The organism is Vescimonas sanitatis, from assembly GCF_049060325.1.
In the GTDB taxonomy this organism is placed as follows: domain Bacteria; phylum Bacillota; class Clostridia; order Oscillospirales; family Oscillospiraceae; genus Vescimonas; species Vescimonas sanitatis.
Genome location: NZ_JBMGPW010000001.1, coordinates 1 through 111,381 on the forward strand (window position 1 = coordinate 1; position 111,381 = coordinate 111,381).

123 protein-coding genes and 4 pseudogenes (1 of these 127 only partly in view) are annotated in these 111,381 nt (G+C 54.8%); 89 read left to right on the forward strand and 38 right to left on the reverse strand.

Translation table 11 applies throughout. The features are described 5' to 3' along the window. The first annotated feature begins 70 nt into the window (after positions 1–70). Positions 71–1,093: a site-specific integrase gene (locus tag ACOMDU_RS00005; RefSeq protein WP_421128490.1), complete on the forward strand. Its 1,023-nt coding sequence runs from the start codon at positions 71–73 to the stop codon at positions 1,091–1,093. 269 nt (positions 1,094–1,362) lie between these two features. After that, positions 1,363–1,527 carry a hypothetical protein gene (locus ACOMDU_RS00010; protein WP_421128491.1) on the forward strand — a complete coding sequence of 55 codons (165 nt, stop codon included), beginning with the start codon at positions 1,363–1,365 and terminating at the stop codon, positions 1,525–1,527. Positions 1,528–1,615: 88 nt separating this feature from the next. On the opposite strand, the gene ACOMDU_RS00015 is transcribed toward ACOMDU_RS00010, so the two are convergent. Further along, positions 1,616–2,830, reverse strand: a complete 1,215-nt coding sequence (locus tag ACOMDU_RS00015) for an IS110 family RNA-guided transposase (protein WP_421128492.1) — start codon at positions 2,828–2,830, stop codon at positions 1,616–1,618. Between the two features lie 273 nt (positions 2,831–3,103). Between ACOMDU_RS00015 and ACOMDU_RS00020 the strand changes: the two genes are divergently transcribed. The 29 genes from ACOMDU_RS00020 (at position 3,104) to ACOMDU_RS00160 (ending at position 30,225) form a co-directional block, all read left to right on the forward strand. After that, positions 3,104–3,271 (forward strand): hypothetical protein, encoded by a 168-nt coding sequence (locus tag ACOMDU_RS00020; protein WP_419035819.1) that lies wholly within the window; start codon positions 3,104–3,106, stop codon positions 3,269–3,271. Positions 3,272–3,333: 62 nt separating this feature from the next. Beyond that, positions 3,334–3,597 (forward strand): hypothetical protein, encoded by a 264-nt coding sequence (locus tag ACOMDU_RS00025; RefSeq protein ID WP_118603942.1) that lies wholly within the window; start codon positions 3,334–3,336, stop codon positions 3,595–3,597. Beyond that, positions 3,594–4,175 carry a hypothetical protein gene (locus ACOMDU_RS00030; RefSeq protein ID WP_421128493.1) on the forward strand — a complete coding sequence of 194 codons (582 nt, stop codon included), beginning with the start codon at positions 3,594–3,596 and terminating at the stop codon, positions 4,173–4,175. The genes ACOMDU_RS00025 and ACOMDU_RS00030 overlap by 4 nt, the downstream gene beginning before the upstream one ends. Further along, the gene (locus ACOMDU_RS00035; protein ID WP_421128494.1) at positions 4,168–5,994 is read left to right on the forward strand and encodes a VirB4 family type IV secretion system protein; all 1,827 of its coding nucleotides are present in this window, start codon (positions 4,168–4,170) and stop codon (positions 5,992–5,994) included. Before ACOMDU_RS00030 ends, ACOMDU_RS00035 begins: the two co-directional genes overlap by 8 nt. Further along, the gene (locus tag ACOMDU_RS00040; protein WP_421128495.1) at positions 5,994–7,058 is read left to right on the forward strand and encodes a M23 family metallopeptidase; all 1,065 of its coding nucleotides are present in this window, start codon (positions 5,994–5,996) and stop codon (positions 7,056–7,058) included. The genes ACOMDU_RS00035 and ACOMDU_RS00040 overlap by 1 nt, the downstream gene beginning before the upstream one ends. A gap of 16 nt (positions 7,059–7,074) precedes the next feature. Beyond that, positions 7,075–7,266 (forward strand): hypothetical protein, encoded by a 192-nt coding sequence (locus ACOMDU_RS00045; RefSeq protein WP_421128496.1) that lies wholly within the window; start codon positions 7,075–7,077, stop codon positions 7,264–7,266. A 1-nt stretch (position 7,267) separates the two neighbouring features. Continuing rightward, positions 7,268–8,050 (forward strand): hypothetical protein, encoded by a 783-nt coding sequence (locus tag ACOMDU_RS00050; protein ID WP_421128497.1) that lies wholly within the window; start codon positions 7,268–7,270, stop codon positions 8,048–8,050. An 18-nt stretch (positions 8,051–8,068) separates the two neighbouring features. Continuing rightward, positions 8,069–8,347, forward strand: coding sequence for a DUF6103 family protein (locus tag ACOMDU_RS00055; protein ID WP_421128498.1), 279 nt, complete (start codon positions 8,069–8,071; stop codon positions 8,345–8,347). 1 nt (position 8,348) lies between these two features. After that, positions 8,349–9,362, forward strand: coding sequence for a hypothetical protein (locus ACOMDU_RS00060; RefSeq protein WP_421128499.1), 1,014 nt, complete (start codon positions 8,349–8,351; stop codon positions 9,360–9,362). A 664-nt stretch (positions 9,363–10,026) separates the two neighbouring features. After that, positions 10,027–10,464 carry a ribbon-helix-helix domain-containing protein gene (locus ACOMDU_RS00065; RefSeq protein ID WP_421128500.1) on the forward strand — a complete coding sequence of 146 codons (438 nt, stop codon included), beginning with the start codon at positions 10,027–10,029 and terminating at the stop codon, positions 10,462–10,464. Beyond that, positions 10,446–12,038 (forward strand): MobP3 family relaxase, encoded by a 1,593-nt coding sequence (gene mobP3, locus ACOMDU_RS00070; protein ID WP_421128501.1) that lies wholly within the window; start codon positions 10,446–10,448, stop codon positions 12,036–12,038. Before ACOMDU_RS00065 ends, mobP3 begins: the two co-directional genes overlap by 19 nt. Positions 12,039–12,067: 29 nt before the next feature. Then, a complete protein-coding gene (locus ACOMDU_RS00075; protein WP_421128502.1) occupies positions 12,068–12,967 on the forward strand; it encodes a DUF3991 domain-containing protein in 900 nt (299 codons plus the stop codon). Next, entirely contained in the window at positions 12,964–14,829 is a 1,866-nt protein-coding gene (locus ACOMDU_RS00080; RefSeq protein ID WP_421128503.1) for a type IV secretory system conjugative DNA transfer family protein, read from the forward strand. The genes ACOMDU_RS00075 and ACOMDU_RS00080 overlap by 4 nt, the downstream gene beginning before the upstream one ends. Continuing rightward, entirely contained in the window at positions 14,826–15,122 is a 297-nt protein-coding gene (locus ACOMDU_RS00085) for a helix-turn-helix domain-containing protein (protein ID WP_421128504.1), read from the forward strand. Before ACOMDU_RS00080 ends, ACOMDU_RS00085 begins: the two co-directional genes overlap by 4 nt. 113 nt (positions 15,123–15,235) lie before the next feature. Continuing rightward, positions 15,236–16,306, forward strand: coding sequence for an anthrax toxin lethal factor-related metalloendopeptidase (locus tag ACOMDU_RS00090; RefSeq protein WP_421128505.1), 1,071 nt, complete (start codon positions 15,236–15,238; stop codon positions 16,304–16,306). A 114-nt stretch (positions 16,307–16,420) separates the two neighbouring features. Continuing rightward, entirely contained in the window at positions 16,421–16,693 is a 273-nt protein-coding gene (locus ACOMDU_RS00095) for an HU family DNA-binding protein (protein WP_187015334.1), read from the forward strand. Positions 16,694–16,996: 303 nt separating this feature from the next. Then, positions 16,997–19,264, forward strand: coding sequence for a hypothetical protein (locus ACOMDU_RS00100; RefSeq protein ID WP_421128506.1), 2,268 nt, complete (start codon positions 16,997–16,999; stop codon positions 19,262–19,264). A 286-nt stretch (positions 19,265–19,550) separates the two neighbouring features. Continuing rightward, a complete protein-coding gene (locus ACOMDU_RS00105; RefSeq protein WP_178870688.1) occupies positions 19,551–20,063 on the forward strand; it encodes a ferritin in 513 nt (170 codons plus the stop codon). Positions 20,064–20,091: 28 nt separating this feature from the next. Continuing rightward, positions 20,092–20,466, forward strand: a complete 375-nt coding sequence (locus tag ACOMDU_RS00110; RefSeq protein ID WP_421128507.1) for a desulfoferrodoxin family protein — start codon at positions 20,092–20,094, stop codon at positions 20,464–20,466. Between the two features lie 355 nt (positions 20,467–20,821). After that, positions 20,822–21,448, forward strand: coding sequence for a flavin reductase (locus tag ACOMDU_RS00115; protein ID WP_421128508.1), 627 nt, complete (start codon positions 20,822–20,824; stop codon positions 21,446–21,448). A 39-nt stretch (positions 21,449–21,487) separates the two neighbouring features. Then, entirely contained in the window at positions 21,488–22,351 is an 864-nt protein-coding gene (locus ACOMDU_RS00120) for a nitroreductase family protein (RefSeq protein WP_421128509.1), read from the forward strand. A gap of 131 nt (positions 22,352–22,482) precedes the next feature. Next, on the forward strand, positions 22,483–23,139 hold the full coding sequence (locus tag ACOMDU_RS00125; RefSeq protein ID WP_421128510.1) for a type I phosphoribosyltransferase: 657 nt from the start codon (positions 22,483–22,485) through the stop codon (positions 23,137–23,139). A 73-nt stretch (positions 23,140–23,212) separates the two neighbouring features. Further along, positions 23,213–23,872, forward strand: a complete 660-nt coding sequence (locus tag ACOMDU_RS00130; protein ID WP_421128511.1) for a cytidylate kinase-like family protein — start codon at positions 23,213–23,215, stop codon at positions 23,870–23,872. Between the two features lie 116 nt (positions 23,873–23,988). Further along, complete coding sequence (locus ACOMDU_RS00135) at positions 23,989–24,492, forward strand: hypothetical protein (protein WP_187015302.1); 504 nt, start codon at positions 23,989–23,991, stop codon at positions 24,490–24,492. 30 nt (positions 24,493–24,522) lie between these two features. Then, positions 24,523–25,194 carry a response regulator transcription factor gene (locus tag ACOMDU_RS00140; RefSeq protein ID WP_421128512.1) on the forward strand — a complete coding sequence of 224 codons (672 nt, stop codon included), beginning with the start codon at positions 24,523–24,525 and terminating at the stop codon, positions 25,192–25,194. Continuing rightward, entirely contained in the window at positions 25,191–26,195 is a 1,005-nt protein-coding gene (locus tag ACOMDU_RS00145; RefSeq protein WP_421128513.1) for a sensor histidine kinase, read from the forward strand. The genes ACOMDU_RS00140 and ACOMDU_RS00145 overlap by 4 nt, the downstream gene beginning before the upstream one ends. 109 nt (positions 26,196–26,304) lie before the next feature. Continuing rightward, on the forward strand, positions 26,305–26,988 hold the full coding sequence (locus tag ACOMDU_RS00150; protein WP_421128514.1) for an ABC transporter ATP-binding protein: 684 nt from the start codon (positions 26,305–26,307) through the stop codon (positions 26,986–26,988). After that, entirely contained in the window at positions 26,985–29,711 is a 2,727-nt protein-coding gene (locus ACOMDU_RS00155; RefSeq protein WP_421128515.1) for an ABC transporter permease, read from the forward strand. Before ACOMDU_RS00150 ends, ACOMDU_RS00155 begins: the two co-directional genes overlap by 4 nt. A gap of 13 nt (positions 29,712–29,724) precedes the next feature. Beyond that, positions 29,725–30,225, forward strand: coding sequence for a hypothetical protein (locus ACOMDU_RS00160; RefSeq protein WP_187015297.1), 501 nt, complete (start codon positions 29,725–29,727; stop codon positions 30,223–30,225). Between the two features lie 53 nt (positions 30,226–30,278). Here the strand turns inward: ACOMDU_RS00160 and ACOMDU_RS00165 are convergent, their stop codons facing one another. The 7 genes from ACOMDU_RS00165 to ACOMDU_RS00195 all read right to left on the reverse strand — a co-directional run bounded on the left by ACOMDU_RS00165 (position 30,279) and on the right by ACOMDU_RS00195 (position 38,429). Next, on the reverse strand, positions 30,279–31,187 hold the full coding sequence (locus tag ACOMDU_RS00165; RefSeq protein WP_187015296.1) for a M56 family metallopeptidase: 909 nt from the start codon (positions 31,185–31,187) through the stop codon (positions 30,279–30,281). A 4-nt stretch (positions 31,188–31,191) separates the two neighbouring features. After that, on the reverse strand, positions 31,192–31,551 hold the full coding sequence (locus ACOMDU_RS00170) for a BlaI/MecI/CopY family transcriptional regulator (protein ID WP_187015295.1): 360 nt from the start codon (positions 31,549–31,551) through the stop codon (positions 31,192–31,194). Between the two features lie 142 nt (positions 31,552–31,693). Next, on the reverse strand, positions 31,694–32,494 hold the full coding sequence (locus ACOMDU_RS00175) for a TMEM164 family acyltransferase (protein ID WP_421128516.1): 801 nt from the start codon (positions 32,492–32,494) through the stop codon (positions 31,694–31,696). Between the two features lie 54 nt (positions 32,495–32,548). Further along, positions 32,549–34,630 (reverse strand): sensor histidine kinase, encoded by a 2,082-nt coding sequence (locus ACOMDU_RS00180; protein ID WP_187015293.1) that lies wholly within the window; start codon positions 34,628–34,630, stop codon positions 32,549–32,551. Further along, positions 34,627–35,325: a response regulator transcription factor gene (locus ACOMDU_RS00185; RefSeq protein ID WP_421128517.1), complete on the reverse strand. Its 699-nt coding sequence runs from the start codon at positions 35,323–35,325 to the stop codon at positions 34,627–34,629. Before ACOMDU_RS00185 ends, ACOMDU_RS00180 begins: the two co-directional genes overlap by 4 nt. Before the next feature lie 141 nt (positions 35,326–35,466). Further along, positions 35,467–38,061: a M56 family metallopeptidase gene (locus ACOMDU_RS00190; protein WP_421128518.1), complete on the reverse strand. Its 2,595-nt coding sequence runs from the start codon at positions 38,059–38,061 to the stop codon at positions 35,467–35,469. Next, positions 38,061–38,429: a BlaI/MecI/CopY family transcriptional regulator gene (locus ACOMDU_RS00195; RefSeq protein ID WP_187015290.1), complete on the reverse strand. Its 369-nt coding sequence runs from the start codon at positions 38,427–38,429 to the stop codon at positions 38,061–38,063. The genes ACOMDU_RS00190 and ACOMDU_RS00195 overlap by 1 nt, the downstream gene beginning before the upstream one ends. A 192-nt stretch (positions 38,430–38,621) precedes the next feature. On the opposite strand from ACOMDU_RS00195, the gene ACOMDU_RS00200 reads away from it, so the two are divergent. The 11 genes from ACOMDU_RS00200 to ACOMDU_RS00250 all read left to right on the forward strand — a co-directional run bounded on the left by ACOMDU_RS00200 (position 38,622) and on the right by ACOMDU_RS00250 (position 44,710). Continuing rightward, complete coding sequence (locus tag ACOMDU_RS00200; protein WP_243184989.1) at positions 38,622–38,945, forward strand: PadR family transcriptional regulator; 324 nt, start codon at positions 38,622–38,624, stop codon at positions 38,943–38,945. Further along, a complete protein-coding gene (locus ACOMDU_RS00205) occupies positions 38,942–39,625 on the forward strand; it encodes a DUF2812 domain-containing protein (protein WP_421128519.1) in 684 nt (227 codons plus the stop codon). The genes ACOMDU_RS00200 and ACOMDU_RS00205 overlap by 4 nt, the downstream gene beginning before the upstream one ends. 17 nt (positions 39,626–39,642) lie before the next feature. Then, positions 39,643–40,092 (forward strand): hypothetical protein, encoded by a 450-nt coding sequence (locus ACOMDU_RS00210; protein ID WP_187015288.1) that lies wholly within the window; start codon positions 39,643–39,645, stop codon positions 40,090–40,092. An 11-nt stretch (positions 40,093–40,103) separates the two neighbouring features. Further along, positions 40,104–40,358 carry a DUF3592 domain-containing protein gene (locus ACOMDU_RS00215; protein ID WP_421128520.1) on the forward strand — a complete coding sequence of 85 codons (255 nt, stop codon included), beginning with the start codon at positions 40,104–40,106 and terminating at the stop codon, positions 40,356–40,358. Between the two features lie 92 nt (positions 40,359–40,450). Continuing rightward, positions 40,451–40,702 (forward strand): hypothetical protein, encoded by a 252-nt coding sequence (locus tag ACOMDU_RS00220; RefSeq protein WP_421128521.1) that lies wholly within the window; start codon positions 40,451–40,453, stop codon positions 40,700–40,702. 315 nt (positions 40,703–41,017) lie between these two features. Next, complete coding sequence (locus ACOMDU_RS00225) at positions 41,018–41,458, forward strand: LytTR family DNA-binding domain-containing protein (RefSeq protein WP_093372981.1); 441 nt, start codon at positions 41,018–41,020, stop codon at positions 41,456–41,458. 10 nt (positions 41,459–41,468) lie between these two features. Next, complete coding sequence (locus ACOMDU_RS00230; protein WP_093372979.1) at positions 41,469–41,933, forward strand: DUF3021 domain-containing protein; 465 nt, start codon at positions 41,469–41,471, stop codon at positions 41,931–41,933. A gap of 136 nt (positions 41,934–42,069) precedes the next feature. Continuing rightward, positions 42,070–42,363 (forward strand): DUF3847 domain-containing protein, encoded by a 294-nt coding sequence (locus ACOMDU_RS00235; RefSeq protein WP_421128522.1) that lies wholly within the window; start codon positions 42,070–42,072, stop codon positions 42,361–42,363. Between the two features lie 467 nt (positions 42,364–42,830). Then, entirely contained in the window at positions 42,831–43,532 is a 702-nt protein-coding gene (locus ACOMDU_RS00240) for a hypothetical protein (protein WP_421128523.1), read from the forward strand. 150 nt (positions 43,533–43,682) lie between these two features. Continuing rightward, positions 43,683–44,231: an InlB B-repeat-containing protein gene (locus ACOMDU_RS00245; RefSeq protein ID WP_421128524.1), complete on the forward strand. Its 549-nt coding sequence runs from the start codon at positions 43,683–43,685 to the stop codon at positions 44,229–44,231. Between the two features lie 8 nt (positions 44,232–44,239). Next, a complete protein-coding gene (locus ACOMDU_RS00250; protein ID WP_421128525.1) occupies positions 44,240–44,710 on the forward strand; it encodes an S-layer homology domain-containing protein in 471 nt (156 codons plus the stop codon). 137 nt (positions 44,711–44,847) lie between these two features. On the opposite strand, the gene ACOMDU_RS00255 is transcribed toward ACOMDU_RS00250, so the two are convergent. Both ACOMDU_RS00255 and ACOMDU_RS00260 read right to left on the reverse strand, forming a co-directional pair. Further along, entirely contained in the window at positions 44,848–46,242 is a 1,395-nt protein-coding gene (locus ACOMDU_RS00255; protein ID WP_421128526.1) for a serpin family protein, read from the reverse strand. Between the two features lie 14 nt (positions 46,243–46,256). Beyond that, entirely contained in the window at positions 46,257–47,870 is a 1,614-nt protein-coding gene (locus tag ACOMDU_RS00260) for an immunoglobulin-like domain-containing protein (RefSeq protein WP_421128527.1), read from the reverse strand. A 268-nt stretch (positions 47,871–48,138) separates the two neighbouring features. Between ACOMDU_RS00260 and ACOMDU_RS00265 the strand changes: the two genes are divergently transcribed. Genes ACOMDU_RS00265 through ACOMDU_RS00275 form a run of 3 tightly spaced genes read left to right on the forward strand, consistent with a single transcriptional unit; the run spans position 48,139 to position 49,832 of the window. Then, the gene (locus ACOMDU_RS00265) at positions 48,139–48,633 is read left to right on the forward strand and encodes an RNA polymerase sigma factor (RefSeq protein ID WP_187015280.1); all 495 of its coding nucleotides are present in this window, start codon (positions 48,139–48,141) and stop codon (positions 48,631–48,633) included. Continuing rightward, positions 48,611–48,889 (forward strand): hypothetical protein, encoded by a 279-nt coding sequence (locus ACOMDU_RS00270; protein WP_187015279.1) that lies wholly within the window; start codon positions 48,611–48,613, stop codon positions 48,887–48,889. Before ACOMDU_RS00265 ends, ACOMDU_RS00270 begins: the two co-directional genes overlap by 23 nt. Further along, positions 48,882–49,832, forward strand: coding sequence for a double zinc ribbon domain-containing protein (locus ACOMDU_RS00275; protein ID WP_421128528.1), 951 nt, complete (start codon positions 48,882–48,884; stop codon positions 49,830–49,832). The genes ACOMDU_RS00270 and ACOMDU_RS00275 overlap by 8 nt, the downstream gene beginning before the upstream one ends. Before the next feature lie 112 nt (positions 49,833–49,944). Here ACOMDU_RS00275 and istB read toward each other — a convergent pair whose 3' ends face one another. Beyond that, positions 49,945–50,691, reverse strand: coding sequence for an IS21-like element helper ATPase IstB (istB, locus tag ACOMDU_RS00280; RefSeq protein ID WP_288837246.1), 747 nt, complete (start codon positions 50,689–50,691; stop codon positions 49,945–49,947). Continuing rightward, positions 50,691–52,229, reverse strand: coding sequence for an IS21 family transposase (gene istA, locus ACOMDU_RS00285; RefSeq protein ID WP_421128529.1), 1,539 nt, complete (start codon positions 52,227–52,229; stop codon positions 50,691–50,693). The genes istB and istA overlap by 1 nt, the downstream gene beginning before the upstream one ends. Before the next feature lie 175 nt (positions 52,230–52,404). Here istA and ACOMDU_RS00290 point away from each other — a divergent pair, with 175 nt between their 5' ends. Further along, a complete protein-coding gene (locus ACOMDU_RS00290; RefSeq protein ID WP_421128530.1) occupies positions 52,405–52,860 on the forward strand; it encodes a hypothetical protein in 456 nt (151 codons plus the stop codon). Between the two features lie 12 nt (positions 52,861–52,872). Further along, entirely contained in the window at positions 52,873–53,115 is a 243-nt protein-coding gene (locus ACOMDU_RS00295; RefSeq protein WP_295703501.1) for a hypothetical protein, read from the forward strand. Between the two features lie 47 nt (positions 53,116–53,162). On the opposite strand, the gene ACOMDU_RS00300 is transcribed toward ACOMDU_RS00295, so the two are convergent. The 20 genes from ACOMDU_RS00300 to ACOMDU_RS00395 form a co-directional block, all read right to left on the reverse strand. After that, complete coding sequence (locus tag ACOMDU_RS00300) at positions 53,163–54,461, reverse strand: helix-turn-helix domain-containing protein (protein WP_421128531.1); 1,299 nt, start codon at positions 54,459–54,461, stop codon at positions 53,163–53,165. Between the two features lie 123 nt (positions 54,462–54,584). Beyond that, the gene (locus tag ACOMDU_RS00305; RefSeq protein ID WP_421128532.1) at positions 54,585–55,283 is read right to left on the reverse strand and encodes a SanA/YdcF family protein; all 699 of its coding nucleotides are present in this window, start codon (positions 55,281–55,283) and stop codon (positions 54,585–54,587) included. Positions 55,284–55,316: 33 nt separating this feature from the next. Continuing rightward, positions 55,317–55,646, reverse strand: coding sequence for a hypothetical protein (locus ACOMDU_RS00310; RefSeq protein WP_295703497.1), 330 nt, complete (start codon positions 55,644–55,646; stop codon positions 55,317–55,319). A gap of 59 nt (positions 55,647–55,705) precedes the next feature. Continuing rightward, positions 55,706–56,689 (reverse strand): hypothetical protein, encoded by a 984-nt coding sequence (locus ACOMDU_RS00315; protein WP_187015272.1) that lies wholly within the window; start codon positions 56,687–56,689, stop codon positions 55,706–55,708. A 27-nt stretch (positions 56,690–56,716) separates the two neighbouring features. Further along, positions 56,717–58,237 carry a hypothetical protein gene (locus tag ACOMDU_RS00320; protein WP_421128533.1) on the reverse strand — a complete coding sequence of 507 codons (1,521 nt, stop codon included), beginning with the start codon at positions 58,235–58,237 and terminating at the stop codon, positions 56,717–56,719. A 24-nt stretch (positions 58,238–58,261) separates the two neighbouring features. Next, entirely contained in the window at positions 58,262–58,564 is a 303-nt protein-coding gene (locus tag ACOMDU_RS00325) for a hypothetical protein (protein WP_187015270.1), read from the reverse strand. A 16-nt stretch (positions 58,565–58,580) separates the two neighbouring features. Beyond that, positions 58,581–59,444, reverse strand: a complete 864-nt coding sequence (locus ACOMDU_RS00330; protein WP_421128534.1) for a metallophosphoesterase — start codon at positions 59,442–59,444, stop codon at positions 58,581–58,583. A 13-nt stretch (positions 59,445–59,457) separates the two neighbouring features. Further along, on the reverse strand, positions 59,458–59,658 hold the full coding sequence (locus ACOMDU_RS00335; RefSeq protein WP_187015268.1) for a hypothetical protein: 201 nt from the start codon (positions 59,656–59,658) through the stop codon (positions 59,458–59,460). Then, positions 59,645–59,866, reverse strand: coding sequence for a hypothetical protein (locus tag ACOMDU_RS00340; protein WP_187015267.1), 222 nt, complete (start codon positions 59,864–59,866; stop codon positions 59,645–59,647). Before ACOMDU_RS00340 ends, ACOMDU_RS00335 begins: the two co-directional genes overlap by 14 nt. A gap of 11 nt (positions 59,867–59,877) precedes the next feature. Continuing rightward, on the reverse strand, positions 59,878–61,134 hold the full coding sequence (locus ACOMDU_RS00345) for a coproporphyrinogen-III oxidase family protein (protein ID WP_295703492.1): 1,257 nt from the start codon (positions 61,132–61,134) through the stop codon (positions 59,878–59,880). 7 nt (positions 61,135–61,141) lie between these two features. Beyond that, entirely contained in the window at positions 61,142–62,044 is a 903-nt protein-coding gene (locus ACOMDU_RS00350) for a radical SAM protein (protein ID WP_187015265.1), read from the reverse strand. Positions 62,045–62,053: 9 nt separating this feature from the next. Then, positions 62,054–62,785, reverse strand: coding sequence for a hypothetical protein (locus tag ACOMDU_RS00355; RefSeq protein WP_421128535.1), 732 nt, complete (start codon positions 62,783–62,785; stop codon positions 62,054–62,056). A gap of 116 nt (positions 62,786–62,901) precedes the next feature. Then, positions 62,902–63,729 (reverse strand): EcsC family protein, encoded by an 828-nt coding sequence (locus ACOMDU_RS00360; RefSeq protein WP_187015263.1) that lies wholly within the window; start codon positions 63,727–63,729, stop codon positions 62,902–62,904. Between the two features lie 17 nt (positions 63,730–63,746). Further along, entirely contained in the window at positions 63,747–63,986 is a 240-nt protein-coding gene (locus ACOMDU_RS00365) for a hypothetical protein (RefSeq protein ID WP_187015262.1), read from the reverse strand. Positions 63,987–64,196: 210 nt separating this feature from the next. After that, positions 64,197–64,874: a TIGR00266 family protein gene (locus ACOMDU_RS00370; RefSeq protein ID WP_421128536.1), complete on the reverse strand. Its 678-nt coding sequence runs from the start codon at positions 64,872–64,874 to the stop codon at positions 64,197–64,199. A gap of 26 nt (positions 64,875–64,900) precedes the next feature. Then, a complete protein-coding gene (locus ACOMDU_RS00375; RefSeq protein ID WP_421128537.1) occupies positions 64,901–65,131 on the reverse strand; it encodes a hypothetical protein in 231 nt (76 codons plus the stop codon). 15 nt (positions 65,132–65,146) lie between these two features. Next, the gene (locus ACOMDU_RS00380; RefSeq protein ID WP_187015259.1) at positions 65,147–65,461 is read right to left on the reverse strand and encodes a DUF2500 domain-containing protein; all 315 of its coding nucleotides are present in this window, start codon (positions 65,459–65,461) and stop codon (positions 65,147–65,149) included. Positions 65,462–65,770: 309 nt separating this feature from the next. Next, positions 65,771–66,286: an XRE family transcriptional regulator gene (locus ACOMDU_RS00385; RefSeq protein ID WP_421128538.1), complete on the reverse strand. Its 516-nt coding sequence runs from the start codon at positions 66,284–66,286 to the stop codon at positions 65,771–65,773. A 212-nt stretch (positions 66,287–66,498) separates the two neighbouring features. After that, complete coding sequence (locus ACOMDU_RS00390) at positions 66,499–67,539, reverse strand: nucleotidyl transferase AbiEii/AbiGii toxin family protein (RefSeq protein WP_421128539.1); 1,041 nt, start codon at positions 67,537–67,539, stop codon at positions 66,499–66,501. A gap of 4 nt (positions 67,540–67,543) precedes the next feature. Next, on the reverse strand, positions 67,544–68,278 hold the full coding sequence (locus ACOMDU_RS00395) for a DUF6577 family protein (protein ID WP_421128540.1): 735 nt from the start codon (positions 68,276–68,278) through the stop codon (positions 67,544–67,546). Positions 68,279–68,566: 288 nt separating this feature from the next. Here ACOMDU_RS00395 and ACOMDU_RS00400 point away from each other — a divergent pair, with 288 nt between their 5' ends. Beyond that, on the forward strand, positions 68,567–68,923 hold the full coding sequence (locus ACOMDU_RS00400; protein ID WP_187015255.1) for a helix-turn-helix domain-containing protein: 357 nt from the start codon (positions 68,567–68,569) through the stop codon (positions 68,921–68,923). Between the two features lie 102 nt (positions 68,924–69,025). Here ACOMDU_RS00400 and ACOMDU_RS13785 read toward each other — a convergent pair. Beyond that, a pseudogene (locus ACOMDU_RS13785) lies at positions 69,026–69,232 on the reverse strand (IS110 family RNA-guided transposase); the annotation flags it as partial. A gap of 63 nt (positions 69,233–69,295) precedes the next feature. Here ACOMDU_RS13785 and ACOMDU_RS00405 point away from each other — a divergent pair. From ACOMDU_RS00405 to ACOMDU_RS00420, 4 genes are all read left to right on the forward strand, one after another. After that, complete coding sequence (locus ACOMDU_RS00405) at positions 69,296–69,709, forward strand: nucleotidyl transferase AbiEii/AbiGii toxin family protein (protein ID WP_421128933.1); 414 nt, start codon at positions 69,296–69,298, stop codon at positions 69,707–69,709. Between the two features lie 477 nt (positions 69,710–70,186). Then, positions 70,187–70,486, forward strand: coding sequence for a helix-turn-helix domain-containing protein (locus tag ACOMDU_RS00410; protein WP_187015254.1), 300 nt, complete (start codon positions 70,187–70,189; stop codon positions 70,484–70,486). A 569-nt stretch (positions 70,487–71,055) separates the two neighbouring features. After that, the gene (locus ACOMDU_RS00415) at positions 71,056–71,256 is read left to right on the forward strand and encodes a hypothetical protein (protein ID WP_421128541.1); all 201 of its coding nucleotides are present in this window, start codon (positions 71,056–71,058) and stop codon (positions 71,254–71,256) included. Between the two features lie 18 nt (positions 71,257–71,274). Beyond that, positions 71,275–71,790 carry a recombinase family protein gene (locus ACOMDU_RS00420; RefSeq protein ID WP_421128542.1) on the forward strand — a complete coding sequence of 172 codons (516 nt, stop codon included), beginning with the start codon at positions 71,275–71,277 and terminating at the stop codon, positions 71,788–71,790. Here ACOMDU_RS00420 and ACOMDU_RS00425 read toward each other — a convergent pair. Beyond that, positions 71,776–72,036 (reverse strand): hypothetical protein, encoded by a 261-nt coding sequence (locus ACOMDU_RS00425; protein ID WP_187015251.1) that lies wholly within the window; start codon positions 72,034–72,036, stop codon positions 71,776–71,778. The genes ACOMDU_RS00420 and ACOMDU_RS00425 overlap by 15 nt on opposite strands. A 162-nt stretch (positions 72,037–72,198) precedes the next feature. Here ACOMDU_RS00425 and ACOMDU_RS00430 point away from each other — a divergent pair, with 162 nt between their 5' ends. The 16 genes and pseudogenes from ACOMDU_RS00430 (at position 72,199) to ACOMDU_RS00505 (ending at position 84,815) form a co-directional block, all read left to right on the forward strand. Beyond that, entirely contained in the window at positions 72,199–73,716 is a 1,518-nt protein-coding gene (locus tag ACOMDU_RS00430; RefSeq protein ID WP_421128543.1) for a Y-family DNA polymerase, read from the forward strand. Beyond that, the gene (locus ACOMDU_RS00435) at positions 73,713–74,120 is read left to right on the forward strand and encodes a hypothetical protein (protein WP_187015249.1); all 408 of its coding nucleotides are present in this window, start codon (positions 73,713–73,715) and stop codon (positions 74,118–74,120) included. The genes ACOMDU_RS00430 and ACOMDU_RS00435 overlap by 4 nt, the downstream gene beginning before the upstream one ends. Positions 74,121–74,221: 101 nt before the next feature. Further along, positions 74,222–74,365 carry a hypothetical protein gene (locus tag ACOMDU_RS00440; protein WP_187015248.1) on the forward strand — a complete coding sequence of 48 codons (144 nt, stop codon included), beginning with the start codon at positions 74,222–74,224 and terminating at the stop codon, positions 74,363–74,365. A 72-nt stretch (positions 74,366–74,437) separates the two neighbouring features. Next, a complete protein-coding gene (locus tag ACOMDU_RS00445) occupies positions 74,438–76,027 on the forward strand; it encodes a recombinase family protein (RefSeq protein WP_421128544.1) in 1,590 nt (529 codons plus the stop codon). Then, positions 76,027–76,776: a recombinase family protein gene (locus ACOMDU_RS00450; protein WP_421128545.1), complete on the forward strand. Its 750-nt coding sequence runs from the start codon at positions 76,027–76,029 to the stop codon at positions 76,774–76,776. Before ACOMDU_RS00445 ends, ACOMDU_RS00450 begins: the two co-directional genes overlap by 1 nt. After that, positions 76,773–77,315, forward strand: a pseudogene (locus tag ACOMDU_RS00455) (recombinase family protein); the annotation flags it as partial. The gene ACOMDU_RS00450 and the pseudogene ACOMDU_RS00455, both read left to right, overlap by 4 nt. Positions 77,316–77,363: 48 nt before the next feature. Next, entirely contained in the window at positions 77,364–78,425 is a 1,062-nt protein-coding gene (locus ACOMDU_RS00460) for a recombinase family protein (RefSeq protein WP_421128934.1), read from the forward strand. After that, a pseudogene (locus ACOMDU_RS00465) lies at positions 78,422–79,168 on the forward strand (metallophosphoesterase family protein). The gene ACOMDU_RS00460 and the pseudogene ACOMDU_RS00465 overlap by 4 nt, the downstream one beginning before the upstream one ends. 213 nt (positions 79,169–79,381) lie before the next feature. Next, entirely contained in the window at positions 79,382–79,600 is a 219-nt protein-coding gene (locus ACOMDU_RS00470; protein WP_421128546.1) for a hypothetical protein, read from the forward strand. A gap of 118 nt (positions 79,601–79,718) precedes the next feature. Further along, positions 79,719–80,642: a DUF4300 family protein gene (locus tag ACOMDU_RS00475; RefSeq protein WP_421128547.1), complete on the forward strand. Its 924-nt coding sequence runs from the start codon at positions 79,719–79,721 to the stop codon at positions 80,640–80,642. Between the two features lie 163 nt (positions 80,643–80,805). After that, a pseudogene (locus ACOMDU_RS00480) lies at positions 80,806–81,123 on the forward strand (DUF1016 N-terminal domain-containing protein); the annotation flags it as partial. An 85-nt stretch (positions 81,124–81,208) separates the two neighbouring features. After that, positions 81,209–81,682: a low molecular weight protein-tyrosine-phosphatase gene (locus ACOMDU_RS00485; RefSeq protein WP_421128548.1), complete on the forward strand. Its 474-nt coding sequence runs from the start codon at positions 81,209–81,211 to the stop codon at positions 81,680–81,682. Continuing rightward, a complete protein-coding gene (locus ACOMDU_RS00490; protein ID WP_421128549.1) occupies positions 81,675–82,694 on the forward strand; it encodes a PDDEXK nuclease domain-containing protein in 1,020 nt (339 codons plus the stop codon). The genes ACOMDU_RS00485 and ACOMDU_RS00490 overlap by 8 nt, the downstream gene beginning before the upstream one ends. Before the next feature lie 523 nt (positions 82,695–83,217). Continuing rightward, positions 83,218–83,871 carry a DNA-3-methyladenine glycosylase family protein gene (locus ACOMDU_RS00495; protein ID WP_421128550.1) on the forward strand — a complete coding sequence of 218 codons (654 nt, stop codon included), beginning with the start codon at positions 83,218–83,220 and terminating at the stop codon, positions 83,869–83,871. Continuing rightward, on the forward strand, positions 83,868–84,401 hold the full coding sequence (locus ACOMDU_RS00500; RefSeq protein ID WP_421128551.1) for a methylated-DNA--[protein]-cysteine S-methyltransferase: 534 nt from the start codon (positions 83,868–83,870) through the stop codon (positions 84,399–84,401). The genes ACOMDU_RS00495 and ACOMDU_RS00500 overlap by 4 nt, the downstream gene beginning before the upstream one ends. A 63-nt stretch (positions 84,402–84,464) precedes the next feature. Beyond that, positions 84,465–84,815, forward strand: coding sequence for an MBL fold metallo-hydrolase (locus ACOMDU_RS00505; protein ID WP_421128552.1), 351 nt, complete (start codon positions 84,465–84,467; stop codon positions 84,813–84,815). On the opposite strand, the gene ACOMDU_RS00510 is transcribed toward ACOMDU_RS00505, so the two are convergent. Further along, positions 84,788–85,567 carry an IclR family transcriptional regulator gene (locus tag ACOMDU_RS00510; protein ID WP_421128553.1) on the reverse strand — a complete coding sequence of 260 codons (780 nt, stop codon included), beginning with the start codon at positions 85,565–85,567 and terminating at the stop codon, positions 84,788–84,790. The two genes, ACOMDU_RS00505 and ACOMDU_RS00510, sit on opposite strands and share 28 nt — an antisense overlap. 259 nt (positions 85,568–85,826) lie before the next feature. Here ACOMDU_RS00510 and ACOMDU_RS00515 point away from each other — a divergent pair, with 259 nt between their 5' ends. The 18 genes from ACOMDU_RS00515 to ACOMDU_RS00600 all read left to right on the forward strand — a co-directional run bounded on the left by ACOMDU_RS00515 (position 85,827) and on the right by ACOMDU_RS00600 (position 106,018). Next, a complete protein-coding gene (locus ACOMDU_RS00515; RefSeq protein WP_421128554.1) occupies positions 85,827–87,425 on the forward strand; it encodes a spermidine synthase in 1,599 nt (532 codons plus the stop codon). 90 nt (positions 87,426–87,515) lie between these two features. Next, positions 87,516–88,277, forward strand: coding sequence for an ABC transporter ATP-binding protein (locus tag ACOMDU_RS00520; RefSeq protein ID WP_421128555.1), 762 nt, complete (start codon positions 87,516–87,518; stop codon positions 88,275–88,277). A 67-nt stretch (positions 88,278–88,344) separates the two neighbouring features. Then, positions 88,345–89,052 carry an MgtC/SapB family protein gene (locus ACOMDU_RS00525; RefSeq protein ID WP_421128556.1) on the forward strand — a complete coding sequence of 236 codons (708 nt, stop codon included), beginning with the start codon at positions 88,345–88,347 and terminating at the stop codon, positions 89,050–89,052. Between the two features lie 99 nt (positions 89,053–89,151). Next, complete coding sequence (locus tag ACOMDU_RS00530) at positions 89,152–90,492, forward strand: Na+/H+ antiporter NhaC family protein (RefSeq protein WP_421128557.1); 1,341 nt, start codon at positions 89,152–89,154, stop codon at positions 90,490–90,492. A 300-nt stretch (positions 90,493–90,792) separates the two neighbouring features. Continuing rightward, entirely contained in the window at positions 90,793–91,944 is a 1,152-nt protein-coding gene (locus tag ACOMDU_RS00535) for an FtsW/RodA/SpoVE family cell cycle protein (RefSeq protein WP_421128558.1), read from the forward strand. A gap of 169 nt (positions 91,945–92,113) precedes the next feature. Further along, positions 92,114–93,175: a D-alanine--D-alanine ligase family protein gene (locus tag ACOMDU_RS00540; RefSeq protein ID WP_421128559.1), complete on the forward strand. Its 1,062-nt coding sequence runs from the start codon at positions 92,114–92,116 to the stop codon at positions 93,173–93,175. Beyond that, positions 93,172–94,521, forward strand: coding sequence for a UDP-N-acetylmuramoyl-tripeptide--D-alanyl-D-alanine ligase (locus tag ACOMDU_RS00545; RefSeq protein ID WP_421128560.1), 1,350 nt, complete (start codon positions 93,172–93,174; stop codon positions 94,519–94,521). Before ACOMDU_RS00540 ends, ACOMDU_RS00545 begins: the two co-directional genes overlap by 4 nt. Beyond that, a complete protein-coding gene (locus tag ACOMDU_RS00550) occupies positions 94,522–96,429 on the forward strand; it encodes an ABC-F family ATP-binding cassette domain-containing protein (RefSeq protein WP_421128561.1) in 1,908 nt (635 codons plus the stop codon). It begins immediately after the preceding gene. A gap of 1 nt (position 96,430) precedes the next feature. Continuing rightward, positions 96,431–96,919 carry a flavodoxin family protein gene (locus ACOMDU_RS00555; protein ID WP_421128562.1) on the forward strand — a complete coding sequence of 163 codons (489 nt, stop codon included), beginning with the start codon at positions 96,431–96,433 and terminating at the stop codon, positions 96,917–96,919. 9 nt (positions 96,920–96,928) lie between these two features. Then, positions 96,929–97,999, forward strand: a complete 1,071-nt coding sequence (gene prfA / locus ACOMDU_RS00560; RefSeq protein ID WP_421128563.1) for a peptide chain release factor 1 — start codon at positions 96,929–96,931, stop codon at positions 97,997–97,999. A 2-nt stretch (positions 98,000–98,001) separates the two neighbouring features. Beyond that, positions 98,002–98,640: a lactate utilization protein gene (locus ACOMDU_RS00565; protein ID WP_421128564.1), complete on the forward strand. Its 639-nt coding sequence runs from the start codon at positions 98,002–98,004 to the stop codon at positions 98,638–98,640. Positions 98,641–98,696: 56 nt separating this feature from the next. Further along, complete coding sequence (locus ACOMDU_RS00570) at positions 98,697–100,319, forward strand: L-threonylcarbamoyladenylate synthase (protein WP_421128565.1); 1,623 nt, start codon at positions 98,697–98,699, stop codon at positions 100,317–100,319. Further along, positions 100,316–101,710 carry an aminopeptidase gene (locus ACOMDU_RS00575; protein ID WP_421128566.1) on the forward strand — a complete coding sequence of 465 codons (1,395 nt, stop codon included), beginning with the start codon at positions 100,316–100,318 and terminating at the stop codon, positions 101,708–101,710. Before ACOMDU_RS00570 ends, ACOMDU_RS00575 begins: the two co-directional genes overlap by 4 nt. A gap of 128 nt (positions 101,711–101,838) precedes the next feature. Further along, on the forward strand, positions 101,839–102,330 hold the full coding sequence (locus ACOMDU_RS00580) for a CarD family transcriptional regulator (protein ID WP_421128567.1): 492 nt from the start codon (positions 101,839–101,841) through the stop codon (positions 102,328–102,330). A gap of 2 nt (positions 102,331–102,332) precedes the next feature. Beyond that, entirely contained in the window at positions 102,333–103,073 is a 741-nt protein-coding gene (gene ispD, locus ACOMDU_RS00585; RefSeq protein WP_421128935.1) for a 2-C-methyl-D-erythritol 4-phosphate cytidylyltransferase, read from the forward strand. Then, entirely contained in the window at positions 103,070–103,555 is a 486-nt protein-coding gene (gene ispF, locus ACOMDU_RS00590) for a 2-C-methyl-D-erythritol 2,4-cyclodiphosphate synthase (protein ID WP_421128568.1), read from the forward strand. The genes ispD and ispF overlap by 4 nt, the downstream gene beginning before the upstream one ends. A gap of 288 nt (positions 103,556–103,843) precedes the next feature. Next, positions 103,844–105,292 carry a DUF1538 domain-containing protein gene (locus ACOMDU_RS00595; protein WP_421128936.1) on the forward strand — a complete coding sequence of 483 codons (1,449 nt, stop codon included), beginning with the start codon at positions 103,844–103,846 and terminating at the stop codon, positions 105,290–105,292. A gap of 12 nt (positions 105,293–105,304) precedes the next feature. Then, a complete protein-coding gene (locus ACOMDU_RS00600; RefSeq protein WP_421128569.1) occupies positions 105,305–106,018 on the forward strand; it encodes a P-II family nitrogen regulator in 714 nt (237 codons plus the stop codon). 108 nt (positions 106,019–106,126) lie between these two features. On the opposite strand, the gene ACOMDU_RS00605 is transcribed toward ACOMDU_RS00600, so the two are convergent. Next, positions 106,127–106,495: a metal-dependent transcriptional regulator gene (locus ACOMDU_RS00605; RefSeq protein WP_421128570.1), complete on the reverse strand. Its 369-nt coding sequence runs from the start codon at positions 106,493–106,495 to the stop codon at positions 106,127–106,129. Between the two features lie 182 nt (positions 106,496–106,677). Between ACOMDU_RS00605 and ACOMDU_RS00610 the strand changes: the two genes are divergently transcribed. The 3 genes from ACOMDU_RS00610 to ACOMDU_RS00620 are packed head-to-tail and all read left to right on the forward strand — an operon-like array spanning position 106,678 to position 109,048. Further along, complete coding sequence (locus ACOMDU_RS00610) at positions 106,678–106,911, forward strand: FeoA family protein (RefSeq protein WP_022135803.1); 234 nt, start codon at positions 106,678–106,680, stop codon at positions 106,909–106,911. Beyond that, on the forward strand, positions 106,908–108,899 hold the full coding sequence (gene feoB, locus ACOMDU_RS00615) for a ferrous iron transport protein B (protein ID WP_421128571.1): 1,992 nt from the start codon (positions 106,908–106,910) through the stop codon (positions 108,897–108,899). Before ACOMDU_RS00610 ends, feoB begins: the two co-directional genes overlap by 4 nt. After that, entirely contained in the window at positions 108,896–109,048 is a 153-nt protein-coding gene (locus ACOMDU_RS00620) for a FeoB-associated Cys-rich membrane protein (protein WP_421128572.1), read from the forward strand. Before feoB ends, ACOMDU_RS00620 begins: the two co-directional genes overlap by 4 nt. Positions 109,049–109,075: 27 nt before the next feature. Here the strand turns inward: ACOMDU_RS00620 and ACOMDU_RS00625 are convergent, their stop codons facing one another. Beyond that, positions 109,076–110,293: a homocysteine S-methyltransferase family protein gene (locus tag ACOMDU_RS00625; protein WP_421128573.1), complete on the reverse strand. Its 1,218-nt coding sequence runs from the start codon at positions 110,291–110,293 to the stop codon at positions 109,076–109,078. A gap of 5 nt (positions 110,294–110,298) precedes the next feature. Then, on the reverse strand, positions 110,299–111,381 hold the 3' portion of the coding sequence (locus ACOMDU_RS00630; protein WP_421128574.1) for an ASKHA domain-containing protein. 426 nt of this gene lie beyond the right edge of the window; only the last 1,083 of its 1,509 coding nucleotides appear in the window; the start codon falls outside the window, past its right edge; the stop codon is at positions 110,299–110,301.

The window sequence follows — 111,381 nt, forward strand, 5'->3', positions numbered from 1 at the left end:
TGTTACCCTGAATTTATTCAAAAGCAGTGCGATTATCTTGGCGATACGATTCCAACGTGGGAGGCGCCGAATGAAAACTGCTGATTTTGCCGCACATTTGACGGAGTTTCTTTCCCATTACCTGCCCGAACTTAAAAATATCAGTACGAACACGATTTCATCATATTGCGATGCATTTCGGCTATTCCTTGGCTATTGCCAGGATGTAGAGGGGATGAGGATTGAAAAGCTTTCCATAGATGATCTGACGCCGGAACTCGTTGACCATTTTTTGCAATGGCTGAGGATAGAGCGAAACAATGGAACCGCGACGCGTAGCCAACGTCTTGCAGCCATCCGCTCATTTGTTAAATACCTGCAGATAAAAGAGCCGCGCCTTTTGCTGAATTTCCAGCAAATACTGGCAATCCCAGTGAAAAGAGCTGAGCGCAAAGCGATTAATCCGTTGACAAAAGAGGCGATTGCGCTGATCCTGCGCCAGCCGGATACATCCACTCTCAGCGGCAGAAGAGATGCCACTATCCTGTGTTTTCTTTATGATACAGCAGCCCGTGTGCAGGAAATCTGTGACTTATGTATTGAAGATGTCCGTCTTGATTATCCTGCAAGTGTCAAGATCCTTGGTAAAGGCAGAAAAACCAGGGTAGTTCCCATTTTGCCGGCAACGGCGCAGAACTTGAAAAAATATCTTACTGAAATGCACATGCTTGCACCGGAAAAAAGTCATCTGCCGCTATTTATGAACCGCAACGGGCAAAAGCTAACTCGTGCAGGGGTTACGTACATCCTGAACAAATATGCCAAGGCCGCTTCAGTGATTGATCCTTCCATACCGGAGAAAATTCCTCCGCATTTGATGCGCCATACTAAAGCAATGCACATTTACGACGCGGATAATGATCTCGTTCATGTGCGCGATTTCCTCGGACATTCCGACATTAAAACTACAGACATATATGCCCGTTCAAGTCTTACAATGAAGCAGAAAGCTCTGGAACGAGTTTCGGATTCTCCAGTTCCCTCAATGCCTTCCTGGCAGAAAAGTCGGAGTACAATGGAGTGGTTGAAAAGTTTTGGGTCTCAAAAAGCATAGCACATTATGTGAAGCAACTGCGCCAGGAATCCTCTCCTGGCGCAGTTTTCACATCTGTTCTTCTCATAACGACCATGATTAAATAAACACTGTTATGTGAAGCTCAACATAACAGTGTGGCCATCCCCTGCGTGGAATACCTCATGCAGCGGGTGGCTATGGTCATTACGCTTGATTTGGAATGGGATTTTTAGTTGGCTTTGGTAATAGCTTTCGCGCTTGCTTTCGGGTATCTTGGCTTTACCATTAAAAAGATCGGAGGAACTGCTATGGCAGAAAAAACACGCAACCTCTGCGCTGAGATCCCCTTGGAGCTGCATACCAAAGTACGGCAGCGACAGGCGGAATCCGGCGAGACACTGAGCCGGTACATGACCGCGCTCATCACCAAATTTTATGAAATGCCTACAAATAAAATGTCAAGTGCTAATTGAATAATCCCGATAGCTGCTTAGTTGAGTAAAAGAGCATGACAAAAAGGCCACCGTCATCAACGCTGGCCTATGGTGTGGCTCGGAAGAGTTATTGTGTGGTGTCTAAAGATTTCAAGTATTCTGTAACGCGACCGTAGTAAACCCGCAGAAACTTGTTGGCTCCAGCAGTCATGTAGACAAAGTATGGTTTGCCTTCAGCACGTTTCTTGTCCATGAAAAGATATACGGGATCGTCCATCGGTTGTTTCTTAATTAAGCAATCCATAACGTTGAATAGTGCTTTGCGCAAAGCAGGAGAACCACATTTTGAAGAACGTACGCTCTTCAATTCCATGTTTCCGGATTGGTTTGCGCCAGGATCAACGCCCGCAAATGCTGACAGCGATCCCTTGTGAGCAAAGCGAGTTACATCACCGATCTCTGCTATGAGTTGAGGCCCAAGCCGTTCTCCGACACCATACATCGACATGACGACAGGATATTCCGGTAGTTGGGATGCCAGATGATTCATCTCGATGCGGAGCATTTCGACGCTCTTCGAACAGGCATTCAGTTGCTCCACTGCTTGTTGGATGAGGAATTTCGACGTGGGATTTTTGGGCACTGTAACCAAGATTTTCTTAGCCCCTTCATAAATCGCTGTTGCCGTTTTGTTGCTGAAGTTATAACCGTGGCGCTTGCACCACTTCTGATACCTTTCTGTAAAAGCGATTAAGCTGATGCTGCATACGCAGTCTACATGCCAAAAGGATGCAACAAAGTCCACCCATTTCTGGCTTCCATCGTCACGGACTGGACTGTCAAAAAGAGTGTTTGCGCCGGGATAGGTTTGGTCAAGCAGTGATATGAGATTGTTTTTTAATGTAGTCCTATTTTTTGAAAACAAACCATATTGCCGATTCATAGTCTTTAACTGATAACGAATGGTGTCCATAGAAGAATACGGGCGTAAGTCGGCCCAGTTGTCAAGCCCGTAGCGAGCAATCTTTCTGGAATCCGCTTTGTCCGTTTTGACCTTACGAAGGGAGTTGTTTCCGTAGTCTTTAATCAATTTGGGATTGACGGCACAGACATAAATCCCTGCATCGTGGAGTGCTTGCGCAATCGGTTCATAGTATCGCCCAGTGTGCTCCATAACTACTCTTGTTTCACCCTCCAGGCTTTTCAGATAGTTTGCCAGCTCTCTGAGTTCACTGGGGGTGTGCTGTACAGTGAAAGGCAGAGCCACTACTTCGCCAAAAGGGCGAAGAACAGAAACCATGCTTTTTCCCTTGGAAACATCAATGCCGGCTAAGTTGTTCATGCAATCACTCCTTGTTATGGGTTAGCAATGTGGCGGGGCCACCTTTCCTCATTGCCGATTCTATCAGTCTGATAACACGAACGCTTCGGTTCTACCTACACAAATCGAACGCTGGGAATGAGAGGCGGCTGACTGACATTTCAACGGACGCTAAGTCCTTGGAGGACACCGTCAGGCCATTGCGCTCTCATTTTACCAGCTTAGGCAATAAGATGGAAAAGACGTGGCTGGCTGCCACGCCTCTAACCAAATATATAGTAACTGGAGGAAAATGTGAAGATGGACAAGGACAATGTGAGGACGGTGGCGTTTCAGGTGCCCACCGAGCTGTTTGAGCAGCTCAAGGCATACCTCAAGCGGAACGGCATCAAGCAGAACGCCTTCTTCCTGGACTGTATCCGGCAGGCGCTGGCGGAGGACACCGGCACTGCCGAAGAATAAGAAATACATCGTGCGAACCGCTGCTGAAAATTTCGGCAGCGGTTTTGCTTTGGAGGAACAAAATGTTTATTTACCCCGAAAACCTGAAAGCCAAGCCCATGCTGTGGCTCTGGCTGCTGCGGGACATCGCCGTGATTGGCATCGGCGCTTTGCTCTCTGTGCTGGCGCTGACCCAGGGCCTTGGCATGGGACTGCTGGTGGTCACGGTGCTCTACGCCTTCCTCACCATTCAGGTGGATGGCAGCAGTATTCTGGACTTCCTGCGCCGTGCCGCCTGTTTTCTCTTCCTGCGGCAGCAATATTACGAATGGAGGCTGGACCCATGAATCGGAAACAGAAAAAGGAACTGCGCCAGCGCCAATCCACCCGGCAGCTCATGGGGATCGTCCGCGTGACGCCCCACGGCATCGTGACAGACTCTGGAGAGCGGGTCTTCTTCCTGATCCAGCCGGACAACCTCTCCGTCCTGTCCCCGGAGGTCATCCGGGGCCGCGTCCGCTCCCTCACTATGCTTCTGAGCACCCAACCAACCTTGGAAATTCTGGCTCTGGATTCCCGCGAGTCCTTCCAGCGGAACAAGGAGTATTACCTGCTGCGCTTGGAGGAGGAAACGGAGCCTGCCGTGCGGGAGCTGCTGGAACGGGACATGGCCCATCTGGACGCCATTCAGTTCTCCTCCGCCTCCTCCCGCGAATTTGTACTGGTGCTCCCACTGGATGAAAAGGCCGGTGCGGATGAAGGTGCGCTGCGGCAGTTGGAGAAAGCCATCTGTGACCACGGGCTCCGCGTGCGTCTGGCGGAGGAGCAGGATGTGAAGCGCCTGCTGGCGATCTACTACCGGCAGGATCTCACCACGGAGGTATTCCGTGATTTCGATGGAGAGGAGTATATGGCACATGGCTAAAAAGAAACAGAAGAAGAAAAAGAAGATGCCGGAACAGGTTCAGCGCCCGAAGGACTTTCTGGATATGATCGCGCCCGCGGCGGTGAAGTTCAACACAGATCACTTCATCCTCGGCAGCCGCTATCACACGGCAATGGCGCTGAAAAGCTACCCGCCCATGACGGATGAGCTGGCGCTGCTGCGGGGCCTTGGCGATATGGGCGGCGTCAACCTGCGCCTGACGGCGCGGCAGGTCACGCCCGCCGAGGAGGACGCCATCCTCCATGCCGCCACCAACAAAAGCCGCATGGAGCGGAGCAACACCAACGACTATAAGCAAAGCGTCACGGCGGAGGCAAACCTGCGGGATATGGCGGAGCTGCTGGCAAAGCAGCGACAGGAAAAGGAGCCGCTCATCCACTGCGGCGTTTACTTGGATATTGCCGCCACGGATACGGAAAAGCTGCGCGCGGCGCGGGACACGGTATCCGCACAGTTGGTCCGCTCCCGCATGGGCGCCGATTCGCTGCTCCTGCGCCAGCGGGAGGGCTTTCTCTCCGCCAACCCCGCGGGCGGCAGCCAGCTTGCCAATTTTGCAGAACGTGTCCTGCCTGCCAGGAGCGTTGCCAATCTGTACCCCATGAACTATTCCGGCAAAACCGATCCCAAGGGCTTCTTCATTGGTCGGGACCGCTTCGGCTCCAACGTCATCGTGGACTTCGACCGCCGTGCTTCTGACAAGACCAACGCCAGCGCCCTCATCCTCGGCAATACCGGACAGGGCAAAAGTTACCTTCTGAAGCTCCTGCTCTGCAATGTGCGGGAGGCGGGCAAAAGCGTCATTTCATTGGACTCTGAACACGAGATGGAGGACGAGTGCCGCGCCCTGGGCGGCTGCTTTTTGGACTACCTCAGTGGGCGGTACCGCATCAACCTGCTGGAGCCCCGCTGCTGGGACGATGGCAGCGGGCCGGAAGACCCGGACGCGCCGGACGCTTTCCGGGGGACGCTGCTCTCCCAGCACATCTCCTTCCTGCGGGATGTGTTCCGCGTCTACAAGGGCTTTGACACGCCCCACATCGACACGTTGGAGCTGATGGTAGAGCGGCTCTATCAAAAGTGGAACATTACCGACCGCACGGACTTTGCCGGAATACAGCCGACCGATTACCCCATCCTCTCCGACCTGTACGATACGATCCAGGATGCCTATGACAACTATGACGCCGCCGGTCTTTATCCACGGGAGATGCTGCGGGATCTGCTGCTGGGGCTCCATTCCATGTGCCGCGGCGCGGATGCCCGGTTCTTCAATGGGCATACCAATATTGACCGCTCCAAATTTCTTGTTTTCTGCGTCAAGGGACTGGATAACATGGCGGAAAACCTGCGGAACACCTTGCTGTTCAGTCTGTTGTCCTATATGTCGGATCAGCTTCTGACGCTGGGCAATTCCGTAGCCGCTATCGACGAGCTGTACCTGTGGCTGTCCGATCCCACCGTCATCACCTACATCCGCAATGCCCTCAAGCGGGTGCGGAAAAAGGAATCCGCCCTGTTCCTTGCCAGCCAGAATTTGGAGGACTTCACTCAGCCAGGAATACGGGAGCTGACACGCCCCCTCTTTTCCATCCCCGTCCATCAATTTATCTTTAACGGCGGCAATGTGGATAAGAAGTTCTTCATGGATAACCTCCAACTGGAGGAGTCCGAATATGCCCTGATCCGGGACCCGCAGCGCGGCTCCTGCCTCTACAAGTGCGGCAATGAACGCTATCTATTGCAGGTGCAGGCCCCGGAGTACAAGCAGGCTCTCTTCGGAACGGCAGGTGGACGGTAATGGCGGTACCCGTCGCGGCACTGGCGAAAATCGCCGCTGCAGCTCTCTCGGATGAGGACACCCGGCGAAAGCTGGGCTGGATCGTGGCGGCGATCTGTTCACCGTTGATCCTGACGCTGGCGCTGATCTGCTCTCTGCTCTCCGGCAGTGCGGAGCATAACAATTCCGCCGTTCTGCTGTGCTTCAACGGCGGAACGATCCCAGACAAAACGCCTGCGGAATATGTTGCCTACATTGAAGATATGCGCCGCAGCTTCGCGCTGCTGGACAGCGCCATTGCCACCATCAACGACATGATGGAGAACAGCGACAGCCTTGACGGTATCCGCGTCAAGGCTGTTTTCTATGCCATTTTCTTTGGGGAGGACACCCCCAGCCGCCGAGCGCACCGACAGTTTGTGGACTGCTTTGTGACCTACGAGGAACGCACCCGCACCGTCACCAATGAGGATGGGACGGAAACCGAGGAGAGCTACACCGTGGCGATTCCTGTTGCGGACATAGCCGCCGTGTATGGCAATCTTGAAAACGTGCTTCACTTGGAAATATCCGCGGAACAGAAGTCCAACGCCGACAGTGTGTACAATCTGGCGCGCTATGGCGTTGCCGGAGGTTCGGAGGACTGGATACCTGGCGCGGATGTGCCGTACATTGGCGTGGACGGTTTCTGCTCCCCCATTGGCTCCGGCTGGGAGCGCCGAGTCACCTCTGAATTCGGAAACCGCGTCGATCCCATCACCGGAAAGCACAAGGGACACGGCGGCATGGACTTGGCTGTTCCCACCGGCACGCCCATCCGCGCCGCGCTGGGCGGGACGGTAACAGTCTCCAAGTACAACACTGGCGGCTATGGCTACTATGTCATGATCGACCACGGCAATGGCCTTGCCACGCTATACGGCCACTGCTCCAAGCTGCTGGCAAAAGTGGGACAGACGGTGGAGGCGGGAGACATCATCGCCCTCTCCGGCAGCACCGGGCGCTCCACCGGGCCACACCTCCACTTCGAGACGCGCGTCAACGGGGAACGGACGAATCCAAGGGCATATCTGCCGAAAGGCTGAAAGGAGAAAAATGATTATGAAAACTGCAATAAAACCGATCACACCGGAGCGTGAGCGGGAGCTGGTAGAGAAGCTCGTGGATCTTCTCAGCAGCCGCTATGACGCAGGGAATCTCTATGACATCCTGCGCCATGGGCTCGGCATGGATCACAGCGACATGGAGGCGCTGGGCTTCCAGCTCCGCGACTACTACGAGGAGGTTGAGTAATATGGCATACCAAAAAGTATCCAGACCGTCCACAGTCTATCATTTGACGCAAAAAGGCAATCTCGACAGCATTCTGGATGACGGCGTGATTCGCCGCTTCAACGATACGGAATGTTGGTTCTGCGAGAGCCTCGACAAAATGAAAGCGTACATGGAGCAGACCGTGATGTGCGAAGGCAAACCGTACTACGCCGTAGGCGGTCAGCTCTGCCGCTATCCCAAATTCGTGCCGGAGGACTATGTTCTCCTCAAGCTCACGCCCAGCCACGCAAAAGATAACTGGTACCGCTGGGATCAGGAGATCCCTCCCGGCAGCCCCAAAGAACTGGCGCGGGCGGCAAGAGAATTCTCTCTGCTGAAGATCGGCTACCGCGGCGACATGGCGTTCCGCAACGCGGAGGTCATCGATGTGCCGCTGTTTCTTACGGATGGGATCGTGCAGGGAGAGCCGGTGCAGACCACATCGGAACTGCGGGAGCTCCTGTTTGAACACGTCGAGCGCGAGCAGAGGGAATACACAGATTCTCTCTACCGCATGACGCAGGGACAGCTTATCGTTAACGCCGGAGAGATCGAGGCGAATCGTTTTTGCTATAACGCCTTGCTGACCATGCGTTTAGACCGCGAACAGTTGAAAGTGCTGGCGGCTATGGATAACCCGCTGGAGGCGGTGCGCGGCGCATGGGCCTCGGCGCAGGAGGTGGGTCAAGAGGAAGAATTCTCTCATACGCTGTTTGAAATCTGTGAGCAGACGGCGCAAGAACAGACGATGCGGATGAAATAAAAGTGGAGGATACCAACTATGAAAAAAGAAAATGTCACGATCTCATTCGAGAGCGAGCAGCTTGCCGCTCTCGAATTTTCACTTAAAAAGAAGAACACCAGCATACAGGCGCAGTTGGAGGAGCTGCTCAAATGCCTCTATGAATCCGAGGTGCCGGAGCCGGTGCGGGAGTATCTGGACAGCCGTGCGGCGCCCGCTGCCCGTCCCCGCCGTCCGGCAAGACCGGCGAAGCCGCAGCCGCGGGAGGAGCCTCCTTCCGCGTTGGCGCAGCCCACTGACGAAAGGAATGGTGAGTGAGATGGCAGATCATGTAGACATCACGCTGTGGATCGACCGGCGATGGAAGGATGCCATTGAAAAGCATCTCAAGGATGAAACCTTGCAGGAGCATCTGGAGGATGTGCTGGATGAGCTGTGCAACCAGCTCCCAGAACGTGAGTATGAGCGCATCAGTGCCGAGATCTACGCGGAGGATGCCGCACAGCGTGCAGAGGAAGAAGCCTCCCGCACCTATGCTGCCTACCATGTGGTAGAGAACGGGCAGGAGTGGTACTTCAAGACCTCCCCCGGTGAGGAGCTGCTGGATACCGCGGAAAAGCTGCGCGGCTATGTCACCGGCGAGAGAGGCACTGCGCCGGAGATGTTCATCAGAATGTTTCCGAACGGACGTCCCATCACAGCGGAGGAGTACAACGCGCTCACCACCCTTCGCATGGAGAACACCGGCAAGGTGCGCGGTGTGTTCGATGTGAACTTCGACAAGCGGGAGTTCTCCGCCGTACACATCATGGACGGCTGGCGGACCTGGGCGATGCGGGATGTGTCAGCGGCGGTGTACCATGCCACCCGGTCGCAATTCGCGTCGAGCGATGATAAGTGGCGCAAGCTGCTGGATCATTTGAGCGGTAAAGAGATCACCTCGGCGGGACATCTCTCCGCGCGAAATTTCTCTTTCGGTGATGAGATCATCGAATCGGACGGCAAGCTCAATTTTTATGTGCAGACGGAGTTCGATGTGGACGCTGCCTTCGGAACCTTCGTCCTCACGGGCAAAAACGATGACTGGCTCAACATCTATGCCAACTACGACATCGCGGAGGATAGACCCTGCGACACGCTGGAGCTGACGCTCTGCAAGGGTGACGGCTCCGAGGAGAGCTGGAGCTACCAGCTCAACGCCGCAGAGCAGGATGTCCTGCTGCGCAAGATGGAGGAATACTGTCAACAGCAGACCGGCATGAGTCTCCACGACTACGCGCAGCAATTCCGCGAGGAACCGGAACAGCAGCAGGGGCCGGTGATGAAGCTGTAGGTGCAAACGCAGGCACAGCAAGGCTGAAGCACTCACGGCTGCGGAAACAACAGCGTCCAGGCTGCGCGTGCCTGCGGGCCCGCGGCGCCGCCGAACTGCGTCAACCCGCCCTTGGCGGGCAGCCACAGTTTGGCGGCTGTTATTCTGCTCCCGCGGTTTTTCTCCGTCCCGAATTTGAAAGCGTTTTGCGCAGATTTTTGTGCTTTCAAATGCGCCGCGCAGGGGGCTCCCCGTTTCCCCGCACCGTTCGCCCTGTGTGCCGCTGTGTGCGCGTTTAAGGGCTGGGGTGGAGTGTGTACCCGCCAAAGCCCATTGAAGCGAGCGTTGCGGCGTTTGTGGGCGATGTGCGAAAAAACCGTGTGGATACGGCTTCGACGATGGAGAAATGAGCCTTTGGGGAGGGTGTTTTTCCTCCTGACCATGCCCTGTTCCAGAGGCTTTCGCCCCTTATTTACCCGTTCGATTGTGGAACAAGATAAAGGGCCGCAGTCGCAAGCGCCTGCGGCCCGCCCACAAAGCCCCGCAGTGCGGGGCTTTTTTGCGCTTTCCAAAGCGCAGTCTATTTCAGATCATTTCAGAAAAACCGCAGTCTGGTTTCCAAAAAGGCACGGTGTTTCCGGCATTCGCGCCCCTTTTGACCGACGGCAAGGAAAGGAGAACACCGATGGAAGAAAAAGTGAAAAAGAAAACGACATTCTGGCTCCCGCCCGACATGATCGACCGTATGGATGGCTGGCTGAAAGCAGATAACTGCCGCAGCCGCAATGAGTTCGTAGAAAAAGCCTTGCGCTTCTACATGGGTTATCTTAGCACAGAGGATAACACCGCCTACATCTCGCAAGCCATCCTCACTGCCATTCAGGGTACGCTGGACGACAATAACAATCGGCTCTGCCGCATTCTTTTCAAGTGTGCAGTAGAGCAGAATATGATGAGCCACACCATCGCCGCGCACTTCCGTACCGATCCCATTCACACGCGGGAGCTGCGGGCCTACGCCGTGGATGAGGTGAAGCGCACCAACGGTCAGGTGAGTTTTGAGAGCGCGGTGCATCAGCAGCGGCGAATTGAGCCGGAGGAAGAATGGCCCGGATCGTACTGATCTCGCCCTACCTCAAGGGCGGACAGAATGCCGCGAAGCTGGCGCAGCGCACCCGCTACGTTGCCACCCGTCCCGGCGTGGAACTGCTGGCGGATGAGCGCAGTACACTCCCCGCTACAAAAAAGCAGCAGAATTTTATCACACGGCTGCTGAAGTCCTTCCCCTCCTGCTGGGAGCTCATTGAGTACGAGGAATATCTGGATCACCCCACTCAGGGCAGCGCCTCCGCGTTTATCCAGCAGGTGCAGGAAGACTATATAGAGGCGCTGGATCAAAAGGAAAATTTCATCGACTACATCTCCCACCGCCCCGGCGTCCAGAAGGACGGCGAGCACGGGCTGTGGGATGCCAACGGTAAGGTAAAAAATCTCGCGCAGGCGGTACGGGAGGTGGCGGAGCACACCGGAAATGTGTGGACGCCGGTGATTGCGCTGCGCCGTGAGGACGCGGAGCGGCTTGGCTACGACAGCGCGGAAAACTGGCAGGCTCTGGTGAACGCCTCCATCTGCGATATCGCAAAGGCGTATAAGATCCGACCGGAAAACCTGCGTTGGTATGCTGCGTTCCACCAGAAGCCAAATCAGGTGCATATCCACATGATCATCTTCTCCGAAGATCCCAAGGAGGGCTACCTCACCAAAGAGGGTATCCGGGAAATGAAATCCGTCTTCGCCAGACGGATCTACCACGCGGATCGGATGCACATCTACCAGCAAAAGGATACCGCGCGGCAGGAGTTGCAGGCGCAGACCCGCAAGGCCATGGTGGAATGCATCGCACAGTTGGGCAGCGGAGCGGTCGAGAACCCGCGGCTGGAGCAGCTCACCGAGGAGTTAGCAGAGCGTCTGCTGACGATCAAGGGCCGAAAGGTCTACGGCTACCTGCCGCCAAGGATCAAGGCCATCGTGGACGCCATCGTGGAGGAGCTGGCGAAGGACGAGCGGGTGTCCGCCGCCTATGAAACGTGGCAGACGCTCTACGAGCAGGTGTGCTTGGACTACGATCAGCGGCCGCGCAAGCGTCTGCCGCTCTCCCAGCAAAAGGAGTTCCGGAGCGTCCGCAATATGGTCATTCAGGAAACACTGCAATGGATAGCAGAGCGGCAGCGGTACGCGGATGTGCGGAGAACACTTTCCACGCAGGAAGGACCTATCATCAAAAAGGATGCCGCAGAAGCCGCACCGAAGAACTCTGAGGTCACGGCATCTCTCGCGTCGGCGCAGCCCAAATCTGACCGTGCGGCGAGCGCCACATCGGAAGATACCAGCTCCGCTGACGCTGCTACCTCCAAAGATACTGCGCCGCCCGTGGGCGAAGTAACTCCGACGCACTCACAGCCATCCGGTCAAGCAGGGCAAACCGCACCGGCAGGAGCGGAGTACCATGCCCCCACGGTGGGCGAAACTGTTGTGCGGATGCTGCACCACATGAGCAGGATCTTCGAGGACAACAGCAAGATCGACCAGATCCACCGCGGCTTGCAGATCGACCGCAAGCGCCGACAGGAATTGCAGCGCAAGCGGCTGGCGATGGGACACAAGCCGGACGATCATGAAGAGCAGACATTCAGATAGCACAAAGCAGAATTTTGAAAGGAAACATCATGAGCAAATTTATCTATTTCACGCCGGAGGAAAAAGCACGTGCGCAGAACACGGATCTCGTGTCGCTGCTGCGCGCCCAGGGCGAGCGACCTGTGCGCTCCGGCCGGGAGTTCCGTACGCCCAATGATCCCAGCATCACCGTGCGGGGCAACAAATGGTTTGATCACTCCGCGCGCGTCGGCGGCTACGCCGTCAGCTTCGTCCAGCGCTATTACCGCCTCCCTTATCAGGAGGCGGTTTTGCTTTTGCTGGGCAGGAAAAATAACAAATCGTATGAGCAGGCAAAGCCCGCAAAGGAGGCTCCGAAGCCCTTCGCTCTGCCGGAACCTTACGGAACCATGCGACGTATGTATGCCTACCTCATGCGTCAGCGCCACATTGACCGCGAGGTTATTTCCGCCTTCGTACATGAAAAGCTGCTCTACGAGGACAAGCATCACAACTGTGTTTTCGTGGGGCTGGATGACAGCGGTGAGGCCAAGCACGCGCACATCCGCAGTACCAACAGCGAGGGACGGGTGTTCCGCATGAACATCGAGAGCAGCGCCAGCGAGCACTGTTTTCATAAGAACGGCACAGACAAGTCCCTCTATGTGTTCGAGGCGCCCATCGACCTTCTGTCCCACATTACCCTCTATCCCTACGGCTGGCAGGAGCACAGCTACGTTGCCTGCTGCGGGCTCTCCATCCAGCCGGTGCTGGAGCGGCTGCGGCAGAATCCGAAGCTGGACATGGTGTACCTGTGCCTCGACAACGATGACGCGGGCAACGACGCCTGCGACCGTATGACGGATACGCTGGAGGACATGGACTTGGATGTGGAGCGTCTCTGCCCGGTGCGCAAGGACTGGAATGACGATCTCTGCGCCAAATTCGAGAGGAAGGAGAAAGACGCATGAACGAAAACATATGGCCCCTGATTTTGCTTGGCGGCGGACTGCTGGCATTTTTGCTTGTCGTGTCCTTTCTCTCCAAGAATTACTCGCTCAACAATTTCAAGAGCAAAACCGTTGGCGACGGTCAGTACGGCACAGCCCGGTGGGCAACGCCCAAGGAGATCCACACGACCTATCATGTGGTCCCGTTCCGTCCCCGCCGCTGGCGCAAGGGAGAGGAGCTTCCCACGGTACAGGGCATCATTCTCGGCAGCATGGGCGGCAGAAAGCGCAGAGATAAAAAAGGCGTGATTTTACAGGCCACTCACAAGCTGCTGGAGAGGCTCCGCCGTCCTACAGCAGGGAAAAAGGAAAAGCGAAAGCCAAAGAAAAAGCAATCGGCGATTTCCAAAATCAAAAATGCGATTGAAAATCAGCAGGATGTCCGCGCACTGGTGGACAGCGATGACATCCATTGCCTTATGATCGGCGCTTCCGGCGTGGGCAAAACCGCGTATTTTTTATATGCAAATTTGGAGTACGCCAGCGCCAGCGGCATGAGCTATCTGGCGCTGGACACCAAGGGGGATCTGGCGCGGAACTACGGCGCCATCGCCTCCCGGTACTACGGCTACCGGGTTTCCGTCATCGACCTGCGGAATCCCACCCGCTCGGACGGCTTCAACTTTCTGACGCTGATGAATCACTACATGGATATTGCGAGAGCAGATCCGTCCAATTTGGCGGCGCGGGCCAAGGCGGAGAAATACGCCAAGATCCTCGCCAAGACTATCATCAACCCGGACGGCGACGCTGCCCAATACGGCGAGAATGCCTTCTTCTATGACAGCGCCGAGGGGCTCCTGACTGCCATTGTGCTCCTGCTGGCGGAGTTCGCCCCGCCAAAGGATGGGGAGCCGGAGAAGCGGCACATCGTATCCGCCTTCAAACTGGTGCAGGATCTGCTGGCGGTGCCGAAGTCAAGAGGCAAGAACGGCTTTCAGCTGCTCATGGATGAGCTGCCACCGGAGCATAAGGCTCGGTGGCTGGCGGGCGCCGCACTCACCAGTGCGGATCAATCTATGGCTTCGGTCATGTCCACCGTCATGTCCCGACTCAACGCCTTTCTGGATACAGAACTGGAGCAGGTCATCTGCTACGACAGCCCCATCAATGCGGAAATGTTCGCCTCGGAGAAGTGCGCCATCTTTCTGATTTTACCGGAAGAAGATCCGGCAAAGAATTTCATCGCGGCGCTCATGATCCAAAATCTGTCCCGCGAATTGTTCTCCGTGGCGGATGAAACCGGCGGCAGGCTCAAAAACCGCGTGGTGCTGTTTTGCGATGAACTTGGTACAATGCCACCCTTTGACATTCTGCCCCTATTCAGCGCGGGACGCTCCCGCAGGCTGACGCTGGTACCCATTATCCAGAGCCTCGCCCAACTGGAGAAGAACTATGGTAAAGAAGGCGCGGAAATTATATGTGACAACTGCCAGGACACCATCTTCGGCGGCTTTTCGCCCCAGAGTAAAACGGCAGATGCCCTCTCCGCTGCCCTCGGCAGCAGGACCGTGCTGTCCGGCTCTGTCAGTCAGGGAAAAGAGAGCAGTCAGTCCTTGCAGATGATGGAGCGTGCGCTCATGACGCCGGATGAACTGAAATCCATCCCCAAGGGTGAGTTTGTAGTGATGAAAACGGGAACGCATCCCATGCGCACGAAGCTGCGTCTCTTCCTGGATTGGGGCATCACCTTTGACCCGGACGGCTATCGAATGCCGGAGCGGGCGGCCCGGAAGATCGCCTACATAGACCAGGGCGAACTCGTTCGCAGCATCCATCGGAGCTGCACAAAGAGTCCCTATAATATGGAGGGTGGAAGATGAGTCAATTCAACTTTATTTACGCCGAGGAGCATCTGAGCCACCGGGAGAAGGCGGTCTATATCTACCTGCGGGACCGGGCGGACGCCTCCGGTGTCTGCTGGCCTGGGATCAAGACCATCGCCCGAGAATTGGGACTTTCGCCGCGGACAGTTCAGCGGGCTCTGGCAGATCTGGAGCGCAGGCAGCTCATCGAGAAGCAGAACCGCCACCGCTCCAACGGCAGCCTCACCAGCAATTTATACCGGCTGACTAAGCACAAAACGTCACAGCCTCCCGCCAAGGGGGGACTGTGACGTTTTCCCTTTCAAAATTCTGTCCATAGGGTAGCGTCACCATGGCGCATCCAGAAGAGCCTACTCTACCGGAGGATACAGGACAGAGAAAGAACAAGAATATGGAGGAACTTATGAAGACTATCGTTAGAAGAACAGCGCTGGCTGTCTGCATCCTTGTCCTGGCATTGATCCTGCCCACAGCCGCTTCCGCCGCCTGTGCAGGCTTTGATGACGTGCCGGAGTCTGCGGACTGCTATGAAAGCGTGATATATCTGGCAGAATGTGAAATCGCTGCCGGAACAGGAAATGACTGCTTCTCACCGGAACAGCTCATCACTGTGGAGCAATGGGCTGTCATGCTCTGCCGCGCCTATGGTGTGGAAACTATCGGTGATAGCTGGCAGGATGTGGGCCGAAGCAGCGTCGCGGAAGCCTACCGGCAGGGCTGGCTGAACGAAACCGCACTCTCCGCACCGCGCTCACCGATATGTCGCAGCGTGCTGGTTGAGAGTACTTTTGCCGCCGCGGATGTTCCGGTTTATGACAGCACGCTCTACGAGGGAGAGACATCGCTCAGCACGGCTGACAACATCCTGCGCGTGGGGCGGGAGCTCAGGCTGTGCTCTGATGATGCGGATACCAATGCGCTCGTGACGCGCGGAGAAGCGGCAATCATTCTTCATGCTGTCCTGACACAGAGCTTCCACGTCGAGGAACCGCCTGCACCGGTGACGCTGGTGAATGCGGCAGGTGTCAATGTCAACGATTTCCTGCTGGAACTGCGGAAAGTACCCGAACAGGTCCTCGATGCCTTCAACGCCGCCGGCTGGACATATTGCATCGACTTCGACTACATGGGCGGCCTCAGCAAGAAACTGAACATGAGCTGCATTGGAGCCACCAATTACAGCCGGAAAACCATCTACATCTCAGAGGCCGATGCGACGCTCCACGAGTTCGGGCATTTTCTGGATTATGCCCTGGGTTTTCCCGCAGAGCATGAACGGCTGTATCTGGCAGAATCGCAGAACTCCAGTCTGCGGGACTATGCCAAGACCAATAGCCGGGAATTTTTTGCCGATTGCTTCGTCCACTGGATCACATACAGCGCTGACAAAAAGCGCATGGATGATTTCCGGGATGCAGCACCGCAGACTTACGCCTACATGAAGAAACTGGCAACAAACAACTGGGGAGCCTGATACATACGGTTCGCCACGGGGCGTCACAGAAATGGCAGAGTCCCGCAGTTGACAGATTCTCCCTTTTCCCGCTATAATGCAGTCATACTATAAACGAAAAGGAGATTTATTTCCATGAATAAAACCGAACTGACCGCCGCCATGGCGGAAACCAGCGGTCTGAGCAAAAAGGACTGCGAAGCGGCCCTCGCCGCCTTTACCGGCGCAGTGGAAACCGCCATGAAGAGCGGAGACAAGGTGCAGATGGTGGGCTTTGGCAGCTTCGAGGTAAAGAAGCGCCCTGCCCGTGTGGGCCGCAACCCCCGCACCGGCGAACCCATGACCTACCCCGCCTGCAAGGTGCCGGTTTTCAAGCCCGGCAAGGCACTCAAGGATGCCATTCGGTAAAGCCACATAACAGCAAGTTCCCCCGTGTCCTTCCAACCATATGAGAGGGCGCGGGGGGGTTCTTTGGGAAAAGCCGTTGGTAAGCGCAGACCTCGTGTTTCCTGATGGACGGAAACCGCACAGCATGGTATTCTTTCGATAAGGACTGACGTTTTCCAATACATTTCTGGGCATACCGGGCAACCACCGGTGAAAAGCGATTGCATTGTAAGGGAAATCCATGCAGGCAGAAAGAGCATGATCAGTGCTCCGGCTACCGCCGTATCAAACGCAGATACCGGCTCCTATACGAAAGGATGTCATATGGCAAAGAAAAAGAACGGCCGCAATCCACGCAATACGATGGAAAGTACAGACAGGAAGCTGATTGGCAATGCTTTTGATGACGCCATTCGCTTTGCGCGGAAAAACAGTTCCCATCCCAATGCGCCTAAGATCTATGATCTTGTCGGCCCTATCCTGAAGCGCCGCAAGGCCGCTGTTTACAACCTGCTGCCAGAAATCAGAAAACGATTCGGGCAGCTCTATGGAAATTCGGATACCGGCATTTTAACAGCATGGATCAATGAATGCAGTGCTCTGAACCATTCTGTTGACGGGGTGGATCACCTGTATTACATCACGCTGGCCGCTGCGATCTTTATGCTGGATGAGTTGAAACATGACGGAAGGCTCCCCGCTGCGTACCGTTATTTTAATTCTTCTCAGGAAGCGCTGATGTCTGTTCGACTGCCGGATATTTATGACCCGTGTCACGAAGAGATCGTGCTGCGGGGCATGATGGAGCTGATCCGGGAACGTGACCCGCGGGACAATCCATTTCAAACCTACATCAATGACGTGTCTGCCCAGCGCACGGAACCGGTGATCCACCAGAAGCCGGAGCAGGATTCCGAAAGTCTGTCCCCGCGGGAGCGTTTTAACGCTGTCATGGCCTTGGTCCCTTCCGTTGTAAAGGAACGGGCTATGAAGCGGTTCATAGAGAAGTATTGGGAGTTTCTGGGCATCTTCTTCGCCTGTGACGCTCCGCTGTGTAAGAAGCAGACCGAATTACTGCGACAATCGGATTCCATCATGCGCGAGTGCCGCAAACTGCATAAGAGACTCGTGGAAAAACGGGAGGAAAAGAAATCGCCAAACATACCGCGCTATGTATTGGCTCCGAAAGCCGCGCTTCCTTTCCAAAAGCTGCAGGATATAAGCGGAAACTGCGGAATGAGCAGAGCGGAAACCTTCGCCATAGACGAAATGGACCGGCTGCAGGCGATGGCTGCGCAGGGCCTCGCTATGGAGGATGCGGCCGACGATGCAGGGCACAGACGGTTCTCACTCGCCCTGTTCGCACATTCCGCACAGATGGTTAAGCAAGAAGACCTTATAGAAAACCTGGACGCCGACATTGCGGAATGCCTTTTGCGTTTTGAAGTCAACGACCCGTATGAAACCTGCTTTGGCTATCTGTGCCTCATAGAAGCCGGAAGCGATATCCCATGGACCTATAATGCCGCTGTTGCCGTTCTGATGGCTGCGGCACGCAAGCTGCCATGGAACGCACGCGCACTCGATGAACTGGACGACCTCACGGATGGGTTTGATGAAGAAAGCGATTCGGAATACCTGCATGAGAACGCGGATGGGGATTTTGCAAGGGATAAAGACATCGCGCCCATCGACTGGAACGATCGAAAGGCGGACCTATATCGACTCAGCTATTTGAATACGCCCCTCTACACGCCCTTGGAATCGCCTGTGCCTGACTGGAAATTGAATATCCCGCAGATCCTGTGTGGCCTTACGGGAATCGTAATGCCGCGAACGGTTTCCGACAGCGACGGAATGGCAGAGGTTTTCGAGGCAGCAGGCGTGGAGAAAGGCACTGCGAAGGGGTTGGAGCTATATCTTCAAATTGCTCTGGACGTACAGATGCAAAGCAGGGACTGGCGGCATGACTTCCGACATCCCTCTGCCGCACTTCCGAAAGGACTCAGCGACTCTGATGCCGAAAACGCAGTCAACATTGATAAGGAGGATGACATTGATGGGCTGAAAGCCAAAATCAGACGGCTAAGGGAATCCAATGAGAAATACAGGGAAGATCTCTACCAGATCCGGCGCGAAATGGAAACGGTTAAGGAGCACACCGCAAACGTGGAGAAGCGGGCGGCTGCCGAGAGGACGGAACTCGCTGAACTCCGGGAGCTGATTTTCATGCAGGCCAATGCCGTTGAAATGGGGGGACCGGAACAGGATAAAGCGGCAGAACTGAAATTTCCTTATTCCACGCGAAAGAGAGTCGTTGTCTTCGGCGGCCATGACTCCTGGCGCAAGGCGATTCGCCCGCTTCTTCCCAATGTCACCTTTATCAACCGTGAGCAGAGACCCAACGCGGATATGATCAAGGCGGCGGATGTGGTCTGGATCCAACCCAATGCGCTCTCTCATCGCAGCTTTTATAAGATCATCAATGTGGTTCGAACCAATCAGGTGCAGATCCGGTACTTTGGCTATGCCAGCGCAATGAAATGCGCGGTGCAGGTGCTGGAGGATGATGCTTCCGATGGGAAGCGTTGAGCCGACGCGGATGCTGTGTTCAGCAACATCCCACCTGCTGAATCACGCTTTTTATGAGAACGCTGAATGGCTGAAGGTTTCCTATATCAGATTTCATGGGATCACAAGTGAAAAGTGACACAAAAGCCTTGAAAAAACGGAATTGACAACAAATGACAACTACACTACAATAAAAGTGAGATCAGGCTTCGGCATCCGACTATAAATAGCGCATACGAAATGCAGTTCTTGTGAAATGTTTCCCAGCTTTTGAAAATAACATTTTTATAAAAGTGAGGATCAGGATATGAATCAGACGGTGGCAAAGCTCATTAACGAGCAGATCAACAAGGAATTCTATTCGGCGTACCTTTATCTGGACTTCGCCAACTACTATGCGCAGGTGGGTCTGGACGGATTTGAAAACTGGTATAAGGTGCAGGCGCAGGAGGAGCGCGACCACGCGCTGCTGTTCTATCAGTATATGCAAAACAACAACGAGGCGGTCACCTTCGAGGCGGTGGCCAAGCCGGAGTGGGAGCGCGGGGATCACATGACTCCGCTGAAAAAGGCGCTGGAGCATGAGAAGTATGTCACGGCCAGCATCGACGCGATCTACGCCGCCGCCTACGAGGTTCGGGACTTCCGCACTATGCAGACACTGGACTGGTTCATCAAGGAGCAGGGCGAGGAGGAGAAGAACGCCTCTGACCTCATCACCAAAATGGAGCTTTTCGGCGGGGACAGTAAGGGGCTCTATATGCTCAACAGCGAGCTGAAAGCGAGAACCTATGCCGCGCCCACGCTGGTGCTGGACTAAAATCAACGGACGAAGAAAGGAGATCACCATGAAACAGAGATTTTTTATTTGTAAGCATTGCGGAAACCTCATCGCCATGGTGAAGGACACGGGTGTGCCCGTGGTCTGCTGCGGCGAGAAGATGCACGAGCTAATCCCTGGCACCACCGACGCTTCGGTGGAAAAGCATGTCCCCGTCTATACCGTCGAGGGGAGCACCGTTCATGTCAAGGTGGGCGAGGCGGAGCATCCCATGCTGCCGGAGCACTACATCGAATGGATATCCATCCAGACGAAGCAGGGCAACCAGCGCAAGGAGCTGCATCCCGGCGAGAAGCCGGAAGCCTGCTTCGCCCTGTGCAAGGGAGACGAGGTGGAGGCGGCCTATGCCTACTGCAACCTCCACAGTCTCTGGAAAAAATAACAGCCATATTGAAAGAAAGCCCTTACATATAAGAGCAGAAAGATGCCCTTGTTTTCAGAACGGACCGATCAAAAACAGCGAATGGTGACCGGCCTGCAATGAGTAATCCATTTCACCGCAAATAATCATTGAGCCGTGCAGCGCCGTTCGCTCTGCCTGAGAACAGGCAGAGTTCGTAGGGGCTGTGCGGCTTTTTGTATCAACGCAAGGGCAGGGAAAAAGCGCGGGGAGCACCCTTGCCAATATTGCTTCCGCCGGGGACAACGATATTGCAAATGCAACAGTTGTTTTTACAGAGTTCTGATATACTACTATTAAATAACGGCAAGGCCAAATACGACAGGAGGACAACGCCATGATCGACAAGAAAGCTTACCAAAAGATGGACTACGCGCTGTGCCTGCTCAGTGCCCACGCTGACGGAAAAGACAGCGGCTGCATCATCAATTCATTCCATCAGGTGACCAGCAGCTTCCCTGCAAAGTTTACCATTGCCGTCAATCGCGAGAATGTGACCGCCGCAGCGGTCGAGCAGGCGGGCAGCTTCTGCGTAACGCTGCTCGCCCACGATGCGCCCACGGCGCTCATCAACGATTTCGGCTACCGCTCCGGCCGTGTCGCGGATAAGTTTTCCCCATACGAGGTCAGACGCGATGAGGTCGGAAACCCCTACCTTACCGACAGTATGCTCTCCCGGGTATCCTGCCGTGTAATTGACCGGCTGGAGATCGGAAGCTACACGCTCTATGTCGGGCAGGCGACGGAGGCAGAGGTGTTCGGCAGCGGCGAGGTGCTGACGCTCAACGCCTACGCCGCGCGGGGCAAGGCTGTACCACCCACCGCTACGGTGTACCGCGAAATGGTCGGCGGCGGCTTCAAATGCAGTGTCTGCGGGTACATCCACGAGAGCGAAACATTACGCGATGACTTCATCTGTCCTATCTGCCGCGCCACGGCGGACAAGTTCGTCCGACAGAAATAAGTATTTGGAACCGCATTGTGAAAGAGAAAGGAGTGTTTTATGAATTACATCGCCATGATTCAAAACCGCAGATCCGTGCGGGCCTTCCGCAGTAAAGAGGTGTCGGACGCAACGCTTGCCGAGCTGCGCACGCACTATGAAAGAAACTGCAGCCGTCTGATTCCGGAGCTTGCAACAGAGCTTGTAATTCTTGATGCGGACGCGCAGAGCGCACTCGAGGGCGCGGCCGGGTACCAGCAGTTCCTCATCGGCGCGCCGCACTATCTGATGCTCCTCAGCGCCCCGCATATCCATGCGGAGGAAAACGCGGGCTACATGATGGAGGAGCTGGTGCTCAAACTCACCGAGCTTGACATCGACAGCTGCTGGCTGACTTTCACTGACAGCGCACGTATCAAAACCGCCCTTGGACTGACCACACCGCTGGAGGTCGCCGCCATCGTCGCCTTTGGCTATGGGGAAAAGACGCAGAAAAAACTGCGGCTGAATATTCTGAATATGTCAACGGTCGATGTGACCGTCGAGCAGCAGTACTTTGCACCGAAAAAGGGTATCAGGGAACTGGTCAATGTAGATACCTGGGGCAATAAGGAGGGGCTTGACGAGATGCTGGGCTTCTACGATGATATGCTCTGGCAGGCGTTTTACGCCGTATCCCTTGCACCGAGCTATCTCAACCGTCAGCCCTACGGCTTTCTGGTAAGAGATCATGAGATTATCTTCGTGCAGATATCCGACCCCTATACCGACGGCACGGATGCCGGTCTCGACGCCGGCATTGCCCTGCTGCACTTCGCGGCGGTCGCCGCTCAGCTGCTTGGTAAGGGACGCTGGGAACTGGATCCGGAGGGAGTCGAGGGTATTCCAGAGAGCGGCCGTGCATTGGCACGCTATTGGATGTAACTGTAATGAGGGTAAAAGAAAGGCTGGCCGCAGCGCAATGACATCAGGCATAAATAGCAGGAGAACATCCCAACACGCACATCCAGATCATCCCTACAGGCACTATGAATGTTAAGCGAGGAGGAATGATGATGAGTTCCATGCGTATCAAATCCAGAGAAAATCCAAATCTGGAGATCTCTGCGTTTCGCGGACATTTTGCGACCCGCCACTCCCACAACAGCCACTACCTTGACATAACCCGCATGAAGCATGAGTACGGCATGGCGGCTGATGCGGCCGGTATCCTTGTGCAGCACTACATCTATGAGAAGCAGATCGACACGATCGTCTGTATGGACGGCAGCGAGGTCATCGGCACGTTCCTCGCAGGGAGGCTTGCCAAGAACGACCGCTTTGCCGTGAACTCCGGCAGGAACGTCTGCATCGTCACGCCCGAATATGACTCCAACGGCCAGCTCATCTTCCGCGACAATCTGGCGGGCATGGTTTCCGGTAAAAACGTGCTGCTTCTGATCTCCACTGTAAACTCCGGTAAAACGGCGCGCCGTGCGATGGAGTGCATTGAGTATTACGGCGGAAGCCTGCAGGGGATCGCCGCAGTATTCAGCGCGATTGCAAAGGTGGACGAGGTGCCGGTGATGAGCATCTTCTCCCCCGAGGACATCCCCGGCTATATGACAAGCCTTGTGCCTGATTGCCCGCTGTGCAGAGCTGGACAGAAAATCGACGCGCTGGCCAACAGCTATGGCTTTTCCGTTCTGAAATGTAATGACAATATGAAATAACCTGCGGACTTGCAGCTCATCCATTGTATATGTTTTAGGGAAGAATCAGCCCAAAACTAGAGAGGAGTGCAGAATGAGGCGGATTATCACTGTGGGTCGTGAATTCGGCAGCGGAGGACGGGAGATAGGACGAAGAATCGCAGAAGAACTGCAAATTGCTTACTACGATCAGGAAATTATTACGGAAATCGCAAAAAGAACAGCGCTGTCCGAAGCATATATCCGGCAGATAGAGGAGAAACGTCCTGTTGTGAGTTTCCCAATTCACGTTGGACACAGTTTTTATCTGAGCCCAGATCCTACGTTCCATCCGGATTTGTCCATCTACACGAAGCAGCATGATTTGCTTCACGAACTTGCGCGAAAGAGTGATTGCGTTATCGTTGGCCGCTGTGCGGACTTTATCCTCCGAGATCAGAAGCCCATTCGTATTTTCTCTTATGCAGATATGCCGAGTAAAATCAAGCGCTGCATAGACCGCCGGCCAGTAGACGAGAACCTGAGCGAGGCTCAGATGAAAAAACGGATTATGGAAATCGACCGGAGCCGCGCACAGTATTATTCCTTCTTCACTGAGCAGAAGTGGGGAGCGAAGGAAAACTTTGACCTGCTGGCAAACACATCCGGCACTGACATTAAAAAGATGTCTGAATCCTTATGTAGTTACATTAGGGCTTCCGCCTATGCGGAGCTGCCCCCGATCGCGGACGGCTACTGGAAAATGCGCTCTTGAATTTAATTATCTCTATTCAAGAGAAAAACAAAAAGTAAGACTTTCTAAAGCACAATTCATGCTAACGCTTGCAGACGGAGTTCCGGTACGAGGAAGACACGGAGTATTCCGAGCCGATGGCAAACTGGGTAGAGTTTGAAGTAAAAATGAATCTGCCGTATAAGGAGGCACAGCCCTCCGACCCAATCACCATACCGGAGCTTCAGGTGAATGCCATGTCTGGGGCAATGGGTGAAACAGATGAAATCACGGCTTCCCCCTGCGCCTACTACTGGCAGGCCCCGGAACCGAATGAGGATGGAACCATGAGCTCCATCATTGGATGCGGGCCTGCGATCGGCGAAGAGACTTCTCTGCCGGAGATCACGGCAGCCGCCGAGGGACTGATTTCCCACAGAAAGTCAAACGAAATCTGGTTATATTTCGAGGTGCAGCCGGATACAGTGCGGATACAATGCGTCCCCCAAAACGGCGGTGAGGTTGAGACAATCACAGACATTCTTCCGTATGACGGAGGATGTGCGTTCGATCTGAAAAGCGGCAGCTTTGTTTACCGTGTGATTGCAGAATGGGGCGATGGCAACCGTGTGGAATATGGCTTCATCGGGAAGTGGTTGTGATCCTGCGGCAATCAGAATAAAGGACTGACTATGATAAAGATACTATTGGTAGAAGACGATAAAATTATCGTTGCGAGCCTGAGCGAATATCTGAACAGTGAAGGGTATCTTGTGCGAAGTGTATCCGGGCAGACGGCGGCCATGAAGCTGCTTGCGGAGGAAAAGGTGGATCTTGTGCTGTTGGATGTGTCTCTGGCGGAGGGCAATGGCTTCGCGGCGTGCAGAGCGATCAAATCGGAATTTGACTTGCCCGTTATTTTCCTTACCGCGTCAGGCGACGAGTTCAGCACCGTTACGGGCTTCGATCTGGGCGCCGACGATTACATTCCAAAGCCGTTTCGCCCGCGAGAGCTTATCTCCCGCATCCGAAATGTGCTCCGACTCACCGGCAGCATGGGCAAAACGGTGAAGCTCGGTGATGTGGTGGTGGACACCGAAAAGGGCACGGCGATGAAGAACAGCAGGGATCTGTTCCTCTCAGCACTGGAATACCGCCTTCTGCTGTTTTTCATCAACAATCGGGGAATCGTGCTTACCCGTGAGCGGCTTCTTGACGCCATCTGGGATGTTGCCGGCGAGTATGTCAATGACAATACGCTGACGGTGTACATCAAGCGGCTGCGGGAGAAGATTGAGGATGACCCTGCCGACCCGAAGATCATTCTGACGGTTCGCGGGACAGGATATAAGGTGGACGCATGATCAAGCTGCTGAAAAACAAAGAGGTGCGAAAGGCACTGCTGTGGCAGCTGCTGCTCTCCGCAGCCGCCTGCGCCGTCTGCTTTTTCTTCGACATTCACGCCGGACTGACAGCCGCAGGGCTTTCTCTGCTCCTCATGCTGATCTACTGCGTCAGTACATACAGGAGGTATCAAAGCATTGCCGCTTTGGCAGGCGATATCAATCAGATCCTGCACGGCGATCATGCAATCGATTTTGACAGCTATTCGGAGGGCGAGCTGAGCATCCTCCACAGTGAGATCTATAAGATGACCATACGCCTGCGTGAACAGCAGCAAACGCTGACAAGGGAAAAGGCGTATCTTGCCGACTCCATCGCAGATATCTCTCACCAGATCCGCACGCCCCTGACCTCTATCAATCTGCTGATTGGACTGCTGTCGGAGCCGAAGCTGACCGACGCGCGCAGGCAGCAGCTGATCCATGAGCTCTACGAACTGCTCTCCCGCATCGACTGGCTGATCACCACGCTGCTGAAGATCTCACGGCTGGACGCCGGCACGGTGCAGTTCAAGCAGGAGCAGGTCAGTCTGGAGGAACTGCTCAAAAAGTCCTGTGTGACCCTGCTCATTCCCATGGAGCTGCGCGGGCAGGAGCTGCTCATCCATGCGGACGGAGCTTTCCATGGAGATTTCTCATGGACCTGCGAGGCCATCGGCAATATTGTGAAGAACTGCATGGAACACACCCCCGAGGGCGGCAGGATTGAGATCGAGGCAACCGAAAACGCCCTGTTTTCCGAAATTATAATTAAAGACAACGGCACGGGCATTTCTCCGGAGGATCTGCCCCACATCTTTGAGCGCTTCTATAAGGGCAAGGATTCCGACGGCAAAAGCTTTGGGATCGGGCTTGCCTTATCACGCATGATCATAACCGGTCAGGGAGGAACAGTAAAGGCAGAGAACCGCAAGCCCGTAGGAGCCATGTTCACCATCCGCTTTTATAAGGGAACCGTCTGACCGGCGGCTCCCTTTTTTACTAAGTGACGGATCCGTCACCTGAAAGTCACCGCCGTGTCACCTTGACAAAATAGAATGGGGGTGTAAAAAGCGAAAGGAGTATCCCGATATGGAGATTTTGAGAGTGGAAAACCTGACAAAGGTATATGGCAAGGGCGAGAACGAGGTGCGGGCACTGGACGGTGTTTCCTTTTCGGTGGAGAAGGGAGAGTTTGTCGCCGTGATCGGCCCCTCCGGCTCGGGCAAATCCACATTGCTTCACATCCTCGGCGGCGTAGACCGGCCTACAGGCGGCAAGGTATTTATGGACGGCAAGGATGTGTATGCGCAGAACGAGGAACAGCTTGCCATCTTCCGCCGCCGTCAGGTGGGACTGATCTATCAGTTTTACAATCTCATTCCGGTGCTCAATGTAACGGAAAACATCACTCTCCCTGTCCTGATGGACGGGCAGAAGGTCAATCAAAATCGACTGGCTGAGCTGATGACCACTCTGAAGCTTACCGGCCGGGAGAACCACCTGCCGAACCAACTCTCCGGCGGCCAGCAGCAGCGGGTGTCCATCGGTCGGGCTCTGATGAATGCGCCTGCGGTGGTGCTTGCCGACGAGCCCACCGGAAATCTTGACTCCAAAAGCAGCCGGGAGATCGTGGAGCTGCTGAAGGTTTCCAACGAAAAATACGGGCAGACCCTTATTGTCATCACCCACGATGAGAGCATCGCACTGCAGGCGGATCGAATCCTTTCCATTGAGGACGGGAAAATCACCAGAGACGAGGTGATCCGCAGATGAATGTTTTCAACAAGGTAACCTTAGAGAGCCTGAAGAAAAACAGGACGAGAACCATCGTCACGATCATCGGCATTATGCTCTCGGCGGCGATGATCTGTGCGTCCACGACCCTTGTCTCCAGTATGCAGAATTTCGTGCTGCGTTGTGCGATCCACATCGACGGGGACTGGTACGGAGCGGTTTATGACGCCGCATATAAGGACTATGAGGACATCCGCGATTCCGACAGGGTTTCCTCCGCAGCCTACGCGCAGGTTCTGGGTTACGCGAAGATCGACAGCGCCAACGAGCGCAAGCCCTATCTGTATGTGCTTGGCGGCGATGTGGCCTCCGGCTATTTTAAGACAATGCCGGTGCATCTCATTTTAGGTACGCTGCCGAAGGACTCCACGGAAATTATTCTGCCGGAGCACCTGACATCAAACGGCAAGGTGAATTATAAGCTCGGCGACACCGTCACGCTTGATGTGGGTGACAGGACACTTGACGGCCGGAGGCTGGGACAGGACACGCCCGTATACGCCTATGACAGCGAAACGCAGGTGGAGATTATGAGCGGCGAAAGGCTCGAAAACACCGAACCAAGAACCTATACGGTGGTCGGCATCTATGAAAGGCCTACCTTTGAGGACTATTCCGCGCCCGGGTACACAGCGCTTACGGCAGCGGACACCAAATCCGCCGATCAGGCTCCGATTCATTGTTATTTCAAGCTGCACAAGCCCGCCGGGGTGTATGACTTCATGAAGGAAATGGGCTATACGCAAGAGTATCGCTATGCCTACAATACAAAGGTCCTGCTGTATTCCGGCACGGCTCCGTTCGATTCCTTCCTTACCGCGTTTTACAGTCTTGCCGCCATCATCATCGCGCTGATCGTGTTCGGCTCTGTATCGCTTATCTATAACGCATTCTCCATCTCCGTCTCGGAGCGGACAAGGCAATTCGGCCTGCTGTCCTCGGTGGGCGCCACCAGAAAGCAGCTTCGAAGAATGGTGCTGTTTGAGGCGCTGGCGGTCAGCATTGTCGGCATCCCGCTGGGCATTCTGGTGGGCATCGGCGGTATCGGCATAACGCTGCTTCTGATCGGAGATAAATTTATCTCCATTGTCCGTGTGGACATTCCCATGCGGCTCTGTGTTTCGTGGCAGGCTGTCGTCATTGCTGCGGTCATTGCACTTGTCACGGTTCTGATCTCGGCATGGATTCCCTCAAAAAGGGCAACCAGAGTTTCCGCCGTGGAGGCGATCCGCCAGAGCATGGACATCAAGGTAAGCGGCAGACCCGTCCGAACCTCAAAGCTCGCCTACAAGCTGTTCGGACTCCCCGGCGTCCTTGCCGGCAAGCACTATAAGCGCAACCGGAAAAAATACAGAACCACCGTCGTCAGTCTCTTTATGAGCATCGTCCTCTTTGTTTCGGCGGCGGCCTTCACCGACTACATGATGGAATCCGCCGAGGGAGGGCTGGCCTCCGATCAATTCGACCTGATCTACGCGGCGGAGTCGGACGCTTCCGCCGCCATGACGCCAGATGCGCTTCTGGAGCTGCTTTTCTCCGAGCCGAATGTCACCGGAGGTACCTATACCAAGAAACAGTTTTTGCAGGGCGATATCTCCCGCGAATATGTCACGGCAATGTTTGCCGGCCGTTTTGCCGACCTCGGCATGGAGCGTGAGGACGCAGCGCCGAAGGATCTTGGCATCTCCGGTTATCTGTACTTTGTTGCGGACACCGAGTTCAACAGGTTACTGGAAAAGTACAACCTGAAGGAAGCGGATTACTATGACCGGGACAACCCCCTGGGCATCGCGCTTGACCGTAATATTGAGTTTGACCGCCGGCTTGAGAAGTATGTCACGCTGGACTCGCTCCAGGGCGATGGGTGCGTGATTGAGGGCCTTTACTATGTAGAGATCGACGGATATTACAGAAAAGACAGCCGGATCGATGAGAACGGCAATAAGGTCGTCCTCTATCAAAACAGAGACAACGAGAACGACATCATCGAGCTGCCCTATGAGGAATCCTTTGCAAAGTACACGCTGCGGTCCGAAAAAACCATTGAGGAGGCTCCGTTCTTTGTCAGCCGCAGCACGCCGGTGGCCATCAATATGATCTATCCGCACAGCATGCTGGAGAGCGTGATTCCCGAGGCGGCGCTGAATCAATTCCGTAATACAGAGTATTTCCTCACATCGAGCAATCACGCCGCGAGCTTTGAAAATCTGGCGACCATGCTGACGGAAAACGGTCTCAGCAGCCGGCAGCTCTTCGACTACGCCGCAAACGCCGAGACAAACCGGAATGTCATAACCATTATCCGGGTATTTGCCTACGGCTTTATCGTGCTGATCTCCCTGATTGCCGCGGCCAATGTGTTCAATACGATTTCCACGAATATCAGCCTGCGCCGCCGTGAGTTTGCCATGCTGAAATCGGTGGGCATGACGCAGAAGGGCTTTCGCAGGATGATGAACTGCGAGTGCCCGCTGTACGGCTCCAAGGCACTGCTTCTTGGTTTGCCGGTGTCCTGCGGCATTACATATCTCATCTACCGCGCAGTCACAACGGCCTATGAAACCTCCTTCCATCTGCCGTGGGCGGCCATCGGCATCGCCGTACTGAGCGTATTTCTGGTCGTATTCGCCACCATGATATACGCAATGAGGAAAGCGAAAAAGGACAATCCCATCGACGCCTTGAAAAACGAGAATCTGTAAGGAGGAAAAGAATATGCACAACAATGAAGCAACCGCACATGGGAAACTCAACTTGAAATCCCTGCCGATCTGCTGGCTGATCATTCTCGGCGGATACCTTTTGATCCGTATGGTCTTTCTTGTATTCGGGCTGCAGCTGCACCTGACCGCTCAGGGCATCTGCCTTGCGCTGCTGCCGTACTGCTTTGGGGCGCTGTATCTATGGAGGTGCTGCAAGAATCGGGAACCGCTGTTTTACGCGCTTGGTATTCTGCTCCCGGCTATTGTCGAGAAGCTGACGCTGTATTTCCTCGGAGCGTATCTATGCGGGGTCAGTCCGTTCCGTGTCACGGCAGTCATGGAGGCAATTGGAACGATTGAGCCGTATGCGGTGCTCTTTACACGGATGCCCATGCGGTATGCAGTCAATCTGCTGTTCTTTAACTGGATATACATTCTTTGCGGCATCGCCTTCTCTGCACTCTGCTTTTTGGGCTTGTCTCTCTTTCAAAAGCGGGTGGGGGATGAACCATAGGCAAGATATAGGGGCGGCAAAATGTTATCAGGGCAATATGCGACCTCTTGCTGTCACAGTGTTTGCGAGTAAGTTAAGAAGGAGTTGTTGATGCGTCCCTTGGTGTCACCCTCGCCAAAGGCCAGAGGAGTACCGGCGATGATACGCCGCCCGGTGGCCAGAGTCAGAAGCGAAGCAGAATAGTCCGCACGAACATCGCCGCCGACTTTGTGGATTACGGCTTCGTCGCAGCTCATTTCCATATCCTTGCTTGCCAGTATAAACGCTGCCCAGACAAGAGGGTTGAACCAATGAATGGCCAAAGCAAAAAACGCCAGTGCTTTCATAACATGGTCGAGTCGTTTGATGTGGTGCTGCTCATGGAGGATGATATACTCCTGCTCCTTGTCGCTCAAATTGCAGGGTAGATAGATTTTCGGACGGAACAGGCCGACCACAAAGGGAGACTTGATATCGTCTGCGATGAATATATTGTCTCGAAGAGGAACAACCACCGACAGTTTACGCCGCAGCCGGATGTAGGAGACAATACTGTAGATTACCATGACCAACACGCCAATCATCCAAACATAGGTAGCAATGGACATTGGAGCTTCGAGCGGGTCGGCAACCAACTGTTCCCGTCCTTGCGGTAATGCCTCGTTGATCGCATCACTGATGCCCGGAACAGGCCGCGCAACAGAGGGATACTCTGTGTGAACAATGTTGCTCGGCACATATTCGATGACGCTGGTAATTGTTCCAGACTCTTGGGCTGGGGCATCGAAAAGATTGTAAACGGAAAAGCTTGAACCAATCGACACCGGACACAGGAGACGAAACAGGACCACGCCCCACAGCGCATAGGAAATGACCTTGGGTGCTTTTTTCAGAAGAAGGCGCAGCAGGATTACAAATACAATAGCCACGCTTGCCGTCAGGCTCATGTTGAATAGCTTGGGCATGAATGTATAAAAGAACATAGGGTCACCTCCTCATTCCATCAATGACCTTCTGCAGCTCGTCGATCTCCTGGTCAGTGAGTTTTTTCCGTGTCCCGAATGCAGCGAGGAACGCAGGCAGAGAACCACCAAAGGTTTCCTCCACATACTGCTCACTATGTCGGGCGTAGTATTCCTCCCGTGAGATCAGCGAAGTAACAGTGCCATCTTCATTCTTAAACAAGCCACGCTCACACAGGCGTCGCAAAACAGTGTGAGAAGTGCTTTTCTTCCAGTTAAATTCTTCTGCGCCGATCTTGGCCATTTGACCGGATGTGATCGGCTCCCGTTCCCAGATAATATCGGCAAACCGGGCCTCGGCAGTTCCCATTTTCAAATCAGACATTAAAGCGCACCTCCGTGTTACAGCTTGTAGCGCCACTTATATACTACAGCTTGTAACACGAAAAGTCAATATGGCAGAGCCAATGTTCATAAAAGCTTCAAAAGTGAAAGTGCGCCGGTTGTCCGACGCACTTTCTTGTTTCTCATACCTTTGATTGCAGTCGCTTCCTGCGGCTCGGCAGTTCCTTGTTATGCAGCCAGTAGATCAAGACGAACAGCAGATAGGCTCCCAGACATACTGCGAATATGTAAATGGGTGTGTTGACATACCAACCGAACCATTCGGAGAACTGTTTGAACACAATGATGGGAGAATTACCAGGGCCAACGAAGAACATATTCATATCTCTGCCGATTCCAAACTGCACGATGCAGTTCAGGGCAAGGGCCACGCCGCAGAGAAGGGTGAAGATCCAAGTCGCAGAAGCATAGTCGCTCTTCTGGTTGCCGCCTCGCTTGGACACGCAGAGGAACAGTCCCACAAACACCAACAGCATGTGCCACACGCAAGAGTGGGCGGTAAGGAACAGGTGGCCATGAAGCAGGCCGGACGGCTCGGTAAAGGCAATGGCTCCTCCCAAGAGATTATACAGCACCATGAAGCTATGCAATGCCCGACGCAGTTTTCCCAGCTTCAACCAAGGAACAATCAGGCACAGATACATTGGGATGCTGCACAACTGGAATGGGAACTCGCCCCAGTGATAGGTGCCGTCCGCGATCACATAGTAGCAGAAGAATTGCTTAAATACTTCCGACAGCGTCAATACCAAACCGCAGGCAAACAGGATATGACATGCTGTTTTGTCGCTGACATTCCGCAGCTTCCATGCCGAGAAACCGCAGACAGCAAAGCCAATCAGGGTAAACAGAATATGTAATGCACCGTAGGCCGGTGGCGGCTCCATGGGCCAGGAAATAGATTCAAAAAAGGTTGCTAACATTTGCTTTGGGACATCTTCTTTCTTTGGAAACGCACGGGTGTGGATTGCTTCTTTTTAGCTGATGGTCGGGAACCGCAGAACCACCTTAAACAGATCGCCGTCAGTAGTCAGCTCCATGGTGCCGTTTTGCAGTTCGGTCAGGCTCTTTGCAATAGACAGGCCCAGACCGTTGCCTTCGCTCTTTCTGGAGTTGTCGCCCTGAACGAAGCGCTCCAGCAGCTCGTCAGTAGACAGGTTGAGGGGTTCGCGGGAGATATTCTTAAAGGAGATGATTGCCTCTCCGTTTTTCTCCTCCAGCGTCAGATAAACGCGGGTGGAGCGCTGGGCATACTTGCAGACATTGTTCATCAGGTTATCGAACACGCGCCACAGGCGGCGACCGTCTGCCATAATTTTAATAGGCTGCTCCGGCTGGCTGGTGAACAGAACCAAATCCTTCTCTTGAAGCTTCTGCTCATACTCACCGGCAGTCTGTGTCAGCATCACACCAACTTCACAGGGAGCCAGCAGCACCTCCAGATTACCCGTGGACGCCTTAGAAGCCTCCACGAGATCGTCAATGAGCCGCTTCAGGCGGTCGGACTGACGATGGAGTACACCGGCATATTCTGTAATGGTGGGGTTGTCGCACTGCTCTTTTTCAATCAGATCCGCGTAGTTGATGATAGAAGTCAGCGGAGTCTTGATGTCGTGAGAAACATTGGTGATCAGCTCAGTCTTCATGCGTTCACTTTTCAGACGTTGTTCCACCGCCGCTGTCATGCCAACGCCAATGCTGTTCAGATTCTCGCCGTGGCGCTTGAAATCCCAGAACATTCTCTTGGTGTCCACCTGATATCCAAGATCACCGGTGGCAAGAGCCTTGCCACCTGCCTGGAGCTTTCGGAGCATCAACGCCACATAGAGAACCAGCGGGACAAGCACAAGGTGCTTCACGAACCAGAAGGTCAGCAGAACATCCTCCTCACAGTATGCCCCAGCAATGACAAGGACTTCGATCAAGGCGATTGCAGCCAGGCCAAGAGCGGTCTTCCAAACCAGAGGAATGCCTCTGCAAAGGGATACCATACCGCGGAAACACACACATACGCCGCTCCAAATCTTACGCAGCACGACCAGTGCAATTTTAAGGGCATAGAAGATGATGGTGTTCTTCCACCAGCACCCCAGCTTGATCCGCGTTGCAAAGCTCATGCACCAGCCAAGACAAATGGCCATTAGAGAGATACCTAATGCGATGCCGGCTAACGCTGCTTCGATGTCTGAGGCATAGTAGATTGCTTCCACCATGACCTGTATTATCAGGAACCCGGCAAGCGCAGTCATCCCGGTCAGCAGGTCAAAGGGGATCTTCGTACCCCATCCCGGCTGCGCTGTTGCCAGACCATTTTTCTTACCAGATGCGCACATAAGGAAAACGAAAGCAGCGATAGCAAGAATGGCAGCGCCGATGCCAATCGCATATACCCAGAAACGCATGGCAAAGGCCAAGGAGATCAAAAGGTCGGCATAATAATAAGTATCAGGCTGGGTCAATTCATCCGCAAGACGAATCGTTGCCTCCACCGTACCGATCTGCTCCACATCATATCCGTAGTTGCTATACAGACTGTACCAGTTTTCTACGCCGTCTTTCTCCTTCATATGATACCAGACCGCACTGTACTCCGTGGAGCTTTCCTTCACGCCCCCATCATACCCCCAGTTATTTCGCGGACCTTCTGAGAAAACCATTTCAATAGATGCAATGTTGCGATCTGACAAATAGCGCATGGCATCATCAGCACCAGCATCTAAATTCTCGTTGGTCAAATAATGAATGAGCGTCCGGATATCGCCTTCGGCAATATTTCTCATGGCTTCGTTTTTGTAAGCCCATTCAGATGTCGTATAGAGTTCTTCTTCCACCATGATGAACGCACCAGCTGCAGAGCCGATAACAACAATCACCATGATGATGACCAGCAGGAACGCTACGAACTTGGCTGATGTACGGTGGGTCAGCGGGAGTTTTCTATTAACTGGAGCAACATTCTCCGGTTCTGGTGTCACCGCTTCATACTGCGCATCCTGTACGGTCTGCGCGATTTCCTCCACGATGGGATCTGCGTTTTTCTTCCTAAAGAACGGCTTCATCGTTTTGCTCCTTTCTCCATTTTATACCCTTGTCCCCAGACCACCTTCAGATATCGGGGGTCTGCGGGGTTGATCTCTATTTTTTCACGGAGATGCCGGATATGTACGGCAACGGTATTGTCGCTTCCCAGGGGAGCCTCTTTCCATACCTGCCGATAGATCTCCTTGGGGGAATACACCTTGCCGGGACTCTCCATGAGCAGTTTGAGGATGTCGTATTCGATGGGCGTCAAGGAAATGGGTTCTCCGTCCAAGGCGACTTCCTTGGAGCTGTCATCCAGTTCCACGCCGCCGATGACATATCGTGCCGGAGCCGCAGCTCTGCTGCCCAACTGCATATAGCGGCGCAGTTGAGAACGGACACGGGCCGTCACCTCTACGGGATTAAACGGTTTTGTGATGTAATCGTCCGCTCCGGTGTTCAGGCCGAGGATCTTGTCGGTATCCTCACTTTTGGCCGTCAGCAGTATAATGGGGACATTGCTCTTCTCCCGAATCTTTACCATTGCGGAGATGCCGTCCATTTCAGGCATCATGATATCAAGCAGAATCAGGTGAATGTCCTCCTGCTCCATAACCTCAAGGGCCTGCACTCCGGTGTTGGCCTCGAACAGTTTGAAGTCCGGATTCATCAGATATATTTTCAATGCGTTGACGATATCCTGCTCGTCATCGCAAATCAGAATGTGGTACATGGAACCCCTCCTTTGATGGCTTTATAATAACAATCTTTACATTAAGATGGTAGTGGTAGAAAGATGAAGAATTTGTGAAGATTGCCATTCCAAAAGAACAGCGCAGCTCCCGACCGGAAGCTGCGCTGTTGATGTGGTTGCTTACTCGTCAATCATTTGGAGCAGAAGCCAGATTGCAGGCTGGTTTTCTTTAATCCATTCCATATCGTGCTGTTCGCTGATCCGAATGGCACCCGCTTTCCATTCATCGAAGTATTCCTGGCCAGTTTCAGCGTAGAGTCGGAGCTGTGCTTCCGGCGCAAGATCATCGAGAACGCTTCGCATCAGATGTCCACGCAGTCCTGTCTGACCACCCTCTAAAAACTGTGAGAATACATACTGCAATGTATAGCTTCCGTAGTAGGTAAGCTCCCGATACTCAATCGGGTGTGCGTCAATGTAGTCGGCAGGTCTGGAAGATGTGGCCGGAGAGGACTCAATTACCTCAAAAAGATGTTCCACCGCAGAATAGGTATCAACTCCGCCGTAACGGACGGCCTGATCGTAGCACTCCTGCTTCTGGGCGAGGATATACTTCTGAGTATCCAGGGCTTCGTCCTCAATTTCGTCAGGGAACTTATCCCGAATATCCTGAACATAGTAGGAGCCGTCCCGCGGTGTCCAATACTCCTTCAGAACATATTTCCCATCTACAACTTCAAAGGTGATGGCAACAGCGATATGACTGCCGGCAGCATCGTGAAAGCTTCCACCGGAATAACCAAATCCCTGATGAAGCGCCAGTCCGTAGACAGTGACCAGCTTGATGTGGTCGGAGGAACCAACTGCGGGGGTGCCACTGAGTTCCTGTTGATCCAACAAGACAAAGCTGGCGCAATGATACAGACCATCCGGCTTGGAAGGCTTGTTTTCTGCCAGGATTGCTTCATTGATCGCCTTCGCCAACAACACTTCTGAATGATCCGCACCAATGAACTCCGTCACGCCGCCGTCCCGAATGTCGATGCGTGTATCGAGGTCATCCGCCAAAGCTAGATAGATATACATAGGGTCACTATCCGGACTTCCACCGCCAATCCATAGCTCATACATTTCATTGATCACATAGACACGGATATATAGGCCAGAGCCGGTTTCAATATAATCGTAATTTTCAAAATCCGACCACGATAAATCGTATCCGTATTGTGAAAGAATAATTACATCATCTAAGGTGAGTTTCGTCGCTTCGGCAACAACTCTGATGCTGTAAACTTCTTTCAACCGAGCTGGATAAGTTTCCAGTATCTCACCGCTATATGAGACTTCAATAATGTCTCCGATTTGCGGCTCCAGAGCGGGGTCCATATTCATCAGAGGAACTTCAATTTGGTCAGCGCTATTGAGTGCCCAGCTTGCCTCTGGTGCAACCAGAAAATATCCCTCGTGGATTTCAAGGACTTCCGCTTTGAAAGTAATATGATTGGGCGCACTTTCGTCAGAAATACGAATTTCCACATTTTCGACTTCCACATAAACAACGATGTCTTCGTCCGTTGGGTTTTGCATATTGATGCCAACCTTGAACCATTCATCTTTTACGGCGTCAAATTCAACGGGCATTCCATGTGTAAGATAGGTAGCCGTATATCCGGTTTCTGTTGTTTCGTCGACTGGAAATAAAAGAACTTCCGTATCATCCAGTCCTTCACCGGACCATATGACAATGGAGTTTCCCGTTGTACTGACTTCTTCATCTGAATACACAAAATCATCCTGGCTTCCTGCTGGAACGACAATTCGCAGCGTATAGCTGTCCTGATCCGGATCAGTCAGGAAGCACACCGCAACGACCACGCAGGCGATAACTGCCAGAACGACGATCCAGAAAGCAGGCTTCTTGTAGTTCATCACAGACTTCACACGCTCCTTTACACCGACCTCACCAAAGGCAAGAGGGCAGGCTGCGATCACACGGCGGTTGACACTACAGGCCACAAGCGCCTGGGTATAGTCGGCTCTCTGCTCGTTGCCCAGTACCTTAATGACCTTCTCATCACAGGCCAGCTCAATGTCCCGGCACAGCAGCACATAGGCCAGCCACATCAGAGGATTGAACCAATGGATCGTCAGCAGTAGGAAGCCGAGGGGTTTCCACCAGTGGTCTCTTCGACGAATGTGTGCCTGCTCATGTGCGACCACATGGTTCAGATCCTGTCCGCCCATATTGTAGGGAAGATAGATCTTCGGTCTGAACACGCCCAGCACAAAGGGAGAAGCCACATTCTCGCTCTGGAAGATGTTGTCTCGGAGGATGACTGCCTCGCTGACTTTGCGGCGCAGACGCCAATAGCTGACCACGGTATATAGGAGGAGCGCAGCGATACCGGCAATCCAGAGAATGCTAAAAATCGGAATCCAGATCTGAAGCGGATTTGCGCTCGTCAATACATCCTGCGGTGGAGCGAACGAGGACAGCATAGGGTTGACCATGCTATTGATCACTGGAACACCGCTGTTGATCGTGGGCTGTACTGCCATTTCGATATCCATCGGAACTGTCTCTGCGCTGGGGATCAGACTCAGAGCGCTCTCGATAGAGAACGGAAAAGCCAGACGCACTGCCACAATGCCCCAGAGCAGGACATTGACCCACTTGGGTGCTTTCTTCAAGACAAACCGGAGCAGCAGCACAGCCAGGACAAGCCAGCTTGCTGATATGCTCATGTTTATAATTTTCAAAAACAGGTCGTTCATTATTTGCCTCCTCTCCGGATGCGGTCGATCATGCGCTGTACCTCATCAAGCTCCTCCTCAGAAATATTCTGATGCTTGGTGAAAGCAGCGACAAAAGCAGGCAGTGAGCCTTCAAATGTCTTTTCAACCAGTTCTCCAATTTCATATGCCTGCACAGCGTCCTTGGAAACCAGAGAAGTAATGGTGCCGTTATCGTTCTGCAGAACACCTTTCTCTCCCAGACGCTTGATAACGGTATAGGTAGTGGTGCGTTTCCAACCCAACTGCTCCTGACACAGCTTTACCAACTCCGCAGCCGTGACCGGCTCATGTTCCCACATAATCAGACAAAAACGATATTCGCCCTCGTGAATCTTCGGAATATCCATAAGTCAACCTCCTTGTCTACCGATGTAGACTTCTTGATTATAGTCTACAGCAGTAGACGCAAAAAGTCAATGGAGTTCATATTATCTTTACAAATAAATGCTATTGGGGAGCAGATGGCACATTGACGAAGTGCTTCAAATATGCTACTATTATGTTGCTCGATATATCGCGAGGCATAATAGTTGAGAAAGATGGAATGGACAATGGCGGCACAAGCGCCCATGACTGAAGCCACTTATTACATTCTGCTGGCATTGATGAAACCGGGACACGGGTACGGCATGATGCAGCGCATCAAGGAACTCTCCGGAGGCCGCATCGAAATGGGTCCCGGTACACTGTACGGTGTTCTCACTCGCATGAATAAAGAAGGACTTATCACCCTAACCAGCGAGGAAGGCCGCCGGAAGAATTACGCTATCACAGAAGAAGGAAAAAACGCGCTTCATTTAGAGTATAGACGCTTAAAGCAGCTCGTGACCGATGGAGCAATTCTGGAGGAGGTAGAGGAATGAACTGGAGACATGGTATTCATCCCAATAATTACGCCATAGGTGAAACCGAAAAGTATTATTCCGATATGTCCGAGAAAGGTTGGGAGCTTGTCAATCGCGGCATAACCTTGAGCCGTTTCCAGAAAACAGAACCCAAGAAAATGCGATACCGGGTCGAGGTTGTAAATCTGAAATCTTTAGAGGACGGGCATCTGCCAGAAGAACAGATTGCAGTCTACGAGGATTGCGGTTGGGAGTATGTCATCAGCCGCGGATACCTGCACATTTTCCGTGCACCGGAAGGAAATGGTGCCCCAGAGTTCTATTTGGAACCCGAACAGCAGGCAGCAACCTTAAAGGGGTTGCGAAAACAATACCGTTCTTCTCTGATGGCTCCGTTCATCATTTTGGCATTCCATGCTTTTATGGCTGCGCTTGTTGGCGGTTTATTCAATGGCCGTTGGGCAGCGCAGTTGTACCGAGGATTGGTAGAAGAAACCGCATGGGTGATTGGTTTCTGCCTGTTCCTGCTCTGGGCCGTGTTCAGCGATCTATGGGGTTTTATTTACATCAGCCGCCTGTATCGGCGTATGAAGAAAGGCATTCCTCTGGATCATGCGCCGCGCAGTCGAAAGCTCATTATCATCCCACGAATCATCAGCCTGCTGTTGCTCATCTGTATGTTGGGTACGACTATCTAAACGACGAACGATATACTATGCCAGATGTATCAGACGGTCCTTATATTTTACTCTCTGACCTTGACATTGAGGGTAAACGCACAACGAACTCTGTCAATGGTGAAGGAAGTATGGTCAAGGCAAATCAGTCTATGTTGGCAGATCACTGGGACACGCAGGAATATGTTGATGTAATCAACGGCAGTTATAGTAGCGAAGAATGGCTGTACCAGGATGTGTACATTCTCAAAAACGAAGACATGGTTGACCGTTTCGTGGAAGTTCTGATGATAGATTCTGTCTTTGCCCAGTCCACCGAGGATTACACACGCATAGAAATCCCCGGCTTGGATCAGGCGTGGGTCACAGAACGGTTGGAGTGCATCGCTGTTAAAGGCACTACCATCAGTATCTTTACTCACCCCTTTGATTCACCGGAAGGAATGAGAGAGGCATTGGAAGTCGTTGCCGAAAAGTGGGGCAAATAGGAGGTCAACTTATGTACAAAGAAGCAGCAGGAACCGTTATCTCTGTAAAAAAACAGTGGTGGCTAAAGGTAAACGCCAAGCGCGTGAGATTACACGCCATGGACGGCGCAATGTTTCCCCACATTGTTAAAGTAGAATACACTGTTGATGGGCAAACCTATACGCAAAGAAAGTGGATTGGAGCAGGTTATCCGACCCCTTCCGTGGGGAGTTCTGTAACGGTTTTATATGACAGAAACAAGCCCTCTCGGGCAAAAGTGGTATAAGCTCGGTGATACAAAGCCTACAGGTATCAAAACCTGCAGGCTTTGCTTCTGTGCTATGAGATTTTATGAAGAATTTTTAGGTTCCTCTTGATTTGTACGTAGCGTATAGCCTTACCCATATCCGCACCCACAACACCGACTTAAAGAAACGGCTTGCCGCCTATGCCGGACAGCACCCCGACCAGTGCCGCCAGACCGACACAGACCCGGACACGGGCTGCATGGAGTTTGATATTGCAAAGGGGCGTTTCTCTTTCCGTCTGACCGCCCCATACAGCGAGGAACGCCGGAAAGCGGCGCGGCAATATGCCAGAGATAGTAACGCCGCCGACAGGCTGAAATAGCAGGTAGAAATATTCACAGTCTTGTGGTATACTTTATCTGTTGTCAGAGCAACAAATGCGAATTTGATGAGGAAGATTATTTATATAATCTACCGTCTATGGTCTGAAAACGACCACCTGTCGAGAATCAGTGGAAATCGATTCTCGATTTTCTTATACTGTAACCGTAATAGAGATGAGCAAAACGCAAGTTGTACAAAATTGTGAAACAATATATTGAATTACAAATTGTTGCAGCATCTATATATTGTATGCCGCTGCGAACAAATCAGAGTTTTGTTCATCCCTAAACCGTAACAAAGAGGAGGTGAGCAAATGCAAATTGAAATCAAGTTAGATGAGAACTGCAAGGAACCCAAAATCATCGTTGTGACAAACAAAATGACCGACGAAATCAATGAAATCATGAAAAGGCTTTCAGACGAGCAGCCGAAAATGATTGCCGGATTCAAAGATGATATTGTCGAAGTGTTGGAGCCGTTTGATATTTACCGCATTTTTGCTGCAGCGGGCAAAGTGTTTGCCGAAACAAATCACGGTGAGTACACGCTCCGTCTGCGGCTTTACGAAATGGAGCAGCGGCTGGACAGCAACTTTTTTGTCCGAATATCAAACTCGGATATTATCAATCTGAGAAAAGTCAAGGGTTTTGATTTAAGCTTTGCAGGAACAATTTGTGTTACGCTTTCAAATGGGACGGTTACTTATGTTTCAAGGCGTTTTGTCGCCAAGATCAAACAATTATTAGGAATATGAGGTGGTAAAAATGAAAAAAAAGATGATTCAGCGTGGGCTTCTCGGATTCCCTCTCGGCATTGCTATCGGTTTTGTAATAACTGTGATTATATCAATGTGCATAGGAGATGGTTCGTTCTATCCTGTCACCCCTGAGCTGATTGATACAATGAAAAATGAATTAAACGCAGTTATTCTTCAAACAATTCTCTGCGGAATTTTGGGTACAGGCTTCGCAATGGCTTCCGTTATTTGGGAAATTGATTCGTGGAGCCTTGCAAAGCAAAGCGGAATTTACTTTGCCATTGTCTGTGTTACGTTGTTTCCGATTGCCTATATTACGAATTGGATGAAGCATAATGCCATTGGTATTCTTTCATATGTAGGAATATTCGTTGCAATTTCCGTCATCACTTGGCTCATTCAATATTTTGTATGGAAACGCAAAGTGAAAAGAATGAATGACAGAGTTCGAAACAGTAATAACGCAAAATGAGCATAACCTTCACAACGGCAACTTCTCGTTTATCTGGGAGCTGACAAGAACTGAATAACACCGCCACGAGCAGCCATTTCAATTTGAAAACGGCTGCTCTATTTTTATGCCGACGGGCAGAAAGAAGCGACCAACTATGACAAAACCGAGAGAGAAAACCTATGACGAGCTGACCGCCGAGCTTGAGGACGGAAAGAAGAAAATCCGGCAGTTTGAGAACCGGGAAAAGATGTTGCGTCAAAAGCTATCCAAAGAGGAACGCAGAACACGCAGCCACCGCCTTATCGTCCGGGGCGCAGTCTTTGAAAGTATTGTGCCGGAAGCAAAGAACATGACCGACGAGGAAGCCGCAGCACTTCTCCGGCTTGCCTTGACGAGTGAACCAGCGCGGGAATATCTGAAAAAACGAGCAGAGGGAGCGACAAGCTGAAAATCCCTTAGGAACTAAGGGCGCACTTATACACCCTTGCGGGCGTGTGCGCTCTGCCGAGGGCTTATCTCCGCACAGGGGACTTCCCCCGCGCTCCGATATATGTGAAATTATGTCACAGTTGTTTGTTCCCGTGGCATTATTTAGCGCATAACCCCCAGTGTTATTACTTTTACAGGAAAAAATTCTTGTCCGTGCACCATTGCTTGGCGAATCAATTCGCCAAGTCTGATCAAGACTGTCTGAGACTCGTGCTTTAATATATACATTGCGTCGCGCAGTTGGTGTGCCATCAGCAGTCATATAAAGACCTTCGCCACCATGGGATTGAAGAGTATAATTTGCCATGATTTAACCTCCTATTATTTTTATATCTGGGCTCATTCTTTACAACGTCTTTTACAAACGGTAAAATAATGATAAACAATCAAACTTATCTTGATAATCGTATGAAAGGGGCAGCATAAATGAAATCTAAATTGCTTTTGGCAGTTGCCTTTTTGTCAATTGTCTTGACTTCCTGTACAGCAAAAGCTCCTGTCCCGTCCAGCGCGTCCGATCCCGGGGAAACAGCCGTGCCAACCACAGAACATCCTATCCCGTGGTTGGACAGAACACTCGAGTATCTGCCGGAAGTACTCCCTGAGCAATACAGGGAAGTATTGTCTCCTTGGGATCCCTACACGAGAGCGCTTCTAACGGACGGTGTAGTGATCGTTGCGCCGGATATGAAATTTTCCAGTTTGCCTCAGAACTTCCGGGATACCCTGAAATGTATAGATAGCGACCTTCCTTATGGTCAGTACCTGGATGCGGATGTTCAGGAATTTCAAGATGTGCTCTGCTCAGTCTATGAGAACGACGATTTGCAGATCATAACGGCATACTTTGACCCGCTGAAAGAGGACCTCTATTCTGATGCCGAGATCGAATATATTCGGGTTGTTCACGCACGATCGGATCATTTTTGTACATACCAAGGGGTTCGACTGGGTGATTCGGCGGAAACTTATACAAGTCAAGACGCAGGTACATCGATTTCCACCGGGACACCGTATATGACCTATGTGACAGACGATGGCAAGCTGGCGGATCTGTTTTCCAGTTCTTTTGCTGAGATATCTAGTCTCAAGGATAGAGTTGCTGACATTTCTTTTGTAAAAGATTAAAAACTCGACTCCATTAGCACTACTATGTTGGAGTTTCGCTATTTTACTGCATCGAATTTCCTCCTCCTTACTTTCTACAATGGCGAGTTAAAGGATGCATCTACTGCATTGCCTTCATTCATGTATTGATTGGATAAGCCAAAACATTACATGCATAAGGCCATTTGCACAGTATGCGGTCAGGCCTATGGCGGTTTTGCTGCCCATAGTCTGACCAAGACCGAAGCCAAGGCTGCGACTTATACAGAAACCGGCAATAATGAATACTACACCTGCTCTGTTTGCCAGAAGGTCTTTAAGGATGCGGCTGGTACACAGGAAACCACTGTTGAAGCGGAGACGATTGCAAAGCTGACCCGTCCGTCCTCCGGCGGCTCCAGTAGCCATGGGGATCGTGATCCCAGCTATGCAGTGACCGCACCCAGCACCAAGAACGGCGATGTGACCGTCAGCCCCAAGAACGCTTCCAAGGGCGACCGCGTGACCATCACCGTGACCTCAGATAAGGGCTACGAGTTGGACAAGCTCATCGTCAAGGACGCCAGCGGCAATAAGCTCAAGCTCACCGATAAAGGCAACGGCAAGTATACCTTCACTATGCCCGGCAGCAAGGCCACTGTTTCCGCTGAGTTTGTCGAGGAACAGGCGGCTCCATCTTTGCGGATGTTCCCGCCGATGCGTATTATGCCAAGGCTGTAGAATGGGCTGTGAAGAAGGGCATTACCAACGGCAAGGCTAACGGCCTGTTCGGCTCCAACGATTCCTGCACCCGCGCTCAGATCGTCACCTTCCTGTGGCGCGCCGCCGGTTCTCCTGCTCCCAAGGGTACGGCTAAGGTTCCTGCTGACGTACTCCCTAGCAGCTACTGCTATGACGCAGTGGCATGGGCGCTGGAAAACGGTATCATCAACGGCCTGGCTGACGGCACCTTCGGGGTTAACAACACCTGCACCCGCGGCCAGAGCGTGACCTTCCTGTACCGTGCGATGGGCACCGCTCCCACTACGGTGAACGGATTTACCGATGTGGCGGCTGATTCCTTCTGCGCTGACGCTGTTGCGTGGGCTGTGGAAAACGGTGTGACCAACGGCACATCCGCTACGACGTTCAGCCCCAATAACGGCTGCACCCGTGCCCAGATTGTTACCTTCCTGTATCGCGCCTATCAGGGCAAATAAGGGGCATCAGCCTATATAATGCAAAGCGAGGCCACCGGAAATTATCCGGTGGCCTCATGCTCTGCTCATGAACGGTATTTGGTTGATGCCCCTCTGCGGGGGTGCCTTTCTCTACCCCGCTTCTGTAAACAAGCAATTTATTGTACCGGCTGATTGACTAAGCCAACGAACAGTGGCAATCCATCATAGCCAGTGATGGCAAACAGGAACGGACGGTCCAGTACAAAATCCATTTCCTCTTCCGGAGGCGCTGCAGCTCCGGCCATCATCATCACGGTATATGCCGCCGCGGTCACACCCTCTTCGTCGATGGCCACACGAGCCGCATGGTCGGCTTTGGAAAGGAAGATCTCTGCAACTTCCGAAGTCATGGGGCTGAAATCGGCCACTGTGACATCAAATACATCCGTGACACCGAGGGCACGAAGGCCGTCTCCCAGGTCAAAATCAGAGACGACGTCAAATTTGGGAACGGACATATTCACGATCAGGTGCTTGCTGTTCTCCCAGTTTCCATTGCTGTTCAGGAATTCCATCGTTTGCTCATCGGCAAGCAGATCATCCATAGCCACGCCCTCATCAGGCAGGAGGAACCACATTTTGCCGCTGCCCTCCAGGCTCATAGAAACAGCACCAAACTGATCTGCCCAGTAATAGGTGTTGCTGCCGCCCTTGTGCATGAAGTCGCACTCCACGGTTTCTCCGTCAGCGCTGAGCAGGTGGAACAGGCCCTTTTCCGTTCTGGCCTCGTTGAACTCACTGTGCCACTTGGCACGGTAGTAGATGGTAGAGGCCAGAGCCATAACGGTCTCGGGGTCCATGGACAGGCCATCAGCCTGTGCTTCCAGCAGTCCTCCGGTTTGCTCGTTGATCCAGTCCCGCAGAGCCTGATTAAATTCCTCGCTGCCCATCTCGCCACGGAAGGAGGACGCATAGTAATTCTTTGCCAGACTGTCCATGGTGGCCTGGTTGAAATTCACGGACTCATTCAGCCACAGGGAGTTTGCCAGAATGCTTGTCACAGCGCCGTCATTGCTGTAATTGGCGTTCCAAACGCTGGCCGCCTGGGAGCGCAGAGCCTCAATATTCTCACTGCCCAACAGCGTGAGGATCTGCTGTCGGCTCTCTCCGTCCGTCACCTCTGCCAGCATGGCAAGGGCCATGTAGACATTTATGGGAGAGTAGACCTTGTTTGCGCCGTTGGAATTGCTGAGGAACTCCCGGATCGAACTGGCGAAGAACGGTTCCAGACCATCTGCATAACCCTCCGGTTGATTGCGTTGAGCGTTCCTGTCTTCCTTCCATGCGTCATAGACCACATCAAAGCTATCGCTGTCGAACTCGCCGGTCTTTTCATCGAAATACTCCATCTCATTGGGATAGGGAGCCATCTCCGGGTAACTGGCCAGAGCCAGCGCATAGGCCGATGCAGTGTTGTTGGGTTTCTTTTCATCCATATTGGTATCTCCCGCACAGCCTACCAGAGAAATCAGGCAAGCCGCCGTAAGGCACAGTGCTATCAATCTTTTCATGCTGCATTTCCTCCTTAGTCCACGATGGTATCTGTGCAGATAGCTGCTGTTATGATTCCCAAGACCTCGTCGCCGTAGCTGTCCCACCAGTCGGCCACGCCATGAGTCGTTGCCACAAAATTACCCTTGCTGGCCGGATAGCTGATATAGTTCCAGATCTTACCGCCGTCGTAAGTGCCCATGGTGCCATTTCCGAATTCTTTGGTTTCCAATCCGGTACCGCAGACACCGAATGTAGGCCAGTAGTGGAAGTCGATCCATCCATCTTCACCAGAGGGACGGAAGCTAACACCGTAGCTCATGCCATCGGCGCTGTATTCCTCAATCATATATTCCCACCCGGACAGGAGGGGGATACTGACGCCAAATCCGTCGTATTCATAGGCGATACTGTTTGCTGTGGTGCTATCTACGATGTCAAAGCCTGCATAATAGGTTTCCTTATCAAAATCACCGGTGCCGCGGAAATCCATGATCGACTTGCTGATCCGGTAGCTGCCGGCAGGAAGTTCTCCGTACAGGCGGCTCCAGTTCACATCCCATTCGGTATCCTCGTTTGCAGGGATCATCCATGCTTCTGACGTCCAGGCAAGCTCACCCTCCATGGGAAGCAGCTCAACTGCGACCCATTCGCCATCCCGGAGAACCTCGAGGCCATAATAGCTGCCGGTATTCAATTCACCTGTAGGCTCGCCGTCCTGCTGCGTACAAACAATGGTCAAGCCGGACGGGGTGATATTCTTTGCGGTCAGCTTCACACCCCAGGGGTCCTGATAGGCGTATGTTGCCGGGGTGCGGCTGATGCCCACCAGACCGGACACTGCAGGTGCACGCTCGCTCAATACCCCGTTGACCCACACCTTATCGGTGGGTTTGATTACATCGCCCATCTGCACTTCAAGGAACAGATGCCACTGAGCCATGTCATCAGTCACAACTTCCGGTGCCTTGCTGTCAATCGTAATGGCCCAGCCATCCGATGCGCCATCCTCCAAGCGGTGGCGACGCACATCCGTGATCTCATGGCGGATAGAGCCGCTGCCTTCCTGCAGCACGATCAGCACCAGATTCTGCCGTTCAAAATAGGCATCATCATACTTGTCACAGGCATCCAGAAAACCGATGGAGGTATCGGAGTAAACTACTTCTCTTCTCTCCAAGTCATAGATATCCTTGTATGCCTCATAGTAGGCCTCCAGCTCTGCTTTGGAACTGATCACGGCATGGTAAGGATAGCTTCGGTCATCAGAGTAACCGTCTGTGCGGATGTATTGTGCATCAAAAGCGTATGCTTCCGGCGCGGGGGCTACAACATTGGGATCTGCTTCATTGGCAACTATGGTCCAACCCAGCTCCGCAAGTTCTTCCATAACTTGCTCAGGGATGTCGGCCTGCGTGCCGTCTTCCAGCTTCATATACCAATACGCGCCGGTGCCGCCCGGATAGGACTCCTGAATGCCGTCGTGAAGAAGCAGGATCTTATCGCCCGTCTCCAAGCCAGCGAACATACCTTCTTTGTCCTTGCGGTTACTCATGACAATGGGCGAGTTGCCGTCGATGAACATATACGATCCATTCTCCGCCACCAAACAGCGACCCACCGAGAAATCCAGAGAATGACTGACCATATACCAAAGGAGGCCTGCACAAACCAAAAGCAGTCCTCCAATCACACAAAGAGGAATCATCCATTTCTTTTTCTGCTTCATGCCAGCAGCCTCCTTTTTCTTGTATCAGGCATAAAGCCTTTGTATATATAGACGCAAAAAAACGGCCAAAAGTTCCCAATGGTGAGCAATTCACCATTTTCAATAATATATGCTATAATTATTTCAGAAATAGTGAACCAATCGACCTTCGTCGTTGTATATGTAAGTGAAAGGGGGTGCGGAGAGCTTGATCGATCAATACATTAGGCAATACGGAAAACGGCTGTATGGGCTTTGCCTGTCTCTCTGCGCCAGCACCTTTGAGGCAGACGATCTATACCAAGACACATGGCTCCGGGTAGTCAAGAGCATATCGCAGTACGACCCAAGCCGAGAGTTTGAGCCATGGCTGACGAAGATCTGTGTCAATACATACCGCAACACCCTGCGGCGTATTGCACGAAGTCCCTTGCTGAATTTCCAGACGAACGAGGAAAAGGATGCACTTCTGCAATCAGTCCCGGCACCGGAAAATCCGGACTACGGACCACTCTATGAGGCCGTTGACGGATTACCAGAAAAGCTCCGACTGGCTGTAATCCTGTTTTACTTTGAGGAAATGGACATTGCAGCCACCGCACAGGTACTGGGCATCCCGGAGGGAACCGTGAAATCCCGATTAAGCAAAGCAAGAAAACTATTGAAGGAGGTGCTTGGCCGTGAATCAGATTTACAATTTTGAGCAGCACAAGCCGCCCGTACTGAATGAAAATATGCTCCGTGCTGAACTGGAACGGCGCAGGCTCCGTTGGCAGACGGCATTGGTTGCTGTTGCAGGAACCCTTCTGCTGATCGCAGCGGCGATGCTCGGTTTCCTTGTGCTGGAGGACTATCCGTGGATCACTGCATTGTGTCTGGCCTATGTCCTGTTCTCCGCTACCGGAGGCAGTGTTCTGGCCGTTGTTGTTACTAAAAAAGGAGGTGTTATCCATGAGTAATGTTGTTATTGCAATCCCGCTGTTTATGCTCATGATTATAGTTGCGTTGCTCCCTCTCCTGATTGGTGTCTATGTCTATCGGGATGCTAAAAGGCGTGGGATGAATGCGGCTCTGTGGACACTGATCGCAATTTTAGCCCCCTCACTGATCGGCTTTATCATTTATCTGCTTGTGCGGGGCAACTATTCCAATCTGAAATGTCCACGCTGCGCTGCCACGGTCACAGAGCAATATGTGGTATGCCCCAAATGCGGCGCAAAGCTCAAGCCGAGCTGCCCGAACTGCTCTGCTCCCGTAGAGCCGGATTGGACTGTATGCCCGAAATGTGCGCAGCCACTTCCGACTGTGCAGGAAGATATCGTTACACCCGTGCAGCCCAAGGATAAAACCCTGTGGAAGATCCTGGCGGCCATTATTATAGTTCCTGTTGTTTTACTTCTGGTGTTGGGACTCAGCTTCTCTGCAGCCTCTGGTGGAGGTTCCTCCAGCCTACGGGAAGTCTCCTTCGATGAATATTATGCTGATCAGGAACTTCCCGAAAGCACCAAGGAGTATGTGCGGAATTGGTTGGGAGAAATTAACCCCAGAACCGACCATGTATACGCGCTCCGATATACCTACCGATTCAATCCGAATAGTGAAACCACAGACTATTACTATTTGATTTATGTTCCGGGTGGTGGCGATGTAGATCGCCGTGGCTTTGGTTATTCCACAGGGTTGTTCAGTACGGCTTTCAAGCTGGAACTGGAGGGCACTAATGATCAGGATGGTCTGTACTGTGTTATGACCACTTCCAAGAAAGCTGCCCCGCAGCTTCGCGTTACTTTGAACGGCAAGCGTTTGGAAGATGAAATCACCGTCGTGGACTTCAATCCCACACTCTACACCATTGCATCTGCGTACGCCGCTCTGCAAAATCAGCTCGACCGGCGAAATTGAGCAGCGGTTCCGCTTGAATTGAGCAATGGGACCGCCCGGATTGAGCAGTCCCACCGCTCAGGTTGAATATGGACAGCACAAAGGTGTCAAGGTATCATAAATACGGTCGGAGTCAGATGTCTTGCAGCCCCTTCCGCTTGCGCATGGATTCCTTGCCGCCAATGACTATGGTGTAGGCGTCGTGGACGATTCGGTCGCAGATGGCATCAGCCAGCAGTGGGTCAGACAGCTTTTCCGGCCAGCCCGGAATGTCAAACTGGGAACAGAAGATCGTGGAGTTTCGCTTGTACCGAGACTCCACGATTTCCAATAAGTCCCTGGCTTCCGTTTCTTTCAAAGGGTACAGAAGCCATTCGTCAATAATGAGCAGGGCATACTTCCTGTACTGGGCCATGAACTTGCGGATGGTGCCGTTACCCCTGGCAATTTGGAACTCTACCAGCAGATCCGGGAGCCGGATGTACTTCACCGCATAAAACCGCCTTGCGGCAGCCATGCCCAGAGCGCAGGCGAGATAGGTTTTGCCGCTGCCGGTGGCACCCAGCAGGATGATGTTGTGGTGCTCCTGGATGTAGTTGCAGGTGCCGAACCGCAGCAGTTCCTCCTGTTTCAGACCTCTGTCGGGCAGATACTCCACATTCTCCAGACAAGCTCCCGGATCCGAGAAGGTTGCCTGCCGGATCAGCTTGTTCAGATGGTTATTCTTTCGGGCATTCCATTCCGCATCCACCAAAAGACCGAGCCGGTCCTCAAAGGCCATGCTTTGGAACTGCGGATCGGCAAATTGGTCCTTCAGCGCGTTGGCCATAACGCTCAGCCGCATTTCACGCAGCTTGGATACCGTTGTTTCAGTCAGCATCACTTGTTCCCCCTTTCGTAATACGCAGCTCCACGGGTGAATCCGTACCGGGATGAGGACGCAGTAGCCGCACTCTGCTCAGGGATGGCTTTATCCTGGCCAGATGCCAGAATAGCCTGGATATTCTTGAGAGAAGGGCGGGGGGTGTATTCCAATGCCCGTTTGCAGGCATTCTCCAGCCGTTCGGGGGTGTATTTGTCTGCCAGCTTCAGCAGACCCATGCAAGACTTGTAGCCCTGCTGCTCTACTTTGTAGCCGCTGAGAATGGCTTGGACAGCGACCTGCGTGTTGCTGCCGACTTTACCGGCCCAGTGAATGAACCGTTCACCATTCCACTGGACATACTTCTGGTGCTCTGGCGGCATATGCTCCTGGATCGTACTGTACTGGTTAAACCGTCCGTACAGCCTGGGATGGGAACAGATTCGGTTTCCACCGTAGAAAACCTCTACCGTGGCTTTGGTGAGCCGGACATCTACCTTCTGCTTGATGTATTCAAAGGGAACAGAATAATTCATACGCTCCACAGAAATGTGGTAATTTGGTCCCACCGTTGCCACTTTCCAGGTGGCCAATTCAAAAGGTCTGGGCGGCAAAGGGCGCAGAAAGGGCCTTTCTTCCGCAAAGCTGCTGGCCCGGCTACCCTCCCTTTTCTGGAAAGGTTTGTGGTTGAACGTCTCCAGACGGTCCCAAATCGCCTTGTTCAGTTCCAATAGAGACAAAAACTGGCGGTTCCGCAGAGCGGCCAGTATGAAGGTAGAGATGATACCGACGGTACCCTCAACAGCAGCTTTATCCTTGGGAGTGCGGACTCTGGCAGGCAGAATTGCCGTGCCGTAATGCTCTGCCAGCTCCTGGTACGATTTGTTGAGAACGGCCTCATCCTTCCCATGCTTTTGCACGCCGGTTTTCAGGTTGTCGCACTGGATGATCCGGGTGACACCGCCGAAGTATTTGTAGGCATTCACATGGGCAGTGGTCCACGACTCCTGGTTCATGGAGAAAAAGGCTTCTACATAACTGTAGCCGCTGTACGGCAAGGTTGCCACGAACACATAGGCTGGGATAATTTCACCGGTGTCTGTGTCAATAACAGCGGCAGTATCGCCGGCCCAGTCCACCTGCATAATCTCACCGGGTTTGTGGTTCAGGTGCATGGTGGCGTTGACCTTTGTCAGATAGTCGGCATAGTACTTGTTGAACTGGGTTGATTGGTATGGAATCTCGCCCGCCGCCCGGCACTGGTCGCAGTATTCCAGCCACAGCAGGTTCAGAGTAACACCGCTGCGCTGGAGTTCCTTGTGGACAGAGGCGTAGTCCGGCATCTTGTAGACAGGCTTTGAGGTGCTGGACGGAAACAGCCGCTCTGAGAGCTGCTTATCCGACATTTCCTCCGGCAGCGGCCATTGCAGGCCGCAGTTCGCCGCCCGTTGCAGGGTTGCTGCCACAGTGTTCCGAGCGCAGCGGCAGCTTGACGCGATCTCGGTCTTGTTGAGTCCCAGGCTATGGAGCCTGAGGATCTCACGGTAATTGGTCATACAGGTGACCTCCTTGTAGATATTTACGCCAGAAATCTGACGCATATCTACATTTTACCGCAGTGCTCAACGACAGCGGCAAGGGTGCTCAATCCCGCCGGAATGGATGCTCAATTTGAGCGGTTGAGGTGCGCAATCTCGTGCGGAATACTCAGCATCCGAATCCGATTACAGTATGCTGACCAATGCCGCAGGCGACCTGTATCTGGAGCAGTTGGAAAAGGAAATGGAGCCAGACCTCGTTGCTATTACTGTTGTAGAAGATGGGCAAGGAGTGGCAACCGGCGAATTTGATGCACCTGACTTTCTGCTTAATACCGTTACTGGCATCCATGAGTTGCATTATCTTGAAGAGTACCCCTTTTCTTTGGAGAATTTCCAACTTTCCGACTATTTTACCCTCTCCGTCCACTATGCGGATACCACTGGTGAGGCTCACTACGAAGATACCAGCAACTATTTAATCGTCGAAACGGAAAGCGCATGGTATTTGATTGAAATTGGACCTAATAGCGTGATTGAGAAGATTCTGGAGGAGGGCCAGATTACAAGCAGGGATGATGTACTCGTCTATGAAATAAGCGAAGATGCCTACAGTGAGTTGGCAAATCTATTCGACAAAACAACATAAGGAGGTATGTTTATGGGAAATATGTTATTTGATTTCATTCTTCATCCTGCTTTTGTCGTGTTTGTTTTGATTGCACTTTTCGCTGCTGTTGTGGCTTTAGTAATCGCTCATAGACAGAAGCAACTTTCAGCCGGATTGAAGGCGATTCTCATTTCAGTGGTCGTACTGTGCGTCCTATACCTTCTGTTCATGGTAAGCCTTGTCTTCTTGTTTGACAGTTCACCTCCTGCACCCCCTGTTCCGTACACTCCATAAACAATAGTCAAGCCCACAGGATCATCGTAGTTCCTGTGGGCTTGATTTTACTTTGCTCTTTTTTTGAAATAGACCAACACAACTGCGAGGCACTCAATGCAATAAGCTGCTCCGAAAATCACATGACGGACAGCAGCGACTTGCCGAGCCTCTTGAAGATCCTCTTCCGTACATACAGTAATCGGCAAAATCGTTCCATCCTTGGGAGTGTATCGAAGGGAAACTACACTTCTGCGACTGATATATTCGCAGACCACATTGCCGTTCTTATCTTTCAGTCGGCTCTTCAGGGCTTCTTCCTCACTAATCTCATTGCCATACTCATCATAATAAGTCGGCGTTCCTATCTGTTCTTCGGGTGCAGGAACGGCTGCTGATTCTTTAAGGCTGGCATTGTATGAGGGATTGGCAGGGACATCCTGCTCCATATATTCAATGAAGCTGTCGTAGTCCTCGAATGTGGTGCCTTCCATAATGCTATACGGGCCCCAAATGGACGTAGCAAATTGATGACCAATGAAAGTAACTGTCAGTACTACGGCAAGTACAATGGCGCAGGTGCGTTTCAGCTTATGGTTATGCTGATAAATGGTTGACTCCCTCTCGGACAAACTATATGTTCCTTTTTTCAGAAGGGACGCATTGAGGAAATAAAGCACAATAGCATAGATCAGTAGAAATGCCGCAGCGCCCATCGCGCCCCAGATCAGCAGGCTGTCAGAGCCGAGTCCCATATAGGCATCGACTAAAATCAAGGGGAATGTGAAGCCGATAAACGCTACCGTCAATCCAATGGATTTCTCTGCAAGGCCGATGACTTTTCGCTTGAAGTCAGAAAGGATGTCTGCATCCAGACCCGCATCTTCCACGCTGAAAAACGCTTGGTTCACGAACACAGCTTGGCAAACGATACTGGCCGCAAAGAAGATCGCACCCAAAAAGAAGCCAAGAATGGCTTTCAGGAAAGCCAGATTACAGACCAGCGCAACGATCATGCCGACCACAGTAATACCCATTGCAATGTAGGTGTGGTTCTTATATTGAGATAGCGTGGATTTTAATAGACGCTGGCGCTGTTTCTCACCTTTGGGGGTGGTCTCATTCTCCTCTGAAATCACGGTACGTTCTTCAGGTGACTTCCGCTCACCCCGAAGCAGCTCATCACAGGTAACGCCAAAGATTTCCGCGATAGCAGGGATTGCAGCCAGATCCGGCGCACCATCGTCCCGCTCCCAACGGCTGACAGTCTTATCAGATACATTCAGACGCTCCGCCAAATCCTTTTGCGTCATGCCGTTTGCTTTTCGTAATGCGGCGATAAAGCCGCCGATAGTTTTCTTTTCCATATTGAGTCCTCCTTTGGATGGGTGGTTTGCTTTCTGTGTCTTTATTCTAAGATTGTGGTAGTGAGAAAGCCACCCAATAGACTCAGAATCACTCTCGGAATACGAGAATCACGGCATTTTGCCCTATGAGAGCACTGGTTCCATATCCCCGTCGTTTGTCAGATCACCGTCACCGCTGACCGGAATCACATCGCCCAGATAGGTCGGCTCCGGTTTCAGGATACTCGTCGCAAAATCCTTGTTACGAGCAAGGATCTCACGCAACTCACGGTATGCTTGTCCCACATAGGTATGATAGTCTGCGGCAACACCATACGCCTCCACGCCCAGGGCGTTGGCAACATGAAGCGCACGGTAGAGGTGGTATTCCTGCGTGACAATGATGATCTTGTCAGCGGCAAATACATCTCTTGCCCGGAAAATGCTTTCGTATGTAGAGAAGCCAGCGTGATCCATGAAGATATCCTCGGAGGGGATGCCTTCGTCCATGGCCTCCAACTTCATGGCCTTGACCTCGTTGTAGTCCTTCTGTCCGTGGTCGCCGCTCATGAGCAGCTTCGGAGCCGCACCGGACTGGTACAGTTCAATGCCTCTGCGAAGCCGATCCGCCAGCATATCGCTGGGGCGTCCGCTATCATGGACATAGCAGCCCAACACAAGGATGCAGTCAACATCCGTCAGTGTGGCAGCCTCTTCAGAGGAAAGGATTTGGTCTGCGGTGCTTTTCTTCACATGTCCATTGATGCCCAGGACGGTGACACCGCCGATTAGCGCAAGGCATAATAGTGCAATGAAAAGGCGCTTCCATATTCTCTTTTTCATATAGCACCTCACATTTCTCGCCTTAGCAGCGTTTCAAAACAATCCCTTGTTATACTTGATAATTGCGTACAGGCTCAGGCCAAGCCCAACAATCACCGCAGGAATCAAAACCGTTGCGCCGATAATCGTATAGACTTCAATCTCTGTTAGGTAGGTTATCAGTGAGAATAGGCCAAAGACGATAATTGCAATGCCAATAATCAATGTGCCTAATCCCACTTTTTTGCCAAAAGGCTTTACGTCATCCGGTGAAACCCGCTGTCGATGATACCAGTGGAGAGAGGAAATATTGCCCTTCATGTTGGATATGCCAAGAATACTGATGATAATGCCAAGGATAACAGGACCTATAACATCTCCCATTTATTTCGCCTCCTTACAACCGGCTTCCGAATCTACTTCCAAATCGTCCGGTGGTTTGTTCAATCGGATATCGCAGTATCTGCTGGAACACACAAATACCATTCGGTCATATAGAGAACCACAATACCCTCGTCCACCTTTGCATACTTCATTTCCAAATCAGGGTCGTAATACCCAGCTTCGGGTTTGCTTTCGATGTAAGGAACGGCGTGTTCAAGGAATGTCATTGATTCAATCTCTTCGGACTCAAAATAAATCGGATCGCCAACAACATAGTAAACTTCACCATCAATGGTGACTGCAGCCCGGTTGTTGTCATACGCAGAGTCTGTATCTATCTTGACATATTCGATTTTCTCATCGGCAGCATAATATACGATCACATTTGTGCTGTCATCAACCTCCCAGCGATCTCCCCAAAAGCCGGAGAGCATACTGTCAGGTTCGCCCCAGATTTCGCGCAGCTGACCACGGTCATAGCCGATAAGGTCGTTGTTATCAACTGTATAGGCTCCTTCTTCAAAGGCGGAAATCACAGATTCTTTAGAAGGAATATCGTACATGCTTCTCGCGCCCAGATTGCCATGCCAATCTGTAAAAATGGCTGCGGCAACTACCAGCAGTGGGAGTGCCGCCATAAAAACATAACTCCGTGCAGATACAGCATAATCCCGTTTGCGCCATAGCCAATCTGCCACAATACCGATTATGCAGCCAAGAGCAGGTCCGATGCAGAGCAACAGCAAAATAAGGTAACCAAGCGTATCCCAGCCGCTGGCAGCCACACAACCCACGGCTGCTACTATTGCCACGATGGCGACAACCAAAAGCGGGAGAAACTTCACCCATTTTTTCTGAACTGCCTTGCACAAAAGCATCTGTAGAAACAGAAACGGTACGGCAGGAAAATAAAACGCGCAAATCTCGACGGCACCGTAAATCTCAAAGGGGAATGCTACCGCTCGAACAAGGAATAGGCTTATGCTGACTACAAGCGATACTGCAAAAAACACAGTCAGTATCCTGTTGGAATGATTTTTCATAGAAGCACCTCACTTATAGGTCTGTTTTCAAATCAAATCCACATCCACATCGTCCATCAGTTTCTCGCTGAACACAACGCGCCACTCCACATCGTCCACAATCGGCTCAAAACGCAGAGAAGAACAAGCTGCGTGGAGCTTCGGTGCGCTCTGTCCCATGATAACAGACGTGGGGCCGTCAGCACCGCCGATAACACCGATTACTGCCGCATTACAAAAAGCTACCGGTGCAAATTCGTCGGGGTCACGCTTTTTCTGCCTTGGACGGTCGCCCTCGGTACAGTCCTGAATCATAAAGCCCCGACCTGAAATGTCCGGCTCCAGAGAATAGCTCATCGCAAGGTAATGGCTGGGGTATTCCATATTGGGATCATGGAATGCACGCTCCGGCAACTCCTGTTGCTCCACCTCATGGACGGTCAACGTATATATCTTTCCAGTCATAGGATGAGTCAGGGAAATGCTTTCGCCCACTGTAGGAGTCTGAAAATGCTGTCCTGCGATATTCTCCCTCTGCCGCTCCATACGAACAGTGAGAGACTGAATATCCAGACCGTTTACTTCGCCCCAACGGTAGCTTGACCGCTGCATATACCAAGCAAGGCTAACATCCAGGCCATAGTGTTCCATAATCTGTATTGCTTCCGTCTCCCGGCGCAAGCCATCAGCCAAACAGCTTTCCGGAATCCACGGTAATCCGCAGCTGTGGTCACTTTGCAGCTTATACCCATTCAAAGTTACACGCCCCTTAAAGCTGGTGTGTAACGGATGCTCTCGCTCAATTTGTTCCTGTTGCTCTTTGGTATAGTGATTGTTACCTTCATTCAGCAAATCCCATTTATCAATAAATGCTTTTACCTGAACAGGATCAGCCTGTTTACAGTAGTCGATCACAAGGCCTTTATCACAGATATACACGGCAGGGATATACCACTTTTCTTCGCCCCAGCAAAAGGATTTTTGGATAGGGATTTCAATGCCTGCGTTGCCTTCATTTCTCCAAAAACCGCCGTCATAGGTAACTTTCCATTCTTCTGCCCTAACAGGTGCCGCCGCATTCATATCCGGATCGTAGTATTCTTCCGTATAGGGAATCTGAGATAGGTCGAATTCAGCCTGCAGCTTCTTTACATAGGCAAAGGCGTCCTCTAACGGCACCAGCCTAAACTCTGTCCGAAGTACATCCAAAACAGACTGTTGCTCCTCTGTTGCAGGACAGTCGATCAGAAATGCCTTAAACTGCTCCTCATCCCAAGCGTAGCACTGCTCCAGTGCATCCATACTCCCACAGGAAAGCAACAGACGAAGAAGATTCTCGAAGCTGTGTGCAATGGGGTGAACACAATCCCCGAAGTTCATGGGACTGACCGCAAAAATCATCTCACCAAACTCCGGGATGGTGCAGTAGTGGATGCCATCCACACCGGCCCAGCCGATGATCGCGGCATCTCTGGGAGTGCAGTAGTAGGTAACATCGGTATCGCTCTGCTCCAAACCAATAGCAGAGTGCCTGATGTTCAGTTTCTTAAATTTCTGATAAGTGGTCATTGGTGGCCTCCTTGAGGTACTGCTTCAAAAGTTAAAATAAGGATGGTTTCGATATTCGGGTGGGAGTTCTTTCCCAAGACCGGTCCAACCAAGGTTTTTCACCAATACAGACTTCTGCTCTGGGAAAGCAAACTCATTCAGGTAGTCAATGAAATCCGCTTCGTTATAGCAGTAGACTCCCTTAATTCTATAACGCTTTGCGTGAGGACTTGTTTTCATCCACTTGTCGCAAAACTCGATACAATATTTCCTTAGATGGTTAGCCACATCATCGGGCACAGAATATACGACGCTGTCTCCATCGGCACTGATAATTATTTCTTTCATACCAACATCTCCAACCTTAATTCGGGGTTGCTTTCAATTCGATCAGAATAACTTCCGGGCGGTTGTTGAAACGGAACGGCAGAATACTGTTTCCGATGCCTCGGCTGACGATCATATTCGTGTTACCCTCGGTGTATAAACCAGAATCATACTTCGGGAACAAGCCCTGATTGGGGGCCACCAGGCCGCCGACAAAAGGCAGTCGGAATTGCCCTCCATGGGCAGCATGGCCGCTAAGAGCCAGATCCACGCCACAAGCCACATAGGTATCGAACAACTCCGGTCGGTGGGAGAGCAGAACAGCAAACCCATCGTCCTCAGTTGAAATTTCCGCCAGAGTGTTACTGACTACTGATGCGGAATCTCCGAACAGATAATCAGTATTAAAGCTGGGATCGTCCACGCCCAGGATGGTGATGGTCTCGCCGGATAGCTCGATCTCCCCCCGTTCATTTTCCAGCACCACGACCCCGGCAGCTTCCAGACCCGCTTTCAGCTCGGCACACTCAGAAACTCGTGCTTCGTGATTGCCGGTGACATAATAGCAGGGAGCGATTTTCATAGCTTTCTCCGCAAATGCCAGTGCAACCTCAATGTTGGTATTACGGGAGTCAATCAGATCCCCGGTGATGGCGATGATGTCTGGATCGGCCTCCCGGAGCACAGCAAGAAGCTTTTCGTTGCCATCGCCCATCTCAGCATTGTGCAGATCTGAAACATGGGCGATACGGTAGCCGTCAAATGCATCCGGCAGCTCTTTACTGCCAACCGTGTAAGTATTCAGTTCCAACGCTGTATTGCCCCATACTGTCCAAACGACGAGTGCCAGAAGGACAGCAGCAATAGCAAGTATAATTGTTCGTTTCTTCTTGCCAGTCATAGAAATCTCCGCATTATGTGTTCCGGCGCTCACTTTTCCGATACTCATTTAGGTTGTAGACACCGGAGGCAACCCAACCCAAAGCGATGATGATTAGAATGACACGCCAAACCGGAGCCACTTCAACGACAAAACAAAATGCATATAGGGCAATCAGGCTGAGCACCATACAGATAATTGTTGTGATAAGTTTTACTTTGTTACGCGTTTTCATATTTCTCCTTCAATCTGGGAATATCTTCTTTGTCGATCCATTCCTCAGAGTAGCCGCAGGCGCAGCAAACATACCGGTGGACAAGCACAGCGGAGAAATTGCTCCATCCGGTCTGAATGTTATTGCCGACACCGTATGCTCCGGCCTTGCCCGGAACTTTGATGATGTCTGTGCTGTTGCACTTGGGACAAATCTTCCTGTTCTTCATATCGTCGCTCCTTATCCCAATGTCAGTTCCTGGGGGAATGCTTCTTTTCTCATGACTCCCCACATCTTGTCAATGTAGGAAAGGGTGTAAAAGTTTTCGTAGTAGTGATAGTAGAATGCGCCCTTCAGCGTCATACTGTATACGCCATTCTCCTCAGTCACAAAGCCCATTAGCTTTGCCAGCTTCAGTTCCGCACCGTACATCTTCTTCAGCGGCACACCAAAGAACTTCTCAAAACCACCGGCAGCGACCTTGGTGCTGTATGCCGTCCAGAACAGGTAGTAGATCATTCTCTGGCGCAGCGTGAAGCGGAGGGTCAGAGAGGTAGGCAGCTTCTCTTCTGCAATTCGGTTACAGTATTCCTCCACGGAAAAGGTGTTGATTTTGAACTGATCTTTCAACAGAGTGGTTGCCGAGCAGCCGAAGCCGAGGAAGTTATCGCGGGTCATGGAGGAGTATCTGGCGTCGGCCTCGCTGGAAAAAGTCCAGATGGAGCTGCGGGTGTATCCCTGATCCATACAGTATCGGGTGATGGCATCCAGCAGCTCCCGCTTTTCCTTTTTGGGCATCGTGGTCACGGTACTGGGGGTAAAGGTAAAATCAATGAAGGGATAGATCGCCACATGGTTCGCGCCGCTCTGGAATGCGGCATCAACGTCGGCCTTCAGATCCTCAAAAGTCTGATTCGGCAGTGCAAAGATAAAATCCATGGAAACCGTCTCAAAGGGGACCTCGGACAGAGCCTGCTTCATGGCAGAAATATCAACGCTTGTTCTGCCAAGAACACTCTGGAACTTCGTCTGGAAGGACTGGATACCAATGCTGATTTTGGTGACTCCTGCAGTTTTCAGTGTCCGCAGGACATCCGGCGTGACATTATCGGGATGCAGCTCCACGCCAATGCCTTCGGTAATAACAAAGTGTTCCTTGATGGCACCGATGATCTCTCCCAGCCGGTCTGCCGCAAGGGCCGGTGTGCCGCCGCCAAAATACAGGCTGTTCGTTTCCTTTTTACCGCTCTGCTGACCGCCCACAGCGTGGATCTCCCGCAGCAGAGCATCTATGTATCGGTCGCACAGATCCTTGGAATATCTGACCTTGCAGTACGGACAGAAGTTGCAGATGCTCCTGCAAAAAGGGATATGCACATACAGGCCCAGATTGTCGCAGTCCTGGTAAGACAGAACATTGTCGTATTCATTTTTGAAGATGAAAGGCTTTGTCGAACGTGTCAGCCACATTCTGGTCAGCGATGTAATGATACTCATATGGCTCCTATATGTATCTCAGGTAGGTTGTCAGCATCTCAAGTATGATTTTAGGGTTACCCTTAAACAAAAGGGTGTACTCAGCAACGAAGAAATAGCCGCATTCGTCGCAGAGATTAGGTACATCGATACAGCGTCCACAGGTGGATACTTTTCCGTTTTCGATGACCACGCATTGGTGGCAAGGCGTCGGGAAGCTGTTGTTGATCAGGTAAGGGAAAGCGCTCCGCAGATTGAACACCGGCGCACCGGCCTTCATCATCCTTGTGATGACATCGCAGCAATGGGTTTTTTCCTCTCTGGAGAGAGCCAACTCTCTGGTGTCCGGATAGGGCGTGTGGAAATTAAAGGATACTGCCCGGACATTTTTGGTATCTCTGGCCGTAAGGCAAACATGCTCCACAGCATCCTTGTTGATCTGGTTGATGGCCATGTAGAAGCAGATGTTATCGGAGGTGGCATGTTTAATATTCTCCATGATGGTGTCGTAGGTATCGCCACGGACTGCATTATGACGCTCCCGGTCGCCGTCCAGACTGAGCAGAATCAAGTCCGCTTCCGGCAGATCAATCGGGAAGGTACCGTTGGTCACCACATTGACGATGAGAAAGCCCATCTCCTTTGCTTCTACCACCAGATCCCGCAGGGTGCGTTCTCCGTCCCTCCAGAGGAAGGTCTCACCGCCGCAGAAGAACAGGATGCGGATTCCCATGTCGTAGAGTTGCTGCATTTCTCTGCGGATCTGCTCATAGGGATGCACAACGGCGGTGATGTTATTGACGGAACAATGCTTACACTTCAAGTTGCATTTGTCTGTTACAATGACCGTTCCCAGGATAGGCTCCTTCTTGCGGAACAAAACAGTTTTGATACCGAAACCTGCAAAATGCAGAAAGGACGAAAGCTTCATAAGTGTACCTCACAAAAAAGCATCGAAACAGACACTGGCAATCTCATCACGGAGCAGCTTGTCTCCAAATCGTGCATTCTCGTATAATGCGTACCATCCGGGGAAAAGCTGCATTTCCTTACTTTCTTCACAGTACAGCGACCAATCGCCATCCTTGTGGCTCACGAAATAATGCAGACCATCGTGGGACAGTTCCATCTCACGGCCTGTTTCCAGAGAGAGGAGCATCAGCCCATCGTTATAGCGCCGCTGCCACTCTTTCCAGAAAGCGGTGTATCCGTTCCGGTCAAACTCATTCTCCGGGATTTCTTTCGGGGTACAGGCATCGTAGAACCGCTTTACGCTTTTTGCAAAATCCAGAACCTCGTACTGATATTCCCGAAGGGTCACGACTTCTTCCTGCCCGGAGGGGAGGATAAACCGGACGGCATTGCCTTCATGGATGGTGGTCCAATCCGTTCCTGTATCGCATCCGCTGATAGCAACTTCAGTCAGGTCATCATTGGCAATAAGAGTATGCCCACAGCAGGGGATCATTTGAATATCATACTCTGCCATCAGCTTGTCGTTGGTGAGCGTTTTCAGCAGATACAGAGCAGTAGCGCTGACAGTACCCGTATCTTCAAGAACGGTATCGCCAAACTGTACCGTAACATGACCATGCAGGCAAAGATCCTGCGGGTCATCAGCTGCGCCACCGATCCACTCAAAGTTGTCGGCTTTTATTCTGAAAACACCCATGTTGATACCCCCTTAACCACAAAGCAGCGGCAACCGATTGCTGCCGCTGCTGTTGCAGCTTAATCGTACTATGGATTTCCAATCAGTTCATGTCGATTGTGTAAACGATAGATTTTTCAAAGAAATCTTAAAGAATACCCGTTACGCTGGGCCACTGCCAACAGGTACCGTTTTTGATACTTGAGCTGCACATAGCGCATGACCTTGTTGTAATAGACGGGATTGGCCGCGCCGCCAAGGATACCCACAAGCGGAAACCCTTGCACGAATTTCAGGAGCAGCATGTCTACCGCAAAAGCACTTCCTGTCTTCTGGATCTGGGCCTGCAGCTCATCCTCGCCAGTTTGCGGCATCTCCTCGATCATGCCATCCACCCGTGCATTCTTCACAGCAAAATCAGGGCCTTTGGTAAGAGCTGTTTCCATCATGCGAAGGATAAAAAGCCGCTCCTCTGGAGTATCATAGGCAAAGCCATAGCTCAGGGCGGTTTCATAAACACCTTTAAGCAACATACCGACAAACACCACGATATCCGGCAGGCCAATGCCCAGTGCCCCAAGGCCGATTCCTTCCACAGTTGTCAGGGCGGTGTTTGTCAGACCAGACCGACCGGCATTTCGCTTGACCTGTTTCAGTTCCTTTCGGCCACCCTTGACCTGGACGGCATAATCCTGAACGGAATGGGTCTCTTCAAGATTCTGACGGTTGTAGGTTTTTTCAATGACCCCGACGCCTTGAGTAAATACCACGGAAAACGCCTTGCTGAAAGCTGTCTCTAAACTGCGGTAAACCTTCTCTGGCACCTTCTTCTCCAGATCCGTTTTCCAGCGGGGTGCTGTCGTTTTCATGGCGCTCTGCTTCAGCTGCGTTTCCTTTTTCAGTACAGAGGCGTACTCCTTTTCCAGCGCAGCACGCTTCTTGTCTTTCTTTATGAAAATCGACATAGATGCTCCTTATAGGCTTAATTACTGGAAACAGAAACACTCACACCGCCCTTTGACTCTGTCACGGCGTCGATGGTCAGCACCACGGCCAGCGCAATGATCTCATCGGCCGGATCCGCGATGTCCAGCTTGAGCTCCGGGCCATCTGCTCCCGCACCGCCCAGTAGAGAGGCCACAAGGCCCACCACCACGGCGATCAGCCATTTGCCCCGCAGCGCTTCCCGGGCAATATATCTAAAATCAGCGGCGTATTTCATAGCGCACTCCTTTCTTTTGCGGTCAGGATCAAGCATTATTGGAATCGATAGCCGGAGGAGCCCATATGGAATACAGTCTCCATCATCTTGCCATGGTCTGGGAAGATGCGTTCCTCAAAGCCCTCGACTTTTTCGAACGAAATAACAAGGTTATCCTTGTCGATCCAGATGCTGACCGGCTTTCCGTTTTCTCTCTTTGCCCATTGTGCATCATCCGTTTCCTGTGGGGATATAGGGCCGGATGGACATGGCCACACTGCAGATGGGCATGGTCTGGAGCCACACCTTGCCCGGCCCGGTGAGGATCGTGTTAAACAACCCCTCGCCGCCCAGCAATGCGTTCTTCACGCCGGGTACCGCCTGAATGTCCATCTGAACGCCTGCGGTAAAACCCGCCACATTGCCGGTGTCCACCACCAGCTGTTCACCGGGGCCAAGCTCATACTCCACCAATTCGCCATCGATCTCCACGAAGGCCATACCCCGGCCGGACAGCTTCTGCATGATGAAGCCCTCGCCGCCGAAAAGCCCCACACCGATTTTCTTCTTGAAGTGGATGGACAGCTCCACCCCGGCCTCAGCGGCAAGGAAGGCGCTCTTCTGCAGGATCATCTCCCGGCCCGGACCGATCTCCACGGCCTTGATCTGGCCGGGGAAGCTGGAGCCGAAGGTGATCATACCCTGGCCCCTGGCCGCATAGATGTTCTGGAACATGCTCTCTCCGGAAAACGCCTTGGCGAACATCTTGCCCAGACCACCGCCCCGGGTATCCATCTGCATATTGGGGGTCATCCAGACCATGGAGCCCTTTTCGGTGATCATCTGCTCGCCGCTCTCCAGCTGACAGACCACGATGGGGAACGAACCACCTTTGATCTCATAACGCATATTCAGTACCTCCTATAATTCTGTGTTTATATCCTGATGCAGGACTTCATAATTCCTGCTGCTATACCGATCATGGCTACGGGAATGATCAGGATGGCGCCGCCCACAAACAGCAGAAAGACAATCAGCATGGGCAGGGTAAGCACGATGAGAATACCTGCAATGATTTTCGCCATGCCCCAGGTGAGCTTCAGCGCCAGACTGATAGCTTTGATCAGCAGCCAGACAAAAACAATAACGGATAGCAACTCAAACATTTCTTTTCCTTTCAATCAGCGCTCAAAGCCCTTATATCGGGTGCCCTGGTGAGTCAGCATACCCCGGTCACCGATTTCCAGCTCTTGATACTCGTACCGCTTGACACGAAGCTCGATCTGCTCACCATCTTGGGTCTCGAATGTAATGTGATAGGAGTGACTATGATGATGGTGTCCGTTGCTGTGGTGATGATGTGTTTTTCTTCGCTTATCCACGATAGTGGCAGATCCCGTCAGAACGGGAGAGTTCTCGTTCTCGATGAACTGGCCGATACCCTTGGCAATGATATAGAAAAACACGACAAACCAAATGATAACGAATATCTGCATTCTGATCCTCCAATGTTCTGTAAAAGGGGCCCCACTTCATCGTGAGGACCCTATGTCTATGTGAAGTTTTGGCTCAACAGCCTTGATTCCGAGGGCTTCGGCGTAAGCTGGGTTTTTCCTGATCTTATCCAGAAGCCGAATGATCAGGATTCGTTCTCTCGCAATCAAAGGTACCACTTCCTTTGCTTAGATGTGGAAATCTGCCTCCTGCTTATGGCTCTATTGTACCTTTGTGCTGCCCGGAAATAAATGGCTGTGTCAGCAAAATAAGAGGGTATAATTCTTCGTCTGGAGAAAAATAAAGGCTGATCAGACCTGCTTGCCTTTCAGAGCGTTATACTGCTCTATATCAATGACTCCGGTGGCCAGCATCTTTTCTGACCACAGCTGCAGCGTCTCCACGGTGATGGAGATGCGCTCCAGCTCCTCCTGTATGTAGATGAAATCCGCCAGTTCATCACCGGAGATACGCCCGTCCGCCGTGATCTCGATAAGCCGCTCCTTTTGCCTGTGCATGGAGTTCAGGGAAGCCAGCATCTCCAGCACAATCTGGGACAGGTCCTTGATCTGGATCTCCGGCACATACTGCTGCCCGATGGGACACTGGTTGGCGCAGTAGTAGTTGCAAAGGTTGGGCTGCCGGTATTTCTCCGCCATGGCCAGTACCTCGTCCGGATAGGGCAGGGATCGTTCGTTCTCGATCTTCTCGATACGCTCCGGGGAGATGGTCTCCAGTAGTTCGCTGGCCGACTCTCGGGTGAGCTTCAGGCTCTCTCTGGTCAGCTGGTAGATGTTCTTGTTTTCTTTTGTGGATACTCTGGCCATGTTCAACTTCCTCGCCTTTCATCATGCGTATCATCATTATACGAGTTAGCGACAAAAAACGCAACTGCCACCACGCGAAGTAAATTATATCATTGTAATGCCGTTTTTGGCAATTCTTATCTCCTTTTTGTGTGCGCTTATTGGGCAGTTCTCTTGAAACGCAAAAATCCCGCACAGCAGCCGTGTAACCTGCCGTGCGGGAAGTTGACCCTTTATTCTGCGATCAGACGATCCGTTTTAATGGCGTAAGCATATGCTTCTGCGCTGACTTTTCTCAGGTAGGCCAGCGGCATGAGCTTGTCCACCGTCAACTTTTCACCGGCAAATGCCGCAGCATCCTCAATTCGCTCATAGTCATTGCCTGTCAGCAGGCACGCCGCCATATACATTACCTTAGTTGCTCTGGTGGCGGCGATCTCCGGGCTGTAGTTTTCTGCGTAGATATGGCCGCGCAGATCACGGATGCCCTTTACATACAGAGGGTATTCCTCTGCATCGGATTTTCCTCGGGACGCGAGGCAAAGTGCTGCGTCAAATGTATCCCGAAGGCAGTCTTCCACACTGGCATCGCTGCCGCGGTATGCAAGTTCTGCCTTGGCAATTTCCGTGTATGTATGGTGCACTTTCGCAGTGTCCTCAAAGATATCAAGCAGAGAGGTCACATCGTAAAACTGTTTCATGACCTCCATATCCTTGCCGTCATTGAGGAGAATACCGGTGGTGTGGGGTGCAAATGCGGTGAGTTTATCCGCCAGGATACAATCTGCGCTGGGAATCTGTACTGCCAGATATTCCGGCTGCGTTTGCAGCAGCTCGTTTCGGATTTCCTTGCTGATAAGCTCAGCATAATGGTTTTCCTCGAACAGGACGTCCAAGAGGATATACAACGGCTTATGGTTTACCGGGGAATCATAGGTAAACTTGAAATGGCGCTTTTCGATATTATTTTTGCCGATGCGTTTTTGTTCTTCCGCACTCTGGAAAGGGAATATCTTGGATGCCTCTTCGATAAAGGCATCCAGATCCGTTCCGGGCTCCACAATGATATCAATGTCAGTGGACAACCGGCGCGGACGGTTCATCAGGAGCATCAGGCAGGTACCGCCCTTGAAAATAAAGGGCATTCCCACGCGGGCCAGAGCCTCCAGCAGTCCAAAGGCGTAGACCGCACGCTCCAACAGTACGGGGTCACGTTTGCTGGTTTTCTGAAGTTCCCGGATATGCTCTTCTGAAAAGCTGATTGGCTGTATCATATCGTTACTCCGTTCTTAACGTAATATTTGTCTTTTCTCGAATCAGCGCCCTCAGCCGTTTTTCAGCAGCACGGCGCTTGGCATAGCGGAACAGGCAGCTCTCGTCGATTACATAGCCGGAAAAAGCCCCCTCAAAGATGGCCGGATATTCGCTCTTACTGATCACTTCCTGCAGCAGAGGGTCAGAAACCAAATCCACCAGCATCTTTTCAAGGCGGGTATGCCATGCTTCCTCGTTTCCTCTGGGAGCCTCAGTGACCAGTTTGTTTAATACGATCATGCCATCATACCAATACTGGTGATACAGTTCGGGAGTCGGGTCGAGAAGCACCTTGCCAGGGACCTGCTCCTTGAGCAGGTCGAAAACAAAATCAATAATATCATCCTCCACGGAGAGGAACAGAACATTGTGTGCCAACTGATGATTGACAAATTCGTTGAGTTGCACCAGTTCAAAAATGGTGAACTCCACCGCAGGAAACGCTTCCCGAATAGCCCGTGCAGCAGCGCAGGCCTCCTCTGAGTATTCATGCCGATAATTGCTCATCTTATTTCCGGAGACACAATACGCATTCCGGCCGACTCGAACGACCTCTCCGCTTTTCACCAGGCCACGCAGTCTCTTGCGCATAGCCTCTTCTCCAAGCGGGCAGCCATTGTCCTGATTGGTCATAAAGAAATCCCCAAAGCTAAAACTCTTCATGCCGGCCAATGCCGTCAGATGAACCTGATTGAACATGATAATCACCTCGCAAACCGTCCTATTTTGGCAACAGATACTCACTATTGCCGTTTTGGTACAATTACATTATACTGCTTTTCTCCGTTTCGTCAATACCATTTCGGCAATAGAGGGTGTTTACTGACGAAATAGTACCGTCGAAACATGAGAATAGTATTGCCCTTCAAAAGCATTTTATTCGCAGAGCCGAAAATGGTTGCATCGAAAGGTGAAATCTCATTTCACCATACCTGAAGCAAAATGCTTGGAGGATTCTGTTATAATGGTTTTAAGAGGAGGTGCAGCATGTATAGCATATCGGAATTTGCAGGCTTGTTGGTCAAGCAGGCCCGGGAAGAGAAGCAATGGGATCAGCAGTATCTGGCTGATGAGCTGGATATTGATATCCGCACGCTCAAGAAAATAGAAGCAGGCAAATCAGACATATCATTTGACACACTGAGCAGTCTGATCCATCTGCTTGAAATCTCACCGAAAATCCTGTTCTATGCTGATCGCACAGAAACCGGCGTGGAGATGGATAAGATATTTCGTCAGCTGATGCGCTTTTCTCCGGACAATATCCAGATGATCTGCGATTCAGCCCATTACATCCGGGCCTGGAAGGATGCCAACGGTGATGACTACCCTTTGGAACAATAAAGCATGACCGTTAAGAGAGATCCCTGCGCCGGAGAATACCAGCGCAGGGATTTCATTACACTTACCACTTGCTCATGATCTTACCATACATCTGCAGCTTTTCATCTTCGTAGCGGACTTCCCAAACATATCGGAGACTACGGCATCCAACGTCAGATTGCACACAGTGAAAGCGTTCTGGAAACGATTCTTTTCACTGGAACGCATGGACACGAGCTTACTTCGATAGCGGGTGAACTCGCGGAGAATACGGATATCCTTACTTGGAATGAAACTGCTGGGAACTAAGCCCATACGAAACAGATTGCCGACGACGTACAGTTTGAGGTTGTCGGTATCTCTGACATTCGGGAAACCGACGATTACCCCGGCATCCGGGTCGCGCTGAAAGCGAACTATCCGCCGATCAGCGTACCTCTGACGGTGGATGCCACCACGGGCGACATGATAACGCCCCGCGAGGTGGAATACACATTCTCCCTGCTGTTCGATAACCGCACGATCAGTATTCTTGCCTATAACCTTGAAACGGTTTTGGCGAAAAAGCTGGAAACTGTGCTGTCCCGCAACATTGCGAATACCCGTCCGAAAGATTATTACGACGTACATATCCTGTACGCACTGCGCGGCGCGGAGTACGACAAAGCGACGCTGCGCCGGGCGCTGGAACGGACGACGCAGAAACGCGGTAGCGGCATGATCCTGACAGACTACCCGGAAATTATGAAAGAGATCCGCGAAAGCGATACGCTCCGCAAGCTGTGGGAGAAATACAGCCGCGAGTAACCGTGTGCATTTCATGCGGGTTCCTTACAGAGATCCGGGTAGTTTCATGCTCCGTTTGTCAGTTACCTTTGTTCACCCTGGGACACTTGTTAGTGTTGAAAAAAGAACGTTTTTCGGATACTATATAGGTGAGAGCGGCAAAAAAAGCGGTACTTTTATTCGTGCAATAGGGGCGCTGGTATGATAAAAGGAGTTGGCAGCAAGGAGTATCGCTAAAATGAGAGCGTTTCGGTAAACGATCTCGTTGGCATTGACTGCGGGCATATCTCGAATTACACCTATTGCCGAAGCCCGGAAGCGTCCTGCTTTCGCGGACTCGGTATGCTTTCCGCAAACCTGACTATTATAGCGCCCATAGCGGGCCTTGCCCGCGTATGCGCACAGCCATGCCGGCTGTGCGCATTTTTTTATTTCTGCCGAGCTCCTCCGTTTTTGAAAAATGGTTTTACCAAATCTTTCAGAAACGGAGGGTGAAAAATGTACTTTAATCAGGTCAAATTCGGGTGTCGGCTGAGGAATCTGCGGAAACAACGGAGGATGACGCAAGAGGCATTGGCGGGATCGCTCAATATCAGCATAGATCATCTCAGTAAAATCGAACATGGCAAACGCGGTGTGTCCATCGATCTGCTGCTGGATATCTCCGAAGCGTTGGATGTCTCTCTCGATTATCTGCTGAAAGGGACGATACACACCTCGCTTCAGATGAAGGATCTGATTGGACGGATGCAGGAACTCCACGACCAAATGGCGGCAATTTATGAAAACCCGTTCTGACAGTCCGGGTTTTTGCCCCAAAACCCGGACTACCCCGCCATACAAAAATCCTTTTGGCAGAGTTACAATTTACTCAAGCCAAAGACGACGGCTTTTCGTACCTTGAAAAACACTGCCCCCGGCAGTCATATCCGGCGACGAATAACGTCGGCTGACGGCCCCCTGACGAGGGGGAACAGCGATGCGGCGGGTGCGCGAAGACCACCTGCATCGGACAATCGTCCGATGTCAACGAACGGCCTTTAAGGTGCAGAGCGAAACTCATCCAGCCAAAAGCAGATGCGGCGATCTGTCTTGCGATGATCCCGTCAGCCCTGAACAAACAGCCTGTCCAGCCACAGATGCAAGCAATGGGGGCAGCTCGAGAGATCCTCGGGAGGTGAGAGTCCTGTTGGGCGCTGCCAAGCGCCGGTTCGTTCAGCCGCCCACGGTCCGGGGAGTAGTGTCGAATAGGACTGAACAAAGGATTATTTCAAAAGCAGCGGGAGCCGCCAGCATGAAGGGCAAAGCAGCATGCTGCCAAAACCATGTGCGGCGGCTTCCGCTTTCATAAATATGAGGAAAGCATTATGAATACCAATATAGACTATCTGGGTCTGCTGGCCCTTCTGCGCCGCTTGCTGGCATTGGAGCTGATCAACGATTCAGAGGCAAAAAAAGATCGCCGTGCGGCTGCGCGTGGATATGGGCGCGGACATCGCGGTTTTTCTCTGATTTTTCTCTTTTGGGTATGGATATTTTTGGACTTCAATGATATTGTGTGTTGCTGAACGGGGGGTGACAGTGGAATGAGCGGCAAGGAAAAAGCGAAAGGCTCGCTGGCGCTGGCAGCGCCGAGAGTTATTACGATCCCGGCAAATGTTCCGGAAATTGGACGAAAGCTCCGCGTGGCGGCCTACGCCCGCGTCAGCTCTAATTCCGACGATCAGACGCATTCCTTCGCGGCGCAGAATGCCTACTTCTCCAAGCTCATCGCAGGAAATCCAAATTGGGAATTGGCAGATATCTACGCTGACAAGGGCGTCACCGGCACTTCCATCGACAAGCGGGAGGACTTCTTGCGGATGATGGAGGACTGCAGAAAGGGACGCATCGACCGCATCCTTGTAAAGTCCATCTCCCGCTTCGGTCGCAACACAAGAGAGCGCCTGAAAGCAGTGCGGGAACTGGCGGGGCTCGGCGTCATCGTCCTGTTCGAGGAACAGAAGATCGACACGGCGGAGACCACCGGTGAGATGCTCACCGCTAGTAGTATGCTTCCAACCAAGACAGGAGCGGCCTTCGTTTTTTTATCTCTGAGCTAAGAGGTGCGTTTTCAAAAGCACGTTCTCTAAGGCTCTATGGTCTTCATGTAACTGCCACCAACAGGGCTTCAGAAAGCAGAGAACATTCTCCGCCCATCGATAGTCCTCTGGCTTCAGCGTTTCCAATGCAGCGCTGCGCTGGAATGCCGTGTTGCGCTTCCGCAGGTTGGCATCCACGCTGGCCCGATCCAGATATAAGTTCAGAAAGCCGCAGACGATGGCAGCTTCTTCCGTTGTATAGAACATGCTTTCCCTCCCATTCCGCAAACAGGCATCATTGTAACACGGTGCTCTTGTTTTGAAAATGGGCTGTTTCCACAAGTTTTCTCTCAAAAGTTTGTTGCAAACAGTTGTTCGATTTACGACGGCGTGCTATACTGATAGACACTAAGGACGAGGAGGCGCGCTATGCAGCAGAGCGGACGGACATATATTGCCATTGACTTAAAATCGTATTATGCGTCCGTCGAGTGCATGGAGCGCGGTCTTGACCCGATGACGACCAATCTGGTCGTAGCAGATCTTAGCCGCACGGAGAAAACCATTTGTCTCGCGGTATCGCCTTCTCTGAAGGCATACGGTATTTCCGGCAGAGCACGGCTCTTTGAAGTGGTCGAGCGCGTCAAGGAGGTCAACGCCGAACGTCGGCGCAAAGCAGGCGGCAATCTTTTTGAAAAGAGCTGCGATGCCCATGAGCTGGCAGTTGACCCGTCACGCGCGGTTGGCTATCTTGTCGCGCCGCCGCAGATGGCGAAATACATTCAGATCAGCACGCAGATCTACAATGTCTATCTCAAATACATCGCGCCCGAGGACATCCACGTCTACTCCATCGACGAGGTGATGATGGATGTGACCAGCTACCTCGAGACGTATCATATGACCGCCCGCGAGCTGGCGAAGACCATGATCCTCGATGTGCTGCGCACCACGGGCATCACGGCCACGGCGGGCATCGGCAGAAATCTCTATCTCTGCAAGGTCGCTATGGACATTATGGCGAAGCATGTGCAGCCGGACAAAGATGGCGTCCGCATTGCGGAGCTTGACGAGATGAGCTACCGTGAGCAGCTTTGGGCGCACCGCCCGCTGACAGATTTCTGGCGTGTTGGGCGCGGTTATGCAAAGAAGCTGGAAGCCATCGGCATCTACACCATGGGCGATGTTGCAAGATGCTCCATCGGCAAGCCGAACGAATACTATAATGAAGAACTGCTCTATCGGATGTTCGGCATCAACGCTGAGCTCCTCATCGACCACGCATGGGGCTGGGAGCCGTGCCGTATGCAGGATATCAAGGCATACCGGCCGGAAACGAACAGCGTCTGCTCTGGACAGGTTCTCCAATGCCCGTATTCCTTTGAGAAAGCACGGTTGGTTGTACGGGAGATGGCGGAGGCCGTCGCGCTGGATCTGTTGGAAAAGAAACTGGTAACGGATCAGCTGACCCTGACAGTGGGATACGACATTGAAAACACCGCAGGCGGCAGCTACCACGGCGAGACCGTGACAGACCGCTATGGCAGGAAGATCCCCAAGCACACCCACGGAACAGCAAATCTGCCGAGAAAAACATCTTCGGCCCGGAGCATCACGGACGCCGTTCTTGGCGTTTATGATACAAAGGTCAATCCGAAGCTGTCTATTCGGAGACTTACTATCACCGCCAATCGGCTGGTGGGCGAAGATACGGTACAGCAGGAGTCGGAAGCCCCGGTACAGTTCAACCTGTTCGATAATATCGAGGTACAGGAGCAACGGCTGCGGGAGGAAACGGCTCAGTTGGAGCGGGAGCGTAAAATTCAGGAAGCCATGCTCGACATTAAAAAGAAGTTCGGCAAAAACGCCATTTTGAATGGCGGAAGCTATCTGGATGGTGCCACCGCCAAAGAACGGAATAAGCAGATTGGAGGGCATAAGGCTTGAGCGGAAAATATGAAGACATTATCCATTTGCCCCATCCGGATTCGCCAAAACATCCGCGAATGTCCCTCCATGACCGTGCGGCGCAGTTCTCTCCCTTTGCCGCTTTGACTGGTCACAGCGCCGCCATTGCGGAAACCGGGCGGCTGACGGATCAGCGTGTAGAAATGGACGAATATGAAATGGCGCGAGTGGACGCGGAATTGCAGCGCCTCCAGGAGCTGCTTCCCGGCGGGCCCACTGCGTCCATCACCTACTTTGTGCAGGATGAACGGAAGAACGGCGGCAGCTACCAAACTGTCACCAGATCGGTCAAGCGGATCGATGCAGTCAGCGGTATGATCCAGATGACAGACCGGCAGCTCATTCCCATTGCGGATGTTTTCAGCATTGAGATCATCCCATAAAAAAGAAATATCATAACGAAAACTCCCAAACCCGTTCATTATAGAGCAGGCTTGGGAGTTTTCATTATAACTGAAATCAAATTACAGAAGGAGGAGACAGAATGAATCCAAACGCAGATTATCTCGGCATCGTTACCATGCTTCGCAGCCTGCGGGAGCAGGGACTGGTCAGCGGCAGTGAAGCAAAAAAGATCGCCGCGCGACTGATGGTACAGCTTGGCGCGGACATCATTATTTCTCTTTGATTTTTCACTTTTAGGTATAGCTATTGCGGATGCTTCATGGTATTGTGTGTTGCTGACAGGAGGTGACAGCAAATGAGCGGCAAGGAGAAAACCAACGGTTCTCTGGCCATGGCCCCGCGGGTCATTACGATTCCTGCAGCAAGTCAAGAAAACACCAGAAAGCTCCGCGTGGCGGCATACGCCCGCGTCAGCTCCAACTCCGAGGATCAGAAGCACTCCTTTGCCGCACAGAACGCCTACTACTCCAAGCTCATCACAGGCAACCCCGATTGGGAACTGGCAGACATTTACGCAGATCAGGGCATCACCGGCACATCCATAGACAAGCGGGATGACTTTCTGCGGATGATGGAGGACTGCCGGAAAGGGCGTATTGACCGCATCCTTGTGAAGTCCTCCTCACGTTTTGCTCGCAATACCAAAGAGAGTCTGGAAGCGGTGCGAGAATTGGCTGCGCTGGGCGTCAGCGTCTACTTCGAGGAACAGGACATCGACACCGCGCAGGTATCCGGAGAAGTTCTTATCGCCATGTTCGCAGCATTGGCTCAACGGGAAAGTGAAGCTATCTCCGAGCGAATGCGGTGGAGTTACCGGACTCGAATCGACAAGGGCAGATTTTCCACCAATAAAGCACCGTTTGGTTACATGCTGGCAGATGGACGATTGGAAATCAACACGGAAGAAGCAGAAGTTGTCAAAGAAATTTTTGATATGTCCTTGCAAGGAGAGAGCATCTCGGATATAGCAAAGAGAGTCAGTAAAATGGATATCCCTACGAGAGATAAGACTTCGTATTGGCAGGAGAGTTCTATCCTGTATATTCTCCATAATGAAAAATACGCAGGGGACTGCTTACTGCAAAAAACATATACGGCGCAAGAACTGCCGAGATTTAGAAAACGAAATCTCGGTAAGTATCGGCAGGTCTTTGTAAAGCAATCTCATCCGGCTATTATAGAGCGCGAAAAGTTCGAAAGGGTTCAGGAACTGCTAAAAAGAAAAAGAATAGCATTTGCTGGTGATAGCGTGTCAACACCGTTCAGCAAAAAGATAAAGTGTGCGGAATGCGGTTCCACATTTCGGCTTAAAAAAGTACGAGGGAAGAACTACTGGACATGCATGGCACACGAGAAAGATGTACATAAGTGCAGTATGCTGCCGCTTCCGGAGGAACAGGTATTGCAGGCGTTCCTTCGACTGTACTACAAACTCAAATACTACGGTATAGGAGTACTTACACAACTCATCTCTGACTTCCACGCTGCCAAAACCGGCAGCCTTCTCTGGAGCGAAAACATCGTGGAGATTAACAAACAAATATCAGATATTGCCAGTCAGGAACGACTTTTGACCCAGCTCAAGCAGCAGGGCAGCGTCGATCCTGACATTTTTATATCCCGCGGCAATCTGCTTGCGGAGCGCCGCCGGGAACTAAAGCTCCAAAAGGAACGCATCCTGCGGTCTGAGGAGGATCATACCATCCAGCAAACACAAGACCTACTGGATGTTCTCGAAAGCGGACCGGACTGGCTGGATGACTTCGATGAGCAGCTATTCAGCGACCTGGTCGAGAAAATCGTGGTCGTGGACAATGAAAAACTGTGCTTCCGGCTTCTCAACGGGTTGGAGGTCACAGAAAAAATAGAAAGGACGCAAAGATAATGGGAAATCGAAAACAGCCATTTGGCTACAAGATGGGGTTTGGCGAGATCGTGCCGCAGCCGCAGGAGGCAGAAACGATACGGAGCATCTACCTGCAATACCTTGCCGGAGCTTCCTTCAAGCAGCTTACCGAGCAGCTTCAGGCGGAGGATGTTCCCTACGATGTGGACAAGCCTTGGAACAAAAATATGGTAGCACGGATTTTAGAGGATGACCGATACATTGGTGAGAAGTATTTTCCTGCGCTCATCCCGACGGAGCAATTCCACGCTGCCCAGGAACGCAGAAAAGAGATGCGCCCTGAGTATAAGCAGACACCTGCGCAAAAGGAGTTGCGCAAGCTGTGCGGCGGCATCGTACCCGACAGCGTAGCACGAAGAGTCCTCAAGATACTGAATCAGGTGGTCGATGATCCGCAGCTCATTAAGATAGAATCATCCGGTGTTCCCACCACGGAAGACATCAGGCAACGCCGGCTGGAACTGGACAAGTTGCTGCAGACACCTCCTGTGGATGAAGAAATCGCACGCCAAAAGGCAATGGAGTTGGCGGTACTGACCCTTGTGAGCGTGGAGATGGAGGAATACGAAGCCCGCCGGCTCCGCAGCATCTTCGGGAAGCAGGCAAAGATGCGGGAACTGGATGCGAACCTTCTGCGGCAGAATGTCCGGAAAATCACTTATGGCAGTAAGACGGTCAAAGTCCTGCTGAAAAATAATCAAGTCTTAGAGGAGTGTGATGATGCATGACGCAGACCCGCCCTGAACCGAAGGTCATTATCATCCCTGCAAAGGAGGAATCGCCGCAGGATCAGGAAAAGAAGAAAAATCTCCGGGTAGCTGCATACTGCCGTGTGTCCACCAAAAAAGATGAACAGCTTGGCAGCTATGAAAACCAGAAAGCATACTACACGGAAAAGATCATGGCAAATCCCAACTGGACGATGGCGGATATCTTCGCGGATGAGGGTATCACCGGTACCTCCGCCTGCAAGCGCAAGAATTTTCTTCGCATGATCCGGCAGTGCAGGAAGGGCAAGATCGACATGATTCTTGCCAAATCGGTATCCCGCTTCGCCCGCAACACCGTGGACACTCTGAGCTATACCCGCGAGCTGCGCAGCATGGGCATCCCGGTCATCTTCGAGGAGCAGAATATCAACTCCATCTACCCGGAGAGCGAATTCCTCATCACCATCCACGGCGCCTTCGCACAGTCCGAAAGCGAAGGGATATCCTCCCGCGTCAAGTGGGGCAAGCATCAGGCGATGCGGACGGGAAAGGCAAACATCCAGTATAAGACCCTGCTGGGGTACGAAAAAGGACCTGACGGAGAGATGGTGGTCAACGCAGAGCAGGCAGAGACTGTCCGAAAGATTTACGAGCTGTACCTATCCGGTCAGACGCTGCGCAATATCAAGGAAACCTTGGAAACAGGCGGATTCAAGAATTCGGCAGGAACGACGGAATGGACAACCTCCAATCTGCGGACGATCCTCTCTGATGAAAAATACTGCGGTGATGTCCTGCTCCAAAAGACCTTCATTCGAGACTGCATCAGCAAGCAGGTCATCCGTAATACTGGACAGCTTCCCATGTATCTGATTCAGAACCACCACGAGGCCATCATCTCTCGGGAACAGTTCGATGCGGTTCAGATAGAACTGGCGCGGCGTCGGGCCCAGACCGGCGGCACGAAAAAAAGCGCTCCCACAGGTATGAGCCGCTACAGCGGCAAGTACGCGCTCAGTGGGCTGCTGTTCTGTGGCGAGTGCGGTACGGCGTACCGCAGAGTGGTGTGGACACAGCACGGTGAGAAACGAGCCGTGTGGCGCTGCAGTAGCCGCTTGGACTATGGCAAGAAATACTGCAAAGAATCTCCGACGCTGGACGAATCGCCGCTTCAGCAGGCGGTGCTGGCAGCCATCAATGCATCCATGTCAGGGTGCAAGGTGCTGGCAGATCAGCTTGTAGACGCAATGGAGCAGGAATTGGCTCCGGTTCCCGGTGAGAGCATGAGCCTTGGAGATATCGACCGAGCGGTCACAGAGTTGGGCAAACAATTCGATACGCTTCTGGCAGAAGCGGCAAATGGTGACGCGGACGAATACGCCGAGCGCTTTCGTACCATCTCCACCACGATGGAGGAACTGAAGCGCCGCAAGGCGGCAATCCTCAGTATCCGGCAGGAACAGGAACAGATCAGCCGTCGTATCCATGCGGCAGCCTCGGCAATGACCGCGGCGACTGTGGGAATCACAGAGTGGGATGATGGTGTGGTCTATCAGCTACTGGAAAAGGTCACCGTCCTGTCCCGAGAGCGCATCCGTGTGACGCTGCGGGACGGACTGGAAATTGAACAGGCTGTAGAACAGCCAAAAAGGAGGAAATTCGCATGATTTATGTGACTGGCGATTGCCACGGAAACTTCCGGCGTTTCCAATCGGATTGTTTCCCGGAGCAAGCGAACATGACGAAGGATGACACGGTCATCATCACCGGCGACTTCGGCGGCGTGTGGTTTGGTGACAGCCGCGACGATGAAACGCTGGATTGGCTGGAACGCCTGCCCTTCACGCTTGCCTTCGTCTGCGGCAACCATGAAAACTATGACGCGCTGGAACGATATCCCGTAGCGGAGTGGCACGGCGGCAAGGTACACCGCATTCGTCCTCATGTGCTGCACCTGATGCGCGGTCAGATCTTCGAGCTGGAAGGATACCGCTTCTTCACCATGGGCGGCGCAAAAAGCCACGACATCGAGGATGGGATTTTGGAGCCGGATGCCCCGGATTTTGAGCGAAGGCTCACGATGCTCCAGCGCAAACCAAGAGCGAGATACCGCATCAACCACATTTCCTAGTGGGCGCAGGAGCTGCCAACCGATGAGGAATACGCCGAGGCGCGGCGAAGCCTTGATGCGGTCGGCTGGCAGGTGGACTACATCATCACACACTGCGCCCCCACCAGCATTGCCCTCATGGAGACCCGTCACAACGAGGCAGATCGGCTCACGGACTTCCTGCAAGATGTACGGGAAAGAGCAGAATACCACTACTGGCTGTTCGGCCACTATCATGACAACAAAGCCGTTGATGAAAAGCACATCCTGCTGTGGGAGCAGATCGTGCAGATCTGCTAAGATCTGGTGGAAAAGGCAGTAAAGGAAAGAGCGGTACAGCGCCGCTTTTTCCTTTGCGGCTTTGCAGCAGAGTAGAAAAACCGAGTAACGGCTTGCAAGTTGAGCGGATCTGTTGGAAAAGTAGAAGAATGCTTTCGATGCTTCCTTTTGATAGACTGTAGATCCGTGGCCTGATATACTGGAAGCAACAAAAGAACAGGAGCGAATAAAGATATGGATACGTTAATGGAACTCAGCATTCAAGGAGACATCTTCTTTTTCTATGATATATTGTCAGAGGAAGAAAAGGAAACCGTTCGCAAGTGCATGAGGGCGAGGTATAAAGGCCATATAGTAGGCGACCCTAAAATCGATGAATTTTTAGAAGAACTCGAGCGTGATCATGGCATTCGGTTGAAGAGGCTGCCGGTAACGAGCGTCATTGCGGTGTAAGAGCAAAACCGCTTTCCTTCAAGTTCCTGTAGACTTTCTCTGCCGACGTGCTATCATACTAAATGCTTGGCTTAGGCAGTAAGACGAATATCTACAAGATTTGCAGAAAGGTGACTCTATGAAAAAACAAATTCAAGCCGCGGCGCTTGCGCTATGCACCCTTATGCTCTTTGCCGCGGCTACCGGCTGTGGCAAGCAGGAAAAACCGACCACAGAGCAGCCCGCGCTGGAGACGGTGGAATACTCCAACCTGACCGATGATGATTCCCGCAAACAGCTTTCACAGCTTCTCTCGGATGCGGGAATCGAAGAATTCCGCATCACCGCTCTGATGGATCGGGTGGAACAGTTTAACGCCAGTGTCAAGAGCGAGTGGCTGACCGATGGCTTCGAGAGCGCCGCGCCGACCGACACCAAGTATGATCCCTATGAGATGCAGGATGAATGGACGGCGGCAAACGGCAGCTTTCCCGGTTATAACTGCCGCATTACAGCATTTGGCCTGTTCAGCGAATTCATCACAGCAGGAGCCGACCAGCCGGAGGTACAGGGCGAGGATTCCCTCTTTACTGATCTGGAAACCATTTCCGCCGATCCTGACGCGCTCTGCGGGGACAGCACCGCCAAATTCTGTGCGCTGTTCGCACCGGTGAATGCCGTGGACAGCACGGAGGTCGAAGCACAGGTCAAAGCGCTTCAGGAGGGCTGGGCAGCCCGTGGTATCACATTTACAGACAGCAAAACAAGCATGATCTCGGTCATCTTCCACGATAAATTCTCGGACGAGGACAACACGCTGTTCGTTGGTCATGTCGGCGTGCTGCTGCCTGCGGAGGACGGTTCACTGTACTTCATCGAAAAGGTGGCGTTCCAGGAACCATACCGTTTAGTGAAGCTCCAAAACCGCACGGAATTGAGCGACTACCTGATGGAGAAATACGATACTTCCTGGGGCCAGGATACGACGCGCCCCTTCATCATGGAGAACGATACGCTGATGGACGGATACCGACCGAACCCTCTGGAGGCAACAAATCCTTAAAATTGAAACAGCAGCGGGATGGCATTGTCATTCCGCTGCTTCTATTTTACAGAAAAGGCGCACCGCGCCGGAAAGGAGAAAGCCCATGAATATCCGTAAACCCACAGACTACAGCACCATGTTTTCTGAATTGGACAAGCTTATGACAGCACAGCCTTCACAGATGGAATTGTACTGCGAAATTGGCCGGCTGGTCAGCGGCAGGAGCGAAAAAGGCGCGGCTGTCGCGGCGTCGGAATACCTGCAAGCGGCCTATCCTGCGACCGAGGGCTTTTCTCCCCGCAATGTGCGCCGGATGCGCGCGTTTTACGCAGCCTACGAGGAATCCCCTGAAATCATGCGGCTGGCGATGTACCTCGGCTGGACGCGGAATGTGGCGATTTTAGAGAGGTGCGGCAGCAACGAGGAACGGACGTGGTACATCCGAGCCGTGCTGCACTTCGGCTGGAAGAAAGCAAAACTGCTGGCCGCCATAGAATCTCAGGCGTGGCAGCATTCTTCTCTCGACGAACAGGCGTTTTCCTGCTATACTGGTGAAAAAGAAGCAACGCGGGAGAGCAAATGCAATGAAAAAGATACTCTTTGTGTGTCATGGAAATATCTGCCGCAGCCCAATGGCGGAATTCGTGATGAAGGACTTGGTCAAAAAAGCTGGGCTGACGTCACAGTTCCATATCGAATCGGCAGCCACCAGCCGGGAGGAGATCGGCAACCCGGTCTATCCTCCGGCGCGGCGCAAGCTGGCGGAGCATGGGATCTCCTGCGACGGTCACGTAGCACGGCAGCTCACCAATGCCGATTACGAGAAGTACGACCTGCTGATCGGCATGGACAGAGCCAACCTCCGGGATATGCACCGTATCTGCGGCGGCGATTTCTCTGGCAAGCTGCACCTCCTGATGGACTACACCGACCATCCCCACGATGTTGCCGACCCGTGGTACACCGAAGACTTCGAATCGACTTGGCAAGATGTGCTGGCGGGGTGTCAGGGCTTGCTGAGAGAATTATTGCAGGAGCGAGGTGAACAGAATGGATAACGAACTTCAAACGAACTATACAACAGAGCAGACCTATCATTCAATCCGCCATTCCATTGTGTCTGCACAGCGCAGTTTGAGTGTGGCAGTAAACTCCGCAATGGTGACGGCCTATTGGGAAATCGGCGAGCAGATTTGCAAAGCTTGCGGAGAAAATGACCGCGCAGGATATGGCAAAAAGCTGCTGCAGTACCTGTCCGCACATCTGACAGCGGAATTTGGGAAAGGATTTGACGAGTCAAATTTGCGAAAAATGCGTCAGTTCTACTGCGCATATCCAATTCGAGACACACTGTGTCCTGAATTGAGCTGGTCGCACTACCGACTACTGATGCGGGTTCCCAATGAGAAAGAGAGAGCCTTCTATGCGGAAGAATGCGCGAAGTCCGCATGGAGCGTCCGGCAGCTTGAACGGCAGATCCACACGATGTACTATCAGCGCATCTTGGCAAGCCAGGATAAATCACTTGTTGCTGCTGAGATACAAACAACGGAGCCAAAACCGGAATATGAAAAAATCATCAAAGACCCCTATGTAATGGAGTTCCTGCAAATCCAACCGGATACGCATGTGTATGAGGGAGAATTGGAGCAGGCATTGATTGATCACCTGCAACACTTCCTGCTGGAGCTGGGACGAGGCTTCTCCTTCGTAGCCCGACAGAAGAAGTTTACGCTGGATGGTCAGAACTTTTTCATTGACCTTGTGTTTTACAATTATATCCTCAAGTGCTTTGTGCTAATCGATCTGAAGATGGGTCAGCTTACGCATCAGGATCTCGGTCAGATGCAGATGTATGTCAACTACTACACTCGTGAGTTGATGAACGAAGGGGACACACCGCCGATTGGCATTGTCCTCTGCGCCGATAAAAGTGATGCTGTTGTGAAGTACACTTTGCCAGAGGATAATCACCAGATTTTCGCATCCAAATATTTCACCTATCTGCCGACAGAAGAAGAACTGAAGCGAGAATTGCGGCTGGATGAGTTCCAAAAGCTGGACGAGTAATACTTGTGTTAAATTCGGACGGGGGTTCGAATTGTGTCAGTAGTACTTCAAAAAAATTGCGAGTATTTTTTGTTGGAAATTTGCAAGCCGTTGCAGTGCAAGGCTTCCAAGGCGAAAATATCCGAATTGAAGCCACCTGACATGATCTGAAGGACTCATCTGTCAGCAGGTTTTCCGCTTTCCCACCAAGGTCGGCGACGACAGAATGAAAATGCAGATCGTGAAGAGCGAGTGGAACGAAACGGTACGGTACGGTGAGATAAGAATGGCCTCAAGTACATCGGTGTCTCCGGCTGACCGAAGCGTATGTTGTCGATAGGCAGCCGACAGGAAAACGTGAAACCAACGTATCGTTTGAGGTGGGTTTGACGATAACTGGACCGGTGGTTGCAAACAGCGGGGGCGGATGGTATACTCTGTGTCAGAGCGCAGCCCGCACTATGGGAACTGTATCCGATCATAGTCTCACGGTGTTTAGCGGCGGTGCCTGCCTGTATGTGAAGATGAAAGGACGGTGACAGTGGTGTATTTCGAATACGGGGAAACAGAGCTTTCTTATCTGCGGCAGAAAGACAGGCGGCTTGGTGAAGTCATTGACCGTATTGGATATATCGACCGTGCCGTGGATACGGACTTGTTCTCTGCCATTGTCCATCATATCATCGGCCAGCAGATATCGACTAAGGCGCAGGCGACCATCTGGCAGCGGATGCGGGATGCGCTGGGTGAGGTGAACGCGGAGAGCATCCTTGCGGCGGGAGTCCCTGAACTGCAAGCCCTGGGTATGACCTTCCGTAAGGCGGAATACATCACAGATCTGGCGCAAAAGGCCCGGGACGGTGCGTTTGATCTGGACGGCATATGGCAGAAAACGGACGGGGAGGCGATCCGCGAACTGAGCAGTCTGAAGGGTGTTGGCATCTGGACGGCGGAGATGATCCTGCTGTTCTGTATGCAGCGGCCCGATGTGTTTAGTTACGACGATCTGGCTATTCAGCGCGGACTGCGGATGCTCTATCACCACCGCAGCATTGACCGTAAGCGGTTTGAGATGTACCGCCGTCGGTTTAGCCCGTATGGCAGCGTGGCGAGCCTGTATCTGTGGGCGGTGGCCGGTGGAGCGATACCGGAGTTGAAAGATCATAAGCCGAAAAAAAGAATGGAGGGAAAGAGATGATCTGGACATCCGAGTATATGTCGCCGCTGGGTACGATCACGCTGGCCTGCGACGATGAGGCGCTCGTTGGTCTGTGGTTCAACGGGCAGAGGTATTTTGGTAGCGTTCTGCCAGAAGTGACTGCACAAAGGGAACACCCGCTGTTTGCAGAGGCCGGTCACTGGCTGGATATCTATTTTTCCGGTAAGGAACCGGGGTTTCTGCCGCCGCTGCGCTATGATACCACACCGTTCCGTAAGCGTATCTGTGACATCATGCTGACGATACCGTATGGAAAGACCATGACCTACGGAGAGATCGCCGCTGAAGCGGCTCGCCAGCAGGGGCTGGCCAAAATGTCCGCGCAGGCGGTAGGCGGCGCGGTGGGGCATAACCCGATCTCTCTCATGATCCCGTGCCACCGCGTGGTGGGTACAAACGGCAGCCTTACCGGCTATGGCGGTGGCATCCAAAGGAAAAAAGCATTGCTGGAGCTGGAGCGTGCCGATATGCATGGCTTGTTCGTACCGAAGAAGGGGACCGCGCTTTGATCGGGTCTCGCTTCCTGTGAGGCCTGAGAATATACGCACGTCCGGCCTGACTGGGCCGGACGTGTGTTTTTGTTTTTTCTGCGGCGGTATTTGGCAAAAAAAGGTGAGAAAAGAGCAGACAGCGTCTTGAAGACAGGCGGCGGGACTGCCATCATGATCGACGCCGGCTATAACTACGAACGGCTGGCGGAGAAGATGGCATGGCCGGGTATTGCACCGCAGTCCATTCGGCACATTCTCATTACCCATCAGGATACTGACTGGAAAACAAGCCGTTTTCGCCGTTGCCGGAAACGCTGCAAAGGCATACGCGGCTCAGCCGTGACCCTCGGCAGCGATCATGTGCAGTGCGTTCTCCAGTGCGCCGATAACGGCGGAGGTATGGCTCACAAAAGCTCCTCCGTTTTTCGATAGCCCAGCGCAGTGGAGATCATGGACGCGGTGGCGCAGACCTGCTCCACCGCCGCAAGGAATTCATCGGAACGGGTGCTGCGGAACATACCGATCACGCCAACGGTGTATCGTGCTTTGCCCTCCACGGTATAGACCGGTGCGGAAATGGAGCGCAGGCCGATCTTGTATTCGCCGTTTTCAATGGCGTAGCCGTCGGTACGGCACAGATCGATCTCCTGCATCAGCGCGGTCAGATCGGTGATGGTGTGCGGGGTGAACTGGGTCATATGCTGCGCGCGCAGCAGCGCCTCGGCACTGGTGCGGGACATATGTGCCAGAAAGACCTTGCCCTGCGACGTACAGTAGATTGGCAGCCGGGAACCTATATCCGACACGACGCGCAGATTGTCCCGGGTCTCCACCTGATCCAGCGTGATCACGCTGCCGCCCTCACACACCGAGAGCATAACGGACGCCCCGGTCCGCTGGCACAGGTGCTCCATATAGGGGCGGGCCACCAGTGAGATGTCCCAGGACCGCTCCACTTGCCGCCCATATTCGAACAGCCGCAGGCCCAGCGTGTATTTTCCGTCCGGCGTCTGCGCTGCCACGTCATAGGCCCGCATGGTGGTCAGCAGGCCGAATACGGTGCTCTTTGGGTATCCGCACCGGGTGGCCAGTTCCTTCAGCGACAGCGGACTTTCGGCCTGACTCAGAATTTGCAGGACCTCCATGGCCTTCGCCACGGATAATATGATATTTCCGTCCATCATGGTGCCGCACCTCCCGTTGCTATCAGCATACCGGCTTCGTTATTCTCTGTCAAGAACGATCTGAGAAAGCTGACACAAAGTAAGAGAAAACCTCCGGAAACGGAGGCTTTTTCTGCGCAGTTGAAGAACAGCGGGAAGGCCATGAAAACAGAGAGGTACTTGCGGAAACGGTCATGCTACGCTATAATACAAGGCGATCCAAGGAGAACCATTTGTAGTTTCCGGGGTGGACAGAAGCCTATAAGGAGGACCTTGTACCATGGAGAAAAAGCTGACTCATAGTAAGTGGTTTTTATACCTGACAGAGTTTTTCGCGGGAATGTCCGTCATGGCGGTGGAGTTAGGCGCCAGCCGTCTGATGGCGCCGTACTTCAGCTCATCTCAAATCGTTTGGACGGTCATTATCGGCGTTATAATGATCGCCATGGCTGTGGGCAACATCTGGGGCGGACGGATGGCTGACAAGAGCAAGTCGCCGGACCGACTCTATGGCCGGGTCATCATCGCCGCGATCTGGATCGCGTTGATACCCTTTGCGGGCCGATGGATGATCGCCGGGATATCCTTCCTGCTGGCCACGTTCGTAACGAAGAACTTTCTGGTCTGGGCGGCGCTGGCAGCCTGCCTGGTGATCTTCGCCTTCCCCTGTGTGCTGCTGGGCACCGTAACACCGTCCCTGACCAAGTTCACCGTGGACAATTTGGATGACACCGGCAGGACCGTGGGGCAGCTGAATGCGCTGAACACCATCGGCAGCATCATCGGCACCTTTGTGCCCACGTTCCTGACCATCCCGGCGGTGGGTACGGCGGCCACATTCCTGATCTTTGCGGGTGTGCTGGCCGCTATCGGTATTGTCTACTTCACTTTTGAACGGAAGAAGACGGTCGCCGGTATTATTGCGGTGGTGTTGGTGGCGGGGTTGTGCTTTGCGCTGCCCACCTACAGCTTCGCATTCTGGGAGAGCGACCTGGCCCTGGAGGACGAGTCCATCTACAACTACCTCCAGGTCAAGGATGATGACCACACCACCACGCTCTCCACCAATGTGCTCTTCGGTGTACAGTCGGTGCAGAACAAGGACGGTAAGCTCACCGGAATGTACTACGACTACGCGCTGGCAGCCCCCTGTATGGCGGGTATGGACGGTACCGATAACACAGGCCGCAGCGCCATGATCTTGGGCATGGGGTCCGGCACCTACGCCGGATACTGCGTCCGCTATTTCCCGGGCATGACCGTGCAGGGCGCGGAGATCGACGGCAAGATCGCCGATATCGCCCGCACCTATTTTGGCCTGCCGGAGGAGGTGGAGGTGGCTGTAGCCGATGGCCGGGCCTACCTGACCGCGTCGGAGAAAAAGTTTGATGTGATTATGGTGGATGCCTATCAGGACATCACCATTCCGTTTCAGCTGTCCAGCCGGGAGTTCTTCGCGGCGGTGGCGGAGCATCTGAAGCCGGAGGGCGTCATGGTGGTGAACCTGAACATGACCTCCCGGGAGGATGGCTCCATCAACCAGTACCTCTGTGATACGATGGCCAGCGTGTTCGCGTACACCTATCTGGCCGATGTGCCCGGAAACACCAATACGGAGGTGTTCTGCACCAACGCGCCCGGCCTGCCAGAGCGCTTTGCAGCCAGCCGCGCAGCGCTGACCGACGGAGACTACGCCGCCATGATGGCGGAGGTGGCCGCCGATCTGACGGTCTACACCGGTGGGGACTGCCTTCTGACGGACGACAGGGCGCCGGTGGAGGTGCTGGGTATGCGTGTGCTGGATGAGCTGATCGCCGGAGAACTGGACTATTACCGGGAGAATTTCAGCCTGCAGGAGATACTGGGAATGCTGGGCTGACGGCGGCGCTTGACAAGCCCCGCCGCCGGGGCTATGATAGCCGTGCCGTCCATCTGCCCGGCGGCCGAAACGAGGAAATGAGGAATTGCTATGGACGCAGTTGTTCTTGACCATGTGGATAAAACCTATACCACCTACAGCACGGATATCGTCCTGACCGGCGAGACGCGGCCCAGCCGTACCCGACAGGTGCTGCGCGGCCTGTCGCTGACCATTCCCGCCGGAGAGATCACCGTGATCGTGGGCCGCAGCGGCTGCGGCAAGAGCACGCTGCTGAAGCTGCTGGCAGGGACAGAGACGCCTGACACCGGGACGATACGGATTCCGGAGGGCTGGCACAGTGCCATGCTCAGCCCGGATCCCTATGTCATCACCTGGACCAGCGTGCAGCGGAACGTGGCCATGGCCTGCGGCGTGGGGAAAACACCGGAGGAGCGCTATGAGCGCGCCAGCGAATTCGTACGGCTGGTGGGCTTGGAGGACTACGCCGACCTGACGCCGGCAGAGCTGTCCACCGGTATGAAGCAGCGTCTGGGCCTGGCCCGGGTGCTGGCGGGGCAGGCGGAACTGCTGCTGATGGATGAGCCCTTTGCCTCCCTGGACTTTTTGACCCGCGCAGAGCTGCAGAGCCAACTCCTGGCCATTCAGGAGAAGCTGCCCCGCACGATCGTGCTGGTCACCCACCAGCTGGAGGAGGCGCTGCTGCTGGGGCGGCGAATCATTGTCATGCACCCGGACAGTACGATCTGTGAATTTGATCTGACGGATCTGCCCTATCCCCGGGATCTGGACGATCCGACGCTGCGGCGGCTGAAGAAGGCCGTTACCGACCAATGCCGCTATACCGCATAAGAAGCGGCGATGCACACTATAATTGCTGTACCATACCTGCGGCCTGTGCCGCTGAAAGGAGACTGTTATGCTTTCCGGACTGACGCAATATGTGCCCGAAGCGACCCTGACTGTTTACGACAATCTGGAATTTCTCATTCGCCTGCTGCTGTCTGCCGCCTTGGGCGCGCTGGTGGGTTTGGAGCGCAGTAAGCGCCGCAAGGAGGCGGGCATCCGTACCCACTGCATCATTGCCTGTACCTCCGCACTGTTTATGATCGTCTCAAAATACGCTTTCCTGGATTGTGTTACGCTGGATGGTCTTCGCGGCGCAGACCCTGCACGCATTGCCGCCCAGGTGGTCAGCGGCATATCCTTTCTGGGGGCCGGCGTTATATTCAAAAACGGCAACTCTATCCGCGGACTGACTACCGCCGCCGGTATGTGGGGTACCGCCGCCATCGGTATGGCTGTGGGTGCCGGTATGTATTGGCTGGGCCTGTTCGAGGCGGCTGTCCTCGTTGCTATCCAGATTATTCTCCACCGCTTCCCTGTGGGGGCGGATGCCCTCACGACCCAGGAGCTTCTGGTGGAGCTGGAGGATACGGATGAGCTGCGGGCCCGCTTTGACGATCTGCTGAAGGAGCACCGCGGCCAGGTGACAGAGAGCAGCCTCACCCGTCAGGACGGCTGCCTTCGTATGGAGATCACCGTCCGGCTTGAGCCGCCGATCACCCATGATGAAGCACTGGCCTTTATGCGGGAGAACCCCGGTGTGAAAAGAATGTCTGTATAAGCGACGCATGAAAAGCCGGCCACCAGGCCGGCTTTTTCATGCGCAGTTGCGGTTTTCACTGGAGTTTGCTATACTCTGTGTGAGAAGGGAGATGTTTCTGTGCTGCATACTGTTATGGCGTTCCTGCCGTTGGCGTTTTTGATCGTATATGCCCTAAAGACCAGAAAAATGGCGGATGCAATGGTCCTGGCCACTCTGCTGGCCGTGCTGCTGGTCCATCGCCAGCATTTTTTCACTGGGCTGATCGACGCCATGTATACTACACTGGGCAACAGCTCCTATCAGTTTGCACTGTGCAGTATTCTGGGCTTTGGCGGAATGATCTCGCTGTTTCAGGCCTCCGGCGGGCTCATGGGCTTCCGGGATCTGCTGGCGAAGGCGGCCAACACGCCCCGCAAAACGCTGCTGCTGGCGTGGCTGCTGTCTGTGATCATGTTCGTGGACGAGTACCTGAATGCCCTGACTACCACCATCTGCCTGCGGGGTGTCTCCGATAAAAACCGTCTGCCCCGGGAGCACCTGGCGGTGCAGACCAACATTATGGCATGCTGCCTGTGCGTGACGGTGCCCTTTACCAGCTGGACGGCATTCAGCGTGGGCCTGATCTCCGACTTCGGCCTGGGGTTCACGGATTACCTTCAGGCGGTGCCCTTCATGTTTTATCCGCTGGCGATGATGCTGGTAAGTCTGCTGCTGGCGTTGGGCTGGTTTCCGAAAGTGGGCATGCTTCGTCAGGCGTATCACCGGGTGGCCTCCGGCGGCGCAGCCTTTGAGCCGGGAGAAAAGGACGAGAAGCTTGTGGACATTGACGAGGTGGATGAGCACAATGTCTCCTCGGCTTGGAACGCTATTATCCCGCTGGCGGCGCTGGTGGGCGGCACGGTGCTGTTTGACAATGATTTGCTCCACGGTATCATCGTGTGCCTGGTGGTGCAGTTCTTGCTGTATGTGATACAGAAGCGTATGACGGTGGGAGAATACTTTGCCCGATTCTTTTCCGGCGTTAAGGGTATGACCACCATTGCTGTGGTGGTGGGCTTTGGCCTGATGCTCAGCGACGCCAACCGTACGTTGGGGTTGTTTGATATTCTCATCAACGGTATCGGAGGGGCGGTGCCCCGCTGCCTGATCGCGCCGCTGGCGTTTGTGCTGGTGGGATTGACCGTATTTGCCGTAGGTGGCTGCTGGGCGGTAATGACCATCGCTATTCCTGTGTTCATCCCGATGGGACTGGCTGCCGGGGTGGCTGCGCCGCTGATGATCGCCGCGGTGATGAGTGGCGTTACCCTGGGATATAGTCTGTGCTTCTATGCGGACACGGTGCTGATGACCACCGCCGGCTCGGGCGTTTCCAACCTGACCACCATACGGGCGGCAACGCCCTATGCGCTGGCGGTGGGGGGCCTTTCGGTGATAGCGCTGTTGGTGGCCGGGCTGTGAAAACGGTGGCTGGGTTGTGAAAGCAGCGGGCGGAAACAGTAACATTTTTGATAGAAAACCGGTGGTTTACAGGGCGGGGAAATCGTGGTACACTATGTGGGACCGGCGTTTGACACGCCGGAAAAGCGCGTGCTTTTTGTGCGCTTTCGCTGTACACTTATGGTACATTCATGATACATTTACGATACCTTTGTTATACATTCTCTTTCGCTTTTTGCGGGCTTGATGCGCTGTATGTGGCCGCAGAGGAACGGATATGTGCGCCGTGCGGGGGAAATGCGAGGGAAGGGAGGTGCCGCTATGCTGCGACGGATACGGGAGCTTTTTAACGACGTGTTCCGACAGGCCGATCTTGTCCTGCTGGCGCTGTGCATCGGCACGTCGCTGTTCGGCATACTGATGATCGCCAGCGCCACACGCTATATGCACACCAGCAAGCTGGTGCTGGTACAGGCGGCGGCGCTGTGCATCGGGGCGGTGCTGTATATCGTGGTGTCGCAGGTGGACCTGAACGAGCTGGCGAAGTACTGGAAGTGGATATTCCTGGTGGGCGTGGTGTTCATCCTGCTGCTGGCAACGCCCCTCGGTATTGCCGGGGATACCGGCAACAAGGCATGGCTGGAGTTCCCGTTCCTGCCGGTGAAGGTGCAGCCGGCGGAGATCGTGAAGCTGACGTTTATTATCGTGCTGGCGAAACAGCTCTCGTGGCTGAAGGAGAACCGGGACCTGCGGTCGATTTCCTCCATCGTCATGCTGGCGGCACACTTCGGCGTGATCTTTGCGCTGTACTACAAGATATCCTCCGACATGGGCAGTGCGCTGGTGTTCCTGTTCATCTTCGCGTGTATGTGTTTTGTGGCGGGGGTGGCGCTGCGGTGGTTCCTGATCGGCGGCGGCGCGGCGGGACTGCTGTTCTACGCCATGTGGGACCTGGACCTGCTGGATACCTACATGAAAAACCGGTTCATCGTCCTGTTCGACCACAGCTATGACCCGCTGAACACCGGCTGGCAGCAGACCCGGAGCCTGCTGACACTGGGCGGCGGAAGGATATTCGGGCAGGGGCTGTTTCGCGGCACGCAGACCCAAAGCGAGGCGGCGTCCAGCCTGCCGCACCGGCACACGGATTTTATTTTCTCCGTGATCGGTGAGGAGCTGGGGCTGGTGGGTTGCCTGCTGACGCTGGCGCTGCTGACGGCCATTATACTGCGGTGCCTGTATGTGGCGCGGCACGCCAAGACCCGGCTGGAGGGCTATGCCTGCATCGGCGTGGCCAGTGTCATTATCTTTCAGGTCATCATCAATGTGGGTATGTGCCTGTTCGTGATGCCGGTCATCGGACTGACGCTGCCCTTCATCAGCTACGGCGGCTCATCGCTGGTGATGCTGTTTGCCTGTATGGGGCTGGTGTCCGGCGTACACGGGCGGGCGAAGCCCGACTGGCTGCGATAGGAAAGACAACAAAAGAACGCCGCGGCTGTGCCGGGGCGTTCTTTGTTTGTTTACACACCAGCGGGCAAAATCGGTTGTAATCAGCGGGGCGCTGTGCTATAATAATATATCAAATCATGGGGGCACAGGGCCGTTTTTCGCTGTGCCGCCTAAAAGTGAGGGTACGCTTATGAAGATCGTGGTATTGGCGGGCGGACTGTCCACAGAGCGCCAGGTGGCGCTGACCAGCGGCACCGGCGTGTGCAGGGCGCTGCGGGAGAGGGGACACAAGGCCATTCTGGTGGATATGTTTTTGGGGTTGGAGGACTACGAGGGCGCGTTGGAGGATATCTTTGACGCGCCGGACGGCCTGTGCGGCCAGAGCCGGGTGGAGCGCGTGGAGCCGGACCTGGAGGCGGTGCGCCGCAGCCGGAGGGACCAGAGCCCCAGCCTGCTGGGCAAGGACGTGCTGACCGTGTGCCGCATGGCGGACGTGGTATTTCTGGCGCTGCACGGAAGCTGCGGCGAGGACGGCCGCATACAGGCCACGCTGGATCTGCTGGGCGTGCCCTACACCGGATCCGGGTATCTGGGCAGCGGCATGGCCATGGATAAATCCGTGACGAAGCGGATGATGGACTCTCTCGGTATTCGCACGGCTCCGTGGCACGACATCCACTATACCGAGAGCGATATCCCCCGGCTGGCGGAGGAGCTGCCGGTGCCCTGTGCCGTGAAGATCGTCAACGGCGGCAGCTCCATCGGTGTGGCGCTGCCGGACACGAAGGAACAGCTGGAGAAGGCCCTGCGCGACCTGCTGCGCTACGGCGACCATGTGGTGGTGGAGCAGAAGATCAAGGGTCGGGAGATACAGATCGCCGTGCTGGGCGACGGCTATCTGCCGGCGGTGGAGATCATCCCCAAGGGCGCCTATTTCGACTATGAGAGCAAGTATCAGGCCGGCGGCGCGGTGGAGCTGTGCCCCGCGCCTATCACGGACGCGGCGTGGAAGCAGGTGGGCGAGATGGCCCTGAAGCTGCACAAGGGGCTGGGGCTGAGCGTGTACTCCCGTTCGGACTTCATTCTGGACGAGAACGGTCAGGCCTGGTGCCTGGAGATCAACACCCTGCCGGGCATGACGCCTACCAGTCTGGTGCCCCAGGAGGCGGCGCAGGTGGGACTGAACTACGGCGAATTGTGCGAGAAGATCGTGGAGCTGTCGCTGACGGCGCGAAAGGCGGCGCGGGCATGATGCCGCTGACGGTACAGACCATCTGCGCCGCGGTGGGCGGCACGGTGCTGCAGAGCAGCGGCGCGGCGGTGCGCGACGTGACCACCGACAGCCGCCGCGTGCCGCAGGAAGCGCTGTTCATCCCTCTGGTGGGGGAACGCTTCGACGGCCACGCCTATATCGAAAAGGCGCTGGAGGCCGGGGCGGCGGGATGCCTGACGGCAAAGACGCCGGAGGCGCTGCTGCCGGGGAAGTTTTACATTCAGGTGCCCGACACGCGGCTGGCGCTGAAGGCGCTGGCCGCCTGGTACCGGGGGCAGTTCCGGCTGCCGGTGGTACAGGTGACCGGCTCCGTGGGCAAGACGACCACCAAGGAGATGATCGCCGCAGTGCTGACGCAGAAATACGAGACGCTGCGGACGGAGGGGAACCTCAACAACGACATCGGCGCGCCGCTGACGCTGCTGCGGCTCATGCCGGAGCACGAGGCGGCGGTGATCGAGACGGGCATGAACCACTTTGGGGAGATACGGTATCTGGGCGAGATGGTACGGCCGGATATCGCCGTTATCACCAACGTGGGCGACGCCCACATCGAAAATCTGGGCAACACACGGCAGGGCATTTTGCAGGCCAAGTGTGAGATATTTGAAAATCTGACCCCGGAGGGCGTCGCGGTGCTCAACGGCGACGACGAGCTGCTGAACACGGTGACGCTGCCACAGAGCATCCTGCGCTGCGGCGAGGGCGAGCACTGCGAGGTCCGCGTTACGGACATCGACGACCGGGGGCTGGAGGGCGTGGCCTGCACCGTGACCACGGGACAGGCGGCCTATCGGCTGGAGACGGCGGCGCCGGGGCGGCACATGGTCTATCCCATGGCCATGGCGGCAGCCATCGGCGAGCGGCTGGGCCTGACGGCGGCGGAGATCGCCGCGGGGACGGCGGCCTATGCGCCGGTGGGGAGCCGGATGCACCTGATCCGTATGGACGGGGATCGGCTGGTCATCGACGACTGCTACAACGCCAATCCGCAGTCCATGGCGGAGGGCATCCGTATGCTGGCTGCCAGCCGGCAGAAAAAGCGCCTGGCGGTGCTGGGCGACATGGGTGAGTTGGGTGCGCTGACGGCCCAGGCCCACCGGGATATGGGGACGCTGTGCCGGGAGTTGGGCATCGAGACCGTGGCGGTGGGGGAGAAGATGAGATCCCTGACCGAGACCGACCCCGACGCCCGGTGGTTTGCCACCGTGGAGGAGGCCATGCCCGCTGTACGGGCGCGGTTCACCCCGGGGACGGCGGTGCTGGTGAAGGCGTCCCGCGCCATGCATTTTGAGAACATCGTAAAGGAATTAGAGAAAGAGTAAATGGTCGACATTCGCGTTACAGGGCTGGTGAAGTCCTTTGATCTGGAAAAGAGAATACTGGACGGACTGAGCTTTCAGGTGGACAGCGGGGAGCGCGTGGGACTGCTGGGGCGGAACGGCGCCGGGAAGACCACGGTGTTCCGTATGCTCACCGGGGAGCTGGAGCCGGACGAGGGAGAGGTACAGATCGCCGCCGGACGGCGGGTGGGACTGATCTCGCAGATCCCCGTGTATCCGGAGGGGTACACGGTGGAGGACGTTTTGCAGACGGCCTTCGCGCGGATGTTTCGGATGAAGGACGAGATGGATGCGCTGGCCCTGCGGATGGAGCAGGGGGACAGCGGCGCGGATACGCTGCGGCGGTACGGTGAGCTGAACGCCAAATTCGAGGGACTGGGCGGCTGGGACACGGAGACGGCGGTGAACAGGGTGGCCAACGGCCTGAGCATCCCGAGGGAAATGCGGCAGCGGGAATTCGCGTGTTTGTCCGGCGGAGAGAAGACCCGGGTGAACCTGGGACGGCTCATTCTGGAGGATACGGACATCCTGCTGCTGGACGAGCCCACGAACCATCTGGACCTGCAGGCCACGGAGTGGCTGGAGGGGTATCTGCGGAGGTTCCGGGGCACGGTGCTGACCATCAGCCATGACCGGTATTTCCTGGACCGGACCGTGACGCGGATCATCGAGATACAGGACGGAAAAGCGGAGTTTTACAGCGGAAATTACAGCTTTTATGCCATCGAGAAGGAACGGCGGTATCAGGAGCGCATGAAGCAGTACCTGAAGGAGCAGGCGAAGATCGCGCAGCTGGAAAAGGCGGCGGAGCAGATGCACCTGTGGGCCTTCATGGGCAACGACGCGCTGCACAAGCGGGCCTTCAGCATGGAGAAGCGCATCGAGCGTATGCGGACCACGGAGAAGCCCACAAAGGCGCGGAAGCTGGAGGCGCGCTTCCAGAGCCGGGAGTTCAAGGGCGACGAGGTATTGCAGATCAAGGGCGTCAGCAAGGCCTTCGGCGAGAAGCGGCTGTTTGAGGATGTGTATCTGCGGTGCGAGGGGGGCGAGCGCATCGCTCTGCTGGGCGAGAACGGCACGGGAAAGACCACGCTGCTGAATATGCTGACCGGCAGCGAACGCCCGGACAGCGGCGTTATACGGCTGGGGCCGGCGGTGAAGGCGGCGTATCTGCCGCAGGTGATACACTTCGAGCACCCGGAGAGGTCCATACTGGACACGATGCTCTATGAGCTGGACATCACGCCGCAGTCGGCGCGGAACCGGCTGGCGGCGTATCAGTTCACCGGAGAGGATGTGTTCAAGAGCGTCAGCGTGCTGTCCGGCGGCGAGCTGAGCCGCCTGCGGCTGTGTATGCTGATGGACGAGAGCATCAATCTGCTGATATTGGACGAGCCGACGAACCATCTGGATATCGACTCGAGGGAGTGGCTGGAGCAGGCGGTGGAGGCCTTCGACGGGACGCTGCTGTTCGTGAGCCACGACCGGTATTTCATCAACCGGTTCGCCACCCGCGTGTGGGAGCTGGCCGAGGGCGTCATCACGGACTATCCCATGGGCTTTGCACAGTACCGGCAGGCCAAGGAGGAGGAACGCGCCGCCGCGGCGGCCGCGGTACAGGCGCAGTCCGCTGCGCCGAAAAAGAACGGCAGCCGGGGCAACCGGGCCCAGCAGGCGGCGAAAAAGCAGCTGACCATCTGCGAGACGGCTATCGCCAGGCTGGAGGCGGACAGCGCGCGGCTGGAGGCGGAGATGGCGGAGAATGCCTGCGACGCGGAGAAGCTGAACGCGCTGTATCAGGAACAGCAGGACGTGCAGAAGCGGCTGGAGCAGGAGATGGAGCGCTGGGAAGAACTGAGCTTGCAGGCCGAGGAACAGGAGGAGCGATAACATGAGTGATATTTTGTGCATTTACTATTCCCGGACCGGGCATACCCGCCGGGCGGTCAAGGAGATCGCCGAGGCGCTGGGCGCGGAGATCACGGCCATCACCGACGACTGCGACCGCAGCGGCTGGCGGGGATATATGCGCTGCGGCATGGACGCCATGAAGACGTCCACCCGGCCCCTGCAGCCCTTTGAGACGGAGAAGCCGCTGGGCGCGTACAAACTGGTGATCGTGGGCAGCCCGGTGTGGGCGGGGCGGTGCGCCAGCCCCATTCGTGCGCTGCTGAAGCGGCGGGGACTGGAGATGGAAAACGTGGCCTACGTGGTCACGCGGAGCACCACCCAGCGCAGTGAGGAGGTCTATGACCAGATGGATATGTACACCGGGCAGGCCCACCGGCTGGCGGTGTCGCTGCGGCCGGACAGCGAGGGGTATGAGTTCTGGCGGAACGACTTTATCCAGAATGTGCGCCGCCTGCTGGAGAACGGCTGAGGACGGACCATGCAGGAGAAGCTGAGCGCCCTTGCGGCGCATTTGACAGAGGTGGAGCAGCAGCTGGCGGACCCGGCGGTATATACGGACCGGGAGAAGCTGACGGCGCTGCGCCGGGAGCAGAAGGAGCTGGCACCGGTGGTGGAATGCTGGCAGGCGTATCTGCGGGCGCAGGACACCGCCCGGGAGGCGGAGGAGATGCTGTCTGACCCGGAGCTGCGGGCTTTGGCACAGGAGGAGCTGGCTGGGGCGAAGGGGGATATGGAGCGCTTGCAGGAGGAGCTGAAGCGGCTGCTGCTGCCGCGGGACCCCAATGACGAGAAGAACGTGATACTGGAGATACGGGCCGGTATCGGCGGGGAGGAGGGTGCACTATTCGCCGCCGACCTGCTGCGGATGTACACCATGTACGCCGAGCGCCGGGGCTGGACGCTGAGCATCGTCAGTGAGAACATGACGGAGCTGGGCGGCGTGAAGGAGGTCAGCGCCGAGATCGAGGGCGCGGGCGCCTGGTCACGGCTGAAATTCGAGGCTGGGACACACCGGGTGCAGCGGGTGCCGGAGACGGAGTCCTCCGGGCGCATCCAGACCTCCGCCGCCACGGTGGCGGTGATGCCCGAGGCGGAGGAGGTGGAGTTTTCCATCGACCCCAAGGACCTGCAGATCGACACGTTCCGTTCCTCCGGCGCGGGGGGACAGCACGTGAACAAGACGGAGAGCGCCATACGTATCACCCATCTGCCCACGGGCGTGGTGGTGGAGTGCCAGGATGAGCGCAGCCAGTATAAGAACAAGGATCGGGCCATGAAGATCCTGCGCTCGAAGCTGTACGAGGCGGAGCAGGAGAAGCAGAACGCCGCCATCGCCGCCACACGGAAGAGCCAGGTGGGCACCGGCGACAGAAGCGGCAAGATCAGAACGTATAATTTCCCGCAGAACCGGGTCACGGATCATCGGCTGACGGGAGACAATAAAAACTTCAACATTGCGGCCATCATTAACGGTGATCTGGACGGTATGATCGATGCGCTGACCCTGAACGACCAGGCCCAACGGCTGCAGGAGGGAAAGGAGAGTTGACCATGAACGAGAATAAGAAGAAAATGTATGACCTGTCCGGCCCCAAGACGGTGGAGGCTATGAAGAAGCGGCACTTTGACGCCTATTACTGTTCCACCGCTGCCGAGGCCGTGGAGAAGGCGCTGGAGCTGATCCCCAAGACGGACAGTGTATCCTGGGGCGGCGTGATGACCGTGGACGAGCTGGGGCTGAAGCAGCGGCTGGCGCAGGAGGGCTATACCCTCATCGACCGGGATACCGCTAAGGACCCGGCGGAGAAGCAGGCGCTGATGCACCAGGCGTTGAACTGCGGCACGTTCCTGATGAGCAGCAACGCCATCTCCAAGGATGGGCAGCTGGTGAATATCGACGGCATGGGCAACCGGGTGGCGGCCATGTGCTATGGACCCCGGCAGGTGTTGGTCATCGCCGGTATGAACAAGGTGCTGGGCACGCTGGACGACGCCATTGCCCGCGCCCGGAACATCGCCGCGCCGGCCAACGCGCAGCGGTTCGGTATCAAGACGCCCTGCGGCCTGACCGGACAGTGCGGTGACTGCACCAGTCCGGACTGCATCTGTTCCTATGTGGTGGTGACGAGGAACTCTATGGTGCATGAGCGTATCAAGGTCATCCTCGTGGGGGAGGACCTGGGGCTGTAAGGGGATGTTTTGCCGCTGCGGCGGAATAAAAGAGCAGAAGAAACGAGGTTCGGGTGATGGAGACCATCATATTCCATCCGGAAACGGACAAAAACGCCATCGCGGAGGCGGCGGCGATCCTTCGCCGGGGTGGCCTGCTGGGGATCCCCACGGAGACGGTATACGGACTGGGGGCCGACGGGCTCAACGAGGACGCGGTGCGCCGTATTTTCGAGGCTAAGGGACGGCCACAGGACAACCCGCTGATCCTGCACGTGCCGGACGCGGGCTGGCTGGAGCGCTGCTGTGCAGATATCCCTGACACGGCCTATGCGCTGGCGGAACGGTTCTGGCCGGGGCCGCTGACCATGATCCTGCCCCGGCGGGACTGCGTGCCCCTGCGGACCACCGGCGGGCTGGATACTGTGGGCGTCCGCTGCCCGGACCATCCGGTGACGCGGGCCATCATCGCCGCGGCGGGCACGCCGGTGGCCGCCCCCAGCGGGAATACCTCCGGCCGTCCCAGCCCCACCTGTGCCCGCCACATGATGGAGGACATGATGGGGAAGATCGACGGCATTGTGGATGGCGGCCCCTGCGCCGTGGGGGTGGAGAGCACCATCCTCGACCTGACGGTGCAGCCACCCCGGCTGCTGCGGCCCGGCGGACTGCCGCTGGAGGCACTGGAGGCGGTGCTGGGGGAGGTGGCCGTGGACAAGGCCGTGCGGCAGAAGCTGCCCGACGGGGAGAAGGCCAAGGCACCGGGAATGAAGTACCGGCACTACGCGCCCCGGGCTGCCGTGACGGTGGTGACGGGCGCGCCGCGGCGAAGCGCGGCGTACATCGCGGCGCACCTGCCGGCGGGGGCCGGGGTCATCTGCTTTGACGAGTACGCGCCGCTGTTCGCGGGGCACATTGTACATCGGTTGGGACCGGCAGGAGACAAGCTGGCCCAGGCACAGCGCGTGTTCGACGCGCTGCGGACCTTCGACGAGACGGAGGTGACGGCCATCTATGCCCAGTGCCCGGACGAGGCGGGACTGGGACTGGCGGTGAGCAACCGGCTGAAAAAGGCGGCGGGGTTCCACACGGTGGACGCGTCGCCGCTGGTCATCGGCTTCACGGGGCCTACCGGCGCGGGCAAGACCAGCGCCCTGCGGGCGCTGGAGCAGCTGGGCGGGCTGGTGCTGGACTGCGACGCCATCTACCATGAGCTGCTGCGGACGGACGGAGCGCTGCGGGGGGCCATCGCCGGGGCGTTCGGCCCGGTGTTCGCGGCGGACGGCGGTCTGGACCGGCAGAAGCTGGGGAACCTCGTATTCGGCGATCCGGCGGCGCTGGAGACGCTGAACGGGATCATCTATGCGCGGCTGCCCCGGGAGCTGCGGCGGCGGATGGACGAGAGCGACGCGGCGGTGGTGGGCATCGACGCCATCAACCTGATCGAAAGCGGGCTGGACGGAATGTGTCGGCGGACGGTGGCGGTGATCGCGCCGGCGGAGACGCGGGTGGCGCGCATCATGGCACGGGACGGCATACCGGAGGCATACGCGCGGCTGCGGGTGCGGGCACAGAAGGACGAAGCGTTCTACCGGGCCCGGTGCACGGACGTGCTGGTGAACGACTGCGGCAGCGCGGCGGCCTTTACGGAAAAGGCACGGCGGGCGCTGGAGACGATATTGAAGGAGGAACGAGCATGAGCGAGGAAATGAAGGCGCTGCGGGAGCAGCTGCTGCGGAACGACAAGAACGGGTATGATACGCTGGGCGAGGCGCAGCTGGCGGAGATGGAGGCCTACTGCGCGGACTACAAGGCGTTTCTGAACGAGGGAAAGACAGAACGGCTCAGCGCCCGGGCGGCTATCGCCGCGGCAGAGGCGAAGGGCTTTGTGCAGTATAAGCGCGGCATGGCGCTGAAGGCCGGGGATAAGGTGTACACCTGCAACCGGGGCAAGGGGCTGATGCTGGCGGTCATCGGTAAGGAGAGTCTGGCCGAGGGCGCGCAGATCGCGGCGGCGCATATCGACTCGCCGCGGCTGGATCTGAAGCCCACGCCGCTGTATGAGGACAGCGAGATGGCATATTTCAAGACCCACTACTACGGCGGTATCCGCAAGTACCAGTGGGTGACCATCCCCCTGCAGCTGCGGGGCGTGGTGGCCAAGAAGGACGGCAGCGTGGTAGACGTGTGCATCGGCGAGGCGGGCGAGCCCCAGCTGGTCATCACGGACCTGCTGCCCCATCTGGGCGGCGAACAGGGCCGGAAGCCCCTGAACGAGGCGGTGCCCGGCGAGACGCTGAACCTGCTGGTGGGCAGCCGGCCCATCGGGGACAGCGAGGACAAGGACCGGGTGAAGCTGCACGTGATGAAGCGGCTGCACGACAAGTACGGCATCACGGAGAGCGACTTCGCCTCCGCGGAGCTGGAGGCTGTTCCCGCCGCGGAGGCGGTGGACATCGGTGTTGACGGCAGCATGATCGGCTCCTACGGTCACGATGACCGGGTGTGCGGCTACGCGGCGCTGCGGGCGCTGCTGGATATCGAAACGCCGGACAAGACGGCGGTATGCGTGCTGGCGGACAAGGAGGAGATCGGCTCCATGGGCGTGACAGGTATGCAGTCCGCGGCCTTTGACGCCTTTATGTCTGACCTGTGCGACGGCCAGAACGTGCCGCTGAAGGCGTGCTTTGAGAACGCCTTTTGCCTGTCCGCCGACGTGACGGCGGCCTATGACCCCAACTTTGCCGATGTGTACGAGAAGAAGAACGCGGCCTTCGTCAACTACGGCGTGGGTATCTGCAAGTACACCGGCGCGCGGGGCAAGTCCGGCTCCTCGGACGCCAACGCGGAGACGGTGGCCTATGTGCGCGCGGTGCTGGACGGCGCGGGCGTGCGGTGGCAGATCTGCGAGCTGGGCAAGATCGACGCCGGCGGCGGCGGGACGGTGGCACAGTATATGGCCAACCGGAACATCGCCACGCTGGACGCCGGCGTGCCGGTGCTGAGCATGCACGCGCCCTTCGAGGTGGTGGCCAAGGTGGACTGCTACGAGATGTACCGGGCCTGCAAGGCACTGTACGAGGCGAGATAACGGAAAAGCACGGTCCCAGGCAGTGCCTGGGACCGTGCTTTTTACGGGAAAGATACGGAAATCCCTTGTAAAAAGTGGGGGAATACGGTATAATTTTCTACAAGAACAGCAGGAAGGGAGGCGGCGGTATGTACGGCATCGGTCAGCGGGTGGTGCACCCCATGCACGGGGCGGGCGTTATCGAGAACGTGACGGAGGAGCTGCTGTACGGCGCGGCGCGGACGTATTATGTATTTCGCCAGGCCGTCAGCGGACTGGTACTGAAGCTGCCCACTGATAACTGCGAGGCCATCGGTGTGCGGCTGCTGTATGACCGGGAGAGGATGGACGCGGTGCTCTCGGCCATCCCATCGCTGACGGTGGAGGAGGAGCGCAACTGGAACCGCCGCTACAGGGAGAACATGGCGCGGCTGAAAAGCGGCGACCTGACGGAGGTGGCACGGGTGGTCAAGTCTCTGATGCGGCGGGAGGCGGCGCGGGGACTGTCCACCGGAGAGAGAAAAATGCTGCACAGTGCCAAGGAGATACTGCTGTCGGAGCTGGCGATGGTGCGGGAGATCGGATACCAAGAGGCGGAGCGTCTGCTGGATGGCGCGGTGATGACGGGAGCGTGTGAGTGACGATGGGGAAGCTCTTTGATAAGCTGTTAAACCGGAAAAAGGAACGGCACCCCCGCTGCGCGGCGCTGGTGCCTGCCGCGGGGCGCTCTGAGCGCATGGGCGGAACGGATAAGCTGACGGCGCCGCTGTGCGGCGTGCCGGTGCTGCTGCGGACGCTGCGGGCGCTGGATGAGGCGGCGCTGATCGACGAGATCGTGGTGGCGGTAAGCCCGGAGCGACTGGAGGAGATCGCGGCCCTGTGTGCCGGGGCGAATGTCAAAACGCCGCTGCGCGTGGTGGAGGGCGGCGGGAGCCGCGCTCAGTCGGTGCTGCTGGCGGCGCTGGCGGCCGGCGACAGCTGCGAGCTGCTGGCGGTGCATGACGGCGCGCGGCCGCTGATCCTGCCGGAGCAGGTGGACGACATGGTGCGGCTGGGACAGCGGACCTATGCCGCCGCGCCGGCGCTGCCGGTGACAGACACGGTGAAGGTGGCGGATATGGCGGGGCTGGTGCAGTCCACGCCGGACCGGAAAACGCTGTACGCCGTACAGACGCCACAGGTGTTTCAGGCGAACATCCTGAAGGCTGCTCTGCAGTCGGCTATTCAGGCCGGGGCGGACATCACGGACGACTGCTCCGCCGTGGAACGGCTGGGCAAGGAGGTATGGCTGGCCCCCGGCTGGCGGGAGAACATCAAGATCACCACGCGGGAGGACCTGACCATGGCAGAGGCATTCCTGCGGGAGAGGGAGAACAGAGCATGACGGATCTGCGCATTGGATACGGCTATGACGTACACCGGCTGGTACCGGGCCGCGCCCTGGTGCTGGGCGGGGTGACGGTGCCCTTTGAGAAGGGGCTGCTGGGGCACTCCGACGCGGACGTGCTGACCCACGCGGTGATGGATGCTCTGCTGGGTGCGGCGGCGCTGGGGGACATCGGCAAGCTGTTTCCGGACAGCGATGCGCGCTACGCCGGGGCGGACAGCACGGCGCTGCTGCGGCAGGTGACGGCGGTGCTGGCGGAGGCGGGCTGGACCATTGTGAATGTGGACGCTACGGTGGCGGCGCAGGCGCCGAAGCTGGCACCCTATATCCCGGAGATGCGGGAGAGACTGGCGGCGGCCATGGGACTGGACGCGGGATGTGTCTCTGTGAAAGCGACGACGGAGGAGGGACTGGGCTTTACCGGCAGCGGCGAGGGCATAGCGGCCCACGCGGCGGCGCTGGTGGAGAAAACGGCGTAAAAAACCCGGTGCAATCTTCACACATTATTAACAGCGGTGGGGTTGTGCCAAAAGTGAACATATGGTACAATATACCTGTTAAGATGCGGAGGCGTGTCTGCCCGATACGGACAGATGCGCCGCTTTTTGGTATAGGCTATGGAGGACGAGGAAAGGAAGGTAGACTTGAGCCACAGGACTATTCAGGACGAGCAGGCGAGACTGCGTAAAAAACGGCAGAAGGCGGAAAACGTCTTTGCTGTATTCAAAAAACCGCTGCACGAGTCGCTGACATCGGTATTGCCGGTGATGCTTATCGTGCTGGTGCTGTGCTTCACCATTGCACCGGTGCCCAACAACGCCATGGTGGCGTTCCTGCTGGGCGGCGTGATGCTGATCGCCGGCATGGGACTGTTCACGCTGGGGTCGGAGATGTCCATGATCCCGCTGGGACAGGCGGTAGGCTCCGAGATCACACGGCGAAAGAAGGTGTGGATCATCACGGTGGTGGGCTTCCTCATCGGCATGATCATTACCGTGGCGGAGCCGGATCTGCAGGTGCTGGCCAACCAGGTACCGGCCATTGAGAACAACGTGATCATCTGGTCCGTGGCGGTGGGCGTGGGTGTGTTCCTGGTCATCGCCCTGCTGCGTATCGTGCTGGGTATCCAGCTGCGGTGGCTGCTGATCGGGTTTTATGCCATCGTATTCGGTCTGGCGATGTTCGTGTCGCCGGATTTCTGGGCGGTGGCTTTTGACTCCGGAGGCGTGACCACTGGACCCATGACGGTGCCGTTCATCATGGCACTGGGCGTGGGCGTGTGCGCCGTGCGAAGCGACAAGCAGGCAGGGGGCGACAGCTTCGGCCTGGTGGCGCTGTGCTCTATCGGGCCGATCATCACGGTGCTGATCCTTGGATTGCTGTATAAGCCGGACGGAAGCGCCTACACCGCGGCGGTCATGCCGGATGCCAAGGACACGGTGGAGATGTTCGATCTGTATCTCAGCGAGATACCTCACTATCTGAAGGAGACGGCATCGGCGCTGCTGCCTATCGGCGCTTTCCTGATCCTGTTCCAGCTGGTGACCCGCAGACTCAAGCGCAAGGAGATACTGCACATGGTCATCGGTCTGGTGTATGTGTACATAGGATTGACCATCTTCCTGATGGGCGTGAACGTGGGATTTATGCCCGTGGGCAGCTTTTTGGGCGGCAGCATCGCCAGCCATACCTATAATTGGATACTTATCCCCATTGCTATGGTCATCGGTTATTTCATCGTACAGGCGGAGCCGGCTGTCCATGTGCTGAACAAGCAGGTGGAGGAGATCACCGCCGGTTCCATCCCGGCTCACGCCATGAACCTGGCGCTGTCTGTGGGCGTGGCCATCTCGCTGGGGCTGGCTATGATCCGGGTGCTGACGGGTATCTCCATCATGTGGTTCCTGGTGCCGGGCTATGTGCTGAGTCTGGCGCTGAGCTTCGTGGTGCCGCAGATCTTTACGTCCGTGGCCTTCGACTCCGGCGGCGTGGCCTCCGGACCCATGACGGCTACGTTCCTGCTGCCCTTCGCCCTGGGCGCCTGCGACGCTGTGGGCGGCAATCTGGTGACGGACGCTTTCGGTGTGGTGGCGATGGTGGCCATGACGCCGCTGGTGACCATACAGCTGCTGGGCCTGAGCTATCAGAGAAAGCTGCGCCGCGCACCTGCTCCTGCCGCGCCTGTGGCGGTGGAGGAGCTTATCGAGCTGTGCTGAGGAGGTGGAGATATGTCTGAAACAACCAAGAACCGTCTGTATCTGATGATCACCATCACCAACCGGGTCATGGGCGCCACGCATTTTCTGGATTTCTACCGGGCTTTCGGCGCGCCGGTGGTGTTCACCGCCCTGGGACGGGGCACCGCCAGCAACGACGTGCTGAGTTATCTGGGTCTGGAGGCTACGGAGAAGTCCGTGATGTTCTCCGTGGTGACGCCGGCTGTCAAGGAGGTGCTGATGCGGGAACTGGTGGACACCATGCGGATCGACCGGCCCGGCAGCGGTATCGCCGTGTGCCTGCACCTGAGCAGCGTGGGCGGAAGGACGGCGCTGAACTATCTGATCTCCGGCAAAAGCGACGCGCAGCCGGATATGACTGTGAAGGAGGAAGAGCAGATGAACGAGAACGCGTATCAGCTGATCGTGGCGATCACCAATACCGGGTACACCGACGCGGTGATGGAGGCGGCCTCCGCCGCCGGCGCGCGGGGCGGTACGGTCATTCACGCCCGGGCTACCGACGCGGAGAACAGCAACAAGTTCTTCGGCATGGCCATCTCGGAGGAACGGGAGATGATCTTCCTGGTGACCTCCGCCGATAAGCGGGCGGCCATCATGCAGTCCATCATGGAGAAGGCCGGCGCCCACACTGAGGCGCAGACGGTGACGTTCTCCGTGCCGCTGGACGACGCAGCGGGGCTGTACAGCGCCAACAGCAACTGAAAAGGCAAGGCCCCCGGCTTGATCGGAGGCAGAAAACGTGCCTCCCCCGGCGAAACCGGGGGAGGCTTTTGTGTGAAAGGAACCGCAGGAGGGCGGCCTGTTCAGCGGTTATTGGGGGGATGCAAGATGACGCTTCAGGGCCTGGAAGGTGGCGTCACTGATGACGTGCTCCATGCGGCAGGCGTCCTCGGCAGCGCTGGCCTCGTCCACACCCAGGCGGCGGAGAAAGTCCGTGAGGACCGTGTGGCGCTCGTAGATCTTTTCGGCTACCTCGCGCCCGACGGCGGTAAGGGTGATGTAGCCGCCGTTGTCTACGTCGATATACTGCCCGGCCTTCAGCAGGCCAACGGCGCGGCTGACGCTGGGCTTGGAGTAGCCCATATAGTCCACGATGTCGATGGAACGGACGGCCTTCCCCTGGCGGATCAGGACCAGGATGCTCTCCAGATACATCTCGCCGGATTCCTGTAATACCACGGCGGCACCTCCTTTGACACTTAGAGCACTCTAACTGAAGTATAACACACGACTGGCGTAAAAGCAAGTGAAAGTTAAATATATTTAACTGTCGTTACAATGGCGGGTGTTTCTTGACAGAGCGGTTAGCATGTGCTAACATCATACCACATGACATAGATAGACGATTGAGGTAACGCGCTATGACACTGAATGAACTGAAGATCGGCGACAGCGCCGCCATCACTGCCGTGGGCGGGGAGGGCGCACTGCGCTGCCGCCTGCTGGATATGGGGCTGACGCCCCGGACCGTGGTGACACTGCGGAAGGTGGCCCCTATGGGGGACCCCATTGAGATACACGTGCGGGGCTATGAGCTGACGCTGCGGGTGGAGGACGCCCGACAGATCACCGTGGAAAAGAGGGATCGCGTATGATCTTTGCATTGGCGGGCAACCAGAACTGCGGCAAGACTACGCTGTTCAATGCTTTGACCGGCTCCAACCAGCACGTGGGGAATTTCCCCGGCGTGACGGTGGACCAGAAATCCGGAGAGGTACGGGAGCACAAGGACTGCACCGTAGTGGACCTGCCGGGCATCTACTCCCTGCGTACCTATACCCAGGAGGAGATCGTCACGCGGGACTACATACTGAACCAGAAGCCGGACGGCATCATCAATATCGTGGATGCTACCAACATCGAGCGCAACCTGTACCTGACACTGCAGCTGCTGGAGCTGCGGGTGCCTATGGTGCTGGCGCTGAACATGATGGACGAGGTGCGCGCCAACGGCGGCACCATCGACGTGCAGAAGCTGTCCGACGACCTGGGCATTCCCGTGGTGCCCATTACCGCCGCCAAGGGCGAGGGTGTGTCCGAGCTGATGGACCGGGCGGTGGAGACGGCGAAAAACCGGGTGCTGCCCAAGGTCTATGACTTCTGCGCGGCGAATTCGCCGGTGCACCGGTGCGTCCATGCGGTGGTGCATCTGATCGAGGACCACGCTGAGCGGCTGGGTCTGCCGCCCCGGTTCTGCGCCACGAAGCTCATTGAGGGCGACAGGGATATGGCGGACCGGCTGGTGCTGGATCAGAACGAGAGGGAGCTGCTGGAGCACTGCATCGTGCAGATGGAGACGGAGAACGGATTGGACCGCAACGCCTCGCTGGCGGATATGCGGTATACGTTCATCGAGCAGGTCACCGCCGACGCGGTGGTCAAGTGCCATGAGAGCAAGGAGCACAAGCGCAGCGTGGCCTGGGACAGGGTACTGACGGGGAAATACACGGCGCTGCCGGTATTCTTCGGCGTGATGCTGCTGATCTTCTGGCTGACGTTCGATGTTATTGGCCAGGGGCTCAGCGACCTGCTGGCGCTGGGTATCGACTACGTGACCGCCGGTGTGGACGGGGCGCTGACCGCCTACGGCATCAACCCGGTGGTGCACAGCCTTATTATTGACGGTATCTTCGCCGGTGTGGGCAGCGTGCTGTCGTTCCTGCCCATTATCGTGACGCTGTTTTTCTTCCTGTCCATTCTGGAGGACACCGGCTACATGGCCCGGGTGGCCTTTGTCATGGACAAGCTGCTGCGGAAGATCGGTCTGTCCGGGCGGAGCATCGTACCGCTGCTGATCGGCTTCGGCTGCTCGGTGCCGGCCATCATGGCTACCCGCACGGTGTCCTCGGACCGGGATCGGAAGATGACCATTCTGCTGACGCCCTATATGAGCTGTTCGGCCAAGATCCCCATCTATGGCTTTTTTACCGCCGCGTTCTTCACCGACCACAAGGCGCTGGTGATGATCTCCCTGTATGTGCTTGGTATCGTGGTGGGTATTCTGGCAGCGCTGGTGATGAAGGGGACCGCCTTCAGGGGCAAGCCTGTGCCCTTTGTCATGGAGCTGCCCAACTACCGTATGCCCTCCGCTAAAAGCGTGGGGCTGCTGCTGTGGGAGAAGGCCAAGGACTTTTTGCAGCGGGCCTTTACCGTGATCTTCCTGGCCACGGTGGTCATCTGGTTCCTACAGAGTTTTGACACGCGGCTCAATGTGGTCACGGACAGCGCGGACAGCCTGCTGGCGCTGATCGGCCAGTGGCTGGCGGTGCTGTTCAGGCCGCTGGGCTTTGGTGACTGGCGCTGTGCCACGGCGCTGATCTCCGGATTTATCGCCAAGGAGTCGGTGGTCAGTACGCTGCAGGTGCTGCTGGGAAACGCGGCCATCACGTCGCTGTTCACCACGCGCAGTGCCATCAGCTTTCTGGTGTTCACGCTGCTGTATACACCCTGCATTGCGGCGGTGGCCACCATACGGCGTGAGCTGGGCTCCCGCATCAAAACGGTGGGCGTGGTGCTGCTGCAATGCGTAGTGGCGTGGCTGGCGGCGTACATCGCTTACGCTGTGGGAGGGCTGCTGCTATGAGCTGGATGGACTGGGTGCTGCTGGCACTGGTGGCGCTGTGCGGTGTGCTGGCCCTGCGTAGTGCGCGGCGGGCGCGGAAAAACGGCGGATGCGCCGGCTGCTCCGGCTGCGGCGGGAGCTGCGGCGGCTGTACCGGGAAAAAGGAATAAAAAACAAGGCCCGCGGGCCTTGTTTTTTTACAGCAGGAGACCGTATTTGGCGCACAGGGGCAGGAGCGTGTCCTCCGGCAGGTCGCCGTCGTACAGGGCGCGGCCCTGATAGGCCCGGAGGGCGGCCTCCAGCAGCTGGGTGTCGTCGCAGACGAAGCACACCGGCTTGGTGAGCATATACTGGTAGTCCGCCAGGGCCTGTACATCGTCCCAGGAGGTGATACGCAGGGCCAGGACCGTCTCACCGCTGTCCAGCGCGGCGGTGAGCGTCTCCTCCGCATCGCCGGTCAGGTCGACGACGGTGTGCCAGGAGACATCGGCAGGCAGGGGGAAGGGCAGCTTCTCCGTGGCGGCGGGCAGCTTGTCCGTATGCTGCGGGGCCGGCGGCGTGATGACCGCGCCGCCCAGCGCTCGGGCCAGGGCGGCGATATGCGCGGCGGTGGTGCCGCAGCAGCCGCCGAACACGGCCACGCCGGCGGCCAGAAATTCCGGCACCAGGGCGGTGAATTCCTCGCCGGTGCAGCGGTAGACCGTCTCGCCATTCTCGATGATGGGCATTCCGGCATTGGGCTTGGCGATCAGGGGCACCCGGGCATATTCCCGCAGGCGCTTCAGCTGGAGAAGCATCTGCTCCGGGCCGGCGGAGCAGTTCAGGCCAAAGGCGTCGATGCCCATGCCCTGCAGGACCACCAGCGCCGCGGTGATGTCGGTGCCGGAGACGCTGCGGCCGTTTTCGTCACAGGTGAAGGTGACGAAGATAGGCTTGTCGCTGACGCTGCGGACGGCCAGCACCGCCGCACGGGCGTCGGAGAGGGTCATCATGGTCTCGATGACGAACAGGTCCACGCCGGCGCGTTCCAGACCGGCGGCCTGCTCGGTGTAGATGTCCACCAGCTCCTCGAAGGACACGTCGCCCAGTGGGGCGAGGAACGCGCCGGTGGGGGACATATCGCCTGCCCGCAGGGCCTTGCCCTGCACCGCCTGGGCGGACAGTTCCGCCAGACGGCGGTTGTAGTCGGCGGTGCAGTTGAACAGGCCGGACTCCTCCAGCTTGCGGCGGTTGGCACCGAAGGTGGGGGTGTAGACCACCTGGCTGCCGGCGGCCACATAGCCGCGCTGGATGTCGATGATGGCGTCCGGATGGTCCAGTGTCCACTGCTCGGCGCAGACGTCGCCTGTATAGCCGCGCTTTTGCAGCTCGGTGCCGGTGGCACCGTCCAGAATCAGAGGAAAACGAAGCTCCATAGGTGTTACCTCCATTGCATGGGTTTTAGGGGAATGTTTTTGGCAAAGGCGTCGGCGAAGTCGGGACGCCCGGAGAGCTCGAGATAGGTGAGACGGCTGACGATGCCGTCCGCGGCGGACATATCGCCCCGCAGGGCCAGCTGTGCCGCACCGGAGAGGGCGGCGTTGCCTACGCTGTGGAGCTTGGCGGCGGGGAGACGGGGGAGCATACCGATGGCCGCGGCGCTGGCGGGGTCAAGGTACATCCCGAAGCCGCCGGATAGGTACAGACCGTCCAGCGCGGAAAGGGTCAGCCCCTGCTGCGCCAGCAGCACCTGCACGCCGGCGGCCACCGCCGCCTTGGCCAGCTGCAGCGCCCGGACATCAGCGGCGGTGAGATACACCCGGTCGGTCAAGTGGAAGACGCCGCAGCCGTTTTCGTCACGGGTCAAATAGCGGCGGAACGCCTCAGGCGCGTCCTCCGGCGGTAGGAGACGGCCGCCTTCGTCAATGACGCCCAGGCGCAGCAGGAGGGCCGTCAGGTCGATGAGACCAGAGCCGCAGAGACCGACTGCCTCGCCGCCGCCGATGACGTTCATCTTGAAGGCGCCGCTGTACCGGACGCGGCTGACCGCACCGTCCACGCCCAGCATACCGCAGGCGATACCCGCGCCCTCGAAGGCGGGGCCGGCGGCCACGGCGCAGCAGGTGAAGCCATCCATGCCGCCCAGGGCCATCTCGCCGTTGGTGCCGATGTCCAGAAACAGGAAATGGCCCGCGCGTCGGGCAAGGCCGGAGGCCAGCAGGCCGGCGGTGATATCGCCGCCCACGAAGCCCGCCGCGCAGGGGACGCAGTACAGCGGCGTGTCCAGCAGCGTGAGGCCGGAGCTCTGACGGAAGAAGGTCTCCGGGCAGAAGGGGGCGGCGGCCAGCGGGCGGACGGATACACCGGCGAGCAGGCTCTGCATGACGGTGTTGCCGGCGGTCACGGTGCGCTTCAGCTCGGCGGGCTGCCGCCCGGCCTGGGAGAGTGCCCGGGTGAGCAGGGCCTTCAGCTGCTGGCGGAGTAGGGAGGACAGGCGGGTGAGCCCGTCCTGGTGGTCGATGGT

Bases quoted from the DNA above. Each gene is read 5' to 3' on its own strand.
- ACOMDU_RS00005 (WP_421128490.1), top strand. From the start codon at position 71: ATGAAAACTGCTGATTTTGCCGCACATTTGACGGAGTTTCTTTCCCAT.
- ACOMDU_RS00010 (WP_421128491.1), top strand. From the start codon at position 1,363: ATGGCAGAAAAAACACGCAACCTCTGCGCTGAGATCCCCTTGGAGCTG.
- ACOMDU_RS00015 (WP_421128492.1), bottom strand. From the start codon at position 2,830: ATGAACAACTTAGCCGGCATTGATGTTTCCAAGGGAAAAAGCATGGTT.
- ACOMDU_RS00025 (WP_118603942.1), top strand. From the start codon at position 3,334: ATGTTTATTTACCCCGAAAACCTGAAAGCCAAGCCCATGCTGTGGCTC.
- ACOMDU_RS00030 (WP_421128493.1), top strand. From the start codon at position 3,594: ATGAATCGGAAACAGAAAAAGGAACTGCGCCAGCGCCAATCCACCCGG.
- ACOMDU_RS00035 (WP_421128494.1), top strand. From the start codon at position 4,168: ATGGCTAAAAAGAAACAGAAGAAGAAAAAGAAGATGCCGGAACAGGTT.
- ACOMDU_RS00040 (WP_421128495.1), top strand. From the start codon at position 5,994: ATGGCGGTACCCGTCGCGGCACTGGCGAAAATCGCCGCTGCAGCTCTC.
- ACOMDU_RS00045 (WP_421128496.1), top strand. From the start codon at position 7,075: ATGAAAACTGCAATAAAACCGATCACACCGGAGCGTGAGCGGGAGCTG.
- ACOMDU_RS00050 (WP_421128497.1), top strand. From the start codon at position 7,268: ATGGCATACCAAAAAGTATCCAGACCGTCCACAGTCTATCATTTGACG.
- ACOMDU_RS00055 (WP_421128498.1), top strand. From the start codon at position 8,069: ATGAAAAAAGAAAATGTCACGATCTCATTCGAGAGCGAGCAGCTTGCC.
- ACOMDU_RS00060 (WP_421128499.1), top strand. From the start codon at position 8,349: ATGGCAGATCATGTAGACATCACGCTGTGGATCGACCGGCGATGGAAG.
- ACOMDU_RS00065 (WP_421128500.1), top strand. From the start codon at position 10,027: ATGGAAGAAAAAGTGAAAAAGAAAACGACATTCTGGCTCCCGCCCGAC.
- mobP3 (WP_421128501.1), top strand. From the start codon at position 10,446: ATGGCCCGGATCGTACTGATCTCGCCCTACCTCAAGGGCGGACAGAAT.
- ACOMDU_RS00075 (WP_421128502.1), top strand. From the start codon at position 12,068: ATGAGCAAATTTATCTATTTCACGCCGGAGGAAAAAGCACGTGCGCAG.
- ACOMDU_RS00080 (WP_421128503.1), top strand. From the start codon at position 12,964: ATGAACGAAAACATATGGCCCCTGATTTTGCTTGGCGGCGGACTGCTG.
- ACOMDU_RS00085 (WP_421128504.1), top strand. From the start codon at position 14,826: ATGAGTCAATTCAACTTTATTTACGCCGAGGAGCATCTGAGCCACCGG.
- ACOMDU_RS00090 (WP_421128505.1), top strand. From the start codon at position 15,236: ATGAAGACTATCGTTAGAAGAACAGCGCTGGCTGTCTGCATCCTTGTC.
- ACOMDU_RS00095 (WP_187015334.1), top strand. From the start codon at position 16,421: ATGAATAAAACCGAACTGACCGCCGCCATGGCGGAAACCAGCGGTCTG.
- ACOMDU_RS00100 (WP_421128506.1), top strand. From the start codon at position 16,997: ATGGCAAAGAAAAAGAACGGCCGCAATCCACGCAATACGATGGAAAGT.
- ACOMDU_RS00105 (WP_178870688.1), top strand. From the start codon at position 19,551: ATGAATCAGACGGTGGCAAAGCTCATTAACGAGCAGATCAACAAGGAA.
- ACOMDU_RS00110 (WP_421128507.1), top strand. From the start codon at position 20,092: ATGAAACAGAGATTTTTTATTTGTAAGCATTGCGGAAACCTCATCGCC.
- ACOMDU_RS00115 (WP_421128508.1), top strand. From the start codon at position 20,822: ATGATCGACAAGAAAGCTTACCAAAAGATGGACTACGCGCTGTGCCTG.
- ACOMDU_RS00120 (WP_421128509.1), top strand. From the start codon at position 21,488: ATGAATTACATCGCCATGATTCAAAACCGCAGATCCGTGCGGGCCTTC.
- ACOMDU_RS00125 (WP_421128510.1), top strand. From the start codon at position 22,483: ATGAGTTCCATGCGTATCAAATCCAGAGAAAATCCAAATCTGGAGATC.
- ACOMDU_RS00130 (WP_421128511.1), top strand. From the start codon at position 23,213: ATGAGGCGGATTATCACTGTGGGTCGTGAATTCGGCAGCGGAGGACGG.
- ACOMDU_RS00135 (WP_187015302.1), top strand. From the start codon at position 23,989: ATGGCAAACTGGGTAGAGTTTGAAGTAAAAATGAATCTGCCGTATAAG.
- ACOMDU_RS00140 (WP_421128512.1), top strand. From the start codon at position 24,523: ATGATAAAGATACTATTGGTAGAAGACGATAAAATTATCGTTGCGAGC.
- ACOMDU_RS00145 (WP_421128513.1), top strand. From the start codon at position 25,191: ATGATCAAGCTGCTGAAAAACAAAGAGGTGCGAAAGGCACTGCTGTGG.
- ACOMDU_RS00150 (WP_421128514.1), top strand. From the start codon at position 26,305: ATGGAGATTTTGAGAGTGGAAAACCTGACAAAGGTATATGGCAAGGGC.
- ACOMDU_RS00155 (WP_421128515.1), top strand. From the start codon at position 26,985: ATGAATGTTTTCAACAAGGTAACCTTAGAGAGCCTGAAGAAAAACAGG.
- ACOMDU_RS00160 (WP_187015297.1), top strand. From the start codon at position 29,725: ATGCACAACAATGAAGCAACCGCACATGGGAAACTCAACTTGAAATCC.
- ACOMDU_RS00165 (WP_187015296.1), bottom strand. From the start codon at position 31,187: ATGTTCTTTTATACATTCATGCCCAAGCTATTCAACATGAGCCTGACG.
- ACOMDU_RS00170 (WP_187015295.1), bottom strand. From the start codon at position 31,551: ATGTCTGATTTGAAAATGGGAACTGCCGAGGCCCGGTTTGCCGATATT.
- ACOMDU_RS00175 (WP_421128516.1), bottom strand. From the start codon at position 32,494: ATGTTAGCAACCTTTTTTGAATCTATTTCCTGGCCCATGGAGCCGCCA.
- ACOMDU_RS00180 (WP_187015293.1), bottom strand. From the start codon at position 34,630: ATGAAGCCGTTCTTTAGGAAGAAAAACGCAGATCCCATCGTGGAGGAA.
- ACOMDU_RS00185 (WP_421128517.1), bottom strand. From the start codon at position 35,325: ATGTACCACATTCTGATTTGCGATGACGAGCAGGATATCGTCAACGCA.
- ACOMDU_RS00190 (WP_421128518.1), bottom strand. From the start codon at position 38,061: ATGAACGACCTGTTTTTGAAAATTATAAACATGAGCATATCAGCAAGC.
- ACOMDU_RS00195 (WP_187015290.1), bottom strand. From the start codon at position 38,429: ATGGATATTCCGAAGATTCACGAGGGCGAATATCGTTTTTGTCTGATT.
- ACOMDU_RS00200 (WP_243184989.1), top strand. From the start codon at position 38,622: ATGGAATGGACAATGGCGGCACAAGCGCCCATGACTGAAGCCACTTAT.
- ACOMDU_RS00205 (WP_421128519.1), top strand. From the start codon at position 38,942: ATGAACTGGAGACATGGTATTCATCCCAATAATTACGCCATAGGTGAA.
- ACOMDU_RS00210 (WP_187015288.1), top strand. From the start codon at position 39,643: ATGCCAGATGTATCAGACGGTCCTTATATTTTACTCTCTGACCTTGAC.
- ACOMDU_RS00215 (WP_421128520.1), top strand. From the start codon at position 40,104: ATGTACAAAGAAGCAGCAGGAACCGTTATCTCTGTAAAAAAACAGTGG.
- ACOMDU_RS00225 (WP_093372981.1), top strand. From the start codon at position 41,018: ATGCAAATTGAAATCAAGTTAGATGAGAACTGCAAGGAACCCAAAATC.
- ACOMDU_RS00230 (WP_093372979.1), top strand. From the start codon at position 41,469: ATGAAAAAAAAGATGATTCAGCGTGGGCTTCTCGGATTCCCTCTCGGC.
- ACOMDU_RS00235 (WP_421128522.1), top strand. From the start codon at position 42,070: ATGACAAAACCGAGAGAGAAAACCTATGACGAGCTGACCGCCGAGCTT.
- ACOMDU_RS00240 (WP_421128523.1), top strand. From the start codon at position 42,831: ATGAAATCTAAATTGCTTTTGGCAGTTGCCTTTTTGTCAATTGTCTTG.
- ACOMDU_RS00245 (WP_421128524.1), top strand. From the start codon at position 43,683: ATGCATAAGGCCATTTGCACAGTATGCGGTCAGGCCTATGGCGGTTTT.
- ACOMDU_RS00255 (WP_421128526.1), bottom strand. From the start codon at position 46,242: ATGAAAAGATTGATAGCACTGTGCCTTACGGCGGCTTGCCTGATTTCT.
- ACOMDU_RS00260 (WP_421128527.1), bottom strand. From the start codon at position 47,870: ATGGTCAGTCATTCTCTGGATTTCTCGGTGGGTCGCTGTTTGGTGGCG.
- ACOMDU_RS00275 (WP_421128528.1), top strand. From the start codon at position 48,882: ATGAGTAATGTTGTTATTGCAATCCCGCTGTTTATGCTCATGATTATA.
- istB (WP_288837246.1), bottom strand. From the start codon at position 50,691: ATGCTGACTGAAACAACGGTATCCAAGCTGCGTGAAATGCGGCTGAGC.
- istA (WP_421128529.1), bottom strand. From the start codon at position 52,229: ATGACCAATTACCGTGAGATCCTCAGGCTCCATAGCCTGGGACTCAAC.
- ACOMDU_RS00290 (WP_421128530.1), top strand. From the start codon at position 52,405: ATGCTGACCAATGCCGCAGGCGACCTGTATCTGGAGCAGTTGGAAAAG.
- ACOMDU_RS00295 (WP_295703501.1), top strand. From the start codon at position 52,873: ATGGGAAATATGTTATTTGATTTCATTCTTCATCCTGCTTTTGTCGTG.
- ACOMDU_RS00300 (WP_421128531.1), bottom strand. From the start codon at position 54,461: ATGGAAAAGAAAACTATCGGCGGCTTTATCGCCGCATTACGAAAAGCA.
- ACOMDU_RS00305 (WP_421128532.1), bottom strand. From the start codon at position 55,283: ATGAAAAAGAGAATATGGAAGCGCCTTTTCATTGCACTATTATGCCTT.
- ACOMDU_RS00310 (WP_295703497.1), bottom strand. From the start codon at position 55,646: ATGGGAGATGTTATAGGTCCTGTTATCCTTGGCATTATCATCAGTATT.
- ACOMDU_RS00315 (WP_187015272.1), bottom strand. From the start codon at position 56,689: ATGAAAAATCATTCCAACAGGATACTGACTGTGTTTTTTGCAGTATCG.
- ACOMDU_RS00320 (WP_421128533.1), bottom strand. From the start codon at position 58,237: ATGACCACTTATCAGAAATTTAAGAAACTGAACATCAGGCACTCTGCT.
- ACOMDU_RS00325 (WP_187015270.1), bottom strand. From the start codon at position 58,564: ATGAAAGAAATAATTATCAGTGCCGATGGAGACAGCGTCGTATATTCT.
- ACOMDU_RS00330 (WP_421128534.1), bottom strand. From the start codon at position 59,444: ATGACTGGCAAGAAGAAACGAACAATTATACTTGCTATTGCTGCTGTC.
- ACOMDU_RS00335 (WP_187015268.1), bottom strand. From the start codon at position 59,658: ATGAAAACGCGTAACAAAGTAAAACTTATCACAACAATTATCTGTATG.
- ACOMDU_RS00340 (WP_187015267.1), bottom strand. From the start codon at position 59,866: ATGAAGAACAGGAAGATTTGTCCCAAGTGCAACAGCACAGACATCATC.
- ACOMDU_RS00345 (WP_295703492.1), bottom strand. From the start codon at position 61,134: ATGAGTATCATTACATCGCTGACCAGAATGTGGCTGACACGTTCGACA.
- ACOMDU_RS00350 (WP_187015265.1), bottom strand. From the start codon at position 62,044: ATGAAGCTTTCGTCCTTTCTGCATTTTGCAGGTTTCGGTATCAAAACT.
- ACOMDU_RS00355 (WP_421128535.1), bottom strand. From the start codon at position 62,785: ATGGGTGTTTTCAGAATAAAAGCCGACAACTTTGAGTGGATCGGTGGC.
- ACOMDU_RS00360 (WP_187015263.1), bottom strand. From the start codon at position 63,729: ATGTCGATTTTCATAAAGAAAGACAAGAAGCGTGCTGCGCTGGAAAAG.
- ACOMDU_RS00365 (WP_187015262.1), bottom strand. From the start codon at position 63,986: ATGAAATACGCCGCTGATTTTAGATATATTGCCCGGGAAGCGCTGCGG.
- ACOMDU_RS00370 (WP_421128536.1), bottom strand. From the start codon at position 64,874: ATGCGTTATGAGATCAAAGGTGGTTCGTTCCCCATCGTGGTCTGTCAG.
- ACOMDU_RS00375 (WP_421128537.1), bottom strand. From the start codon at position 65,131: ATGTTTGAGTTGCTATCCGTTATTGTTTTTGTCTGGCTGCTGATCAAA.
- ACOMDU_RS00380 (WP_187015259.1), bottom strand. From the start codon at position 65,461: ATGCAGATATTCGTTATCATTTGGTTTGTCGTGTTTTTCTATATCATT.
- ACOMDU_RS00385 (WP_421128538.1), bottom strand. From the start codon at position 66,286: ATGGCCAGAGTATCCACAAAAGAAAACAAGAACATCTACCAGCTGACC.
- ACOMDU_RS00390 (WP_421128539.1), bottom strand. From the start codon at position 67,539: ATGATACAGCCAATCAGCTTTTCAGAAGAGCATATCCGGGAACTTCAG.
- ACOMDU_RS00395 (WP_421128540.1), bottom strand. From the start codon at position 68,278: ATGTTCAATCAGGTTCATCTGACGGCATTGGCCGGCATGAAGAGTTTT.
- ACOMDU_RS00400 (WP_187015255.1), top strand. From the start codon at position 68,567: ATGTATAGCATATCGGAATTTGCAGGCTTGTTGGTCAAGCAGGCCCGG.
- ACOMDU_RS00410 (WP_187015254.1), top strand. From the start codon at position 70,187: ATGTACTTTAATCAGGTCAAATTCGGGTGTCGGCTGAGGAATCTGCGG.
- ACOMDU_RS00415 (WP_421128541.1), top strand. From the start codon at position 71,056: ATGAATACCAATATAGACTATCTGGGTCTGCTGGCCCTTCTGCGCCGC.
- ACOMDU_RS00420 (WP_421128542.1), top strand. From the start codon at position 71,275: ATGAGCGGCAAGGAAAAAGCGAAAGGCTCGCTGGCGCTGGCAGCGCCG.
- ACOMDU_RS00425 (WP_187015251.1), bottom strand. From the start codon at position 72,036: ATGTTCTATACAACGGAAGAAGCTGCCATCGTCTGCGGCTTTCTGAAC.
- ACOMDU_RS00430 (WP_421128543.1), top strand. From the start codon at position 72,199: ATGCAGCAGAGCGGACGGACATATATTGCCATTGACTTAAAATCGTAT.
- ACOMDU_RS00440 (WP_187015248.1), top strand. From the start codon at position 74,222: ATGAATCCAAACGCAGATTATCTCGGCATCGTTACCATGCTTCGCAGC.
- ACOMDU_RS00445 (WP_421128544.1), top strand. From the start codon at position 74,438: ATGAGCGGCAAGGAGAAAACCAACGGTTCTCTGGCCATGGCCCCGCGG.
- ACOMDU_RS00450 (WP_421128545.1), top strand. From the start codon at position 76,027: ATGGGAAATCGAAAACAGCCATTTGGCTACAAGATGGGGTTTGGCGAG.
- ACOMDU_RS00460 (WP_421128934.1), top strand. From the start codon at position 77,364: ATGGTGGTCAACGCAGAGCAGGCAGAGACTGTCCGAAAGATTTACGAG.
- ACOMDU_RS00470 (WP_421128546.1), top strand. From the start codon at position 79,382: ATGGATACGTTAATGGAACTCAGCATTCAAGGAGACATCTTCTTTTTC.
- ACOMDU_RS00475 (WP_421128547.1), top strand. From the start codon at position 79,719: ATGAAAAAACAAATTCAAGCCGCGGCGCTTGCGCTATGCACCCTTATG.
- ACOMDU_RS00485 (WP_421128548.1), top strand. From the start codon at position 81,209: ATGAAAAAGATACTCTTTGTGTGTCATGGAAATATCTGCCGCAGCCCA.
- ACOMDU_RS00490 (WP_421128549.1), top strand. From the start codon at position 81,675: ATGGATAACGAACTTCAAACGAACTATACAACAGAGCAGACCTATCAT.
- ACOMDU_RS00500 (WP_421128551.1), top strand. From the start codon at position 83,868: ATGATCTGGACATCCGAGTATATGTCGCCGCTGGGTACGATCACGCTG.
- ACOMDU_RS00510 (WP_421128553.1), bottom strand. From the start codon at position 85,567: ATGATGGACGGAAATATCATATTATCCGTGGCGAAGGCCATGGAGGTC.
- ACOMDU_RS00515 (WP_421128554.1), top strand. From the start codon at position 85,827: ATGGAGAAAAAGCTGACTCATAGTAAGTGGTTTTTATACCTGACAGAG.
- ACOMDU_RS00520 (WP_421128555.1), top strand. From the start codon at position 87,516: ATGGACGCAGTTGTTCTTGACCATGTGGATAAAACCTATACCACCTAC.
- ACOMDU_RS00525 (WP_421128556.1), top strand. From the start codon at position 88,345: ATGCTTTCCGGACTGACGCAATATGTGCCCGAAGCGACCCTGACTGTT.
- ACOMDU_RS00535 (WP_421128558.1), top strand. From the start codon at position 90,793: ATGCTGCGACGGATACGGGAGCTTTTTAACGACGTGTTCCGACAGGCC.
- ACOMDU_RS00540 (WP_421128559.1), top strand. From the start codon at position 92,114: ATGAAGATCGTGGTATTGGCGGGCGGACTGTCCACAGAGCGCCAGGTG.
- ACOMDU_RS00545 (WP_421128560.1), top strand. From the start codon at position 93,172: ATGATGCCGCTGACGGTACAGACCATCTGCGCCGCGGTGGGCGGCACG.
- ACOMDU_RS00550 (WP_421128561.1), top strand. From the start codon at position 94,522: ATGGTCGACATTCGCGTTACAGGGCTGGTGAAGTCCTTTGATCTGGAA.
- ACOMDU_RS00555 (WP_421128562.1), top strand. From the start codon at position 96,431: ATGAGTGATATTTTGTGCATTTACTATTCCCGGACCGGGCATACCCGC.
- prfA (WP_421128563.1), top strand. From the start codon at position 96,929: ATGCAGGAGAAGCTGAGCGCCCTTGCGGCGCATTTGACAGAGGTGGAG.
- ACOMDU_RS00565 (WP_421128564.1), top strand. From the start codon at position 98,002: ATGAACGAGAATAAGAAGAAAATGTATGACCTGTCCGGCCCCAAGACG.
- ACOMDU_RS00570 (WP_421128565.1), top strand. From the start codon at position 98,697: ATGGAGACCATCATATTCCATCCGGAAACGGACAAAAACGCCATCGCG.
- ACOMDU_RS00575 (WP_421128566.1), top strand. From the start codon at position 100,316: ATGAGCGAGGAAATGAAGGCGCTGCGGGAGCAGCTGCTGCGGAACGAC.
- ACOMDU_RS00580 (WP_421128567.1), top strand. From the start codon at position 101,839: ATGTACGGCATCGGTCAGCGGGTGGTGCACCCCATGCACGGGGCGGGC.
- ispD (WP_421128935.1), top strand. From the start codon at position 102,333: ATGGGGAAGCTCTTTGATAAGCTGTTAAACCGGAAAAAGGAACGGCAC.
- ispF (WP_421128568.1), top strand. From the start codon at position 103,070: ATGACGGATCTGCGCATTGGATACGGCTATGACGTACACCGGCTGGTA.
- ACOMDU_RS00595 (WP_421128936.1), top strand. From the start codon at position 103,844: ATGCTTATCGTGCTGGTGCTGTGCTTCACCATTGCACCGGTGCCCAAC.
- ACOMDU_RS00600 (WP_421128569.1), top strand. From the start codon at position 105,305: ATGTCTGAAACAACCAAGAACCGTCTGTATCTGATGATCACCATCACC.
- ACOMDU_RS00610 (WP_022135803.1), top strand. From the start codon at position 106,678: ATGACACTGAATGAACTGAAGATCGGCGACAGCGCCGCCATCACTGCC.
- feoB (WP_421128571.1), top strand. From the start codon at position 106,908: ATGATCTTTGCATTGGCGGGCAACCAGAACTGCGGCAAGACTACGCTG.
- ACOMDU_RS00620 (WP_421128572.1), top strand. From the start codon at position 108,896: ATGAGCTGGATGGACTGGGTGCTGCTGGCACTGGTGGCGCTGTGCGGT.
- ACOMDU_RS00625 (WP_421128573.1), bottom strand. From the start codon at position 110,293: ATGGAGCTTCGTTTTCCTCTGATTCTGGACGGTGCCACCGGCACCGAG.